A 114,538-nucleotide genomic window follows, 5' to 3' on the forward strand; every position below is an offset into this window, starting at 1 on the left:
CACCATCCGCCACCCCGTCACGCCCCCTCGCGGCCCCGTGAGCCGCCGCAACATCCCTCACGAAAACAGAGACTTGCCCTCGCAGAGCCGTGACAATCGCACAGCCCCGCGCCCACCCCGAGGCCGCTCAGACGCGAATCAGGCGGCTGGGGAGTGGTGTTGGAAAGGGCCGTGGGATGCGGCTAGCGCGCGATCATCTCCACCCGGCGGTTCAGGGCGCGCCCCTCCGCCGTGGTGTTCACCGCGACCGGGGCCAGAAACCCGGCACCCGCATGGGCCATCCGGGCGGCCGCGATCCCGTGAGTCCGCGCCAGTGCGTCGGCCACCGCGGCGGCCCGGCGTGCCGACAGGGCCAGATTGTACTCCATCGTGCCCTGATTGTCGGTATGGCCCACGATCACCACCTGCAGATCCGGATTTGCCGCCAGAAACGCCGCCATCTCGGCAATGGTCGGGGCGCTTTCAGCGCGGATCGTGGCCTGATCGGTGTCGAATGTGATGCCGTAGAGAGCGACGCGGCCGGTTTCGCCGATTGCGCTCTGTATTTCGGCGGCGTCGATCATCCGGAACGCCATCGCCTCTTCCTCGGTCACGGTCACGACCGACAGGACATTGCCGTTGTTGACCGACAGGAACAGGCTGACATGGGCGGCACCTTCGGGCCCGTCCCGCGTGGCCATCACATAGCGGTAGTTGAACGCATCCGCCCATGCAGGGGAGTTGCCGAACTGCTCCACATCATAGCTGATGCGGCCGCAATCCGCCTGATCGCAGCTCAGCAGAATGTCGAACCCCCGCCCCTCCAGCGCCTGTTCGAAATTCCGCACCACCTGCACGAGGGAGGTCTCCGCCGGATAGGCGTAGGACAGGCGCGTGACGGCCCCCTCGACGGTGCTGACCTCGCCGGGCGCGCGCGCCAGATGCACCTCATCGAATTCCCGGGTCTCATAGGCACGGATGACGCTGCCGTCGAAACGGCCGACCAGCGGGTGATCGGCGCTGCCTGCGATATCCTGGGCCAGGGCCGGGGCGGTGAGGCAGACGAATGCTGATGCAAGGCGCAAAAGGCGGATCATGGGGGCCATCCTGTCCAGTCGGATCGTGTATCATGGGTCGGCACGGGCCGCGCCCGGGTTCAATCCATAGCGGATTTTTGCCGGGTTGCGCACGAAAAGCCCCTGAAACGCGCCTTTTTGGCGGGCCGGGCTTCGATCCGCCAGGCAGGAAACGGCCGGTTTGCGTCCAGGTTGTGCCCCGGCATGGCGGCGGCGGACTCGCCACAAAAAAAGGCCCCGCATTCGCCGCGGGGCCTTTTGGTCAGGGGCCTGGAAGTCCGGCTCAGGCGGCTGTCAGACCGTCTTCGCGGGCCAGTTCGCGCATCCGCTTCTGCAGCTTCTCGAACGCGCGCACCTCGATCTGGCGAATGCGTTCGCGGCTGACATTATAGACACCGGACAGGTCCTCCAGCGTCACAGGCTGATCCTGCAGGCGGCGCTGTTCCAGAATATCGCGCTCGCGCTCGTTCAGAACCTCCATCGCCTGCTCCATCAACGCCATGCGGTGCTGGAACTCGTCCTTTTCGGCATAATCCTCGGCCTGATCGGCATCATCGTCTTCCAGCCAGTCCTGCCATTGGGTCGCGCCTTCGCCATCGCTGCCGACGACCGCGTTCAGCGAGGCATCGCCGCCCGACAGGCGCCGGTTCATGGAGATCACCTCATCCTCGGTCACGCCCAGATCATTGGCGATGCGGGCCACGTTTTCGGGCCGCATGTCGCCCTCTTCCAGCGCACCGATGCGGGCCTTGGCCTTGCGCAGGTTGAAAAACAGCTTCTTCTGCGCGCTCGTCGTGCCCAGTTTCACCATGCTCCATGAGCGCAGGACATATTCCTGGATCGAAGCGCGGATCCACCACATCGCATAGGTGGCGAGGCGAAAGCCCTTTTCGGGGTCGAATTTTTTGACCGCCTGCATCAGCCCCACATTCGCCTCCGAGATGACCTCGGCCTGGGGCAGACCATAGCCGCGATAGCCCATGGCGATTTTCGCGGCCAGACGGAGATGGCTGGTCACCATTTTGTGGGCCGCTTCGGTGTCTTCATGATCCACCCACCGTTTGGCGAGCATGTATTCCTCTTCGGGCTCCAGCATCGGGAACTTGCGGATTTCCTGAAGATAACGGTTCAGCCCCTGTTCCGGCGACGGTGCGGGCAGATTTGCATATGTACTCATGTCACGGACCCCCTGCTTGGCTCCAGATAATGTAAATTCGGTTAACTTTTAACTAAGGTGGGTATTGCTGGACAGCACGTCAAGATGTCGTGCCAGTTGGCTTGGGACGAGATTACCCCTTATGCCGGCGCACAGCAATCGGTGTTACGGGCATATAACGTGCAATTGTGCACAAGTTACAGGGATGCACCGCGCAGGCCATCCAGCAGTTCCGACATATCTGGCGGCATAGGCACCTGAAAACGAAGGGTTTCTCCGCTCACGGGATGCACGAAGCCAAGGCTTGCGGCATGCAGGGCCTGTCGGGGGAACCCGTTCAACTTTTCGGCAAGAGCTTCCCCCACCGCTTTCGCGCCGATCCGGCGCCGCCCGCCATAGGCCTGATCGCCGATCAGCCCGTGGCCCACATGGGCCATATGCACGCGAATCTGATGCGTCCGGCCGGTTTCAAGCCGGCACTCCACCAGGGCGGCCACGCCGAAGGCTTCGGTCACGCGCACCCGCGTCACCGCGTGGCGGCCGCCCTGAAACAGCACCGCCTGACGTTGCCGGTCGGTCTTGTGGCGAGCCAGCTGGGTGGTGATCTTCAACGTCCCCCCCGGTTCGAAACTGACACCGCGGATACCGCGCAACCGCGGATCGGCCGCATCGGGCACGCCGTGGCAAAGCGCCTGATAAAGCCGCTCCACGCTGTGATCGGCAAACTGCTCGGCCAGTCCATGATGCGCCCGGTCCGATTTCGCGACCACCAGCAAGCCGCTGGTATCCTTGTCGATCCGGTGCACGATGCCGGGCCGTTTTTCGCCGCCGACACCGGACAGCTTGCCGCCGAAATGGTGCAGGAGCGCATTGACCAGCGTGCCGCCCGGCGTGCCCGGCGCGGGGTGAACGACCATTCCGACAGGCTTGTTGATCACAATAAGATCGTCGTCTTCATGGCGGATATCCAGCGGAATATCCTCCGCCCGGGTGCGTATTTCCACCGCCGCTTCCACGGTGATCTCCACCTGATCGCCCTCGGCCACGCGCGCCGTGCCATCCGTCACCACGGCGCCGTTTACTGTCACCGCGCCCGCCGCGATCAGCCGCGCCAGCCGCGAGCGGCTCAGCGCTGCGACCTCTGGTACATCGCGGGCCAGTGCCTTATCAAGGCGCGGGGCCGGGTCCGGGCCGATCAGGACCGTGACGATCTGGGCCAGAGACATGAATGACACTCCGCAGGATGACAATGATCCGCCGCTTCCCGGCCACCTGAAACTGCTGCGCAATCTGGTGACCGTGCTGACGGTGGTGATGATTGGGGGGGTCATAACCATCGTCGCGCTGCTTGTCATCCGGATGTCGGGCGCGCTCGCGCCGGCGCTGGTCTTTCCCGACAGTTTTCCGATGCCCGAGGGCGTGGCGATCACCGGCTACAGTCAGACCGGCACCGCCGCGATTCTTGTCAGTGACGACGATCATATCCGGGTGTTCGACCTTGCCACGGGCGAATTGACCCATGAGATCGATCTGGCAGACTAGACCCTAAGAGGAGTGGTACCGCCTCCCCGGCTTGAACGGGGGACCTCTGGATCCACAATCCAGCGCTCTAACCAACTGAGCTAAGGCGGCACAATAATTTCGTCTCGTCCAGTCTCTGGAACGCCGAGACTAGCGGCGTATAACAAGCTTTCCAAGAGAGGCGCAACGAAGAAAATCGTGCTGTTGAGCGCGCCAGATCATAGTGGGATGCGGAGTTGTCCCCCGGCCTTGTGAACCAAGCGATGTAATGTCTTCCATACATGCTGGCGGATCGTCTGGAGGCGGCACTACGATCGCTGTGCTCGGAACGAGATACTTTTCCAGACAGATCAGAAGTCTGCTTCGCATTGTTGTTATCCGACTGCCCCATGACACCCGCGCAACGCGAGAGGACAGCAGGTCGGCGACGTTTCATGACTGGAGTGGTTTCATCAGAGCCACAATTTACCAGAGCCGCAAACCCCCCTGGTGCCTTTCGTAGTTAACGAAGGTTAATCAATATCTGGCGGCTCGCAAAGTCTTGCACACATTATATGGGGTGTAATCAGATTGTTTCCAAGAAAAGTGGCATTACTGGGGCAATTGTGTTGAATTTATGTCAAATTTTAGCGAAATTGTGTTTACATTTTTCCCGATCGGCGCTGGGGCCGGCGGGCAGCTATCGGCTGGCGGCATGAGTGATCCCGTCGCTGCCAGATAGTATTTGAAGAAGGACGGGTATTATGCGTACGAAAATGGGTGTGATAGCTGCTTTGGCGGCGATTACAGCGCGTGTAGGAGTTCCGGATGGAGCGTACGCTCAAGATGCCGGCGACATTGATCAACGTTGCAACTTCTATGCGGAGATCGAGGATCGTTCGCTTCTGCAGCAAGAACTTGAACGGCTTCTAGAACTCAGACCAGAAGATCCATGCATATCGTTTCTTGTTGATCGGCTTGGGGGCGGCCCGATAGCAGAGATCCCCGAAGAGCCATATTGACTGGTACCGGCGGCTTCAGCGTAATCAGGCTTCTCGGGCGTCCTGACGTCAACTCATGGTCTTTCGAATATGTTGCCACAGCCCGACAGCATTGCCTTAAAAGGCGTATGCTCAGCCGTCGCTTTCGGGTCATGCAATCTGACATCGCCTGAGATGCCGCGAAGCATAGGAATAGTCCATTCGCAGCAATCGGTCGGACAACCCTCCACGCGCTTCAATCCATTGCCGAACCCAAGTGGGATAGCGGGTCAACATATAGTTGGTCCCCCATTGGTTCACATCTGACCTCGCCCCGTATGCCCTGTGAAAAACGAAAGATGCACCACGTGCTATGCAGGTCTGAGAGGGACTGAGAGACAGATACAGGGTACATGCCGAGGCACAACTGCCCCTGAATGCAACCTGCGCATTCTCGATGCGTGCACGCGAAACAATCTGCGCATATTCGACGAGATCGCCGCCATTGTCGTTCCCGATCACATTGACTTGCCCGCGTCGCGCAATCTGAGGTTGGAGGCGTACAGCTGAAGCGGCTCGAACCTGTGCGGCCGGCTGTTCAAACGCGCTGACGGTTTCGGCGACATCTGCCTCTGTCACCAAGGCAATCGGTGCCTGTCGACTCACTTCTACGGGCACTGTGCAAGCCGATGCAAAAAAGCCAAAGCCCAGGATCAGCAGCGGGGTCAAACGTCTCACATGGATACTCCTGCCCGTCATCGTGGCGAGCGCTTGTTTCGTAATGGCTGAAACTTGACGATTCATTTTGACTGGAATGAGAAAGCCCCGGCGCTTTGCCGGGGCTTTTTCGTGGTCGCAATCTGCCATGAACCGGGCAGCACTATGTCAGCGGGGGCGATGCGGTGGCCCTTCAGTCACCTGAAAAAGCCGCGACCCGAAGGTTGCGGCTTTTTGCTGAGCGCCTCACATGATTGCATGCGGGAGGAAATGCGGCAGCAACTGCTACAAGCCGTGGAGCTATCTTAATACTTCAGTGAACTTCGGGAGATTTTTGGCAGCCCGTAGGGCTTCCATTATATAGTCTGTCACCGTCTGGCGTCGTCTGAAATATAAAACGTTAACAGATACTTGCCGGGAACCTGTGTCTGCTTGTGTCTTGAAAAGGGTGCCTGCTTCTGCCATTTTGCTTAGGCAACGGTTAGGCAGAGGATTTGAGCATGGCGAAGCTGGACGACAAGAAGGTGAATGCGATTACCGGGCCGGAACCCGGCAAGACGGTCATGCGCATCCGCGACGACCTTGCCGACGGGCTTTGGCTTCGGGTCACGAAACACACGACGAAGGCAGGCGAAGAACGTGTGTCGAAGTCATGGGAAGTGTTCTTCACGTTGAACGGCAAAACGTCCTGCACCGGCATTGGCAAATGGGTCGAACCGCCAACCGGCGACATGCCGCAGCGGCGCGGCCTGACCGTGAAGCAAGCACGGCGCAAGGCTTTCGAGATACGGGAAATGGTAGACGAAGGCCGCAACCCCGTCGAAGAACGCAAAGCCGCGCGGAATAAGCCCGACGCACCCAAAGTCGTAACCTTTGCCGACGCCTTGGGCGAATACATGAAGACCGACTACATTCAAAAGAACCTGTCCAGCGACAAGCACCGCAAGCAATGGCGGTCCAGCTTGGACCTTCACGTTGTTCCGAAGCTAGGCGCGAAGCCTGTGGGCACGATTACGATTGACGACGTGAAGGACGTATTGAAGCCTATTTGGGCCACGAAGACCGACACAGCACGTCGGGTCAGGCAGCGCATGGAAAGCGTGTTCGCGTGGTCGATTGACGAAGGGTGCCGCGAAACCGACAACCCGGCTTCAACCGCCGTGCTTCAAATCTGGATCAAGAACCAACGCAAGGCCGAAGCGGCGAACCATCCTGCCATACAGCAAGCGGAACTGCCCGCATGGTTTGCAGCACTTCGCAAGCGGGAAGGCACGGCGGCGCGGGCGCTGGAATTCACGACGCTGTGCGCGTCGCGGTCGGGCGAAGTTCGCGGCGCGACATGGGGCGAAATCGACCTTAAGGCGAATGTCTGGACGATCCCCGCAGCCCGCATGAAGATGAAGAAGTCTCACGCCGTGCCGCTTTCGGAAGCTGCCGTGGCGCTGTTGAAGGCGTTGCCGAACTTCGACGCCGAACACCAAGACCCCAACGCGCTTGTGTTCCCTGCACCGCGTGGCGGCGTCATGTCGGACATGACCATATCCGCCGTTCTCAAAAGGATGCACCAAGCTAAGGCGAAGAAGGACGGTCGCGGTTGGGTTGATCCGAACGTCTTGACCAAGCCGGAAGACCCCGCCGAAGAACCGCAGCCGCGCCCCGCCGTGCCGCATGGCCTTCGCAGCACCTTCAAGGATTGGGCGACGAAGCGCGGCTACGACAATATCCAAAGCGAACTGGCCCTTGCCCACAACGTCGGCAACGAAGTTGAACAACGCTACCGCCGCGACGACCTTGTTGAAGAACGCCGCGCCATGATGGAAGCATTCGCCGGGTTCTGCCGAGGCGAAAAGCCCGCCGAAAACGTCGTGCCGCTTCGTGGTGCCGTGTGATGCCCCGCAGAAAGGGCCAGCCCAAACCCATCGTATCCGCAATTCGTCAGGGCGTGCCTATCCCGCCCAAGGCCCCGCGCGGTGTGGGCAAGCACACAAGCAAGGTTCTGCGCAAAGCCCGCTACGCGTTCGACGCAGGCCAACACGCAACTTTGGACGAAGCCGTTGACGAATTTTACGAAGAATGCAGCGGTCGCAAGGTGTCGGACGAAGTGACAGAAGCCGACGTAGACCGGCGAAATCGCTACAAGCAACGAATGCGCGCGAAGCTTCGTGGCATGGCATCGAAGGAACCCGATGAAGGCACGTAAGTAGCTGGAAACGTATAGGCTTTTTGTCCTGCGGTCGGTTGGGACATGGCCCGCAAACGCTGTCAGGTTCGGCACATGACAGGCAGACATGCCAGAACATGTGACAAGGAACCCGAACCAATGACCGCCCCGACGACCGACACCGGCAAGCCCGGCACCGCCTTCACCCCCGCACAGCTTGTCCCGAACGCCCTTCTGCGCACGAAGGACGTATGCGCCGTCACCGGCATGGCCCGCCCGACGCTCTATGAGGCCATGGCGAAGGGGCTGTGGCCCCGCCCGATCAAGCTTGGCGAAAAGTCGTCGGCATGGCCTGCGTCCGAAGTGAACGCCATGCTTGCCGCCCGCGTTCGCGGCGCTTCCGTTGACGAAATGAAAGCGCTTGTGGTCGCGTTGACTGACGCACGCCAGCATTGCGCTTGAACGTATGGTAGCTGCATGGGCTGCCATTCATCGTCGTAGTTATCTGAAAAACATAGATAAGTGCAGGGGCGCATTGTCTTGCCTATGCCCTGCCTAAGAACAGGCACGAAATGACCCCGAAGCCCAACCTATTGCCGCCCAATTCCGCCCTGCGTGCCGCCGTGGACTATATCCGCGATCAGGCGACGTATCCAATCGAAGAAGTTGCATTGGGCGCGGGGCTTGGCTTGTTCGCTGGTATCGCGGGCCGCGCCTATCAGACGCCGGGGCGCATGGCCGGGCTTAATCTCTACATCATGGTGGCCGCGCCCACGGGCATGGGTAAGGACGCCGGGCGGCAGGGCATGTATAGCCTGCTAGACGCCGTGGTGCGCGGGGAGAACCCGCACGCAGCGCCCAACATGCCGTCGGCTAGGGAATTCATCGGCCCGGCACGCTTCGCCTCTGTGCCAGCCGTCATGAGGCATTTGGAAAAGGTCCGGTCGTTTGTGTCGATCATGACCGAAGGCGGGAAGGAATTCAGCCGAATGACCGACCCGCGCGCGTCGTCGCATGACCGCGACGTAGCTACGAAGTGGTTGGACATATACGGCAGTTCGTCGTTTGGCGGCGTTGTTGGTGGCACGGCTTACGCCAACGCAAGCGACAACATCGGCGACGTGGTGCGACCCGCCGTCACGATCTACGCCGAAGGCACGCAGAAGACCGTATACGCGAACTACACCGACAATTGCGTGTCGGACGGTCTTTGGCCGCGTTTCATGATGCTGGACCGCAACGAAAACGATTGGCCGCAGATCAACGAATATCCCCAATACGAACCATCGCCGGAACTGGTCCAATATCTGACCGCTCTTTGCGAACGTAGCCATACGCTCAATCAGCAAGACCAAGTTGTGCAGGTAGGGGCCGCAGACGACGCAAGGGACGCGCTGGCAGCCTACGAAAAGGAAACCCGCCGTATCATGGAAACTTGCGGCGACGACGTGGTGCGCGCCCTGTGGACCCGATCAGCGTTGCGGGCGAAGAAACTGGCGTCCTTGGTCGCGGTCGGCGTTCATTTCGACATGCCCACAGTCACCCTTGAACACGCGCTGTGGGCAATCAATCTGGAACGCTACACGGTCGGCGTAGTCATCGGACGCGTGAGCCGGGGCGAAGTTGGCGGCGACGAAAACAACGAACTTCGCCAAGCCGAAGAATTAAAGCGAACCGTCGTCAATTACTTGGTCGCCGAATATCACGAACTATCGAATGCCGGGCGCGTGACCCGTTCAATGCACGCGGCGCATATCATCCCATGGTCGTATCTGCTTAGCGGCGTTGGCCGTCGCGCGGCATTCAAGCACGGAAAGCCGAACCCCGTCGCCGCACTTGAAAGAACCGTTCGTTCGTTCATTGACGCCGGTTGGTTTGTCGAAGTGGATCAGGCAACAAAGCAGGCCCATGGAAAGAGCGGCAAAGCATACGCTGTAACCAATGCGCAGTATTTTCTTGACCGACCCGACGCAGAAGAAAGCAAGCCAACCAATCCCCAATTCTTCACCGAATAGCCGTCGCAATGGACTGTGTTGTAGGTGTTGTAGGTGGGCGCAACACGTAAGTCATTGAGAGTAAACAGATAGTTCGCGTTGTGCATGTTGGCCGGAAAAGCAGGAAATAGGAAGGGAAAATGAAGGTGGAAGAACACACACACAACACACACAACACATACAACAACGTGAAATAGACTATATAAAACAGCCCGTTAGCCGTTGTCAGGCTATTGACTACCAATCGCTAACCCAAGCAACGCCGAAAAGCCAACGTAGAAAGGACCGAAGCCATGTCGTATGAATTGAGAAACGTTCCGAATGAGTTTGTTGAATTTATCGGCGGGTTCGTGATCGAAACGGAAACAGCGGCGGGGCGAAAGCCGCCATTCATCACGCAGGGTTCGCACATGGCGATGTATGTGCAGCTTGTGCGCGACATGTTCCACGCGTCGCATGATCGTAGATGGAACGAAGGCCACAAGGGGCTTTTGGAAGACGGTGCCCGGCGCATGGTCAATACCTTCGGTGAAGTCTACACGCGTCAGGGCGGCGCATACATGGACAAGCATCTTAAGGACATGGCGTTGCGCATGATTATCGGCTTGGTGGATCACACGCCGTTCCCGTTGCAGTGCATCGTAGAATATGAACTGTGGAAGCTTCGCAGCGACGCATTCCTTGCCAGCTATTACCGCACAAGTTGGGACGACGACGGCTTTACCGAAGAACACCCTATGCGCACGTTCGCGCGGTATCTCGACTATCTGGACGATATTAAAGGCGTCGATACCGCCGAATACAAAGCAAGCCTTGAAAAGAAACGGTGTGTCGTATCATGGCGTCGCGTCGGCTTGGGTTTCGTGCCGCAAGAGAAGTGGCAACCCCGGTTCCAATACCCTGCGGTCATGGCGAAGGCTTTAAGCGAACGGCAAGGCCAGTCGTAGGGCGTGTGGGCAAGGCTTGGTAGCCGTGCGGGCTGCCATTCAACATCGCAACCACATGTAACGACTCAGTATTTTCCCGACGTAATTGCCTTGCCTAAGCCCCGCCTAAAAACGGGCTGCAATATCGTCGTAGGGTCGTGCGAAAAAACTATTTGTGTCTTCATTTGTCTGCTTTGAATTCCAAGCCCGAATTCGTTTGACGGGTCTGCAATTGCCCCGCTTATGCTTCGTAAGCCGCCCGTAATTGGCACCCTTTTCCAGCCCCGAGACGCCGAAATGCTTGCATCTGTTGACGATAGTTCGGACCCTACCACCCCCTCTGAAAAGCGGGTTCGTGCGCCGTTGCGGAACACGCACGAAGTCAGGACTGAACTCTGTAAGGTGTATAGAGAAATGAGGGGCGGCAAGCTTCCCGTGGACCACGGTAGTAAATACGCCCACGTCCTTCAAGTCATTGCACGGCTTTTCGAGACAACAGACTTGGCTGAACGCATTGAAAAGCTAGAGGCGAAGCAATGAGGGGCTTAGCCGCACGCGTCGCCAAGCTGGAAAGCCGCAATCGCCCGCCCGTTCGGGTCCGTAGTTCTGTCGTGGAATACGACGCGGAAACGGGTGCGATTATTAGCAGCATTCCACCAAGGGGCACCAAGGTAATGATGGTGCCGTGTTTCAAAGATTGGGCCAACAGCCTGATTGAACAACAGCGCCAATTGATCGCGTCAGCCGGTATTAACGAAGAAACACAAGCAGAAAAGGCACCAATCCAATGAACATGGCAAATTTCGGACGTAAGGACGGGAACGCACAGTTTCTCAACGTGGCAAACTCGGAGAAGCTGCAACGTCTTCAAACGTATACGCATCTTCACGCACTCATGGGCAAGCCCGACGACCATCCCAGCGTGAAGGGGCAGAAGGCCGCGCTTCAAGATCGCATTGTAGAAGCAGCAAAGAAGAACCAGCGTCTTGCGGGCGACCAAACGCAGACAAGGGCCATGCTGCATATTATCGGCCAAGGGCAGGCGACACAGCTTTCAGCCGAAATCCGGCGTCATGCGGAAATCTTTGCAAAGAAGGCTGACGACCTTATGAATGAAGGCAAAGCTATCGTTGATAGCGTGCTTGGTGCCGACAATTACGATAGAGAAGTTGCAGGCGAAATCGCGCAATTCATTTCGCGTCGCACGCAAACCCCCGAAGGTATGGCCGAAGTCGGTGCGCTCTATAAGAGCCGTTCCGACGTGGCGTCCGTGATCTACACGCGCCCCCATTTCTTGCTTGGCGTCAGCGAAGAACTGCACCGCACTATGGTCGCAACCGCTGTGTCCAAGTTTGCCCCCGAAGGTTCCGCGTTGCTCAACGAAGGCCGGTCGCTGGGCGAAAAGACGAAGAACTTTGAGAAGGTCGTAGCTGACACTCACGCCAGCTTCTACGACGCCGACGTTGTTGCCAAAGCCGAAGCGTCGCGGGTCGAAGTCTGACCAATGCCCGCCGCAGCCGACATATCGCAGTTGGTGGCGTGGCTTGCCGCGTCATCGCCTGCCAAGCGCCCCGCGCCGATGCACGGCTATGTGCAGGTTCCGAACTACGCGTGCCTGTGGCCCGTCAATCCTGCGGTTGCTGACTACCCCGACCTGTCCGGGCTAGGGGAGCGCCAGATGCCCCTCTACGTGCCCACGGTGGCCCTTGCCGCCCCTGTGATGGATCAGCGCCTAGGCTGGTCCTGTGCTGCCCTGCCAGCCGTCTCCGAGCGCTTGCACCATATGCTGCACCATGTCCCCGAAACCCGCTGGGACGTGCCGGGCGACGTGCTTGCTGTGGGCATCGCTTCGCCTGCGACCACGATCAACGCAGCCCTTGCCGCCGAAGGATTGTCCGTAGACTTGACCGAAGCCGCGTTGCTTGCCGTGCCGCTCTACACCGTCACGGCGTCGGATCGTGCCCGCACCCTTGAGGTTTGCCGCAGCACCTACGCCGTCGCCGCCTGACCCAAGTTCCCTTAAGTGCCAAGAGCAACTGCCGTCCCTACGGGGGCGGCTTTTTTTCACTTGCGTTCGATTTGAGGCATAAGATTTGTGATGCTGAAATTCGCCCAGCACTTCTGTGAAAGGTGAATTCCCTTCGGCGGGAAGGCGCCATGAACGACCTTTATGCCCTTGGTCTGTAGGAATTCAGCAACCGGCACAAAGTCACGATCCGAAGATACCAGAACGGCTACGTCATAAGCCTTCGCCCAAGCCAAGCTAATCATGTCTGCAACGATTCGGGTGTCTACGCCCTTTTCTTCGGTGCCTCGCATGTCGCCACCACACGACGCACATTGCGACACCTCCGTTTGGCAATGAGGGCATTTGGGATACGCGCGTTTTTGCTGGCGTTCCACAAGCGCGACATGCGTGCCGGGCATTTTGTCCAAGGTATTGGTGAACCAATTCTTAAGCCTGTTGTCTTGTGGCTTGTTGGGGTCAAAAGAGCCATAGACGTGAATCGCTTCGAAAATTGGTTGGGCGTTGGGGTCAACCAGCTTCGCCGCTTCGGCGGTAAACAGTGGTCCTACAGGACGCCAGTCAACCATGAACGTGTTGTTCTCACGGCGCAGCGACAAGCTAAAGTTCCAGAAGTCTACGAAGATGCGCACACGAAGTTGCGGTTGCGGCTGCGCCGGGGAAACTGTCATGCACACTCCACAAATGAATACGGGGACGCTTTCGCGCCCCCGGGGTCATTAAGTTCGGTTTCCCGTGACCGACAGTGCGGGCGGGTCTCCGACGGGTCTTTATGGGCCATATATACGCTGTGCGTATTAACAGTCAATGACCGTGTGTGCGTTCAGCGCTGTTTTCCTTGCAAGCCGTCACAACCTTGAGCGTGCGACATGCGATCACATCTTCGTGAGCGGTCGCAGGCGCTTTCCGGGTCGTTCGCCGCGCTTGGACATTCAAGGCAATGCTTAGGCAGAGAAACCGGCGCTGAATTTTTATCAGCAAAAACAGGCCTTTATGGGGATAAGTGGCAGCCCGTAGGGGAATCGAACCCCTCTTTCCAGGTTGAAAACCTGGCGTCCTAACCGATAGACGAACGGGCCGCGCTTGGCGTGGGCGGTTTCTAGGCAAAGCGGTCGGGGCGCGCAAGGGGATTCTTTGCCTTTCCGCAGGCTATTTCACGCCACCCAGGCCGCGTCCTCCAGACGCAGCTGCACCCTCTGGCGACCTTGCCAGTGGTTGATCTCCACCCGGCCGGCCAGATGCACCTGCCGGCCGCCGTGGTTTTCAAGCGCGGGGCCAAGCCCGGACTGGGCCGCGTTGAAGCAAATCGCCTCGACCGATACAGGGCCGCCATCGGTGAAGCCCAGCTTCAGATGTCCGTCGCCCACCGGTTTGGTGAAGGCCAGGCGCATGGCCGGAAACACAAATCGCGGCGCGGGCGCGCCGGCGCCGAAAGGCCCCGCGGCGTCCAGTTGCTCGATCAGTTCGGGCGTCGCACCCGCAGGCATCAGCACGCCGTCCAGCCGCAGATCGGCCGGACCGCCCTCCCCCGCCCCCTGCTTGCCCAGAAGCTCCGCCAGCCGCGTCATGGCGGGTTCAAGGGCATCGCGGGTGAGGCTAAGGCCGGCCGCCATCCGGTGCCCGCCCCCCTTGAGCAGCAAGCCTTCGGCCGCCAGCCGCTGGACCGAGGCCCCCAGATCGACACCCGAGACCGAGCGGCCCGAGCCCTTGCCCTCGTCACCGTCGAAACCGATCACCACGGCGGGGCGGTTCGTGGCCTCCTTCAGGCGGCTGGCAACGATGCCGACGACACCGGGATGCCATCCATCCGCGGCGGCCCAGACAAGCGGACCATCCAGCCCCCGGGTCTCGGCCTGAGCCAGGGCGGCGTCGCGCACCCGCGCCTCGATCTCGCGCCGGTCGGTGTTCAAACCGTCCAGCCGTCCGGCCAGCTCCGCGGCCTCGCCCGGATCGCGGGTCGCCAGAAGCCGCGCGCCCAGATCCGCCTGCCCGATCCGGCCGCCCGCATTCACCCGCGGGCCGAAGACGAAGCCGAGATGGTAGGATGTGGGGCCGCGATCGAGCCGCGCCACATCGGCCAGCGCCACCAGCCCGGGCCTTGCGCGCCGAGCCATGACGCTCAGCCCCTGCCGCACAAAGGCGCGGTTCACGCCGGTCAGCTGCGCCACATCGGCCACGGTGGCCAGCGCCACAAGATCCAGCATCGTCATCAGGTCGGGGCCGGTAACGCCCGCCAGCCGCTGGCGGCGGTTCATCTCGACCAGCAGCAGAAAGACCACGCCCGCCGCGCAAAGATGCCCCAGCTCGCCGGTTTCGTCCTGCCGGTTCGGGTTCACCACGGCCACACAATCCGGCAGCTCCGGGCCCGCCAGATGATGATCCAGCACCACGACATCCGCGCCGCCCGCCGCCGCGATCGGTCCGTGGCTGAGCGTGCCGCAATCGACGCAGACGATCAGATCATGAGTTTCCGCGAGCCCCGCCATCGCCGCGTCATTGGGGCCATAGCCTTCGTCGATCCGGTCGGGGACATAAAGCGTCGCATCGTGGCCGCTTTGCCGGAGCCAGTCCAGAAGCAAGGCCGCAGACGCGCCGCCATCGACGTCGTAATCGGCGAAGATCGCGATCCGCTCGCGGGTTTTCAGGGCCGTCAGCAAGCGGTCGGCGGCCGGCCCCATATCGCGGAGGCCCATCGGATCGGGCAGCAGATCCCGCAAGGCAGGCGCCAGAAATCCCTCCACCGTTTCGGGCATGACACCCCGGCGCGCCAGAACCTGCGCCACGGCAGGCGGCAGGCCGGCCTGCTGCTGCAGCGCGTCGGCCAGGCGCGCGGTCTCGGGCGGCGGCCCGACCCAGCGGCGTCCGGTCAGCGAGGTTTCGATCCCGAGAAAGGCGGTCATGGGCCTTGGGTTAGCACGGCATCCGTGGAAAGGGCAGTGGCGAACTCGCCATGCAGATGCGACACGGCACCGGCATGAATCGCCTCCGCGTCCAGCGGGGCCACCCCGGCGGCCCAGTCAGTCCGCGCGTTGGCTGCGAAACTGGCGCAGGCGTCGTGGGCCAGCCGCACCTCGAAGCCCAGATTGGCCGCCATACGCGCGGTGGTCGAGACGCAATGCGGCGTGGTCAGGCCGCAGATCACCAGCCGGTCGATCCCGTGGCCCCGCAGATGCTCCTCCAGCCCGGTGCCGATGAAGGCGCTATTGACGCATTTCTGGAAGACCGGCTCCCCGGTCCGGGGCGCCACCTCCGTCTTGATCTCGCTGCCGGGCCCGGGGCCAAGCGGGCTGCCGGGCTCCACGCTCACATGGCGGATATGGATGACAGGCGCCGCAGCCGTACGCCAGGCGGCGAGGAGCCGCGCCGCGTTGATTTCGGCCTGCGGGTTGTTCCGGGCACCCCAGACGGGGCTGTCGAAGCCCGCCTGAATGTCGATCAGGAGCAGCGCCGCCGCGCTCATTTCACAGGGTTGCGATAGCTCATCCGGCGGACCGATCCGGTTTTCGAGCGCATCAGGATCGTCTCGGCGGTCAGATAGCCGACCTCGCGCCGTATCCCCGGCACGATGGAACCATCGGTGACGCCCGTGGCCGCGAAAATCACATCCTGCATGACCATGTCGTCGCGGGTATAGACCCGGTCGAGATTGGAGATCCCCGCCTTCTTCGCCCGCGCCTTTTCATCGTCGTTGCGGAACAGGAGCTTGCCATACATCTGCCCGCCCATGCATTTCAGCGCGGCCGCAGCCAGAACGCCCTCGGGCGCGCCGCCGGAGCCCATATACATGTCGATGCCGGTGGTGGATTCCGCGCAATGCATGACACCCGCCACATCGCCATCGGTGATCAGGCGGATCGCGCAGCCGGTGCTGCGCAGCTCCTCGATCATCGTCTCGTGGCGCGGGCGTTCCAGAACGCAAACGGTGATGTTCTCGGTGGAACAGCCCTTGGCGGCGGCCAGCGCGCTGACCCGTTCGGCTGGCGACATGTCCATCGTCACCACGCCCTGCCGGTAGCCGGGGCCGATGGCAAGCTTGTCCATATAGACATCAGGCGCATGCAGCATGGAGCCGCGCGGCCCCATGGCGATCACGGTCAGCGCGTTGGGCATATCCTTCGCTGTCAGTGTGGTGCCTTCAAGCGGGTCAAGGGCGATATCCACGGCGGGACCTTCGCCATTGCCGACCTCTTCACCGATATACAGCATCGGCGCCTCGTCCCGCTCCCCCTCGCCGATGACCACGACGCCCTGAATATCCAGCTTGTTCAACTGCTCCCGCATCGCGTTGACAGCGGCCTGATCGGCGGCCTTCTCGTCGCCATGGCCGATCAGCCGGGCGGAGGCCATCGCCGCGGCCTCCGACACGCGGGCGAGGCCGAGGGACAGCATGCGATCGTTGAAATCTTTTGGGGCGTTCATGGAATGGCCTTCCCGGGCAGCAGGACAAGAATGCAACGTTCGTATCCCTGCCGCGCGGAAGGGGCAAGGATGGGGGCGCTAACGGAGCGCTCAGACGTCCTCGATCCGGAGCGCAACCGGTTCCCCCTCAACCACGCCGGTGGCGGGAAGTGCGGCGAGGGCCGCATCCAGCGACGGGCGCGCCGTGACATGGGTCACGATCAGCACCGGCACGTCCTGATCGGGATGGTCGTACTGGCGCATCCGGTCGATGGAGATGCCATTGTCGCCCAGAACGGTCGCCACCTTGGCCAGCGCGCCGGGTTTGTCCTTCAGCGTCAGCCGCAGGTAATAGGGCGCAGGCGACGCCGCCGAGGCCGGGGGGGCGGCCTTCAGATGGGCCGCGGGCTGGCCAAATGTGGGCAGGCGGATGCCGCGCGCGATATCGCAGATATCGGACAGGACCGCACTGGCGGTGGGGCCTTCGCCGGCGCCGGCGCCGCGCAGAACGATCTGGCCCACGCTGTCGCCCTCCAGCACGACCATGTTCGTGCCGCCCTCCAACTGCCCGAGCGGGGAGCTTGCGGGCACGAGACAGGGCGTCATCCGCTGCTCTAGCCCTCGGCCGGTCATCTGGGCCACGCCCAGAAGCTTGATCTTGTAGCCCATGTCGCCCGCGCGCCGGATGTCCTGCAAGGTGATCGACTGAATGCCCTGCAACGCCACCGCGTCGAAATCGACCCGGGTTCCGAAGGCGATCGCGGCCAGAAGCGCCAGTTTATGACCCGCGTCGATACCGCCCACGTCAAGGTTCGGATCGGCCTCCAGATAACCAAGCCGCCCGCATTCCTCGAACAGGGCGTTATAGCCCTGCCCGGTCGCTTCCATCTGGGTCAGAATATAGTTGCAGGTGCCGTTCATGACCCCGGCGACACGAGTGATCTCGTTCCCGGCCAGCCCTTCGGTCAGGGCCTTGATCACCGGGATGCCCCCGGCCACCGCCGCCTCATAGCGCAGGGTGACATTCCGCGCCTCCGCCGCAACCGCAAGCTCCTGACCATGCAGCGCCAGAAGCGCCTTGTTGGCGGTGACCACATCCTTGCCCGCGGCAATCGCGGCCTCGGTCGCGGCCTTGGCCGGGCCGTCGCTGCCACCCATAAGCTCCACGAACATGTCGATATCGTCCCGCACAGCCAGCGCCACCGGGTCGTCTTCCCAACCATATTTGGCAGTGTTCACACCGCGATCCTTGTCGCGGGAGCGGGCGGAGACGGCGGAAATCTCGATCCGCTTGCCGGTGCGCGCGGTCAGCAGATCGGCCTGACGCTGGATGATCTTCACCACCCCCACGCCCACGGTTCCAAGACCGGCGATGCCAAGGCGCAGCGTGTCAGTCATCGGAGGCTCCTTCAACGGCGGGATCGGGCTGGCGCCCCTGTTAGCTTCTATCGCGAAGGCATGCAACGCGGCTGAGGTCTCAGGGCAGCTCCATCCGCCGCAAGGCGTTGGCGCGTCTACGCAAATCGGCGGCGCGGGCCTCAAGGCTCTGGCCCTCCGCCGCCGCGTCGCGCGGCAAAAGCGTGTCGGTCTGCACCAGAAGCGGGCCCAGTGGAACCAGGTCGGGATAGCCCGCATCGCGCGCGGCATCGCTCAGCGGCCTGTCAAGGTCCGGCAGCGGGTCGCCGCAGGCGGCAAGAAGCAAAGGCAGGGCAAGGATCCAGCGCATGACACAGGCCTAGCGCAGCCTTGGTTTCAGGTCCAGCGCGAGGGTTGAACTGAACATTCGTTCAGATACTGTGACGCCATGGCACGCAAACAGGGATCACACGCGGAAATCACCGGCCCGAAAGTGCGGCAGGCGGCCTTGCGGCTGTTCGCCCGGCACGGGTTCGCGGCGGTATCCATGCGCCAGATCGCGGCGGAGGTCGGCGTTCAGGCGGGCGCGCTTTATCTCTACACCCCCGACAAACAGACGCTTTTGTTCGATCTCATGCGCGACCATATGGAGGAGCTTCTGTCCGACTGGCAGGTGCCCGAGGGCTGCGCAAAACTGGCGCTCGAGGCGTTCACACGGCATCACATCCGGTTTCATCTGGCCCGGCCCGAGCTGGTCTTCATCGCTTATATGGAACTGCGCAATCTGGAGCCCAGGAATTTCGCGGTGATCGAGGGATTGCGAAAAGCCTATGAGGATCAGCTGGAAAGCATCCTGAAACGCGGTGTCGCCACGGGCCGGTTCGCGGTGCCCGACACCAAGCTCGCGACGCTGGCGATCATCGCGATGCTGACCGGTGTCACCACATGGTATCGCGAGGGCGGACGACTCGACCGTGACGCGGTGGAGGGCATCTATTGGGACATGGTGCGCAAGGCCGTCGCCGTCGAATAGGGTGCAAAACCTCCCCCGATCCCGGGTTTTCGTAATCTTTCCTCCGGTTTCGCGTCAGCTCCTCGCCCCGAAAGACCAGCGTCCCGCGCGGTCTTCATCGCCCAACGCGCTTCGCCGCGGGCCTGCCTGCGCCCTTCTTCGATCCGATTGATCTCGCGCAAATCAGAGCCGGGTCGCGATTGCTAAACCCCCGGGCAACATCCAAGAGCCAGCGGTGCCGGTCATGTCCGATCAAATCGCGTTGTCAAGAACCGGTCTGACGACCGAAGCGGTGGTTGAGGCCCGTCAGGCGCATGGCTGGAACGAACTTCCCAAACCTCCAAAAACCTCTCCGGTCCTTGTGCTGCTGCGCCAGTTCACCGGATCGCTCGTTCTGATCCTGATTGCGGCGGCGGGGATCGCGCTGGCATTGGGCGAAACCGTGGATGCCATCGCGATCTGTCTTGTGGTGATCCTGAACGGCATTCTGGGCTTCGTTCAGGAATGGCGCGCGGAAACGGCGCTGGAGGCCCTGCGCTCCATGTTGACGCCAAGCGCGCTTGTGCTGCGCGACGGCAAGGAAACCGTCATTCCGGCGCGCGAACTGGTGCCGGGCGATCTGGTGATCGTGGCATCCGGCGACACGGTGCCTGCCGATATCCGGCTGGTATCGGCCACCGAACTCAGGCTGGACGAAAGCGTTGTGACGGGCGAATCCGTGCCGGTTGAGAAAACAGCCGGCGACACATCGGACGGCGGCGCCCTGCTGATGGGCACGGGCGTGACCAGCGGGCGCGGCGAAGGGCTGGTCACGGCAATCGGCCGTGCGACGAAATTCGGCAATATCGCCGAGCTGACCGGCCTCGTCGACCAGAAACGGACCCATCTGCAACTGCAACTGGCGCGTCTGGCCCGGCAGCTTGGCATCGCGGCGCTGGTCATTGCGGCGGGCATCGTGGGCCTTGGCACCGCTGTCGGGCGGCCGTTGTTCGAGATGTTCATGACCGGCCTGTCGCTGGCGGTGGCGATGGTGCCCGAGGGGTTGCCGGCGGTCGTCACGATCACGCTGGCGCTTGGCGCGTCGGCGATGGCGCGCAAGAAGGCCCTGGCACGCCGCCTGCAGGCGGTGGAGACCCTTGGCTCGGCCTCGGTCATCTGCACCGACAAGACCGGAACGCTGACCGAAAACAAGATGACGGCGACGCGGATCTGGACGCTCGGCGCGGAATATGACGTAACCGGAACGGGCTACGACCCGGCGGGGCATATCGAACGGGCGGGCAGAAATGTCCGGGCGGCGGAGGACCCGACCCTGGCCGCATTGCTGGAAACGGCGCTGACCTGCACCCATGCGCGTCTGCGCCGGGAAGGCCGGGACTGGGTGATGATCGGCGCCCCGACCGAAGGGGCGCTGGTGACGCTGGCCTACAAGGGATGGGCACCGCCCCCGGCCCCCGACGCCGTGATCGCCGAACGCCCCTTTTCCAGCGAACGCAAGCGGATGAGCGTGGTGGCCCCTTCGGCGAATGGCCACCGGCTGCATATGAAGGGCGCGCCCGAAGCCGTGCTTGCCGCCGCGTCGGAGATCCTCACGCCGGACGGGCCGCTTCCGCTGACCAACGCGTTGCGTAACACCGTGCTGGAGGCCCACCGGAGCATGGCGGAGCAGGGTCTGCGGGTCATCGCGCTGGCCGCTCGGGCCGCGGGCGCCGATGATCTGGACGAGCGCGGTCTGACCTATCTGGGCCATGTCGGACTGATCGATCCGCCCCGGCCCGAGGTGAAGCATGCCATTGCCGAAGCCCGGCGCGCAGGCATTCGCATCATCATGATCACCGGCGACAGTCCGGTTACGGCCGCCGCCATCGCCACAAGGCTCGGCCTGGGCAGTCCGCGCTGCATTCTGGGCCCCGAGATCGACGACATGCCGGATGAAGCTCTGCGCACTCTGCTGAGCGAAGATGTTCTGTTTGCGCGCACCCTGCCCGCCCATAAGATGCGCATCGTCGCGGCGCTTCAGGATCTCGGCCTGATCGTGGCGATGACCGGCGACGGGGTGAACGACGCCCCGGCCCTGAAACGGGCAGATATCGGCGTGGCGATGGGCATACGCGGCACCGATGCCTCCAAGGATGCGGCCGATCTGGTGCTTCTGGACGACAATTTCGCAACCATCGTGGGCGCGATTGCCGAGGGTCGGAGGCAGTTCGACAATGTACGCAAGTTCGTGCGCTACCTTCTGTCGTCGAACGCAGGCGAGGTGATCGCCATCGCCGTCAATCTGGTGCTTGGCGGGCCGCTGATCTTTCTGGCGACGCAGATCCTGTGGATGAACCTGGTGACCGACGGGGTGACCGCGGTGGCTCTGGGGCTTGAGAAGGCCGAGAAAGAGCAGATGGCGCGCCCGCCCCGGCGCCGCGACGAACCAATTCTCGGGCGCAACGGGTTCCTGCTGATCCTTGCCTTCGGCACCTATACGGGTGCGGCCAGTCTCTGGATCTTCTACAGCCTGATGCCGCTTGGCGTCGATCTGGCCCGCACGGCTGCCTTCACCGCCATGGTGGTGTTCGAGAAGATGAGCGTGTTCGCGTTCCGGTCGCTGACCCGACCCTGTTCCCGGATCGGCTGGCTGAGCAATCCGTTCCTGCTGCTGGCGCTGGCAGCCACTCTGTCGCTGCAGCTTCTGGCCACCGAATGGGCGCCCTTGCAGACGCTGCTCCGCACGGTTTCGCTCGGGGCCGAGCAATGGGGCCTGATCGCGCTACTGGCGATGCCGCTCATCGTCGTGCCCGAGGCGGTGAAATACCTCCGCTCTGCGGTCACGCCGGCCCCGACCTCCTAGTCAGTCCTTTATATAGGGCTTGCCGTCCGCTGCCGGCGCGCGGGCGCGCCCGATCAGCCCCGCGACCACGATGATCGTCGCGACATAGGGGGCCATGGCCAGAAACTCCGACGGAATCGGCGTTTGCAGCAGCGCCAGCTTCTGCTGAAGGGAATCGCTGAACCCGAAGACCAGTGCCGCCAGAAGCGCACCGACCGGATGCCAGCGGCCGAAGATCATTGCCGCAAGAGCGATGAAGCCTCTGCCACCGGTCATGTTCTCGTCGAACCGCCCGACCGAGCCAAGCGTGAACCACGCCCCGCCGAAACCCGCGATCATGCCTCCCAGGGTGACATGGAGGTAGCGCGTCCAATAGACGTCGATACCAAGGGTATCGGCCGCGCGGGGGTGTTCGCCCACCGCCCGGGCCCTGAGACCGCTGCGTGTGTGAAACAGGTAATAGGTGGAAACTGCCACCATCACCAAGGCGCCGTAGACAAAGATGTTCTGATGGAACAGCATCGGGCCGATCACCGGGATATCGCCCAGAAGCGGCAGTTTCACCGCGCGGAAGACCGGCGCGTTGTTGAGGTGACGCATCTCGGCGAAGACCTGACTTGAGACATAGCTGGTCAGGCCGAGCACGAAGAGATTGATGACCACGCCCGCAATGATCTGATCCATCCGGTAGGTCACCACCAGCGCGGCGAGGATGAACCCGAAGATTCCGCCGACGACCACGGCGGATAGAAGCCCGCCCCAGCCCCCGATCAGCGAGCCCATCAGCGCGCCGGTGAAGGCCCCGGCCAGAAGCATGCCTTCGATCGCGATATTGACCACCGCCACCCGCTCGCAGAACACCGCCGCCAGAGCGCCCAGCGCGATCGGCATCGCGCGCACGACGGTGGCCTGCAACATGCCGGTAAGCGAAAAGGCGTTGCCCGCCGTGGCCCAGAGCAGGAAGGCGATGACCGCCAGCGCCAGCCCCGCCCCCAACGACAGGGTGGTCCAGCGCCCGCCGCCGCGCAGAAACAGCAGCGCTCCCAGAAAGGCGGTGAGCGCCGCGGCCACGTAGATCACCGGCAGGGCGGGCACGACCAGATCGCCGATTACCCAGACGTCTCGCGCCCGCGACAGCCGGAAGGTCGCGTCGCCGCTGGCATCGCCGAACACCAGTACAATGAAGGCGGCCAGCGCGACCAGCACGCCGCCGGTAATCTGCGCGCGCCGTTTTTCGGCCTTGTCGACCACCGGGGCGGCGGGGTCGGGCCTGTCAACTGCGAGGGTCATGATCTGCCATCTCCGCTGTCGGGACGCCGAAAGCCCCAGGGAAAGAGCGCCCGCACCAAAAGCGGCGCCGCGATGAAGACGATGATCAGCGCCTGAATGATCCCGATCAGGTCGATGCTGACGCCGGCATCCACCTGCATCTGCCGCCCGCCGGCCTCCAGCGCACCGAAAAGAAGCCCTGCGAACAGCACGCCCACCGGGTGGGATCTGCCCAGCAGGGCCACGGCGATCGCGTCGAAGCCGATCCCCGCGGAAAAGCCGGGGCTGGCGCGGCCAAGAACGCCGAGGACCTGATTGGCCCCGGCAAGGCCCGCCAGCATCCCCGCCGTCGCCATCGCCAGCACGATGATCAGCGACGCGCGCATACCGGCATAGCGCGCCGCTTCGGGGCTGGCCCCGCTGGCGCGGAATTCGAACCCCAGCTTGGTGCGGAACAGCAGCCAATAGACGACGACCACCGCCAGAAGCGTCAGGAAAATCCCGGCATGCAGCCGTAAATTCGGGTCGAGCCATTGCAACAGCGCGGGCAGTTCGGCATTGGGCGGCACCGATTGCGAGATCGGATCGGCCCGGCCCGGCCGCTGCACCCAGGGCAGGCGCAGCATGTAATCCACCAGCCGGTAGGATATCATGTTGAGCATGATCGTCGTGATCACCTCATGGGCGCCGGTCGCCGCGCGCAGCCAGCCCGCGATAGACGCATAGAAGGCTCCCGCCGCGCCCCCCGAAATCACGCAGAGCGGCATCAAGACCGCGAAGGGCAGATGCGAAAAGCTGAAACCACAGATCACCGCGGCCATGCCCCCCATGAGGATCTGCCCCTCGGCCCCGATATTGAAAAGCCCGGCGCGGAACCCGAGCGCAAGCCCCAGCCCGGCGAGGATCAGCGGCGCGGCCGCCGTCAACGTCTCCGAGATCGCCGCGAGAGAGCCCACCGATCCCTGCAGGAGCGCCAGATAGGACCGCCCGATCGTGGCGGGTTCCACACTGGTCGCAAGCATCGTCAGCGCGCCAAGGATCAACGCGGCAACCACAGCGAAGAGCGGCACGACGACGAGGTTCTCGAAATCCACCCGCCCGGGGGCGGCGCGTTCAAGGAGCTTGCGGCTGGCCGTGTCCAGCGTGTCCTGCATGCTCATGCCGCCACCCCCGCCATTGCCAGCCCGATCTCCGATTTCTCGGGCGGGGCCTCGCTGGTGTGGAACTCAGCCACGATGCGGCCCTTGAACATCACCAGAATGCGGTCCGCCAGCGCGAGGATCTCGTCCAGCTCCGAGGACATCAGCAACACCCCGTCCCCTTCCGCCCGCGCGGCCATCAGCCTTGCGTGGATATACTCGATGGAGCCCACATCCAGCCCGCGCGTCGGCTGCGCCGCAACCACGAATTTCGTGTCCCGCGCAAGCTCCCGGGCGACGATCAGCTTTTGCTGATTGCCCCCCGAAAGGTGCCCGGCCTCGGCAAAGACCGACGGGGTGCGAATGTCGAAATCGAGGATGGCACCCGCCGACCATTCCTGCACATTGGTCCAACGGACCTGCGGACCGCGGGAAAACCGGTCGTCGTAATAACTGTCGAGCACCATGTTCTCGGCCACGGTGAAACCCGGGATCAACCCCACATGCTGCCGGTCTTCGGGGATATGCGCCATGCCCATACGGTGCCGGCTGCGCACGGAGGCGGCGGTGATATCCTCGCCCAGAAATCTGATCCGGCCCTGCGCCGGCCGGCTCAGCCCGGTGATCGCCTCGATCAGCGCCGACTGGCCGTTGCCCTGCACGCCCGCCAGCCCCACCACCTCGCCGCTGCGGACCGACAGGCTGACATTGTCCACCGCCAGCTCGCCATTGTCGCGCAGCACGGTGAGGCCGTCGACCTCCAGAAGCGCCTCGCCGGGGGCGAAGGAGGTTTTCTCCACATCGAAGCGGACGGGACGGCCCACCATCATCTCGGCAAGCTGCGCCTTGGTCATCTGCCGGGGATCGCCTTCGCCGATGATGCGGCCGCCGCGCAGCACGCTGATCCGGTCGGAGATATCCAGAATCTCGTTCAGCTTGTGGGTGATGAAGACAATCGCCTTGCCGCTGTCACGCAGCGAGGTGACGATCTCGAAGAAATCGCTCACCTCCTGCGGGGTCAGCACGGCGGTGGGTTCGTCCAGGATCAGCACATTGGCCGAACGGAACAGAACCTTGATGATCTCGACCCGTTGCTGAACGCCGACGGGCAGGCCCTCGACCAGCGCGTCCGGATCGGCGGTGAGCCCGTAAGCCTCGCCGATCTCGCGCACCTTGCGCCGCGCGGTCTCAAGGTCGAGATGGTCGAAACGGCCCGTCGGCTCCACGCCCAGCACGACGTTTTCGGCCACGGTGAAAACCGGAACCAGCATGAAGTGCTGATGCACCATGCCGATCCCGGCGGCGATGGCATCGCCGGGCCCCGAGAAGGACACCGGCGCGCCGTCGATGAGGATTTCGCCCGCATCGGGCCGGTAAAGCCCGCAAAGCACGTTCATCAGCGTCGACTTGCCCGCGCCGTTCTCTCCCAGAAGGCCCAGAACCTCGCCGGGCCGGATCGTCAGGTTCACATCCTGGTTCGCAACGACCGGGCCGAAGCGCTTGGTGATGCCGCGCAGTTCCACCTCCATCGGCCCGTTCTCCTTTCGATCCGCCGAACCGGCGCAGTTACTCGCCGCCGACCGGAATGCTGCCGTCGGTGATGCCCGCGCGGATCTGTGCCAGTTCGTCCTGCAGCTCCTGTGGCACGGCGCCCGCGAAATCATGGAACGGCGCCAGATCCACGCCGCCGTTTTCAAGACTGCCGACGATCACGCCGCCCTCGAACGCGCCGTCCATGGCGGTTTCGATCACTTCGAAAACGGTACGGTCCATGCGTTTGACGATCGAGGTCAGATAGACATGCCCGCGTTCCGGGTCGGTCTGGTAGAGATCGGCATCCACGCCGATGATCATCAGTTCCTCAGCGCCCAGCTCATTGGCCAGCGCCGCCGATCCCAGTCCGACGGGGCCGGCAACCGGCAACACGATATCGGCGCCTTCGTCATAGAGGTTCTGCGCGAAGGCGCGCCCGTCATCGAGGGAGTCGAAATTGTTGGTGAACAACCCTTCCCGCGTTTCGGGATCCCACCCGAGCACGGTGATATCCGTGCCCTTCTGGGCATTGTAATGGGCCACCCCGTAGGCAAAGCCGTCCATGAAGATGGTGACCGGCGGGATGTTGATGCCGCCGAAGACGCCCAGAACCCCCGTCTCCGTCATCCCCGCGGCAAGATAGCCCGCCAGAAAGGCCGCCTCGTCTGTGGCATAGACCTGCGCCAGCACATTCGGCAACGGCGGATCATAGGCGAAGTCGACGATCGAGAACATCTGGTCGGGGTTCGCCTCCGCCGCGGCCTGTGTGGCGTCGCCCAGAAGGAAGCCGATGGTGAAGATGACATCGCAATCGCCACCCAGAAGCGAATTGATATTGGCCTCGTAATCGGTCTCGGCCTGGGATTCGAGGAAGCGGGCGTCGATCCCGAGCTGATCCTGCGCGTCGAGAACGCCCTGCCACGCGGTCTGGTTGAAGCTGTTGTCGTCGATCCCGCCGACATCGGTCACCTGGCAGGCGGTGAAGGCATGGGCCGGGAGCGCAAGCCCCAATCCGACCGCGAGGGCAAGGGCTGCACGCCTATAGTCCGATATCATGATATCTGTCCTTCTTCTGATCGCGGCCGAGGGCCGCCTTGAAATCCGTCCGGAGCAGCGGCCTGTCGGGGCGGGCCACATGACGCAGGAAAGATGTGTCTGGAAAAGCGATGGGTGCCGGTGGTGTCGAAACTTGCTGGATCCGGTCGGAACGGGCCCGGTTCATAGCCCCATCTGCCGACCCCGTTCGCACCCCGCCAGGGTGCCCGCGCGAGATCGCGGAAATGCAACGCAGTCCATGCATGGCCCGCCACCCCCTTGCTTGGATCGAAGTATGCGCCGGTGCGGAACGGGATCATTAATCCAGGTTAATCCAACTGCGGAGCCGGCCGGTTTTCCCGTCGGCGCGACGGGTGACAACGGCGCGGCCGGGCGCGGAGCAGCGATTTTTTGCACATGAAATAGTTGGCGCAGTCGACAGAATCCCGCAAGCGGGATAAGGTTGGAAAACGTGCACATGACTTGACATCGCCGCCCGACAAGACCGCGCCGCCGGAGCATCGTTTTCCGACCGGTTACAGGAACCATGAAACTGTAGATTCGCGCGGGTTTCCTTTGGGTTGCATGTGAGGACGGCGACAGCGGTGGGACCGACAATGTGGCAGGACCAGACTAGATGCGACCAGGGCGGCATGGCAGTGCTATGCGCGGCCAGCGAACAGATCAGGACATTCACGCGGACCGCGCAACAGATCCGCGCCGGAACCGTGATCCTTCAGGATGGTGACGAGTTCGACAAGGTGGTCCTTGTGGTCGACGGATGGTTGTCGAGTTCGAAATCCTTCGAAGACGGGGAGCTCCAGATCATCGATTTCATCCTGCCCGGCGATATTCTTTACGCGACCAATGGTGACGGCATGACCGTGGGGCTGACGCTGGAGGCGATCACCGATGCCAGGGTCTCGATCGTGCCGGTCAGCACATGGCGGACGATGCTCATGGCTTCGCCCGATCTGGCCCGCGCGGTTGGCCGGATCCGCGCCGCGGCCCAGGCCCGCACCTCGGAAAGGCTACTGCGTCTGGGCAAGGGCAGCGCGCCGACGCGAATAGCCTTCGCTATTCTGGAGCTGTCGCTCCGGCTCAGATCGCTGGGGCATGACATGGAAGAGACCTTTCATCTGCCGCTGACCCAGAAAGCCATTGGCGACTATACCGGTCTTTCGTCGGTTCATGTATGCCGGACCATGCGCCGCCTCGTGCGGCACAACATCCTCGAGACGAGCGACCATATCGATATCCGCATCCTGGATCTTGCAGCCTTGTCCGAGATCGCCGGGATCGATCTGGAGCGCCTTGAACAGGAGATCGCCCCGACGGCCGCCTAGCGGTCTTCGACGATCTCGCCCAGCGCCTCACCCGCGAGACGCTCGGACACATGTTCGGCGATGTCGCCCAGCGACACCATCCCCACCAGACGATCGCGCCCGTCGAGGACCGGCAGGCGCCGCACCTGATGATCGCCCATCAGGGCAGCCAGCGTTTCCACCGAATGATCCGCGCGACACCAGAATGCGCCCGGCGTCATGATGTCCTGCGCCGTTTTCCTGCTGGCAAAACCCGACCCGGAGATTACCCGCACCACCAGGTCGCGGTCGGTCACGATGCCTGCCAGACGGCCGTCCTGCACAACCGGAAGCGCGCCGATGCCATGACCGTTCATCCGGGCGGCGATCCGGGTGACAGGGCAATCCACCGATATGGTGATGACGGGCGCCGACATGATATCAAGAACCTTCATGCGACGCCTCCGATCAGAGGTGGAGGCGCATATATGCGCCCAGCACCCCGGCACGCGGATCGGCGCGGGTCAGGCTGCGCCCTTGACCGCAATTTTCCTGCCCGTCTGCTGCGCTTCCGGCTTCTTCGGCAGATGAACGGTCAGCACGCCGTTCTTGAAATGCGCCTTGATGCCGTCATGGTCCACGCCTTCTGGAAGCTGCACGGTGCGCGTGAACGCGCCGAAGCGCCGTTCGTTGACGTAGTAATCGCCGTCCTCGTCACCCTCTTCAGCCTCTTCGGTCTTCTCGCCGCGCAGCGTCAGGCTGTGGTCTGTCACCCGCAGATCGATATCCTCCTCCGTCATGCCGGGCAGATCCGCGACCAGCTTGATCTCGGTTTCCTTGTCGATGATATCAAGCGTCGGGCGCACCGAGGCCAGACCGCGGAACGGGATGTCCAATCCCCGCCGCTGCCAGCCGGGCCCGAACAGCGATCCGCTCTGAAAACCTTCAAGCAGGTCTTCAAGCTCGTCGCGGACATTCCAGACCGGGCGGCGCCGGCGTTTCGCGGGGGCGGTTTGCCCGGCATCCGGGGCTTCGGGCGCCGTGGTTCCAGATTTCTCAACCATCTCGTGTCCTCCGTCATCTGAACTGCGATCTGTTCGATATGCGAGCGTCTCACCGCTGGCCGCGCCCCGCATTAACCGACGATAATCCGCGTGGAGCATGGCGGCGGACATACGGCCCGAGCCTCCCGAAGACACCCTTTTTCGCGCATGCGAAAAGGCCGGCTTGTTCCGGTCACCATAGTTGAGTAAAAGACTCGGAGAAGGGGCGGCAATGCCCCCGCGCTAGCCAAACCACCTCCGATGTGGCGCCAGTTTTTTCCCGGATTTCTGCAAAAAAGGTGGTGTTTTGGCACAGCATGCAATGGTCGGGCCGCAGTTGCCCGGAATCGCCCGGGTTCCGATGGCTCCGGGTCTGAAGGCAACCCTGCTTGCCGTGGCGATGGCCTTGGCCTGGCCTTGTGCGCAAGCCAAGGCCGAGGAGGTCGAGCGGGTTCTGTCGCTTGGCGGCGCCGTCACGGAAATCATCTACGCGCTTGGCGAGGGAGACCGGGTCGTGGCGCGTGATACGACATCGACCTTCCCCGCCGAAGCCAGGGACCTGCCCGATGTGGGCTATGTCCGGTCGCTGTCGCCCGAAGGTGTTCTGTCGGTCGCGCCTGATCTGATCGTTGCCACCGACGGCAGCGGACCGGCGGAAGCGATCGAAGTGTTGCAGGCTGCGGAAATCCCCCTTGTCACGGTGCCCGAAGGCTACGATGCCGCCGCGATCCGGCTCAAGATCGAGACAATCGCCGAAGCGCTGGGCGTGCCCGAGCAGGGTGCGACGCTGGCCGATCGGGTGGAGGCGGACCTGACCGACGCAATCGAGGCGGCCCGGATGGATACCCCGCCACGCGTGCTCTTCATCCTGTCGCTGCAGGGTGGCAGAATCATGGCCGCCGGGGCCGGCACGGGGGCGCAGGGGATCATCGAACTGGCCGGGGGCGTGAATGCGATGCAGGGGTTCGAGGGCTATCGGCAGGTGAGCGAGGAGGCGGTTCTTCTGGCCGCACCCGATGTGATCCTGATGATGGAGGGCGCCGGCGATCATGCGGCCGACAGGCGCGATGTGCTGGACCACCCGGCCCTCGGCCAGACGCCGGCGGCACGGGCAGACGCCATCGTCCGGCAGCCCGGGCTGCTTCTGCTGGGCTTCGGCCCGCGCACGCCGGAGGCGGTTCGTGCCCTCAGCGGCGCGTTTCAGGCCGCGCGCGGCTAGCCGCCCATGGTCTTCGTTCCGGCCCGATCGAGCAGCCCGCCCCGGCAGGCCGGCGACCGGCAACGGCAGGCCGGGCGCATGCTGGCCGGCCTGACGGTCCTGCTGCTTGTGATTTCGGCGATCAGCCTGACGGTCGGCGCCTCTGGCGCAAACCTCTGGACGGCGCTGGTGCAGATCCTGCGCGGCGAACAGATCGGATTGCAGGAAAGCGTCATCCTGTTCGATATCCGCCTGCCCCGGCTTGTGATGGGGATCCTGGTGGGGGCGGCGCTGGCGGTGTCGGGCGCGGTCATGCAGGGGCTTTTCCGCAATCCGCTGGCCGATCCCGGGCTTGTCGGGGTGAGCGCCGGCGCCGGGCTGGGCGCGATCTCGGCGATTGTGCTGGGCGGGCTTCTGCCGCTCACGATGCGCGAGGGCCTTGGCTACTACACCGTGCCGGTGGCGGCCTTTCTGGGCGGGTGGTTCACGACGATCCTGCTCTATCGGCTGTCGACGAGCCGGGGACGGACCTCCGTGGCGGTGATGCTTCTTGGCGGGATCGCCCTTGCCGCGCTGACCGGCGCGCTGTCCGGCATCCTGATTTACATGGCCGACGATGCGCAACTCAGGGATCTGACCTTCTGGGGGCTTGGCTCTCTTGCGGGCGCGACGTGGGAAAAGGTGTTCGTGGCCGGACCACTGATCGTGCTGGCGCTCGCGGCCACGCCGTTTCTGGCCCGTGCGCTGAACGGTCTGGCGCTTGGAGAGGCAGCGGCGGCGCATTTGGGCATTCCCGTTCAGCGCATGAAGAACATCTCCATCCTGACGGTCGCGGCCGCGGTCGGCGCGGCGGTGGCCGTCTCGGGCGGGATCGGCTTCATCGGCATCGTGGTGCCGCATCTGCTGCGCCTTATGATCGGGCCGGATCACCGGTATCTGCTGCCCAACGCGGCCCTGCTTGGCGCCAGCCTGCTGATCCTTGCGGACATGATATCGCGCAGCATCATCGCACCCGCCGAACTGCCGATCGGGATCGTCACGGCCACCCTTGGCGGGCCGTTCTTCCTTTGGATCCTGCTGCGCAATCGCAGCCTTCTGGATCTCTGAACCCGATGCTGACCGCCACCGATATCCGCGTCAGCCTGTCCGGCACGCCGGTTCTGAACGGGCTCGACTTCCGGGCGGAGCCAGGGCAGATCACCGCGATCGTCGGCCCGAACGGGTCGGGCAAGACCACGCTTTTGCGCGCAATGACACAGGAATTGCCTTATGAGGGCGAAATTCGGCTTGGCGGGGCCGATATCGCGCTTATCCCGGGCTGGGATCTGGCCGCGCGACGGGCGGTGCTGCCGCAGGCCAGCCGCATCGCCTTTCCCTTCACGGTGCTTGAAATCGTGCGTTTCGGCATGATGGCCTGCGCCGATCCACCGCCGCCCACACGCGCCTCGGAAGCGTTGGAGCGGGTCGGCCTTGCCGGGTTCGAGGGGCGGTTTTATCAAGAGTTGTCCGGCGGCGAGCAGCAACGCGTGCAACTGGCCCGTGTGCTGACGCAGGTGTGGGATCCGGTCGGGCCGGAAGGACCGCGCTGGCTGTTTCTGGACGAACCGGTTTCCAGCCTCGATATCGGCCACCAGCTGGAGGTCATGGACCTGATGGCGGACTATGCCGCCGCCGGCGGCGGCGTTGTGGCGGTGATGCACGATCTGAACCTTACCGCGATGTACGCAGGCTCCGTTGCGATGCTTGTGCGAGGCAAGCTGGAGGCGCAGGGCGTCGCACGGCACGTACTGACTGACAGGATCCTGTCGGCCGCTTATGGCTGCCGGGTGCAGGTCGGGGTGGCACCGGGCGGAGACATCCCCTTCGTTCTGCCGCAAGCGGCCTCCTCCCCCGGCGGCTGATCCCAGACCCGCCGAGCGCCGGGCTGGCCCGCGCCGCGTTTTCAGGCCGCTTCGTTGGCGCCCACCCGGTTGGCAAAGTTCTTGAAGAATTTCGCCGCAAGCTTTTTCGCCGTCCCATGTATCAGGCGGCTGCCAAGCTGAGCCAGTTTGCCGCCGATATCCGCATGGGCATCGTAGCGCAGAAGCGTGCCCTCGGGATGTTCGGCCAGTTCCACCTGCGCGCCGCCCTTGGCAAACCCCGCGGCACCGCCATTGCCCTCCCCGGTCAGCGAAAACCGTTCGGGCGGGTTGTCGGGGCTGAGCGTGACGGTACCGTTGAACCGGGCCTTCACCGGGCCGACCTTCAGCACCACCTTGGCCTCAAGCTCGGTGTCGGAATGCTTGATCAGCTCTTCGCATCCCGGAATGCAATCTTTCAGGATCTCCGCATCGTTCAGCGCGGCATAGACAACCGCTTGCGGGGCATTGATAACGATCTCGTCTTTCAGGTCCATTTCAGGTCTCTTTCGTCTGGCAACAGGGAAGCTGGATCAGGGCCGGGCGGCGGCAGGCCACCGGCGTCGTCGTGGGACCCCCGGTCATCGCCCGCGTCCGTGCGGAAACCACGCTACGCATCGTCGCCACCCCGCACGGCGCGGCTGCGGCGAAGCGACGTGATCTGCGCAAGCACGGACAGCGCGATCTCCTCGGGTGTGATGGCGTTGATATCAAGGCCCGCGGGCGCATGAACACGGGCCAGATGTGGCGCAAGGCTTGCGTCTTCGGCCTGCAACTTCTCCACAAGGGAGGCAAATTTCCGGCGGCTCCCCACGAAGCTGACATAGGCGGCATCGCCCGTCACGGCGGCCCGCAGGGCAGCCAGATCGCCCTGCCCCTGCGTGGCGACCACCACGAAGCCATCGGCGGCGAACTCGAAACCCGGGGGCACATGCCGGGCAAGGGCCGGGTCGATCTCCGCGCCGTCGGCGCCGCAAAGCGTCACCTTGAAATCGAGCCTGCCGCCCAGATCGGCGAGCGCCATCGCAACCAGCCCGGTGCCGAAGATCACAAGATCGGGCAGCGGCAGGACCGGCTCCACGAACACGTCCATCGTGCCCTTGGAGGGGCAGCCGTTTCGGGCGAACCGCACCCCGTCCCGCATGTCCCCCGCGGTCAGCCCCTCGGTCTCCAGCAGCTCCTGCGGGCGGAGCGAAATGAGTTGCGGCGCGCCGGTCTCTATCGCCTCGCGTGCGGCCTTGCCCACAGCGCCCCGCGCGCAGCCGCCCCCGACCCAACCCATCAGGATCGTACCCTGCCGGTCCAGCAGGGCCTTGCCACCCGGCTTGGCCGAGGTCGCATCGACCGTGCGGACGACCGTGGCCATCGCGAACGGCACTCCGGCAGCCTTCAACGCCTGCATCTTGGCCTCAAGCCGGGCATATTCCGTGGCCGACAATGTCATAACCGGGCCAACCTCTGTTCGAGGGCCGCCAGATCGGCAAGGGTCGTGGCGGCGGCGAAATCGTCCAGATACGGCAGGGCCGCCGCCATCCCGCGGGCGATGGGGGCATAGTCCTTCCAGCCCTTGAGCGGGTTCAGCCAGATGATCCGGCACCCGCGCCGTTTCAACCGGGCCAATGCGGCCTCCATCACCTCGGGCGCGTCGCTGTCATAACCATCCGACAGGATCAGAACGACGCTTCGGCCATCGACGAACTTGCGCGCATATCCTCTGGCGAATTGCTCAAGCGTCGCGCCAATTCTGGACCCGCCGCCAAAGCCATCTGCCAGAAGCGTGATCCGGTTCAGCGCACGCAGCGGGTCCTGATCCCGCAACGCCTCGGTGATCCGCACCAGCCGGGTGTGAAACAGATAGGCGTCGCTGGCGCCATCGGCGCGCATCAGGCCAGCCAGAAAGGCCAGAAAAGGCCGCGCGTAATTCATCATCGAGCCCGAGACATCGCAAAGCGCCACGATCTTCAGGGGCCTGTCGGGCCGGGTCCGTCTGGCAAGGCGAAGCGGCTCGCCGCCGCTGGACAGGCTGTGGCGGATCGTGCGGCGCAGGTCGATGGCGCGCCCCGCGCGCGCAGCCCTGCGCCGGCGCGACCGGCGATCCCTGAGCGCGCGCCCGAGCCGGATGGCCACCTGCTCGGCGGCGCGGATATCATCGCTCGACACCATCTCGCGCAGATCTTTCTTCATCAGGTTCCGCAAACCGGATGCGATCAGCCGGCCGGTCCCCTCGGCATGGGTTTCGCCGTCCTCCGCTCCGTCTTCGGGCGCATGGATGCGGCCCGCGCCATCAGCCCCGCGGCTGTCGTCGGTGCGGGTCGTCCTTGTGTTCCGGGGGGGCTCCGCATGGGCGGACGGGATAATCTTGTGGCGCACGCGCCCCTCGGCCATCCAGAACGCATCGAACAGCAGATCGAACTCGGCCGCGGTTTCCGCCGATCCGGCACAGACCGCTTTCAGGGCCAGCCGGGCATCCATCGGCCGCGTCGGGTTGACGTAGGTCAGCGCGCGCAGGGCGGTATCGGTTTCGGCCACGCCCAGATGAAACCCATGGTCGCGCAGATGCGCCATGAAGCCCGAGACCCGGGCGGCGGGGCCCGGATCGGCGGCGGTGAACCGGGTGATCCTACTCATCGGCCACGCTCATGCGGCTTTCCCCGCGATCCGCGCGGCCACCTCGATCGGAATCGCGGCGCGGTCGGCCTGGGTTTTCAGAAGTGTCACCAGTGCTGCCTGCAACGCCGCCGGATCATCGCTCAGGTCCTTGATGCCCAACCCGCCCAGAGCGGCGGCGAAATCCAGCATTTCAGCGACGCCCGGCACCTTCTCCAACTCCTCTTCGCGCAGCTTCTGCACGAAGCCGATGATCTGGGCGCCCAGATGCGCCTCGATCCCGGGACAGCGGCTGGCGAGGATCGCCAGTTCCGTCTGCCGGTCGGGGTAATCCACGTGACAATAGATGCAGCGCCGGCGCAACGCGTCGGACAGATCGCGGGTGCCATTGGCGGTCAACACCACCATCGGACGCGAGGTGGCGACAATGGTGCCAAGCTCGGGGATGGTGATCTGGAAATCCGACAGGACTTCCAGCAGATAGGCCTCGAACTCCTCGTCCGCCCGGTCGATCTCGTCGATCAGCAGAACCGGGGGCGTCGCCTGCCGGATCGCCTTCAGAAGCGGCCGCTCCAGCAGATACTCTTCGGAAAAGATCCGCGCCTCGACCGCGGCCCCCGTCTCCCCCGCCTCGGAGGCGGCACGGATCGACAGAAGCTGGCGCTGATAGTTCCATTCGTAGATGGCCTGGCTGGCGTCCAGCCCCTCATAGCATTGCAGGCGGATCAGCTCCGCCCCCCGGACACTGGCCAAGGCCCGGGAAATCTCGGTCTTGCCCACCCCGGCGGCCCCCTCCAGCAGCAGGGGGCGCCCCAGAGACGTGGCGATATGCAGCGCCATGGCCAGATCGTCCGAGGCGACATAGCCGGTGCGCGCAAGATCCGCTTGAAGATCGGTCCAGGCTGTCATCGGGTCTGTGCGGGGCGCGCTGTGATCCGGCGCCCCGCCCTTTCATCATGTATCATGCAGGCCGAGACCATTGGCCGTTTTCCAGATCCGCCAATGATCATGCGGCATGTTCGTATGGCGCAGACCGAACGGGCGGAACGCATCCTGCACCGCGTTGGAGAAACACGGCACCCCGCCCACATGGGGGCTTTCGCCCACCCCCTTGGCCCCGATCGGGTGATGCGGGCTGGGCGTGACCGTGTGATCGGTCTCGTAATTCGGCACTTCCCAGGCGGTGGGCAGGAAGAAATCCATCAGCGTCCCTGTCTTCACATTGCCCATGTCGTCATAGGCGATCTCCTGTCCCATCGCGACGGCCAGCGCCTCGGTCAGTCCGCCGTGGATCTGGCCTTCGATGACCATCGGGTTGATCCGGGTGCCGCAATCGTCCAGCGCGTAGAAACGCCGGATATCGGTCACGCCGGTGTCCACGTCGATGTCCATGACGCAGACATAGGCCCCGAACGGATAGGTCATGTTTGGCGGGTCGTAATAGCTGACCGCTTCCAGTCCCGGCTCCACCCCGGGTATCGCCTGATTATAGGCGGCATAGGCGATCTCGCCCATGGTCTTGAACCGTTCCGGTGCGCCCTTGACCACGAAACGGTCGACGTCGAATTCCACGTCGTCATCATGGACCTCCAGCAGATAGGCCGCGATCATCTGCGCCTTGGCGCGGATCTTGCGGCCAGCCATCGCTGTCGCCGCACCGGCGACAGGCGTGGAGCGGGACCCGTAGGTGCCCAGCCCGTAGGGCGCGGTATCGGTGTCTCCCTCCTCGATCGTGATGCTATCCGCGGGAATGCCGATTTCGGAGGCGAGGATCTGCGCGAAAGTGGTCGCATGCCCCTGCCCCTGGGAAATCGTGCCAAGCCGCGCAATCGCGCTGCCGGTGGGGTGGATACGGATCTCGCAACTGTCGAACATGCCCATGCCGAGGATGTCGCAGTTCTTGACCGGGCCCGCGCCGACGATCTCGGTGAAGAACGATAGACCAATGCCCATGAGCGTGCGCGTCTCGCCGCGTTTGAACGCCTCGACCCGCTCCGCCTGTTCCTTGCGCAGACCCTCGTAATCGACGGCTGCCAGCGCCTTGTCCCATGCGGTGTGATAATCCCCGCTGTCATATTCCCAGCCAAGCGCGGACTGATAGGGGAACTGCTCCTTCCGGATGAAGTTGATCCTGCGCAGTTCGGCGGCATCCATATTCAGCTCGATCGCCAGAACCTCGATCATCCGCTCGATGAAATAGACCGCCTCGGTCACGCGGAACGAACAGCGGTAGGACACGCCGCCCGGCGCCTTGTTGGTATAGACGCCATCCACGCCCAAATACGCGATGGGAATGTCGTAGGAGCCGGTGCAGATGTTCATGAACCCGGCTGGGAACTTGGTGGGATCCGCACAGGCATCGAACGCACCGTGATCCGCCGTGACATGACAATGCAGCCCGGTGATCTTGCCCTCCCTGGTGGCGCTGATCCGGCCCTTCATCCAGTAGTCCCGCGCGAAGGCGGTGGTCATCAGGTTCTCCATCCGGTCTTCGACCCATTTCACCGGCACACCGGTGACGATGGAGGCCACGATGGAGCAGACATAACCGGGATAGACACCGACCTTGTTGCCGAAACCGCCGCCGATATCGGGCGAGACGACGCGAATGTTATGCTCCTCGATCCCCGACAGGAGCGAGGCGACGGTGCGCACCACATGGGGCGCCTGAAACGTACCGTAGAGCGTCAGCTTGCCATTCACCTTGTCCATGCTCGCCAGACACCCGCAGGGCTCCAGCGGACAGGGGTGCGTGCGGTGATAATACATCGTTTCCTCAGCCACCACATCGGCATCGTCGATCACGGCATTCGTGCCTGCTTCGTCGCCCACCTCCCATGTGAAGATGTGGTTGTGGTGCTTGCGGGGGCCATGCGCGCCCTCGGTCTGGCCATCGAGATCCTCGCGCAGCACCACTTCGGATTTCAGCGCCTCGAACGGGTCCACGAGAACGGGAAGTTCCTCATACTCGACCTCGACCAGGTCCACCGCATCGGCGGCGATGTAGCGGTCGCGTGCCACGACGAAGGCGACCTCCTGGCCCTGGAACAGAACCTTGCCATCGGCAAGCACCATCTGCTTGTCGCCCGCCAGTGTCGGCATCCAGTGCAGGGACAACGGCTCCAGATCCTTGGCGGTCAGCACCGCGATCACACCATCCAGCGCCATCGCGGCATCGGTATTGATCGATTTCACGCGCGCATGGGCGTAGGGCGAGCGCACGAAATCCCCGTGCAGCATGCCCGGCAGGCTGATATCGTCGATGTAATTGCCCTTGCCTTGGGTAAATCTCGCATCCTCAACCCGCTTGCGCGAGCAGCCCAGCCCCTTGAGATTGGCGACGCGTTCATCGCGATCCGGTGTCAAATCGTTCATTGTGCCGCCTCCGATGCGCTGTTGATTTCCGCCGCGGCCGACAGAATGGATTTCACGATGTTCTGATAGCCGGTGCAGCGGCAGATATTGCCCGCCATCCCGAACCGCACCTCTTCCTCGGTCGGGTTCGGGTTCTCCTGCAACAACCGGTGCGCGCGCGTGATCATGCCCGGCGTGCAGTAGCCGCATTGCAGCCCGTGATGTTCCTTGAAGCTTTCCTGCAGGACATGCAGCCCGTCAGGCGAGCCCAGCCCCTCGATCGTCGTGATCTCGGCGCCCTGTGCCTGCACCGCGAACATGGTACAGGATTTGACCGACTTGCCGTTGATTTCCACGGTGCAGGCCCCGCAATGGGATGTCTCGCAGCCGACATGCGGCCCGGTCAGGCGCAACTGTTCACGCAGCACATAGATCAGCAACTCGCGCGGTTCGACCATAACCTCCCGGGTTTCGCCATTGACCGTCATTTCCACGATTTGTTTTGTCATCTTCGATCTCTCCTACGCCCTGGACCAGGCGCGCTGGATGGCGCGGGAAATTATGATCCCGGCCACGTGCATCTTGAATTCGACGGGCCCGCGATTGTCTTCGGTGGGATCGATATCCTCCAGCGCGGCACCAACGGCGGCCTTCACCGCCGCGTCGTCGCACGCGCTGCCCACAAGGGCCGCGGCCGCCGCTTCGGAGAAGACGGGTATGTCGCTGAGATTGGTCATCGCCACCGACGCCGCCGCTACCTTGTCGCCGTCCCGCTCGATCAGAGCGGCACAGGCGGCGGTCGCATAATCGCCGATCTTGCGTTTTTGCTTTTCATAGGCATAGCCGCCCCTGGGCGCGGCAAAGCTGATATGCGTCAGGATCTCCTCATCATCCCGGTCGGTCATGTAAGCCGCCTCATAAAAGCTGCGCGCCGCGACCGTGCGCGTGCCGTCGGCCCCTTCCAGGGTGAACCGGGCATCCAGACACTGCATGAGGCCCGGCATGTCATTGCCCGGATCGCCATTGGCCACATTGCCGCCGATGGTGCCCATGTAGCGGACCTGCGGATCGGCGATCTGCAAGGCGGCCTCTCGAATGATCGGGGCGGCGGCATGAAGCGCGTCGCTGGCGATCAGCTCGTGCTGGGTGGTCATCGCGCCGATGGTGATCTGATCGCCGGAGATATCGATCCCTTTCAGCGCAGCCACATCCTGCAGGTCGATCAGATGCGGCACGTCGGCCATGCGCAGCTTCATCATCGGGATCAGGCTGTGCCCCCCGGCCAGAACGCGGGCGTCATCGCCATGCTCGGCCAGCACCGCCAGCGCGCCCGCAACATCTGTCGGTCGATGATATTCAAATGATGGTGGTATCACGTGCGGTCCTCCCAAAACGCCGGTATCCGGATGCATACAACGGGGAGAGGCCGAACCGCTCTAGCATCCGGGCCTGAAATGCATGGGTCTGCGCACGAAATGCGAATATGGCGCACGAAACGCGCAAGGCCGGAGTTCACTCCCCTTGCCCGCGACGAGAACGGGCCTGTCAGACGCCCAGCTTCTCCCGGATCGACTTCAGGTAGGACCGGCTGACCGGCGCCTTGTCCAGCGGCAGCCCCTCATCGAAATAGCACACGCCATTGTCCTTCTTCCGCTCGAACCCGGTCACGAAGCGCGAATTGATCAGATAGCTGCGATGACATCTGAGGAAATGCGGGTCGGCGACGCGCTCCTCCACCTGCGAAATCGACCACGGGCAGAACAGCCGTCCGGTCCGATGATAGAGAAAGGTATAATGCCCCTCGGCCCGGACCGCGGCCACCTCCTCCTCGGGGACGAAATAGATTCGCCCCTCTTTCTCATAGGGGATCCGGCCCGCGGCCAGAGCCTGCGTCTCCGGCTCCGGCTCCGCGGCGGGCGGGGTCGCGGGTGGCGCCGATGCCACGTCCTGCAGCGGCGCGGCGAGCGCCGTCTCCCTGAACGGCAGGCCGAAGGTCACCCCCATCAGCAGGAACGCCCCCGCAATCGCGAAGGCGGAGAGCGTGACACCAAAGGCCAGCACCTCGTTGCTGAGCCGCAGGCTGGACGCCTCTGCCCCATCCACCAGCATGAAGTGCGTACCCGCCATGGCAATGAAATGAACCGCGAAAACGCTGAGCCCGAAGCCGATGGTTCCATAGACGATATTGCGCGCCTCCCGCTTGCCGTAACAGACCCAGAAGGACATGATGCCGAGCGCCAGAGACGAGGCAAGCGCGATGCCGACGCCCGTTTGCGAATAGACCGGCTGAACGATCCGGATGCCCGACATGCCGATGTAATGCATTGCCGGGATGCCGATGCCGACACACGCCCCCGCCAGTGTGATCCGCCCCGGGGTACGCGGGCCGAAATGCACGAACAGAAGCGCGATACCGGTCAAGAGGATCGCCACCAGCGCCGACACCATCGTTGTCAGCGCGTCGTAATAGAACTGCACGGGCAGTTGCATGCCCAGCATCGCGACGAAATGCATCGACCAGATGCCGCCGCCAAGCGCCACCGCCGACATGCTGACCACCAGCTTGCGGCGCGCGACCCCCATGCCCGATGCGCCACGGGTAAGGGACAGCCCCGTGAACCCCGACATCAGCGCGATGGCAAGCGATGCGGCAACAAGATACGGATTATGACCATGTTCCAGCATTGGCGACTTCGTGTCCTGCCCTTGGCCGGTAGTGTTAGCGCGCCGACAGGGCCACCGCAACGCGGGTGCGAGGCAGGAAGCGGCAGCGGATCGGTGTTGCGCAAACAGCGGGTGTGTCGGGACGCCGGCCCATGGCCGGTACGGCACGGGGCCGGACGAAACAGGGGGCTGCGCCAATCCAAGGCGCGTGCGCGGCCCGCGGGCAGACCGCCTGAAGAGAGGCCGGAGCCATCAGTTCCGGACGGCCCGCGAAGATAAGGCCGCCGCCCCCGAAAGGCCGGCGACCGGTTTCAGATCAGCTTTTCTCGACAAGCCGGTAGAAGACGAAATCGGAGGTGGCGCCGTTGACATAGCCGCTGACCGCGTCGTCCATCGCCACCTGATAGGATGCCTGGAACATGATCACGATGGGAGAGCTTTCCTGTACCCGGCGCTGAAGTTCCAGATACATCTCTTCCCGTGCGGCGGGGTCCGGTTCGGTCAGCGCCGCGGTCGTCATCTCGTTCATCTCCCCGGGAACGGCCCAGGAATTCCGCCAGGTGGTGGTGGCGGCATAGGCATCCTGGCTGTTGTCCGAATTGTAGGCGAAGGCCTTGGCGTTCGAATGCGGGTCCATGAAGTCGGGCCCCCAGTAAAGCAGCATCGCCTCGTGGCTGCGTTCGCGATACCGGGTGATCACCTGGCTGCCGGTGCCGGGCAGGATCTCGAAGTTGATCCCCGCTTCGGCAAAGCTCGCCTGGATCGATTGCGCCATATCGGTAAACGGCGCGGCGTTGATCACATCGAGCGACACTGTGATCGGCAGGTCCACCCCGGCATCCGCCAGAATCTGTGCCGCCCGCTCCGGGTCGTAGCTGTAGGGCGTATCGGTCAGCGCGCCGGGGAAGCCTTCGGGCCAGAACGCCTGATGCACTTCCATCTGCCCGGCGATGATCGAGTTGGTCATACCCTCATAATCCACCAGGTAGCGTGCGGCCTCCCAGACAGCCGGCGGGGTCAGGCTTTCGACCGCCTGATTGAAGGAGAGGAAATGGACGGCGGCCTGCGGGAAGGTTTCCACGCGCAGCCCCTCCCCTTCCAGCGAGGCGACCTGATCGGGTGTCAGGTTGCGCGCAATATCCACGTCACCGGATTCCAGCAAAAGCTGCTGCGTGGCGCTTTCGGCCACATGGCGAATGATCACGCCCTCGATCGCCGGCGCGCCGTTGAAATAGGCCGGGTTGGCCTCCATCCGGATCAGCTCCGCCGGGCGGAACGCCGTCAGCGTGAAGGGTCCGGTGCCTGCGGTGTTGGCGTTGAGCCACGCATTGCCCATGTCGCCATCGACCTCGTTTGCCATCACCGTCAGCTCGTCGACGATGGAGGCAGGGCGCGATGCCAGCACGTTCATCACGAAGGCCGGGCTGAAATCTCCGTCATAGCGCACGGTGACGGTATTGCCGTCGGCCGTGACCATCTCGTCCACGTTTTCGGGCGTCCAGCCAAGCTGCGTCAGGATGAAGGCGGGCGTCAGGTTCAACTGAACGACGCGCGCGAAGGAAAACGCCACGTCGTCGGCGCGCACCGGATTGCCGGAATGGAACGTCACACCGTCACGCATGGTGAAGGTGATGGTCTTGGCCTCCGCGTCGATCGCCCAGTCGGTGGCAAGGCCCGGAGCCAGAACGGTGGTGTCCTCCGCATCGTATTGCACCAGACGGTCATAGGTGTTGGTGACCAGTTCACCCGAGGTGAACTCATAGGCCTGGGCCGGGTCGATGGCGACGATATCGTCGATGTTCTGCGCCACGACCAGCAGTTCGGCCGGCGTGTCCGCCTGGGCGGCAGGCACGGCCAGCGGCAGTGCCAGAACCGCCGCAAGAAGCGCGGGTTTCAGTAGTTTCATTGGGGTCAACCTCCGTTGTTTGTTTCTAGCCGTTGATATTGGCCGGCGTCATTTCAGGTAGTTTCACGGCACCTTTGCGGTGCAGGACCGACAGGGTGCCGGTCCACAGAAGGCGGGTGGTGCGATCGGTTTCGTTCGACCAGGAATGGGGCGTCGCGCCGCTGTAATGCAGGCTGTCGCCCTGCTGAAGAATGAAGGTCTGCCCGCCGAGCGTCTGGGTAATCTCACCCTCCAGCAGGAAGACGATCTCCTCCCCCTCGTGGCTGACGGTTTCGGACGCATAGCCCGGCGGCACATGCAGAAGGTAGCAGGACAGCTCGGCGCCCGGGAACTCCGTGCCAAGCGACTCGTAGAGGATCGAGGAGCCATCGATCGAGAATTGCGGCCGTGCACCCGAGCGGGACAGGCTGTCGGCGGGCTTCGGCGTCGCGATGAAGTATTCCAGGCCCACATGCAGACCCTGCGCGATCTGTGCCAGCGTCCCGAGGGATGGCGTCGCCTGCCCCCGCTCCACCTGGCTCAGATACCCCACGGACAGGCCCGCATCGTCGCAGAGCGCCTGCAATGTCAGATCCAGCTGCTTGCGCCGCTTGCGGATCAGGGCGCCCAGATTGGGGTCGTTCTTCGGCTTCGGCCGCGACATGGTCACCCCCCTTCCCCATCATAATTTTTTTGATCTAAGCAAAACTATTTGCCAAAACCAAGCGGAATGTGGCACCTGCGATGAAACCGCGGGTCTGGGCCCGTCATGCAAAGGGCCGCGCAGGATGATTGTGGAGCGCCAGGGACAGATCGCACTCGCAGGCCCGGTGGCCGCGATCCTGCGGTTCGTGTTCGTGGTCGCGCTGACCTTTCTGGGCCTTCTGGCGCTCACCTTCTTCATCGGGCGCGTCGTCCCGATCGACCCGGTGCTGGCCATCGTCGGCGACCGCGCGACGGCCGAGCAGTACGAGGCCGCGCGCGTGGCCATGGGTCTCGACCGGCCCCTGATCGTGCAGTTCGGCAGCTACGTTCTCGATGTGCTGCGGTTCGATCTTGGCATGTCGGTGTCGACAAACCGGCCCGTCGCCGAGGATCTGGCCCGGGTCTTCCCGGCCACGCTGGAAATGGCCACTATCGGGATCATCATCGGTATCGGTCTGGGTGTGCCGGCCGGCGTTCTGGCCGCCGCCCACCAGGGCCGCTGGACCGATCAGGTGATCCGCGTCTTCGCGCTTCTGGGCTATTCGGTACCAGCTTTCTGGCTCGGGCTGGTCGGGCTGGCGGTGTTCTATGCGGGCCTTGGCTGGGTCTCGGGACCGGGCCGGGTCGATATCTTCTATGACGGGATCACACCCACTGTCACCGGTCTGCTGACGGTCGACAGCCTGCTGGACGGCGACTGGGACGTATTCCGCAGTGCGGTGTCACATATCATCCTGCCCGCCACGATCCTCGGCGTTTTCTCGCTCGCCTATATCGCGCGGATGACACGCTCCTTCATGCTGGACCAGCTCAGCCAGGAATACATCACCACCGCGCGGGTCAAGGGCGTGCCTGAATGGCGGGTGATCTGGGTCCATGCCTTCGGCGCGATCCGGGTGCCGCTGATCACCGTCATCGGCCTGTCCTATGCGGGGCTGCTGGAGGGCTCGGTGATGATCGAGACGGTGTTTTCCTGGCCCGGCATCGGCAATTACCTCACAACGGCCCTGTTCAACGCCGACATGAACGCGGTTCTGGGGGCGACGCTGGTCATCGGGGCGGTCTTCATCCTCATCAACAAGGTGTCGGACGTGCTGTACCGCGTGCTCGACCCGAGGAGCCGGTGATGACGGTGCAAGCCTGGCTTCTGGATGACAGCCCGAAATCGCGCGGGCAGGCCGCCGCGGGCCGGGCCTATCGCGTGACACTGGACCTGCTGCGCAATCCGCTCGCGGTGCTGGGCGCGCTGATCATCCTCGGTCTGATCCTGACAGCGATCTTCGCCCCCTGGATCGCACCGGAGAGCCCGGTGGGGCAGGACCTGTCGAACCGGCTTCTGCCGCCATCGGCGGAGCACTGGATGGGCACGGACGAACTTGGCCGGGATATCTTTTCCCGCGTTGTCTATGGTGCGCGGATCACCCTGCTGATCGTCGGACTGGTGGCGGTGATCTCGGCGCCCTTGGGTCTTCTGATCGGGGCCGTCTCGGGCTATTTCGGCGGCTGGACCGACCGGGTGCTGATGGGGATCACCGATGTGTTCCTGTCGATGCCCAAGCTGATTCTGGCGCTGGCATTTGCCGCGGCACTTGGCCCGGGGATCGAGAATGCGATCATTGCGATTGCAATCACCACCTGGCCCGCCTATGCCCGCATCGCACGTGCCGAAACGCTGACCATTCGCAATTCCGAGTTCGTCGCCGCCACCCGGCTTCTGGGCGCCTCGCACACCCGTCTGATCGCGCGGCACATCCTGCCTCTTTGCACCTCCTCGATGATCATCCGGGTCACGCTCGACATGGCGGGGATCATCCTGACAGCCGCCGGTCTGGGCTTTCTCGGGCTGGGTGCGCAGCCGCCGCTGCCGGAATGGGGCGCGATGATCTCCCGCGGGCGCAGCTTCATCCTCGATCAATGGTGGGTCGCGACCATGCCGGGCTTTGCGATCATCATCGTCTCGCTCGGCTTCTGCTTTCTGGGCGACGGGCTGCGCGACGTGCTGGACCCGAAATCGGAGGGGAAATCATGACCCTTCTGTCGGTCGAAAACCTCGCCGTCAGCTTTCCCACATCGCGGGGCCGGGTGAACGTGGTAGACGGCCTGTCCTTCGAGCTTGGGCGGGAACGGCTTGGGATCGTGGGCGAAAGCGGCTCGGGCAAATCGATGACCGGACGTGCGATCCTGCGCCTGATCCGCCCGCCCGGGCGCATGACGGGGCGGCTGAGCTTCGAGGGGCGGGATCTGACCAGCCTCGGGGAACGGGACATGCGGGCGCTGCGCGGGGCGCGGATCTCCATGATCATGCAGGATCCGCGCTACTCGCTGAACCCGGTCATGACCGTCGGCACCCAGATCGAAGAGGCGCTGTGGGTCCATGAACGCCTCCCGCGCCGCGACATGCGCGCCCGGGTTCGCGATATGCTGGAGGCCGTGCGCATCGACGATCCGGACCGGGTGGCGCGGCTTTATCCCCATGAGGTTTCCGGCGGGATGGGCCAGCGGGTGATGATCGCGATGATGCTGATCCCGCGCCCCAGCCTTCTGATCGCCGACGAGCCGACCAGCGCGCTTGATGTCAGCGTCCAGGGCGATGTGCTGCGCCTGATCGACGATCTGGTGCGCGATCATGGTATGGGCCTGATCCTGATCAGTCACGATCTGCCGCTGGTGGCACGGTATTGCGACCGGATACTGGTGATGAATGCCGGCCGCATGGTGGAAACCTGCAATGCCGGCGACCTGCATGCCGCCAGCCACCCCTATACCAGGGGCCTACTGGCCGCGGTCCCGCGGATGCATGAAACCCGCGATGAACTGCCGGTAATGGATCGCAGCGCATGGGCGGGCACATGACCGCGATTTCACTCAACCATGTCGATATCGCCTATGACGGGCAGCGTGTCGTCCACGATGCGAGCTTCGAGGTCGCGACAGGCGAAAGCTTCGCACTGGTCGGCGAAAGCGGATCGGGCAAATCGACGGTGCTGAAGGCGATTGCGGGGCTCGCACCGGAATGGAGCGGTCGGATCGAGGTGCTGGGCCAGCCCGGCAGCCACCGGCCCGACCGGACACTGGCGCGACACTGCCAGATGGTGTTTCAGGACCCTTACGGCTCGCTCCACCCGCGCAAGACGGTGGACGCGGTGCTGTCGGAACCTCTGGCAATCCACCGGATCGGCGGACAGGACGCCAGGGTCGAACAGGCGCTGGCCGATGTCGGGCTTGATCGGCGCTTCCGGTTTCGCTACCCACACCAGCTTTCGGGCGGGCAGCGCCAGCGGGTCGCGATTGCGCGCGCGCTGATGCTGGAGCCGCAGGTGATGCTGCTGGACGAACCCACCAGCGCGCTGGATGTCAGCGTGCAGGCGGAGATCCTGAACCTCCTCAAACGGTTGCGCAGGGAGCGCGGTCTGACCTATCTGATGGTCACCCATAATCTGCCGGTGGTCAGTTTCCTCTGCGAACGGATGGCGGTGATGAACAAAGGCCGGATCGTGGAAATCGCGCCCGCCACGGCCCTGCACGACGGGGCGTTCCGCGACCCGTACACACAGAAACTCTATGCTGCCAGCGGCGGCGCCTGAGCAGGCAAAGGAGCAGACAAGCATGCCATTCGATCCCGGTTCAGATCGCGCAGCCGAGCGCATTTTCCTCGCCGATCTGGCCACGGCCAGAAATGCGCCGGCCGTGTTCGCGGCGCTGCATGCCTTTAGCGACGCGCTTCTCCCCGTGCGCCTGTGGACAGTGATGACCGTGGATGAAAGCGCAGGGCTGGCGCGGCGCGCCTACACGAACATGCCCGATGCCTACCCGGTCTCCGGCACCAAACCGATTGTCCAGAATGAGTGGTTCGATATCATTCAGGGCCGGCATGAATGCTTTGTCGCCAACACGCTCAGCGATATCGCCAAGGTTTTCCCCGATCATGAGCTGATCGGCTCCCTCGGATGCGCATCTGTCCTCAATCTGCCGGTCGTGGCGGGTGGAGAGATCCTCGCGACCGTCAATCTGCTGGATGGGGAGGGGTTTTTCAGCTCCGACCGGGTGGCGCGCCTCGCCGACAGTCTGGCCCTGCCCGCGCTGACGGCCATGCTTGCCGCGCGGCATCTCTCCTCCGCCGTTCGATAGCACCGGGAACGGCCCGACGGGCGGCGGGCGCTGCATCCGGCGGACCCGATCACCGAATCGAGATTGGACAAATCCGGCCGAAGCGCACAGGCTTGACCCTGCGGCAGATACGGACTGGACGGCTCCATGCGACATAACCGAGTTTTCGCGGCGTTTCTTGCGCTGTCATCCCCCCTTATCCTCGCGGCCCCCGCATTTGCCGAGGGCCAGCGCGTGCAGTTGCGGGGCGAGATCATCGACACCTGGTGCTATTTCTCGGGCGTCATGGGCGGGCCCGACGCGGTGGTGGGCTCCGCTCATCACACCTGCGCCCTATGGTGTTCGGCCGGAGGCATCCCCGTAGGGCTTCTGGCGGAAGACGGCACCGTCTACATGGTCCTGCAGATCGACGACAGCGATGAAAGCGCGGGCGGCGATACGCAGATGCGGCTTGCCAGCCATGTGGTCAGCGTCGACGGCATGCATTACGAGCGCGACGGGCTGAATTATCTGGTCGTCAGCGAGGTGGTTCAGGATGACGATATTCAGGTGCTCAGCCATGATGATTTCGGTGTCGTCCCGCCCTTCGCCGTGCCGGAGGATGCCCCATGATCGCCCGTGCCCTGACGGCGGCCCTTGCTGCGCTGGCCCTCTCGGGCCCAGGCGCAGCGCAGGACTTCTCGGAAAACTCCGAAGCGCGCAGCTGGAACCTTTTCGCCGAACAGCCGGCCCGGTTCGAGGCGACGGTTGTCGATATCCTGTGCGAGGTCACCGGCAATTGCGCCGAGAACTGCGGCGACGGTCGGCGACAACTGGGGCTTCTGCGCAGCCTGGACGGCGTTCTGGTCTACCCCAACAAGAACAGCCAGCCCGCCTTTACCGGTGCCACCGTCGAGTTGCTGCCCTATTGCGGGGCGGAGGTGGAGGTGGACGGCCTGATGCTGGAGGATGCATATCTGGGCGCGGTGAACATCTACCTGCTGCAACGTATCCGCCGCCTTGGCGACGAGACGTGGGTGAGCGCCAACCGCTGGACCGATGACTGGGCCGAAAACAACCCCGATGCAGCGGGCAGCGGACCATGGTTCCGGCGCGATCCGCGCGTGTTGCGCGAAATCGCCGAAGAGGGATACTTCGGTCTGGGGCTGGACCGCGACGCGGAGATCCGCGCCGAGCTGTTCCCGTGATCCGGCTGCTTGCCGCCTGTCTGATCGGGCTTGCCGGGGCCGCGCAAGCCGAAGGCGACGCGCTGCCCTTCGCCCTCGGCGGGGATTTCAGCCTGACCGATCAATCCGGCATGGCCCGCACGCAGGCCGACCCGGAGGGGCAGCCGCAGCTGTTGTTCTTCGGCTATGCCAATTGTCAGGAAATCTGTTCCGCAACGTTGCCGCTCATGGCGGATGTGGCCGATATTCTGGCCGGCAGGGATCTGGACCTGAGGCTGGTCATGATCACCGTTGACCCGACGCGCGACACGGTGGCGGATATCGGGCCGCCGCTAGCCCGCATCCATCCCGGTTTCATAGGCCTGACCGGCACCGAGGCCGACTTGCAGATCGCCTATGACGCCTTTGGCGTGGACCGCGAGGAGCTGTTCGTCGATCCCGAATATGGCCCTGTTTTTGCCCATGGCAGCATGCTCTACCTGCTGGACGGGTCCGGGGCGGTGCAGACCCTCCTGCCGCCGATCCTGCCCGCCGAGCAGATCGCCAGGATCGTTCAGGGCTATATCGGCCCCGCGGGCTGAGCCGGTGGCGGGCCTGACACGGCGCGGTCTGATCCTTGGCGGGGCGGCGCTTGTCGCGGGCACGGGGCTTGCGTGGTCCCTGGGCGGGCAGATGCTGTTCTACGACGCGCTCCGCCCGGAGATCTCGGGCGGAACCCTCAATGCGGCGGACGCCCACAGGCTGGTCTCCGCCGGCGCGCTCACGCTTGTCGACATTCGCCGCCCCGACGAATGGTCCGCCACCGGGTCGCCCGAAGGCGCGATCCGGCTGGATATGCGGCGCGCGGATTTCATCGAGGCGCTGGCAGACCACGTGAGTGGCGCGCGGGGCGCCCCCATCGCGGTGATCTGCGCCCGAGGCGTCCGCTCCGCGCGGCTGTCCAACCGGCTGACGGAGGCCGGGTTCACCGGAATCATCGACATTCCCGAGGGCATGCTGGGCACCTCTGCCGGACCGGGATGGCTGGCCCGCGGTCTTCCCGTGAGCCAAGACGGCTAGGCCCGCGGCTCGGCGCAGCGTTCGCAGCGCGCGGGGCCCGTTCAAGGCCCCGTCCGCGCCCGATTATTCGGCCGCGATCCGGTCGGCGGGAGGGGACTGCAAGGCCTGTGCGAACCGGCGACGTTCCATCAGCGCGCGGCGGATGATCGGCGGGGCGTTCAATGTCTCGGGCGTTCCCAGCTGCCGGTGCGACCATCGGCGCGCGTCCAGATCCACCCCGCTGAGTGCCGAGAGCGGGATAGCGGCGGCAAGGCTGAGTGCGATCGGCGCGAGCCAGAGCGTCACCAGACCCAGCGCCATACCCGCCATCAGCAGCAGGCCGATCAGCGTTTCGACGATGTGGAACTTGATCAGCACCCCTGCCCCGTATCGCACCCCCCTGCGCCGTTGCGGCCGCCATGCCGCCTGCCGCCCGAGCGCCGAACGCAGAACAGCCAGCGATTGGTGGATCATCAGGATCGGGGCATAGAGGATCGACAGGGAAATCTCCGCCAGAAGCGAGATCAGGAACTGCCGCAGCCCGCCCAGATCGCGCAGCCGCAGGCCAAGCCGCCGGATCGTACATGCCGCGACAAGTTTCGGGGCCAGCAGCATCCCGTACATGAAGATCAGGATCGCCAGATTGTTCGCCGTGGTGATCTCGGGCCATGTAACCTGAGGATTCAGCCCGCTGAAATAGCGGATCACATTGGCCTCGTCGCCATTGCCGATCAGGGCCCAGACCACCAGAAGCACGAACCATGCCGGCGACAGGAGATAGGCCATCGCTCCGCTGAACAGATGAAAGCGGGACACCGGGTGCAGACCGCGCGTGGCCAGAAGGCCCAGATGCTGCAGATTGCCCTGGCACCAGCGCCGATCGCGCAGGATATAGTCGATCAGGGTCGGCGGTGCTTCCTCATAGCTGCCTTCGATCCGGGGCAGGAACCGCACCGCCCATCCGGCCCGACGCAGCAACCCCGCCTCGACGAAATCATGGCTGAGGATCATCTGCGTCCCGCCCCGCGAAGAGCGCAGCCGGGGCAGCCCGGCACAGGCCGCGAAGGCCGCGCTGCGGATGATCGCGTTATGGCCCCAGTAATTGCCCTCGCGATCTGTCCAGCGGGCCAGACCTTCGGCCAGCGGCGTACCATAGACGCGGTTGGAGAACTGCTGGATCCTGCCGAACACCGTGCGCGCGCCATAGAGCAGCGGGAAGGACTGGATCAACCCGGCCGAGGGGTCGCGCGCCAGCGTATCGGTCAGCGCGGCGATGGCCGGCGCACTCATCAGGCTGTCGGCATCCAGAACCAGCATCGCACTGTAGGCCCCGCCCCACCCTTCGACCCAATCGGCCAGATTGCCGATCTTGCCATCGGTATTGGAGATCCGCCGGCGGTAATGCAGCCTCGCATCGGGCAGGCTGGCCTTCAGGGTGAAAAACGCCCGGATCTCCTGCCCGGCCACGGCCTCGTCGGTCGTGTCGGAGAGGATGAAAAGCGTGTAGCGGTGGCCGCCGGGCCGGGCCCCGAGCCCGGACAGCATGGCCGCGGCATTGCCGAACACATCGGCAGGCACCTCGTTGAAGATCGGCACCAACAGGGCCACGTCCATCGGCGCGGCCGTGGCGGCGCTGTCCGCAGGCCGGGCGCGGGAGGGCCGCAGGATCACCGTCGCAATGCCCAGAACCGCCGTGCTGACCGACAACGCGATCCAGAAAAACGTGACGGCGACGATTGCGATCAGCGCGCCCTCGAAACCGCTCAGCCCATCCATCGCGAACCAGTCGGTGAAGGCCGCGACGAGCGCCAAGGTGGTCGCGACCGCAGGCAGGAATGTCGCCAGCCGCCAGATCCATGCCCGCGACGGCCCCCAGCCCCCCGGCGCGTTTTCGTCGCGATAGGGCCGGTTCAGCCGCTGGATCGGCCGGCTGAGCGGGGCCGGCGGCGGCATCCAGTCATCGGGTCGCTGAACGGTCATGCGGTCCACCGGTAAAGCCAGACTTCGCTGACAAGCACCCCGTCGCGGCGCAGCTGCGCACGAAGCTCGCTGGTCTCGGCCTCGGCCGGATCGAAGCTGAAGGCAAGCCGCAGGCCGCCCGTGCCGGGATTGCGCTCCAGCACGCCATCGGAGAGCGTCAGGGCGCTGGCGCTGATGTGATGCGTGTAATCCGACGGATCGCCGCGCAGAAGCGGATGATCCTCGAAATCCACCGCAACCACCTTGCGGATCTGGTCGAACGCGCCGCCGATGCGGGTGTTGGTGACGGCGGCCACGTCGGGCAGCGCCCCCGGCGTGTCGCCCCAACTCATCCGATAGGCGAAATCATGGGCCGTGCCCGCGGGGATCACATCCCGCGGACGCCAGAAGGCGACGATATTGTCATAGATCTCCCGGTCGGCGGGGATCTCCACCAGTTGTACCGAGCCCGCGCCCCAATTCGCCGCTGGCGTGATCCAGAGCGACGGGCGGTTTTCGTAGCGGGCTTCGAAATCGCCGAAATCCTCCACCTCGCGGGCCCGCTGCATCAGGCCGAACCCGCGCGGCCCATCGTCGACGAAATGGCTGATCTGAAGGGTCCGCGGATTGGCAAGCGGCCGCCACAACCGTTCCCCCGCCCCGTTCCAGATCAAGAGCCCGTCGCTGTCATGCACCGCCGGGCGGAAATCGTCGAACCGGATATGGTTGGTTTCGTCGAACAGGAACATCGAGGTGAGCGGCGCCAGCCCCACATGATCCAGATCGCGTCGCGGGAACACGGTTGCGCGCACCTCGACGGTGGTGGGGCGCCCGGCGCGGATGGAAAAGCTGTAGGCCCCGGTGGTCGAAGGCCCGTCGAGCAGGGCGTGGACCATGTAAGTGTCGCTGCCCGGCGCGGGCGCCTCGACCCAGAAACGGGTAAAGTCGGGGAACTCCTCCCCTTCCGCATCTCCGGTACCAAGGGCAAGCCCGCGCGCGGACAGGCCGTAGGTCTGACCGTTGGCGATGGCACGGAAATAGCTGGCCCCCTGAAAGACCATGAACTCCTCGAAGATCCCGGGCGTGTTCAACTCGGCCCGAAGACGCAGGCCTGAATAGCCCATCGTCTCGTCAACGGGCAGATCGGGAAACTGGTCGGTCCGGTCGAACAGGCCGATATCGAAGCCAAGCGTCTGCGCGACACCGTTTTCGACGAGATTGATTTCGACCGGCCGGGGAAAATACAGCCCCGCAGCGAACAGATCCAGATGAAGCGGCCGGTCTGTCCCGGTCCAGATGCCCCGCTGGCTGTTGAACCAGATCATCCGGTACTGGTCATAGCTGAGATCCCGCCATGGCGCGGGCACCTCGGGGACGGGCTGATAGGGCCGGGCCGCCAGCGCCTCGGCCTCCGCCCACAGCCAGTCGGTAGAGAACGGGTGCCTGCCCGTAATCAGCTCGGCGCGCAGGGTCCGGGGCAACGCGGCCGCGGCGGCAAGGACGGACAGGAATGTGCGCCGGTGCAGGGTCATCTCGCGGGCACGCCTCGCCATGGCTGACGTTTGAACCAGCTGACACTGTAGGCCACGCAAACCAGCAGCGCCATGCCGATCAGGTTGGCAAGGGTGACGGTTGCCACATCCCGGCCCAACTGGTCCAGCACGAAGCCGGTGAACCGGGCCAGCACCATCGAAAACAGGAACACCGCCAGGGATTGCTGCCCCACCTTGGTGGTCAGCCGGATCGCCGTGGCCCGGAACCGCGCGAATATCCCGGTACCGGTCACGATGAGGTTGCGGCCACCATCGCCCGCCACCGCATAGCCCAGATAGGCCAGCGCCAGAAACTGCACATAGCGCAGGATGCCGAAATCGGTTTTGCTGAACCAGCCCCGGTTTTCCATCCGCCATTCGCGGGCCCAGTCGAACCCGAACTCCCGCACACCGATATTCGAGAGCGGGACGTTGGCCAGCACGATCACAAGCGAGAGCCCGACCAGCACGCGGTTGAGTGGTGGCGCCGGAATCCAGCCACGCATGAAGGCAAACCCGGTGAAGAAGACAAGCTGCCAGCCAAACGGGTTGAAGAACCAGCGCCGGTCCGACCATGGCTCGGCGGGCAGCGACAGATGCAGGTACCCGAGCCCCACCCAGTCCAGAAGCGCGCCCTGAGCAAAGAACCACAGCGCAAGCGACATCCCCGCCAGCAGCCACAGGTTCACCCGCGACAGCGCCATCACGAGCGGGATCATCACCAAAACCACCATATACATCGGCAGAATGTCAAAATAGTTCGGCACATAGGTCAGTGTCAGGAGGCCCACCAGTTGCGGCCCAGGATCGGAAAAGAACCGCCACAGATTCAGCGTTCCGATATAGACCGTATCGGACACTGCCGCCAGATCGATGGCGGCCAGCATCCCGGCGATGATGACGAACATGCCGATATGGGCCCAATAGACCTGCCAGACCCGATACCCGACCCGGGCCGTGCCAAGTCGCCAGCCGGCGCGGTCGAACGCGCCGCCAAAGGCGATGGCCGACGCCATGCCCGAGCAGAACACGAACATTTCGGTCGCGTCGGAAAACCCCCATCGCGCCGGAATCCACGAGGTGAAGAAATTGCCCGGCGTATGGGCAAAGAGGATGATGAACATCGCGATGCCACGGTAGAAATCCAGCCGCGGGTCGCGCACGCGCACAACCGGCGCGGAAACCCGGCTGCTGGCCTTTGACGGCAGCTCTGCATCGAGGGTTGAAGCCATGGTCACCGCGCTTGCTTTCTAACAGGTCTATTCAGCCGGAACACGCGCACCGCCCCGCGCCGCGTCACGCCCCTCGGCGATCAGGGTCTGCCTTGCGCGAGCATATCCGTCAACGCAGCCGCCACGATGCGCGATGCGGTCGGCCAGAATCCCCTCCGCTTCCTTCAGAAACCCGGCGCGGATCCCCGCGTCGATGGTAAGGCGTTCGAACACATCCCGCTGCGCGTGGCTGCCACCTGCCTGTTGCATGGATTTACGCGCCCGCGCAAGCGCAAGGAAGGCCTGTGCAAAATGCCCTTCGCCGAAGGCTTCGAGCCCCACGGCGGCGGACAGGCCCGGATTGGCCATCGCCTTCTGGATATCGGTCCGGGCGTTTTGCGCATCCCGGTGCAAACGCCCCATGAGATCACGGATCGCGGCATCGCGGTGATCGCCGATCAGCGCCAGAAGGTAGTGCAGATCGGCAAAGATCAGGCAGCCGTCTTCGGTGCGGCTCGCGGAAATCTCCGCCAGTTCTTCCCAGCGACGGCCCACATCCACGCCCTCCAGCTCCAGACGGCTCAACAGCGAGGTCGCGTTAGAGATATCGCGGTAGTCATCGGTCTTCTCGCGGCGGATTTCGGTGTCGTAAAGCTCCAGAACGCGGCCGATCTGCCCCAGATCCAGATGCATCAGGGCCTTGTGCCACCACACGTGATAGCGGAAGTTGTTGCAATGCGCCCAGGCGGCTTCGCGGCCCGCCAGCCAATCGATCCCGCCCTTGGCATCGGCGGTCATGTCATGGACATGGGCCACCGCATGCAAACCCCACGCGTCGTCTGGCGCAAGGTCCAGGGCTGCCCGGCCTGCCACCCGCGCTGCCGCGTATTCGCCGGTTTCCTCAAGCGTGAAGGCATGGCAGCCCATCATGTAGCCGCGCGCCGGATGGTCCTCGCCATAGGCCGGCATCGCGCCTGCCACCGCGCGGCGCATGCCCGCGCTGTCCCCCAGCACAAAGCGCAGGGCATGGTCGAGTTTCACCGCCAGCGCATCGCCGGGATGGGCCCGCAGAAGAACCGCGAAGACCTCCGTCGCGCGGGTGGGCTGGCCCTGCATCCAGAGGCTCAGCGCCTCCACATAGCGCCGCTCGCGCGGGGTGACGGTCTGCACGGTCGATGCGACGCGGGCCTGCGTCAGCGCCGCGCTGGCAGGGGCGATCAGTTCGCGCCGGCCCAGAAGCAGATAGAACATCGCCTTGACCGCGTGGCCAAGCGCGAAGTCCGGCGCCGCGTTCAGCGTATCGGCCAGATGGGTGGGCGTCGCCGCCCCATGGGCTAGAAACGCCATCTGTGTCGCGTTCCAGCTGCTCAGCGCCGGGCCGGGGGCCAGCGTGACGGTCTGGCCGAAGATATCCTGGGTCATGCGCCGCCTTTTTCTTTGATATGCACGCGTGTTCTGCATCGGGCTTAACAGGCAGCGATCGGCGGACACACGTCACAGTAAGGTGAATGACGGGAATGTGAGGGAAGCCCCCGCCGATCTGCCGGAAAGTTGAGCAGAACCCCGCTGTTAGGCCTTGGGCTTGACCCGCGACAGCACGGAATCGGTGTCCTGGCCGAAGCGCGGCGGGGCGCGGCGATAGCTGACCGGCGTGCGCGACAGATGCAGCGGATTGCCGATCAGACGGACCTCGCCGCCCTCGACATCGTCGCGCGGCATCGTGATGGCCATCTCCCGGGCCGCCACCTGATCGGATGCAAACACCTGATCGACCGTCTGCACCGGCCCCACCGGCACGCCCGCCTGTTCCAGTTCCGCCACGATCCCGGCGCTGTTGCGCGCGGCCAGCATCGGCGCGATCAGCGCGATCAGCGCCTCGCGATTTTCAAGCCGGGCGGGGTTTGTGGCGAAGCGCGGATCATCGGGCAGATCACCGGCACCCAGAACCCCGCAGAAGCGGCGAAACTGGCCGTCATTGCCCACCGCGACGATCACATGCCCGTCAAGAGTGGCGAAGACCTGATAGGGCACGATGTTCGGATGCCCGTTGCCGCGCCGCTCGGGCACCTGACCGGAGGTCAGATAATTGACGCCTTCGTTGATCAGCCACGCGATTTGCGTGTCCACCAGCGCCACGTCGATATGCTGCCCCTGTCCGGTGGCGTCCCGGTGGCGCAAGGCGGCCAGAATGCCCACGCAGGCATACATTCCGCACATCACATCGGCGATGCCCACACCGACCTTCATCGGCTGGCCATCCGGGTCGCCTGTCAGCGACATGATCCCCCCAAAGCCCTGCGCCATCAGGTCGTAGCCCGGTTTCGCGGCATTGGGGCCTGTCTGCCCGAAGCCCGAGATCGAGCAATAGACCAGCCGGGGAAAGCGCAAAAGGAGCGTTTCGGCATCCAGCCCGTAGCGGTTCAGCCCGCCGGGCTTGAAATTCTCGATCACCACATCGGCTTCGGCGGCCAGCGCCAGAACCAGCGCCTGACCTTCGGGGGTCGCGATATCGGCGGCAACGGACAGCTTGTTCCGGTTCGCGGCCATGAAATAGGCCGACAGATCCGACGGCGCGCCACCGGCGCCGGGTGCGAAAGGCGGCCCCCAACTGCGGGTATCGTCGCCACCGGTGCCCGGATTCTCGATCTTGATGACTTCCGCCCCCAGATCGCCCAGCAACTGCGTGCAGGTCGGCCCGGCCAGTATCCGGCTGAGATCGAGGATTTTCAGACCGTCCAGCGCGCCCGGCATGCTAAATCCGCCCGTCATAGGCGTGTTGCCGGATGACCGCGGCGATGACGGTGAAGCGGTCGGCCTCCAGCGCCGCGGTCAACGCCGCCTTCAGGTCCGCGCGCGTTTCAACCGTGACCCCGTGGCCGCCGAAGGCCCGCCCGATGGCGGCGAAGTCGTGGCCCGCGAAATCCACACCCAGATTGGGCATCTGCCGCTGGCGTTGTTTCAACTCGATCAGTGCCAGCGAGCGGTCGACGAAGACCACGAAAACCGGGGCCTGCCCCAGCTCCGCCGCGGTCGCCAGATCGCCGGCCACCATCAACAGCCCCGCATCGCCCGAAAAACTGACCACGGGGCGCTCGGGCGCGGCCAGTTTGGCGCCGATGGCCAGCGGTACGGCGCAGCCCATGGTGCAAAGCGCGGAGGATTGCAGCAACAGGCGCGGGGCCGGACAGCGCCACATCTGCGACAGCAGGATCCGATGTGCCCCGCTGTCCACAGTTGCGATCGTATCGGCGGGCAGAACCCTGCGGCATTCGTCGATCACCGCCGCCGGGCCCCATGCGTCATCCGCCGGAAAGGCCTCGGCCAGCGCGGACCGCGCCGCCGCGATCTCGTCGCCCAGCCAGGTGACGCGCGGGGCCACGCCATCCGAGAGCGCCGCCAGCGTCGCGCCGGTATCGGCCAGAAAGCTCAGGCTCGCCTGATGCATGTAATGGTGGTTGGGCGCGGCATGGATGTCGATCACCCGCTTGGTCGCGGGGTTCCACGGGTGCTGCCATCCGGGCCGCATCTCGATCGGGTCATATCCGACGAGAAGTATCAGATCGGCCCGGTCGACCAGCGGCAGCAGATGCCGGTCGGCCAGAGGCGACAGACCGGCCGCGCCAAGGCTCAGCGCATGGTCCTCGGGCAGGACGCCCTTGGCCTTATAGGTGGTGATGACCGGGACCGCGTGGCTCTCCGCGAAACCGCGTAGCGCCTCCGCGCTGCCGTCGTAAAGCACGTCCAGTCCGGCCAGGATCAGCGGCCGCTCCGCCGCGCCCAGCCAGCGGCGCGCCGTCTCCAGATCGGGGCCTGCGGGCGCTGCGGGGCTCGCGGGCTTGCGCCTGATCCCCCGGTCCTGCGCGGGCGCATCGGCCACCGAGATCGGCACATCGATATGCACCGGGCCGGCCCGCCCCTCGGTGGCGATGCCGAGCGCCTTGTCGGCCACCACATCCGCGGCCTGCGCCGTAAGCGTAAAGGTCGCCTTGGTGATCGGCTCGAACACCTTGCGATGGTCCAGAACCTGATGGGTATAGGTCTCCGCCTCATGGGCATCGACCGACCCGGTGATCACGATGAGCGGCACCCGGTCCTGATCGGCATTGGCTACCACATTGACGCCGTTCATGGCGCCGGGCCCCACGGTTGCCACAAGGATCGCAGGCGCGCCATCCACGTGGTGCACCCCTTCGGCCATGAACCCGGCGGCGTTTTCGTGTTTGGCCAGGATGAAGCGGATACCCGCGCGGTCCAGCGCATCGATCACGGTCAGAACTTCGCCGCCCGGCATGCCGAAGGCGTGGCGGCACCCGGCCTCATACAGCCTTCGGGCAAGAACATCCGCCGCGCGGATCGAGTGAATCTCTGTCATCATGCTTCGGAGGTATCAGCGTATGGCGGCGTTGGCGATGGCCTCGAATGCCGCGTCAAGCTCGGTCGCGGCGGCGGCCAGGTCCGCGCCGCCCTCGTCGAGATAGGGCGCAAACACGAAACCCGGAGTCTTGTAGGACAGGGTCGCGGTCCCGTCTTCATCTTCGGTCAGATAGAACCGTATCGGGGCCTCGATCATGGCGGCGGTCGACAGGTTCAGGATACGGACTGCATAGATATTGTTGAAGACGCCGACCACACGGTTTTCGGGGATCTCGATGCCGCGCGCGCGGGCGGCGCCGGTCGGGCCAGCCTGCGTGACAACCGCGAATCCCTGATCGGCAACGGCGGTGCGCAGATCCTCCAACAACGTGGCGAAGGGCTTGCCGGTTTCCATCACGACCCAGCCCTCCCGGTGGGTTAGCGACTGGCCGGCGGCGAGACCGGTGGACAGGATCAACAGCAGAAGCGGCAGAATTCGCATGGCATATCCACGAGCTTGACCAAACCATCATCCCAGATCGACCGGACCGCATACAGTCACAATTTCGAGACGGCGAAACCCGCCGCAGGCATGCCCGGCTCCGGGGCGACTGGCGAAGCCCGCGGCAACGCAGTAACGTCGCCGCACCGAGACCCGTCATGAAGGATGCCCGAGAGCATGAGCGATACGACAAGCCGGATGCGGCACGAAATTCTGGAGATCCCCGAGGCCGTCGCCCGTTTGCTGGACCGTGGCCAGCCCGAGATCGCCAAGGTCGCCGAGGCCCTGAAAACACGCGACCCGCGTCTTGTGGTGACGGTGGCCCGCGGCTCCTCCGATCACGTCTGCACCTTCCTGAAATATGCGGTGGAGCTGGAACTGGGCCTGCCCGTCGCCTCCATCGGGCCGTCGGTGGCGTCTCTCTACGGGGCCGAGCTGCATCTGGACGGGGCGCTTTGCCTGTCGGTCTCGCAATCGGGCCAAAGCCCCGACATCGTGGCGCTGGCCAAATCGGCCACCAGGGGCGGGGCGCTTTCGGTCGCGGTCACCAACGATCCCGCCTCGCCGCTGGCGGAGGCGTCGGATCATTGCATCGGCATTCACGCCGGCCCGGAACGCAGCGTGGCCGCCACCAAGACCTTCGTGACTTCCGCAGTCGCCACGCTGATGCTGCTGGCCGAATGGAAAGGCGATGACGCCCTGCGCAGTGCATTGCTGGACCTGCCCCGGCATCTGGATGCCGCGGCCCGCAAGGACTGGTCCCCGCTCAAGCAGGCCATCGGCGCACAACGGTCCCTGTTCACGCTGGGGCGCGGGCCGTCCTGGGCGATTTCGAACGAAGCGGCGTTGAAATTCAAGGAAACCTGTCAGATCCACGCGGAAAGCTATTCCGCCGCCGAGGTGCTGCACGGACCCGTCTCCATCGTCGAAGAGGGCTTTCCCGTGCTGTGTTTCACCGCCCGCGACGCCGCCGAGACACCGGTGGTGCAGGTCGCCGACGCGCTGGCGGAAAAAGGGGCGCGGGTTTTCGTCACCTCCGACCGGGCGGCGCGTGCAACCGCGCTCCCCCATATCCGCACGGACCATCGGCTGACCGATCCGATCACGCTGATCGTGTCGTTCTACGCCATGGTCGAGCAGATCGCCCTTGACCGCGGTATCGACCCGGACACCCCGCGCCATCTGCGCAAGGTGACCGAAACCGTGTGACATCGGAGGCGCGGGGCCGGCTTGCACATCGGCGACCGCCCGATCCCTGCCCCGCCGCCACCGGCTGATGCCTTTCCTTGCGCGCCCGATCAGTTGCGGGAGGGAAAGATGCCCTGCAAGGCGATGATGTAGTTGATGCAGAGCGTCGGCTGCATGTTCTCGTGCGGGAGGCTGCCACCCGCGTTGGAAATCGAGGCCGGGTTGAGGGCGACCACGGGCGTGGTGACCGCCGAATAGATCGACGCGCGCGCCAGCAGATCGCCGCTCGGGCGGTCATTGTCGGCCGGCGCATTCACCACACTCATTTCGTGGTTGTGAGAGGGCATCTGGCTCGTGTTCAGCGTCACGTCCTCCACCCCTACACGCTGGCCGATCTGGCGCGGTGACAGGCCGGGCCCGGTGCCGGCATGCATCGGCACGCGCCCCCGCAGATCGGGCAGGCCGAAACTGGTGCGCCCATCGCCGCCATAGGTCGTGCCAAGGATGCTGAAAAGGGCGGAGTTGCTTGAAATCGCGAGCAATTGTCCATCGCAGAAAGCCCAGTTGCGCGGTGCGAAATTTCCGGCAAACAACATGATCTGCCCAATAAGCGGTTCCATTTTTGGTCTCCAAAGACTGTGAGTGTCGGGTCGCGTCAGCACGGCGCGTCGTGAACCGCGCTGATCCGGCAACGGTTATTCACGCCACCCGGCGCTCTCTGTGTCCCAGCGCACAGAGCCGGAGAAATCCCCACGTTAATCATTCCGGCAAAACGGCATCCTGCGGCGCATTTGGCGCGCCGCAGGATGCCCAATACGGGGAACACGCAGATGATCAGACCGGGTTCTATCCTGGCAGGCTTGGCCGTGGCCGTTGTCATGGGTCAGATACCGACACCGTCGGCGGCTCTTGGAACCGGATCGGTCGACACAACGACCACCCTTGTCGGGCACAGCTGTTCCTTTACCGCCTTTCATGATTTGCCGACCGGAGAATCGCAAGTGTCGTTCACTGTAACCGGCATCAATCAGAGCCAGTCCTCGGGCGGAAACTACTGGCTCGGCAGCACGATCACGAGTTGGCCCGGAGGGGATATCCTCGCCGGTTCCGTCGAAACACAATGCGGGATCAGCGGAATCACCAACTTCGTGTCCGATGGCGCCAATGGCACCTATGCCTCGGACGATTTCATGGGGGTCACCTTCCGCGGCGTCTCGGATACGGACGGGCGGACATATGACTACATCTTCGGGATATCGGGCGCGACGACCACGGTGCTGGTCAACTCGCGGACCGAGGTGGTGAACACGGCCCCGACAGCCGAGGCCGGGCCGAACCAGACCGTCGCCTCCGGCGCGACCGTCAATCTGGACGGGTCGGGATCGGATGCCAATGACCCGGGCCAGACACTCAGCTATGCCTGGAGCCAGAATAGCGGCCCCCCCGTCACGCTTCAGAATGAGACCACGGCAACCCCAAGCTTTACCGCGCCCACGCTGGTGGCGGGCGCGGCGGACGCGGCTGTCGTTCTGCAACTCGTGGTCAATGACGGGGTGGAGAATTCCGCGCCGGACACGGTGACGATCACGATCAACGCGCCCCCAAACACACCTCCCACCGCCAATGCCGGGACGGCGCAGACCGTCGCCTCGGCAGCATCCGTCAGCCTGGATGGCACCGGCTCCAGCGCCAATGACACCGGTCAGGTGCTCAGCTATGTCTGGACCCAGATCGGCACCCCGGCCGTCACCCTTGTGGACGAGACGACGGCAACCCCCGATTTCACCGCCCCCACGCTGGTGCCGGGTGCGTCCGATACCACGCTGACCTTCCGCCTTGTGGTCAATGACGGGGTGGAGGATTCATCGCCCGCAACCGTGTCGGTAACGGTGACCGCGCCCGCGAATGTCACCCCCACCGCGGATGCGGGACCGGATCAAACCGTCGCCTCGGGGGCCGCCGTCAGCCTGGACGGAACCGGATCAACCGCGAACAATGCCGGGCAGACGCTCAGCTATCTGTGGACGCAGACCTTGGGGCCGGATGTCACGCTCGCCGATCCCGGCACGGCGACGCCCGATTTCACCGCCCCCACATTGCTGCCGGGAGCCGCGAACGCGACATTGGTCTTCAGCCTTCTGGTCAATGACGGGATCGAGAACTCGACGGCGGACACCGTATCCATCACCGTGACCGCACCGGCGAACGTCGCGCCGACGGCGAATGCCGGGCCGGACCAGACGGTCACCGCCGGAGCTGCCGTGACGCTGGACGGCAGCGCCTCGGATGCCAACAACCCGGGCCAGCCGCTGGTGTTTGCATGGACCCAGACCGGCGGCCCGGACGTGGTGTTGGCCGGCGACACGACGGACAGCCCCACCTTTGCCGCGCCATCCCTTCTGCCCGGTGAGGCCGACATCGTTCTGACCTTCAGCCTCGTGGTCAATGACACGATCCTGGACTCAGCGGCCGATACCGTCGTGATCACTGTCACCGCACCCGCGAATGTGACGCCCACGGCAGATGCCGGACCGGACCAGACCGTCGCATCGGGCGCTACCGTGGCGCTGGACGGCAGCGGGTCGGACCCGAACAACCCCGGCCAGACCTTGAGCTATGCCTGGAGCCAGGATAGCGGCCCCGCCGTCACGCTACAGAACGACACCACCGCGACGCCCGGCTTCACCGCGCCCACCCTTGCCTTCAACGCGCCCGATGCGGTGCTGGTCTTCAGCCTCTTGGTCGATGACGGGATCGCGCCGTCACCGGCAGATACGGTGCAGATCACCGTGACCGCCCCGGTCGACGTGACGAGCCCGACCGCCACGATCTCGTCCGCGCCCGCGAATTACGCCCCGGCAACCCCGTTCACGGTCACCGTCACTTTCTCCGAGCCGGTCACGGGCTTTGTCGCGGGCGACATCTCGGTCACCAATGGCACCGTCACCGGGCTGACCGGGTCGGGCGCGTCCTATACCGCCGAAATCACGCCATCGGGCACCGCCAACCCTATCGATATCTCGGTCGCGGCGGGGGTCGCCCAGGACGCGGCCGGTAATTTCAACACCGCCGCCACGCCGGTTTCGGTACTGCCCAACACCAGCGGCCTTGCCGAAGAGGCGATCGTCGAGGCGCTGACCGCGCGGGCGCGCGCGCTGATCGGCGCGCAGCCGGATCTGCGTGCGCTGTTCCGCGGCGGCGGCTTTTCGGGTGTGTCGGCGGATGTGACCCGCGATATCGGCACCTTCCGCTTCGGCCTGAACGGCGACAGCCGATTCTGGATGCTGGCACAAGGTACATGGTCCACCAGCGGCACGACCGATCTGGATTACTTCAATCTCGCCTTCGGCAGCCATCTCTATCGCGGCGACAACCTGCTGATCGGGGCAATGCTGCAACTGGATCAGGCCGACGCCACGCTTGAAACCGGCACATTCCAGGGCCGGGGCTGGCTTGCGGGGCCCTATCTGGTCGCCCGGCTGCGCGATCAACCGCTGGTTTTCTCCGCCTCGATCCTTCACGGGCCGTCCGACAACACGCTGACCCTGACCGGGCAGGCACCGGATGACTTCTCCTCCACCCGGACGCTGGTGACCGCGGGGATCGAAGGGCAATTCGCCGTCGCAGACGGTCTGACGCTGATCCCGTCGCTTGACCTCGCCCGCGTCATCGACCGGCAGGACGGGTATGTGGACAGCCTCTCCAACCCGGTCGCGGCACAGACAATCCGCCTGACGGAGGCCAGTTTCGGGCTCGGCTTCGAACGGCTCGTCCGGCTTCGCGACGGCACACTTGTGCTGACCGGCGGACTGAACGGCATCTATTCCAGTCTCGATACGCCCACCGAGCAAAGCGACAGCTTTCGCGGGCGCGTCGATCTGGGCGCAGAGATCACCCTTGGCGGTGGCACAACAGCGCGCTTCGGCGCCTACTACGACGGGATCGGCCTGAACGATTACGAGGCCTTCGGCGCAACGGCCGCGCTGGAGGTAAGGTTTTAAGTCTCTTCAGGCCACCCGATTATGGCACGATCGGGCATATCCCGCGCGGCGCGTTCGGCCGGCTCCTTTGTCCCTTGGGGTGGGCGCGCCGCACTTATCAATTTGAGCTTAAATGCGGGGAAATCCCCCGCATTGTTTCCTGTTTTTCCGTCGTCCGTGTCCTGCCGCACATATCGACTCGGGGCCGGCCACCTAGAAAGGCCCTGCGATATCGGAACCCCGTCCAATATCGCCGCCTTCCCGGTTCACGGCCCATTTTTCGTGCATTGGCTCCGGGAAGGCGCATCCCCCCTGCCCTCTGGCAGCCCCAAGACCAACAGATGGAGAAGACGATGCCCGATACTGAACTCATGGCAAAACAAGGCTCTGCAAGTGAGCTGACCCCCGCCCAGCAGACATTCGTCGACGGGATCACCAGCAAGGTCGGCACCTTGCTTGACGGGCAGTTGCCCGGCACGTTTCAGATGGTCGCCTACCCGCCCGGCTTCCACCCTGCGGTGCAATTCGGCGCGTCGGCCTATTACAACTCGACCATGCTGGATGCCTTCAACGGCACGCTGGAGATCGGCACCAACGGAATGCTGACCCTGGGCAACCAGCAGTTCAGCACCCTTTACTACAACATCCTGACCAACGCGACATATCAGTACTCGACCGCCGACCAGAAGGTCGTCAACGATCCGAACATCGCCAATCAGCAGATCTCGGTCGTGAACACCGCAACCTCCAGCGGCTTCGTGGCGGCCTATGCGGTCACGCCGGTCAGTTACCCCACGGTGATGGCCGCGGTTCTGAAGAACTTCAGCGCCGATGCCACCGACTGGTCCACGTCGAACATCTCCGCTGCGGCCTCGAAGCTGCCGAATGCGGGCTTCGCCTCCCTTGGGCAGGCCATCGCCAGTGCGGTGCAGCTTCTGTCGCCGCTCAACACCATCCTCGGCGCCCAGTCGGCGGCGAATGCAGAACTGGCCGCCGCGATGGCGAACACCCAGAAACCGACCGCCGCCAATGGCGGGCTGCCGATCAGCGCCACGGACTACTATGTCGGCTGGACGCCGATGCCGGCCAATGCCCAGATCCAGGGCGGGCTGCAAGGCGGGAGCAAGGTGTCGATCCAGGTGGAAGCGTCGAACTTCTCCTCCACCAGCGCAAGCCTGTCGATCAACGGCAAGACCGGGTTCTCGATCCCGATCCTCGATGTGATCGATATCGGGATCAGTGCCAGCAGCAGCTATGACTGGTCGAAAACCACCACCTCGTCGTCCTCGCTGGACATGACGATCGAGTATCCGGGCGTCACCATCGTCCAGATCGACCCGCTGCCGCTCAGTGCGGATTACGCCAAGGGCTGGTACGACCAATCGCTCCTGCAAAGCATCATCTCGGGCTCCGGCAATGCAGATGTCTCGGGCTTCAAGATCGACCCCAGCAACCAGTATGCGGTCGACAAGATGTTCGGCAAGGGCAAGGCGTTCTCGCGGCTGAAAACGCTTGTGGTCAGCCAGGCGCCGACCATCACGATGGTGTTCTCCGCCGATCAGGCGAACTCGGTCACCTCCAGCTTCAAGGAAAACGCATCGGTGGATGTGAAGCTGTTCGGGCTTTTCAGCGTCGGCTCGTTCGACGAGAGCTACAGTGTCGACAAAGTCCATACCGACACCGCATCAGGCACCGTGACCGTCACATTCGCGCCGCCGGAGATCAAGGGCACCGTGCCGCCGGAGCAGCAGGTCTGCACGGTTCTGGGCGGTGTCGCGGACTACCCGCCGCCCAGCTGAGCGTTAAACTCTTTCTCCCGGAGAAATGATAAAACTGTCCGGGGCAACCAGTGCCGTTGCCCCGGACGACGGCATGAAGGATTCGGGGACATGGCGGAGACCACGAGCGAGAAGGCGGCCAAGGCGATCAGCCGCGAGATCAAGGCCTATCTTGGTGGCACGATCGAGCCCGGCTTTGCCGTTATCCGCTATCCGCCCGGATTTCACTACAATGTCCAGTACGGCGCCACCGAGATCTACTACAACCCCCACACGTTCCACCTGATCGACCGGCTTTGCGTGGCGCATGGCAACGGCACGGCCAGCCTGACCAGCTCCAGTTTCAGCGCCAAGTTCGCCTCCGTTCTGGGCGCGGTCGGGTATCATGTCTCGACCGCCGACGCGGCAGCCGCCGCCAAAGCGTCGAAAGCTTTTTCCAAGCAGGAAAAACAGGTGATCGCCGAATTCGAATCCGCCTTCGGCCGGATATCCCAGCGGATGATCAAGGCAAGCGGAGCCGTCCCCGCGACCAAGGCGGGCTATATCGTCGCCTATGTGCAGAAGACCTACCCCGGTTCCCCGCCGCCGATCCCGTTCAACCTGGCGGCCTTCGGCGCCGCATATACCCAATGGCTGTCGATGGGTCAGCAACTGGAAAAGAGCGCGCGGCAACAGCAGGACGCCCTGCATCTGGTAGCCGCCGCCACGGAAAACAGCATCGGCCCCTCGGCGCTGAACGGCGGGATGAAGACCGGCCCGGACGCCTGGTCCGTGGCCTATTCCGGCCTGCCCGACAACAATACCATCGTGGCCAGCCTGACCGATGCCAGCCGCACGCTGACGGTCACCTTCGAGTTGCAGCGCGACGGCGTCGATACGGTCAGCCTCCGGCTCAACGATCAGGATCTGGGCACGATCCCGCAATCCGATCTTCGTCTGACACTGAGCCATGACGGCGCCGCGAAAGGCACCACGGTCGACGATCTCTGGAGCGCCGCCCAGAAGATCGAGATGTCGATTGTCTATACCGGTATCACCGTGCTGCGCACCGACCCTGTCGAGATCTCGGCCGATCTCAAGACCGGGTGGTACAGCCGCCAGATCCTGACCGACATCGTGAACAAGACCGGAAAGGACGTGACCGGGCTTCAGCTTGAGGGGACGCGGTTTTCCGTCGGCGAGCTGTTCGGAAAAGACAAGAGCTTCGCCCGCGTTCGCACCTTCGTTATCAGCCAGCCGCCGACCGTGACCATGCGGTTTCACGGAACGCACACGGGGGCCGCGAAACTGACTGCGGAAATCTCGGCCAATCAACCCGCGCAGCTTGATCTGGGTGAAATCGTCAGCTTCGGCGGGGAAACCGCCGGGTTCAACGTGCTGGACGTGGAAGACGGTAGTGATGACGTGGTGAGCATCACGCTTGGCCCCGCCTCACCGATGGATTTCACCACCGTGCCCCCGGTCGACCAGACCGCCCATGTCATCGGCGGGGTCGTCGTTTTCCCGCCCTGAGCGGACCGGCCCGCAGGATTTTCACGAAAACGTTTCGCAAGGAGATATCATGCAAACCGAACCCCAGAAAATCGCGATCATCGGGGGCGGCGTCGGCGCCGTCACCGCGGCCTATGCGATCACCCAACTACCCGATTGGCAGAACCGGTACGAGATCACCTTCTATCAGCTTGGCTGGCGCCTCGGCGGCAAGGGTGCAAGCGGTCGGAATGCGGAGGAGTACCAGCGTATCGAGGAACATGGCCTTCATATCTGGGCCGGTTTCTACGAAAACGGCTTCCGGCTGATGCGCGATTGCTACGAAACCCTGAACAGGACCGGCCTGCGCAGCCCCGAGGCGCCGCTTGGCACTCTGGAAAAGGCTTTCAAGGGACTCAACCATTTCCTGCTGGCCGATGAGGTGCCGCAGCCGGACGGCACCAAGGCACTTCACCCGTGGCGGATCGACTTCTACCCCAACAAGGAGAAACCGGGCACGGGCGGCCTGCTGCCCACCCCGTTTTCCTACTTCAGGATGCTGCTGGAGGCGGTCGAAGGCTGGCTGGGCGGCATGTTGGGGGATACGCAAAGCGAGCTGCCGGCCCGGTTTCAGGCCGAGTTCCGCCGCCGGGGCCTGTCGATGTCGGCCCGGTCGCCGGTCCACCATCTGCACGCCTATGCCCGGTCGCTTGACGACAATGCCTTCGACCACACGACCGGGCAGTCGCTGCATCTGGCGGCGCTTGCCCGGCACGCGCAGGATTGGCACCACGACATGCTGGCCGCCGAGGGGCAGAGCGACGAGGCCCGGCGTATGGGGTATCTGATCAGCCTGTCGCTCGCGTTTTTCCGCGGAACGATCGACAACGGTATCTTCCGGGCCGGGTTCGATGCGATCGACGATTGGGAGATCAGCGCGTGGCTGCTGCATTACGGGGCCAGCCATGACGCGGTGTACTCCGCGGTGTTTCGCGGCTGTTACGATTATGTCTTCGGCTACCCGGGCGGGTTGACCGATGATCGCAGCGTCGGCGCGGGTACGGCAATCCGCGGGCTGCTCCGCCTTGCGTTCACGTATAAGGGTTCGCTGTTCTTCAAGATGCAGGCGGGCATGGGCGACACCATTTTCGCGCCTTATTATCAGGTGCTGAAATCGCGCGGCGTTCAGTTCATGTTCTTCAACGCCGCCACCAATCTTGCCCTGTCCGAAGACCGAAACAGCATCGCCGCCATCGACATGGTCGAGCAGGCGCAGCTGGTCTCTGGCACATACGATCCGCTCGTCGACGTCAGGGACCTGCCCTGCTGGCCCTCCGAGCCGCTTTGGGACCAGTTGAAGGATGGCGCGAGGCTGAAAGCCTCGGGTATCGATTTCGAAAGCGAAAAGGACGTGCCCTCGGGCCGCGGCTACCGGCTGGAACGCGGGCGCGATTTCGATCTGGTGATCATGGGCGCCTCGCTCGGATCTTTGCACTATCTGACGCGAGAACTGGCGGAGGCCTCGACCCGGTGGAAGGGCATGCTGGATCACGTGCCGACGGTCGCCACCCATGCGGCGCAGTTCTGGTCGACCCGCACGCCCGAAGAGCTTGGCTGGAACGCGCTGGTGGCCAAGTACAACTCTGGCGATCAGCACGATCTGCAAACCGTCATCACAAGCTTTGCGGAGCCGCTGGATACATGGGCCGACATGTCCGATCTTCTGCCGCGGGAGGACTGGCCTGAAAACGGCCCGACTTCCATCGCCTATTTCTGCAGCCCGGCCCATGATGCCGGCGTCGATCCGGGGCCCTTTCCAGACCGCGTCAGGGCGTGGGCCGATTCGGATCTGACACGGATGTGGCCCAAGGCGCGAAAGGCCGGAAAATTCGATGCCGCGATCCTGTTCGCGAAGAGTGCCCACACGCCGGAGGCGAAGTTCGAGGGCCAGTATTTTCGCGAAAACTTTTATGGCTCCGAACGTTATGTTTTGTCGGTGCCCAACTCGGTCCAATACCGTCTGCCGCCCGATGGCTCGGGGTTCGAGAATCTCTATCTCGCCGGCGACTGGACGCGCTGCGGCATCAATGCCGGCTGCGTGGAAGCCGCGACGATCTCAGGGCTGGTGGCCGCGCGAGGGCTGACAGGCGCCGAGATCGAGGTCGTGGGAGAAGGCGATCTTGCGCCGGATGCCGGGCCGACGGATGCCACCAAACTGGCCAGCCCCTATGCACAGACCGCGCCCTGGCCGCTGACACCGATGTTCGGAACCGGCCAGATCGACGGCTGGTTCAGCTTTCATGCGGTCGACGCCAAGGCGCTGCAGGCGGTCCTGCCCAAGGGCATGACGCTTCACCCCCAGGCACTTACGCCCGAAGGCACCCATCCGGTGGCGATCCTGGCCAACCAGCAAGTCGGGGTACGTGCCTCAATCCTGCCCAGATTCCTTGGCTATACTGATTACTACGAGGCGATTATCGCCATAAATTACGTTCAGGTAGATGGGCACGAGGGCGTCTTCAGTTATCTGCCCAACCTCTATCTGACGAACAACTGGGCGCGGCTCGCCGGGGTCTGGTGGTATGGATACAACAAGCGGATGGGCCAATTGAACATGGGCAACAGCACCTATTCGGTAGCCTCTCCCGATGGGTCTCCAATCTGGTCGGGGCGCTACCAGCAGAAGGATTTCGCCCGTCCGCTCGCAACCTCACCGGAGGTCGGCTTGGTGCAATCCATATCGGAGCAAATTGTAGTGTCGGAGGGAAAGTTCAGCCGCTGGCAGTTCTCCTCCTTCGACTTCAACCTGACATCGGCCTATGTGGCCGGAGTTTCTGCGGAAATCACGGTGAGCGATGCAAATCTGGCCAATATCCCGGCAGGGCGGATGACCGCGCGGCCGCTGAGGATGGACAGGGGTGGAACCGATAATTCGACTAAACTTCCGGGTGCTTTTCGGATCTGGACAAGCTGGACGTTGTCGAATCCATTGGACAGTGCTCGGATCGCCCGGCTAGAAGCTGGCAGAACCAGGTTGCCGTAAGGTAAAGGTTAACGGATCGGGGGAGGCATATGTCACTTGAAGTGGCCCGTCCCGAGGGCGAGCGCAAACAGGTCACGGCTGTTTTTTTCGATCTGGTCGGCTTCAGCGAAGTCGCCAGCACCGCGGATGCGGAGGATCTGCAGAACTGGCTTGAAGACTATTATCGGATGTCCCGCGGGATCGTCGAAGCCAATGGCGGCGAAGTGACCGAATATCTGGGCGACGGGATCGTGGCCGTGTTCGGCCTTTCCCGAGCGGACGAACTGGCCGCCCTTCGCGCCGTGGATGCCGCCATGCGGGTTGTCGAGACAATTCGCGAGGCGGCAACCGGCGCCTTCGATCTGGCGCTGAGGGCGGGCGTGGCCACCGGCGAGGTTGCGGTGCGCGCCGGCGCAAAGCGCGAGGCATGGCCGCGGATTACCGGCATGGTGACGACCTTGGCCCAGCGGGTGCAGGAAAAGGCCGCTCCGAACACCGTCATGATTTCGGAAAGCACCAAGCGGCTGCTGCGCGGGCGATTTGAACTCGTCTCCCGCCCGGACCAGACCCTGAAAGGCTTCGCTGAGCCGCAGACCCTGTATCGCCCGAGGGACACCCTCCGAAACGGCACCGTTTCGCAATGCGAACTGGTTGGCCGCGACCGGGAGCGCGCGGCCCTGAAGGACGCGGAAAAGCCGGTTCTGATCATCGGTCAGGCCGGGATCGGCAAGACCGCCCTGGTCGGGCATATGGCCGAACGCGCCGCCGCCGCCACCATCCTTCATGCCGAGGGCATCAATGGCGGCTCAAGCTTTCATCCGTTCAAGGACTGGATATCCCGGCATCTGGGTGACCTGACCCCGGGCCTTGCGGATATCCAGCGCGGATTTGGCGAGCTTGCCGAACAGGATCATCTCGGTCTTGCGCTGATCATGGGCCTGCCGGAAGGTCAGGTCCTGCTCGGCAAACTGTCGAGCCTTGCCCTGAAGGCGAGGATTGAGGCGGCCTTGTGGCGCGCCATTCGCAGCACCCAGTCAGGCGGCCTGCTGGTGTTCGAGGATCTGCATTGGTTCGACATCGCGAGTTTCGGCGTGATCCAGCACATATTGCACAGCCCCGATCTGGCCCTATCCGGGATGCAGATCATCCTGACCAGCCGCGAGGATCCGAAACTGGGGCAGCATCTGGCCGAGGGCTCAACCGAGATCCTGCCGCTTGATCCGCTGTCGGAAAGCGACGCGCATCAAATGCTGGCGATGCTGAGCGGCGGCCGGATCGACGGCGCGGCAAAGGCGCGGCTGGTGGACCGCGCAGGCGGCGTGCCGCTGTTTCTGGAACAGCTTTACAAACGCGCCGGGCCGGATTTCGGCACCAGCGAAACGGTACCCGAAACCCTGATGGATCTGCTTGCCGCGCGGATCGACGATACCGGGGCGGCCAAACCCGTGCTGCAACGGGCGTCGGCCATCGGGCGTACCTTCGGCCTTGATATGCTCACCGCGCTGATGCCCGATGGGGAAGATCCGTCGGTCGCGCTAGAACAGGGGGTCGAGGCCGGTGTGCTTGTGCGGCGGTCGGCCAGTGAATTCGCCTTTGCTCACGCGCTTCTGGCTCAGGCGGCCTATCATTCCGTTCTGCGCAGCACCCGGCAGACGCTGCATGCCCGGATCGTCGAGGTTCTGCAGAAGCGGTTTCCCGGCCGTCTTGCCCGCGACATCGCCGTTCTGGCCCGCCACCAGATGAAGGCGCACCAGATCGGGGCCGCCATCCGGAGTTATCTCGAGGCCAGCAAGGCCGCCCTACTGCAAGGCGCCTTCGCCGATGCCGAGGCCCATGCCCGCGCCGCCATCGCGCTTTGCGACAAGGCCGAGGGCACGGCGGATGCCTCCGTCGATCTGGCGATCGCCTGCCACACGACCCTTGGCTCTATCCTCATGCAGGTGCAGGGGTTCACCGCCGAACCGGTCCGTCAGGCCTTCGATGCTGTCCATGAACTGGCCCGTTCCAGCCCCTCCAACAGTACGGAAAGCGCGGCCGCGCTCTTCGGCAGCTTTTCCCATGCGATCACCGCCGGCGACAAGCGCAGGGCCGATGGTCTCTGCGACCTGCTTGGCGACCTTGCCGACAGGTTGCCGATGGATCGCGACGGGGTTGAGGTTGCGCTGGCCGCCCTTGCCACGCGCAACTGCGGCTGCTTCTACCAGGGCGATTTCCGGACCCAGTTCACCCAGATCGCCGAGATCCGCAAACTCTACCGGATCGAGGACCATGCCGCGATGATCACCCGCTACGGGATGGACATCTTCGCCGCGGCCCAGATGTTCGAAGCCCCGGCGCGCGCCCTCACCGGCGAGGTCGACAAGGTGCCCGATCTCGTGGCCGAGACCGATGCGCATCAGGCCGCGCTGAACATTCCGGTCATGCTGCCCTATGCCAAGATCTGGGGTGCGGTCCCGCTGTTTTATGCCGGGCATCAGCGGGCCGCGCTGGACCGGCTGCGCCATGGCATGGCGCTGGCCGATGAGCAGGGCGCGGTCTTCTGGCAGATCACCGGCCAGACCTGGAACTTCATCATGGATCCCGCGCAAAGCCTGACCAAGGCGGGGCTTGCGCGGTTCAAGGCCAATCTGGAGTTGCAGCGGGCGATCGGCGCCAATGTGGGAACACCGTATTTCGCGGCGTGCTACGCAGAACGCCTGGCCGAAGCGGACCGGCTGACCGAAGCCTATCAGGTCTCCTCCATCGCGGTGAAAGAAGCACGCGAAAGCGGCCTGCACTGCTGGTATGCCGAAATCCTGCGAATTCACGCCCAGATCTGCCGCCGGGACAACCACCCCGGGGAAGCGGAAACGGCGCTGAAACTCGCGATCGAGACAAGCAAGCGGCAGGGGGCCACGCTCTGGACGCTGCGCGCGCTTCTTGATCTTGCCTATGTGACGGACCCCAACGAGGTCGATCTGCCCGATATCCTGCGCGCCTTCCCGCCCGGCGCAGACGTGCCGGAAATGCAGCGGGCCAGATTGCTGCTGGCTCCATGAGCGGACGCAATCTGCTGACCTACGGCCTGCCGCTTCTGGCCGGCCTCAAGGAGCGTGACCTTGCAGGCATCCCCCTGAATTTCAAGGAAAAAAACCTCGATGCCTGGGAGCTTCTGTTCAATCACGAGGACAGTTCGCGCGATGTCTATTTCCTGATCTCCGGTGCGCTTCTTGCAGTCTACTGGACCAAGGAGGGGCGCGAGGTGATTTTCTCGCGCTTCGCCACGGGCTCCTATCTGGGAGAACTTTCGGCGCTTGATGGCGGCCACCGGTCGCTCGCCGTTGTTGCGCGCAGCCCCGCCAAGGTCCTGATCCTGCCGCAGGCCGCGTTTCTGGACCTGTTCGACAAGGTTCCGGTTCTGCGGACCCGGGTCGCGCGCGATCTGGTGGCGCGGATCCGGGCGCTCACCGCCCGCAATCTGGAACTCACCACCTTTTCCGTCGAACAGCGGGTTGCCTCCTTTCTGATCGGGCTGGCGATGGAACGGGGGCGGCTGGAAATCGGCGGCATTCTGGATGACGCGCCTACACATGCGGAGATTGCCGCCAGCATCGGCGCCAATCGCGAGATGGTGAGCCGGACGATGACGAAGCTTGGCCGCCGCGGATTGCTGAAATCCTCCCGTCAGCGGATCGAGCTTCTGAACCCCGGCGCGTTGTCGGAAGTGGTGTAGGACAGGCCCGACGACCCTATCGGAGCCGCATCAGCAGCGCGCGCGACGGCTCCCCCGTGGCCGGCAGGCCCGCACTTTGCTGATAGGCGCGGATTGCCGCCTCGCTGCGCGGCCCGATCACCCCGTCGGCCCCGCCGGTGTCGAAGCCCAGCGCCGTCAGGCGGCGTTGCAGATCCTGGCGGTCGGCGATCGTCAAGCCGAACCGGTCAGGCGGGAAAGACGCGCGCAGACCGGCGCTACCGGCCAGCCGGTCAGACAGATACCCCACGCCCAGGGCATAATTCTGCGAATTGTTATAGCGCAGGATCACGTTGAAATTGCGGAAGACCATGAACGCGGGGCCGCCTGGCCCGGCCGGGATAAGGATCGACGCCGCGCCGTGATCCGGCAGGCCGCCGCCAGCGGCATCGCGCAGCCCGAGGGCCGACCACTCCGGCACGCCGCGCGCATTCCCGCGCCCGGCCAGCCCCGCATCGAACCCGTCCGGCAGGCGCACCTCCAGCCCCCAGGGCCGCCCCCGCTGCCAGCCGGAGCCGGACAGGTAAGCCGCGGCAGAGGCCAGCCCATCGGTCGGATCGTCGGCCCAGATATCGCGCCGCCCGTCGCCGCGGAAATCGACGGCATAGGCCTCGAACGTGGTGGGGATGAACTGGGTATGACCCATCGCGCCCGCCCAGCTTCCCGTCATCGCGCCGGGTGCGACATCGCCGTTTTGCAGGATCCGCAACGCCGCGATCAGCTGGCTTTCGAAAAACGCGCCGCGCCGTCCGTCATAGGCCAGGGTCGAGACCGCGGAAATCACCGGAATGTCCCCCCGGCGCTGGCCATAGTTGCTTTCCACCCCCCAGATCGCCGCCACCACGTGGGACGGCACACCATACCGGCCCTCGATCTCGGCCAGAAGCGCCTGACGCGCGCGCAGGCGGGCGCGGCCTTCGGCGACCTTTTCGGGGGATGCCACGATGGCGAGATAATCCTGCAAGCTCCGGGTGAACTCCGTCTGGTTACGGTCCCGCTCCACCACGCCGGGAAGAAAGCCCGCACCCCGAAACGCCGCATCGAGCGTGGCCCGCGTGATCCCCCGCGCCTCCGCCCGCGGGCGAAATGCGGCGACCCAGGCATCATAGGCCGCGTTGGCGGAGGGCCGCATCGTGGGACCGGCACCGGGCTCCCGCATCCCCGTGCGGCGGATATCGGGCAGACATCCGGAGAGAACCCCCGCCGCTCCGCCCAGAACCACCCCTCGCCGCGTCATGTGCATCATGTTTCACTCCGGTTGACCGATGACCGGACTGTGACCCGCGGAGCCGGGAGGGGCAAGGCGGCGCGGATTGGCAAGAGCGCACGCCGGCGTGCCTTCGCCGATCGCCATCCAGACCCTGCTTCAACCCGGTTCCGCAGGGCCTTTGCAGCCTGAATGCCATGGCCGCGACGGCCCTAGAAACGGGGGCGTGCGCGCACAACCCGGTTCCGGCCGGCGGTTTTCGCCTCGTACAGCGCCTCGTCGGCGGCGTGCAGAACCTGATCCAACGGGCAGGTGCCGTCATAAAGCTGCACCCCGATTGACACCGTACAGCTCAGATCCTGCCCCGAAACACGGATCGATTGGCTCTCGACGGCTGCGCGGATCGCTTCGGCACGAAACTGCGCGTGTTCGATCTCCTTGCCCGGCAGGTAGCCCACGAACTCTTCTCCTCCGAAACGGGCGAAAAACCCGTCGGGTTCGACGCCGCGTTGCAGAATGGCGGCGATCCTGTTGATCACCGCATCGCCCGCGCGATGCCCATAGGTATCATTGATGGATTTGAACCGGTCGATATCGGCGATCATGATCGCCCCGATGGTTCCGGCGCCCGACACATCGAACCGGCGGAAAAAATGACTTCGGTTCAGAAGATTGGTCATCTGGTCATGGGATACCAGATATTCAAGCCGCCGGTTCAGGCGATGGATGTTCAGCAGCATCCCGGCTGTCCACAGCGACGTGGGCAACGCGACGCAGAGGGGCACCACCAACGCAGGAAGAAGCGCGCCCTCTCTCAGACCGGTCGGCGCAGTTACCGCTGTCAGGACCACCGACGCGATAATCGAGATTGTCGAGACAACGGCCACGAAGACCCATTTCTCGGTCGTATTCCTGACTTTCAGCATCATCCTCCCGCCGATCCGGAAAATCCGAACTGTCGCTGTAAATGGGCTGTCTTCGTTAAGAAACTGATTATGTCCAATGCTCAGGCCCCAGAACTCGTCCCCCCTAGGCTTTGCCTGCCGACATCCTCACCACGCCAATCCCGAAGGCGGGATGTCACTACATCAAACGGGGGGACAAAGTAGGCGGGCGGACCATGCGGCAAGCTAACAAGGCGATGCAAGGGTTTTTCGGCGCAAGACGACCCGGCAGAGGGCGCCTGCGTCGGAACCGATTGGTGCAGCTGGAGAGAGAAAGTTTGAACTCTCTCTTTGAGACGCTGCTGCTCTGGGAAAACCATCTCGCACAACATGATCTGAGTGATCTGGGGTGCGATGATGAGCACTTCGGATAAAGATAACAGACACTTAGGCTCTTCGCAGCGCAGCAAGAAGCTGCCGCCCTTCTCCTTGCGCCTGACCTTTGAAGAACGCGCCCGCCTTGAAGAGCTGGCCGGAAGCGAGCCGCTTGGCTCGTATATCAAGCGCAAGGTCTTCAACGGTAAAGGTGCAGGCGCTCGCCGTGCGCGCTCCCGTAAACGCCGTCCGATCAAGGATGAGAAGAAGCTCGCGCAAGTCCTGGCCATGCTGGGACAATCCCGCATTGCCAATAACCTGAACCAGCTCGCTAAATCGGCCAATATCGGCACCTTGCCGATGATGCCCGATACTGAGCGCGATATCCGCCGCGCCTGCGCCGATGTGGCGCTGATGCGCCGGGAGCTTCTACGAGCCTTGGGACACCGCACGGATAGTGAGCCGTCATGATCCTTAAAGGCTCTCAGCGCGGCGGTGCCAAACAACTCGGGCTTCACCTGCTGAAGACCGAAGAGAACGAACATGTAGAACTGCATGAGATTAGGGGATTTGTCGCTGAAGATGTGATCGGAGCGCTGCGGGAAGCTGAAGCCACGGCCAAGGGCACGAGGTGCAGCCAGTATCTCTTCTCTGTCTCTCTAAACCCGCCCGAGACGGAGAATGTCCGCGTTGAGGTGTTTGAAAATGCCCTCGCTTCAATCGAGGAGAAAAATGGCCTTAGCGGTCAGCCGCGTGTCGTGATCTTCCATGAGAAGGAAGGGCGGCGGCATTGCCATGCGGTGTGGAGTCGGATCGATGCCGAGACGATGACGGCCAAGCCGATGTCGTTCTACAAAAACAAGCTGCGGGAGGTTTCCCGTCAGCTCTACCTTGAAAACGGCTGGCAGATGCCACGCGGTCTGATTGATCCCAAAGATCATGATCCACGCAATTTCTCTCTGGATGAATGGCAACAAGCCAAGCGCATGGGTCGCCATGCAGGAGACCTGAAGGAGATGATTCAGGAAGCCTGGGCGGTCTCTGATTCGTCTCAGACGTTCGCCCATGCGCTCGAAGAACGTGGTCTGTATCTCGCCAAAGGGGATCGGCGCGGGCATGTGGCTGTAACATTCGAGGGGGAAGTGATCTCCATCGCGCGTGCAACCGGGATCAAGGCAAAGGACCTGAAGTCTCGGATCGGTGATCCCGATGATCTCCGCAATGTCGAGGACACACGCAAACGGATCGGCGAAGATATCCTACCCCGCATCAAGTCGCATCTGGACGAGGCACGAAGCGTTGCCAAAGCCGAGAAAGAACAACTTGAACAGCGCCGCGAAGAGATGGCGTATGCCCATGCACTTGAGCGCACGCGATTAGACCTCGGTCAAAAGGCGCGGGCCGAGCAAGAGGCCCGCAATCGTGCAGAACGGTTCCGCAAAGGCATGGCGGGCTTATGGGACCGCCTCACGGGTCAGCACTCCAAGCTCGTAAAGCAAAATGAGATAGAAGCCCTGTGGACGATGCGGAGAGACCAAGACCAGCGACAAGCCGTGATCGAAGCGCAGCTCAAAGAGCGCCAAACCCTTCAGCTTGAGATCAGAGCGATGCGGCAACGGCACGCGCAAGCCCTGCGAGAGCTTCATTTTGATGCCGCGAACTATCGCCTGATGAAGCGCGGGCAAGAGCCGAAAGCGAAGCCGTCCTTTGAGCGGTCCAAACCGCCCATTACAACGCGACAGACGAAACCACAGCCTCAACCGCAGCCAGAAGCTCAACGGCAGGCTCCGATTAACCAGCACAAGGAGCGCTTGGATCAGCTTCAAGCGAAGTCCATCCGTCCACCGCAGCGGGAGGAACAAAACCAAGAGCGCTTGCGGCGCTTGCGCGAGAGCAAGCGCAGCCCGTCCGATAAGGGGCCTGAGCTTGAGCGCTAATTCATTCTAGTATTCTAAGGCTCTTCATCGCCCTGGATATCTGCAAACAACTCATCGATATCGATGTCTGGGCCATCAAAGTCTTCGTCTTCATCATCGTCATATCCGTAGCGTGTTCTACTAATCGCCCGTTTATCTCGACGTTTCATGAGCTCGATGTGGTCGTTGAAGTCGATTAGGCGAATGCCACGCTGCGCCAGATGATCGAAATGATCGGAATATAGCCCTGAAAAGGCTGCCTTTGAGAAGCCTTGCGAGCGCGCCACGAGGTTGACAAGCCAGTTCGCATCAACAGTAGATAGCGGCGCACCGAGACCAAGCTTTGGCTTTCGCCTCAATTTTCCGTCCACATGCGCTTGCACAAGGAGAGCTCGAACGTGTGCGTTTCTGGACTTCGCGAGCTCTTCAATCATCTGGATAGAGATTTCGATATCACACACAATCATCATCCAAACCATCCAAAGCGTTTCGTGATGGTGGTTTAGAGCCAAGCTTCGCTGGACAATGATTTCTGCAACTGACTTCCATCCTTCAACATCAATTTCACGATCACGAGCTTTGCGTTTCGCAAGAAGAAGACAGGCGTAGTCGATAGCGTGGGGATGTTTGAGAACAATCCGCTGGATGTTCTGTTCGACAAAATCCCATTGCCTATTCTCATAAACGCGTGCCTCGTCGAAGGAACGTAATAGAATTTTTATAGGACTGTCTGACCCGATTTCCACGGCAGCAGAAACCGCTTCGGATATCGCCCTTTCATACTTCTCATGCCCAGCAGTAGGAGACCAGAAATGCATGTGATCCCGGAGCCGTTGCGCCCAAAGGTCGTTGATAGGCTCCAGGCTGGAGAAAATTCTTGTCTTCTGATCATTGAGGTTCAGCTCATATATGGCAAGAACCTCTCTGAGGTGAGATAGAACGGACTGAGCTTCGTGTTCGGTGCGTAAACCGATATAGTAATCATCCACATGCCGCACAGCGCCTACAATCAGTGCGCCCACAGCCTGACTTAATTCGTGATCTATCTTTGAGAGTATGAATTCAGCAATTAAGCGATAGGCGTCAGGGCCAACCAATACACCACGGGTGTTGCCGCGTTGGCCATTCCGAACAAAGAAATCTAGTGCATTGAAGGTGTTTGCAGATGAGTCTTTCGTCACATCGCTTTTCGACTGTTCAATTCCATGCGCTGCCCAGGCAATCGAGTGAGTATAAATGCTTGGAAAACATTGCGCGATATCCGCCTTAAGGATGAACGGCGCATAACTTAGGTTCTTTGATGCATGCTTCGAAAGTTCCGAGAGCGAGGGGACCTTGACGGCTCGCTCATCGTCCTCACCCATCAGCTTCGGTTTGCCTATCGAGTATTCGGACAGCGCGAAGTTGTGTTCGAATTTTGACCAGTTCTTCCAAATGAAGCTCGATGTATGAAAGTATGAAACAATATTTGGCGTACCGAAGAAGCGCCGACTCCCGTCATGTTTGGTTCCACTGTACCTCACATACTCGGTTTTTCGTTCGTGATACTTCTCTCCGTCAAGCTGTCCCACAATGCCGTGGAAGGCTCGCTTGGCATCCTTCGACACGAAGCAAGGCGGTAGCGTTTCTGGGTATAGACCTGAATTTATTAAACTAAATCGCGTTTTCATATGGCCAACCATAGCGAACTGCATAGGCATGCCGCAACAAATTCTCGCGTTGCAGCGCCTAAGGCCAGACGAGAACAGCCACGATTGAATTCATGCCCAGGATGCCAGCGACGTTTTCCCACAAGCACGCTTTTTACTCCGAATGCGCGTTCACGAGTCCTCCTCGCCACCTTCTGATTGAGCTGTAAACCTTCTCCCCGAACCATCAGGGCCTTCATGAGCCATGGATGATTTGTGCGCGGGCCGAAAGGCCCTGAACGGTTCGGGGCCTCCTGACACTCAATAGGAGGTTACGATGAGACTCATCACACGCTTCGACGCAGCATCACGCAGCACGCCTGAATTGCTTACGCTTCACACTGAGGCATTGCGGGCATTCGCTTCGGCTGCACGCGGATCGATTGAACGCAGCAATGCGCTTGCATCGCTGCACAATATTGAGGCCGAACTGGCGGTTCGCTCGCTAGGTCTTTGAGGCCGAAAACGCGGCTGGTCCGAAGGCCAGCCGCGAATTTTTCTTATCCCTATGCGGCGTTACTCTCTTCCACGATCATAGGCTGCAAGCCATGCAGAAAGTCTGCCGCGCGTTGCGCATGGGCGGCCGCTGAGAAGATAGCGCGCTTGTCTTCCTTCAGGACCTTCAACCAACTCTGGATGTAGGCGGCATGGTCGGAGCCTGGCTCAGGCGTCAGTTCCAGATCGGCACACAGAAATGCCGCGCCAAGTTCGGCGACCAGCTCTTCGCGCGCATAGCCTTCATCACCCCATGTCTTGCGCCCGAATTCGCGGTCTAGACGGCTCTTGTGCTTCGTCCAATGAGTCAGCTCATGGGCTAGCGTTGCATAATAGCTTTCGGGGCTGTGGAACGTCTCGAAATGTGGCATCTGCACATGATCGCTGCCACCGCTGTAGTATGCGCGGTTTCCGCCGTGGCGAATGTCTGCGTCCGTGCTTCTGAAAAACTCTTCGGCGTGATCGATGCGCGTGGCAGGATCAATCGCGGGCTCGGGCTTGGAATAGTAGTGCTCGGGCAAGCCTTCGATCTGCTCGACATTGAACACGCTGTAGCCCTTCATGAAGGGAATTTTGCGCTCTTCCTCCGATCCGTCGTCTTGCTCTTCGGTCTTGGTGATCGTGTTGGCGTAGACCACCAGATTGCCGCGCTCGCCCTTCTTGACGTGTGCGCCTAGTTCCTTTGCTTGTTTGAAGGTCATCCAGAACGGGGAGAGATAGCCTGCCTCAACAGACGCGCCCCAAAGCATCAGGATATTGATTCCGTTGTACGGCACGCCGTTATGCCGCAAGGGCTTGGTGATCTTGCCTTCAAGGTTTCCGCTGCTCCATGGCTTGAGCCAAGTCAGTTCGCCTTGCTCCAGATCGGCAATAATCTTGTCGGTCACTTTCTGATAAATGTCTTGTTTCATTGGTTTTTCCCTTTCTTAGGTAGTCGGTTGCGCATGCAACCGGACTAGGCCCGCGCCAATGAGCGGGGGGACGGCCGTCCAGACCGAAAGTCATGGATGTGGTGCGGGCGCAGGCGTAGCCGAGCCACGGGCCATGGCTTTCGCCCGAAGTTACAACGGAGGGCTTGGTCTTGACGGAGGACGGGCCTGCAAGGCCCCAAACAAAGAAGACAGATCAGCCGTTCACGGCTGGCGATAGATGCGCAAGGGATGGAAGCCGCATGGCCGAGACCGACAACGTCGGGCTCGGTTCACGACAGCCCGCCCCGAAGGATGCGCCAAACACTTGTATTGTGGACATCCAGTTCACAGGACTCCTTCTGCCATTGGAACTCAATACAAAAAATGTTCATAATCATGGGCATGAAGAGACCCGAGCAGCTCGTCGAGCGATCCTACTCAATGATGATTGCCAGCTATTGGCTGGCTAGATGTGGCGTTCGCGAAAACGAGAGCGCGGCTGCGCCGCCCGCTGCGCTTGGTGTCACAACCTGGAAGGCGGCCTACGACAGTTTCCTTGACGCTATGGGTGACGGTCGCACGCCCAGCCAATTCCGAAACAGCATGAAGAACGCTCGCGACACCTTCGATATCCTGTTCGACAACGGACGGATCGGCTGGGTTGATCGTGAAGGTCAGCAACCTTCCCTAGGCTCAAGCTTCCAGCGCATTCATGAAGAGTGGCAGGGACGCCCGGACGAAGAACTGGAGAAATTCGTCCTTGGGCTTCAGGCCGGCATTCCCGTTGCAGCAGACCGGGAAGCGCGAAGTCCCGAGGCAAGAACCGAGGGCGGTAAAAAGGTTTACATCTCTGTTAGACGTGAACGTGATCCCAAACTGAGGGACGACGCACTTTCAATCCATGGGCTCGACTGCATGGCCTGCGGATTCAATTTCGAGCGCGCCTATGGCTCTTGGGGAAAGGGCTTCATCGAAGTTCATCACGTCGTGCCGCTTGCAGAGGCTGGCAGGTCGGAAACCAACCCCGCCACGGATTTGATTGTTCTTTGCGCGAACTGCCACCGGATGGTGCATCGCAAGCGAGGTGTTTGCCTGTCTCTCGACGAGTTGTGTGCACAGATCAAACACTGAAAGCAAAATTTGGCACTCATACATCATCTGGGGCAGTGACTATGTGGAACCCCACTATATCGTTTATGTTCTCTTGATGTTCTTTTGCCAACATGTCAGAATGATTCCCAGAGCAGAAAAGAGGCAAACACCCCGATGAACGAGTTTTCCAGACTGAGACAGGAAGCAGGTATGACCATCCCCGAAGCAGTAGAAGCGCTGGGATACTGCGAGCGCACGATCTACCGGTGGGAAAATGGCGACGGCGCACCGCGTAAAGCTGCTCTTGAAATCCTGCGTCAGGCCGCCGCCGGCAAGCCGCAAGCATCCGGAGAATTCAAATTCATCGATCTGTTTGCAGGTATCGGAGGCTTGCGAAAAGGATTCGAGCCGATTGGTGGCCGGTGTGTTTTTACGTCTGAGTGGGACAAGTACTCGGTGCAGACCTACCTAGCAAACCATACCTGCGATCACGAAGTGGTTGGAGATATCACGAAAGTGCCGGTCGAGAGCATTCCTGCCCATGACGTGCTGCTTGCCGGGTTTCCGTGTCAGCCGTTTTCGATTGCCGGTGTCTCCAAAAAGAACGCCCTTGGCCGTCAACACGGCTTTCGCTGTGATGCGCAAGGTACGCTTTTCTTCGATGTCGCCCGGATCATCGAGTATCACCAGCCGAAGGCGTTTTTGCTCGAAAATGTGAAAAACCTTGTCAGCCATGATCGCGGCAAGACCTTTGATGTTATCCGCCGCGCCCTAACCGAGGAACTTGGCTATAACATTCAGTACCGCGTCATTGATGCGAAGGGCTTTGTACCCCAGCACCGGGAACGCATCTTTATTGTCGGTTTTCGTGAAAACAACGATTTTGACTTTGATGCGCTCGATATTCCTGATCCGCTGTCAGGCCCAAGGCTTGAGAGCATCCTGCATCCTGAGGACGGTTCGGAAGCGCCGGAAGACCGTTTCACTGCCGGCAGTAAGGCAAAAGTCATCGATAAATACACGCTCTCCGACCACCTGTGGGACTACCTGCAAAACTACGCTGAAAAACATAGAGCCAAAGGGAACGGGTTTGGCTTTGGTCTTGTCGGGCCAAGCGATGTCGCGCGCACCCTGTCGGCGCGGTATTTCAAGGACGGATCAGAAATCCTTGTCAAACAGCGCGGCAAGAAAAACCCGCGCCGCCTGACGCCTCGGGAGTGCGCACGCCTCATGGGTTTTGAAGAGCCCGGTAGCAATCAGCCCTTCGAAATCCCGGTCTCGGACACGCAAGCCTACAGGCAGTTCGGCAATGCGGTCGTTGTTCCGGTTGTCGAGGCCGTGGCGCGCCACATGCACCCCTTCATTCTCTCCGAAACGCCTGCGCTGGAAGAGGCAGAGGAAGACCGGGCTGTTGCCTGACATTGTCGATAAGGAAACCCGCAGCCGGATGATGTCAGGTATCAGGGGCAAGAATACAAAGCCCGAGCTTGTTATCCGCAAAGGCCTGCACGCAAGAGGCTTCCGGTTTCGTCTGCATTCATCAAAGGTTCCGGGCAAACCCGATCTTGTTTTGCCCCGCTATCGTGCGGCTATCTTTGTCCATGGATGTTTCTGGCATAGCCATGACTGTCATCTGTTCAAGATGCCGTCCACAAGGCCCGACTTCTGGAAGGCCAAGCTTGCGCGCAACCGCGAGCGGGACGAAGAGATTCGCAAATCCCTGCTGGATGCTGGCTGGCGGGTATTGGTGATCTGGGAATGCGCACTGAAAGGCAAATACCGCATCAATCTGGATGAGTTGTTCACGAAGGTCACTGCCTGGATCAGGGGAGATGACCTTGAAGGCGAGATCGCCGGGAGGCCCGTATGAAGTTCGGAATTCTGGCCGATTTTTTTGAAGGAGCTGGCGCGAAATACCTTACAGAAGTTGAGATCAACAATGCGCGCTCCAACCAGCATGAGTTTCAGGGTGTCAGTGCTTTCCGCCAGTTCCTTGGAACGCCCGAGGAAAAGATCACATATCCGGCAACGTTTTTCTGGCTGACCGATGAAGAGGACGAAGAGCCGGTTTCCATGCAGGCTTTTTGCACCTGGAGCGATGTGCGCAGGAACAACCCTGACCGATCTGCTGAGTTTCATCTTTACTACGCCGCAGAATCCGAAGCTGTCGTGCATCAGGCGCAAGCAGGTGATCTGCTTCTCATTGCACGAAAAAAGAATGACGATGGCCTGCTTGTTATCCTTTGCCCTGCGGATACAACAATCACTCAGCAACTTCTCTGGCTGTTTGGACTGGACCTCGTGGGCACGAGGGCGAGTGCAAAGGTCCTTGCTCCTGATGAGAGCATCAGGCTCGGTTTTGCGGCAAGAGCCGTGCTGGATACTTTGGGCATTGATCTCGAAGAGCCGGAACCGGACGCCCTTGAAATCCTCCTCGACCGCTACGGCCTTGGATTCCCGCCGACAGCCGAATTCTCACAATTTGCCCGCGATACGGCTGAAGCCGCTGATCCGGTTGATGATCCGGATCAGGCACTGGTCGACTGGATGGATCATGAAGAGGCCCTGTTTCGACACCTTGAACGTCACATCGTGGCGGATCGCCTGAAAAAGGGCTTTGCTGACAAAGCTGACGTGGATGTTGACGGATTCCTGAAATTCTCTCTTGGCGTCCAGAACCGCAGAAAATCGCGTGCTGGTTGGGCCTTTGGTCACCACATTGAAGCCGTTTTCCACGCGCACGCGATCCAGCACAAACGTGAGGCAACAACTGAGAAACGCAACGGACCGGATTTCCTGTTTCCCGGTGAAGCCGAATACCATGATGCCAGCTTTAACACCGCATTGCTGACGATGCTCGGGGCCAAGACTAGCTGCAAGGATCGCTGGCGACAGGTGCTGGCAGAAGCGCACAAGATCGAGGAAAAGCACCTCGTCACGTTGCAGCCGGGTATTTCAGAAGCTCAGACTGCTGAAATGCAGGCCGAAAGACTGCAACTTGTGGTTCCAAGGCCGATATATGGCTCCTACCTGCCAGCCCAGCAAGACTGGCTGATGGATGTATCCGGTTTTGTTGATTTGGTAAAAGCAAGGCAAGGGTAGTGACAGCTGCAAGGTCAACCCGATAGCGTGGACGAGCCTTGTGATGGATTCTCACTTTGTCCTGAGCGGTCTACTGCAACGGGAAGAGGCCAAAGCGTCCTTCATCTTCCCAGCCAGAAAAATGTTCGACCCGAGAGCCCAACTCAACATCTGATGGCGGGTCAGTGTTTTCAATGATAATGACCTGTTTGTTTCCGGACAGAGTGAGCAGATGCTGGTAAAATTTACTGTTGAGGTTGGTATCCCTCAAGTCGTCTTCCGAACCTTCAGGCTCCTTGTACGAAAGCAATGGGGAATCCAATATGACGAAGCCAGGATGCGGTAGATCGTTGGCAACGCAATAGTCCAGCAATGAAAGCGAAAAAGCAGTCTGGGTTACGGCGCGAAGCCCTTTGCCAAACGACGTTCTGGGCTTGCCTGAAATCACGAGGTCTTTGGCCTCAAGATCGAAATGAACCCTTCGGGTTCCCGGAAACTCCCAGCGTTCGAGCAATGTCTGAACCATCGCAGAAAACGGCTCGACCATTGATGCAGTCAGCCGATAACTGTCCGAAGAATCGTTGGTTTTCTTGGCAGTAAGAGCCTCCAAAGCTGCTCGGCGTTCGCCCAAATCACCAAGGCTGTCAAAGAGGCCAATTGCTTCGCGAACATTGGCACGTTTGTCGGCAAGTTCCTTATATGAGGCGCGTAGTTTTCGCAGGTCCGGAGAAACGACTGCCTCAATCTCTTGCGACAACTCGCCGAGGCGTTCATCAATCTTCGGGAGGGTTCTCTCAAGGGCTTTGGCTTCTTTGTCCATAATCTTGATTGTGCCGGTCAGTTCCCTTTCCTTGTCCTCAATTTTTTGTATTTCGGATGCAGCCGCTTTAACGACGATGTCAACATTTCCATCGCAGATCGCATCGGGGTCATGATGTTCCGGCAGTGCCCCGCAAATGGGACAAGTCTCGACCTCTAGGGTAGAAAAAATATTTCCGGCTTCTTGAATTCCGACAAGACGTTCCTGATCAGAGTTGTAGTGTTGCTTCAGCAGTCTGAAGCGTTCTAAAAGTGTAGCAATCTCTGCAAAACGCGCGCGGTTGGTTTCCCTTCTGGCCATCAGTTTGCGACGATTTGACGATAGCTCCCTGAAGTGGGCTTCAGAAGTGGAGAGTTGTTCTGAACGCACTGCAAGTGCAGAGTCCAAGCGCTCTTCCTGCTTGGAAAGCTCGTCTTTCGAGCCGGAGATTTTTGCGATGCGCTTTTGCGTGTCAGCAATAAGCTGGTCCAAAAGTTCAAGCTGAGCTTCAGCCTTTTGTTCGGCAGGGGTTCGCTGGGATTGCGCGACAAGTGCCGAGTCATCAACACCGGTCAATAGCATTCGAAAAACAGAGGTGTTGGCAGTATCCGCCGTATAGTTACCGTCGGAAAGCGGGGAGCGCTTTTGAATGATTTCCTCTTCATTCACCACGACGAGGCGAGCAAGATTACGGAAGCTCAGATTTTGAGTATCGCCCCGTGCATTCTTTTTGACCTTTCTTCCGCTGAGCCCGATCTTGGACAGGAGGAACGCAGAAAGGTTGTCCTCGTCGCGTTCGCTGTGGGTCTCAGAAAGGATGCGCCCTTCTTCTTCGGGCAAAGCATCGGAATAAAGCCCTTCAAAAATCTCAAACGCGCCACCATCCATGCTCCGTCGTACCGTGTGTTCGCTGCCATCCTCGAAAGTCATCGCCAACATTGCCTGACCGTAGCCGCTGGATTGAGGGATGTCGGTCAGAGGCCCCTTTCCCCCGAGCATGAAGTCTATCGCTTCAACGACAAAAGATTTTCCGGTGTCCGAAGCGCCGTAAATCACGTTCAGGCCCGACTGAAACGACACAATCGCGGGTTCCCGGTCTGGACCGTGAAAGGACAGGCTACTGATCTGAAATCCAAGATAATTCATTAAACACTTCCTGCTGCACCGGATTCATCCTGAAACTCAGACACCCAGTTTTCCAGTAATTGGTCCATTTGCTTGTCGAATTCCTGATCGTCCAATTGATCGGAATACTTCGCTAGCCAACTGGCTCGGTTCATCAACTGCCGGATATAGGACGACTGCAATGCATCAACAAAAAATTTGGAGGATTCCCCTGCACGATAGAAAATACCACTTTCTGTCGCCACTTGTTGCACCAGTTCACGGGAGATCATCAGGCGTAGCGCGGCGTGCACTGACTTACGGCGAACCTGCGTGATCGGGCTGACAATTGGAGTCGCAGGGTGCAGATCAGGAGGGCCGTCCAGCACACTTGTCCTGACGATGAGATAGTCCAATGCTGTCAATCGTTGAATATCCAATGCTTTAGGGAAGCAAGCATACAGGTTCAGGACTGCGCGAATGCCGGTTTCCAGGGGCCCGTTGAAAGGGAGGTCTGGCGACAATCGGTCTACTTTTTCCATGTCAGCCTCCCATCATTTGCCAACTGATGGCATATTCCTCTGCGGTCTTTTGGAAGTGCGCTTTTGTTCAACGGGTGAGCATCAAGAGCCAGCGACTGTGCGGAGTCAGTTACTGCGACGACCCGTGCATACCCATCCGCATGGTCACTTTCACAAGTGTCTGCGACGCCGTCATATATTTCATCTTGGAGGCTTTCGAATGTTCCTGGATCGGCCTTTTCCCGGACAAAAACACGCAGGGATTCTGCGTGATAGAATGCCTCCCGAGAGCGTCCGAAATGCTCCTTCAGGTTGGACCAGGCGTTTAGATCGGTAGCGCATGAAATTGATTGGCTTTTGTGATCCGCATAGGCGTCAAGAAGTTTTTTTGTATAGGCGATTTCATGGGGCTCAATCTCGTCGGGCGGTGATTCCGCAACCGGCCTGGAAGGCAAGCCGCCTCCGAACCTACCTGGATAATACGGTGTCTTTTTGTGTGCTTCGATCACGCTTCTTGGAGCGGGTGCCGAGAATATCGAAAAGTCAAAATCATTGACGTAGGTTTCAAAGTCGCCGGTTAGTTCGACGCTCTGCGTAGTCGTGATCTTGTCGGCGATCATCTTCTGCCATTTTTCGATCACCTCGGTCTTGAGATTGTCGCTGTTCGCCAAGAGTAAATCGAGGGTGGTCGACGGGCCTTTGGGGGCGATGAATGCGCATGACCTCGGAGCCACATAAACCCCGTTGAAGGAGTGCCATAGGATTTTGCCGATCTCCGGCGCGACAACGCCAAAGCTCAAAGGGTTTTTGTAATGCTTGCACTGATGGTTGTCCCATACTCCCAAGAGCTTCTTGTCATCTGTGAAGCCCGCGACATCGATGCCTTTGTCGCCTGGCCCGGTTGGTCTCATCACGCTGAAATATTCATCCTTGAGTGAGTGAATCCATTCGTCGATGAAGGTCTCCCAAACGCCAGAATCGTAAGTCTGGATTACAAGAACCGGGTCAATCTTGGGACCATTCTCGAACTCTTGTGCCGTCAGAATCGTGGCCGATGCTAGATCTTTGACGGCATTTTCGAAATCGAGGGTCGTGGCTTCCATACGTGCATGATCTCAAAATACGGTTCGCGAAAGCTTCATATTGCCACCATATCAGGTGTTCCGGCAACAACAATCTACTAAAGATAGAAGAATGCTGGTTCACCATGGACGTCCATTGATGGCACCAATGCGGCCTGTCAAGGGCCCTGTCGTCGGCGGGGCAATCGTGTTCCATCTTCGGCAAGATGGCGCCATCCAATCCGCGCAGGGTTGGTCTCCATGAATTGGTCTGGATGAAGTCCTCATGGGGGTATCGGTGGGAGCTCGAAGGCTCCCCTGATTGGTGATCGAACGGCCAGTCGTTCGTGCATGGTTCGGTGCAGGTGGAGAGGCACGTCTCCAAGTCCCACGAGTGGGTTTCAAGGGGCGCGATAGCCCCTGATCTTCCTGAAAGGATCGATGGGTGCAGGAAGAGCGAAGTCTCCTGCGAGTGTTTGACCGACGATACGGTCTGCTGGCTCTGCAATGGGTTCAACACCCTGGAAGAGCCATGGCCGGAGGGATGCAACGGGAGCGCGCAGCGGGCTCCCTTGCCAAGATTGCGGTGTACTACACCGCACATCTTGCGGTTCGCAGATAACGTCTTTCTAGCCCTGCAACAAAAATGTGGATGAGTATCCTATGCTGCCATGCACATACGCGCAGAGAAATGCTCTCGATGGTATGATCTGGCTCATGGCCAAGAGACCCCCGTCAGAGTGCGAGCCCTTTACACAAGCAATGAAAGACCGAGTGAACGAGCTTTCCGAGAGAACGGGCTGGGGTGCGACGGCTGTCCGCAATCATATCGAGAGGGCGAAGCTCCCAGGGTGGGAGCATGCCTCACAAGGTCGCGTGAATGCGATCATGAGCGGCCAGTCTCAAGCCACAGTGGTCAGCACCGTTTACAATGCTGTCATTGCCGTGTTGGAGGATGCTTCACGCTCGGGCCTCGCGCTTGATACGCACCAGAAAGATGTCCGCCGGGTGTTGGTTGATGATGGCTTTGCGTCTGGCGTTCAACAGCTCTTGGATCGTTTCCACCATCTATCCACGATGAAGGCGTTGGCAGCGCTTGGAGCTCCCTCCGATCTATCCCACATCACCGTCGCGCGCGTAGCAAGCGGACAGCAAAAGAGCCTCAAGAAGAAGCATTATAATTTCCTCTCTTCCGTCCTCGAAAAATTAAGGAACGGTAAACTTTAGACCGCATTTTCCTCAAATTTTATCTATTTACATAATATTAAACATACTCTTGTAGTCTTAACGGAAATTAGTCGCGAGGACTCCGCTCAAGAGAGACCGCGACTGTGTGGGGATAGGTCACTGCATGAACGTGCAAGCCCGTCTCGAACCCAACAAATGACAGGGACTTCAGGCATGTGTGGCCGAAGAAAAGGATATGGCAGGGGGATCAGCTCAAGAGCTTTTCAGGGATAATATCGGATCGATTGTCGATCCGGGTACAGAGATACTCTTTTCTGAAAATATCGCCGATATGGGGATCGTTCTCGATCCCGCATTGAGCGCACACGATTTAGATGCGGCGAGTTCACCGAACCGCGTGATCACTGCACGTGCGGCCTCAGAAGCAATCGAGAACCACGACGGGATTATTTCCGGGAGCCGTGATGGTGTGCGCAGTGGTGTTGCCGAGCGCGTGGCCGATGCCCGAGAAAGCAAAGCGGCTGTTTCAGAGCGCGACTCTGAGCGCGCAAATGATACAGCCTTCTACGTAATGCTTTTGGCAGAGAACGGTGTCGGGGGCTTTATTTCTGGACAGTTCTTTGGCGGAATGGACGACGATGAAGCGTTAAGCTTCGGTCGTCGCATGGAAGAAGAAACAGGTCGATCACTGGAAGATTGGGCTGAAGAAATCCTTGGCCCTGAGGCGGCGGAGCGACATGACGGTGAAAGCGAGGCTGACTACATCAGACGGGTCGGTCGCGATGTACTCGACGCCATCACCGACGATGACGGAGACCTCCTGCCAGAATATGCGGACAGCGCAATCGGAAACTTCTTTCTTGGTGAGTACGAATACCAGCGCATCCTCGGTGAAGTTATGCCACAGGTTCAGGCTGCTCGTGCTTCAGGCATGACCATCGAACAAGCAGAGGCAGAGTTGCGTGCTGAAGGCGTTATGGATGGGGGCCTAAGAGTGGAGTTTGCGGCGGCTGTTGCCGCAGAAGGTGACGATCAGGAACTGTACATAGCTTTGGAGGATGATCGCGAGCTCGGATCAGATACAGATTTGGGTACGACTGTTGATGTCGCTGCCAACGCCTCTGCACTCGATATGTTCTCTTAACTACCGTCTGCTAAGGCCGGACCTTCAAGGCTTGCCTGCTGAGTCTGACGCAAAATACCTAGTTGCTCCGCAACTTGAGGAATTGCATCCATGCCTTCTTGAAGATTGAGATTGATCTGACCTTCAGGCCCCTGAAAAACAAGGTGGCCGTAATGAAACGTTAAACCTGTTGCTGCTGTTCCTGCGTTTGTTCTTGTGAACGTCGCAGCGTCAATGCCGAGGTTTGCAAATTGCTGCTCAAAATGAGCTTCAACTCTTCCCATTAGAACTTCGCTATCATCCCGTGTCAGTACATCATCACCAATATGGAATAGAACTGCGACGCTTTGGTTTTCCGCCGCATATTGCCGTGCAGCGTTTGCCTGCCGGGAAAACTCACAAAGCTCCGCGTCCATTGCCCCGCAATCATAGCTAGCAGCAGCCGGGGTTGTATCCTCAGCCGAAGCCGCAAGTGGGATAGCAGCGGTCAGGCCCGCAAGCGTGGCCGCGAACGCGCGTCCCGCAAAATTCGATCTGAGCTTTTCTGCTACCATGAGCCTCAATCCCTTGGTCGAAGCGGGCTTTCATCCAGGGTCAACCCGTTGAAAACGCTTGAGAAAAAGGACCCTTTTTCTTGATTTTCAAGATCAGAATGTGGTACGTTGCGTTTTGTAAGTTAACTCACTGATTTTCAGTGATTTTGGCGGGCGAGAAGACCCACTATGGCAGGCCACGAGGCCAGAACCGAAAAAGGGTCCTTTTTCCAATCGACGGGTGTGAGCGGTCGTCTCGGGTGAATCGGGACGTGTCGTTTGACTCAACCCATTGATTTAGAAAGGACACTTCATGCCAAAGACAATTGGATATGCGCGTGTATCAACGGCGGAACAAAACCTCGCCTTACAAGTCTCTGCGCTTAGGGCAGCGGGCTGCACGGAAATCTTCGAGGAGCTTGGCGTCTCGGGGGCGCAAGCGGAGCGCCCGGCCCTAGAGGCGGCGCTCGGTGCGCTTGAACGCGGCGATACGCTGATTGTGTGGAGACTTGATCGGCTGGGCCGCTCATTGCGGCATTTGATCGACCTCAACGACGAATTAACCGCGCGCGGCTGTTACTTCGAAAGCCTGACTGAGAAGATCGACACATCTTCTGCCATGGGCAAATTCGTATTCCATATCCTTGGTGCCGTCGCAGAGCTTGAACGTGAAATCATCCGCGAGCGGACACTGGCAGGCATGGCCGAGGCCGCGAAACAAGGCCGCTTGCCCGGAAGACCGAGGTTGGCAGCGTAGGCAAAAGGGAAATAGAAAAGTTTGCGTCGGCCAATCGACAAATGATATATTAGTTGATGGCATCAAGCGAACTAGACAGTCTTGGAAAACGAATAAAGCATTTCGATAAAGTAAATGATCGAGTGAGGCGCATGCTCGACAGTTTCCTACAATCCCCGTTTGGCAAAGATTACAAGTGGGACCCAAGGTTCCTTGATGGGGACACGCTTGGAAGTCGAGGTTTAGGGCTTGTATCGAAGAACTTGAACAGCTCTGGACGCCCGACCTGGACTTTATCTATTGCAATTGATTCATACGGTTCGGCTGCGGTCGAAATTGGGGATTGGCACCCCGGAAACACAGTAGATGAGGCGATTTCTAGGTACGAGCTGGACATCGAGCATCTGTCAGAACCCGACGCGGCTTCAAAAATTTCGGCAGTGATGCTATCGCATCCAGAATCGAATATCGCGGCCAACTTTCAATTTTTTGTGGCTGACGCGCTCAAAATGCCCTCTCCAGACCTAACTTTAGAACCCGAGCTCTAAAGCTAAAGCTCGACTTCGTTCAGCAAAAGAAGTCGCTCCAACTTTTCCCGAACTCTTCGCCCAAAGTTCTTTTCTACATCATCAAAGGTTCTTGCGGCATCGTATTTCTCTTCGGCATCATCCTGATCCCATATTTCCATCTGGTGCTCAATGATGTCAAAAATCATTTGAGGCAATACATCTGGAATAAGATGAGATAATTCAGGACGAGAGTGCTGAGTGACGGTTTTTCTAAGCTTGAGCTGATAGATATCAAGCTGACGATCAAAGTCCTGTTGGCTTTGGAAAAATTCAATACAGGGGTCGAGAATATCTTCGATTAGGAAACTGAGGGAGAATACTTGCGCGTCGGTCCAGCTCTCAACCTCTTCGACTATTCGCTCAAAACAGTCCCTTGCAAGATCAAACCTGTATGTCTGCGAGTACGCTCTTGCTCGTTGAATCATGGCCTCGAAACGATCTTCCGAAAGCCGTCCAAGAAATATGAGGTAAATTTCTTCTGCAAGCTGAGTGGCAGCAATACTGCTTTCAAGTTCCATCGCGCGGGCTGCTACATCCGCATAGTCGATTAGCATATCTCCTAGAAACGGGCCTAGGTGTTTGTAGGACTCTTGACCAACAATCTTGGAAGAGACGAAATTCATGCGTTCTATGTGGTTGGGTATGATCCTAAGTGCATACCTTGTTGGGTTATCAGAATGTGGACTTACAGAGAAGACTTTCGATTTGAATAGCTCGTCGCATTTTTCCAAAGTATTTTTCAAATATGAATTCGGAAAGTAGTCGCTGTCCTTTATTCTGCTTTGGTATGACTGATCGAAGTTAAAGAATTTTGCCCCGGCCCTGAGTTCATCTTCTCGACTTCTCTGGTCCCGGAAAAGTGCCATTGTGCTGCGCGTGGCTTGGTCGGGATTAGAGCTGTGTTCTCGATCAAGTTTTGCCTGCCGATTGGCATACTCAAAAAAACTTTGAACGCCGTTTGCTCCGCCTAATGCCACAAGAAGTTTGTGCAGCGTGTTGTTGTTAGGGTAGGTACGCCCGTTCCGCGCTCGAAAAACGGTAGTTCGACTGACTTTTGCGGCCTTGGCTAGAGTATCGTCGGCGTATCCCAAAGCACCCATACGTTCTACGAGGTACCGAGACAGCGCATCACGCTTCTCTCTTTTCACTTCGGCGTCATCCCGTGGGTTCATAGTTTGGAACTTGCAACACAATGCAACAAGGATGCAACACTCTGGCACTCATGAGGATCCGAATTTCCCCCTAAGAATCAAGGCGTAGCAACACCTTGATACTAAGGAGCGACCGATGAGGCTTTGCCGAGAGTGCCAGTTCCGGGGCTACTGCCGGAAGCTACGATGTCCGATTGCCACGGACCTGGAGATCGCTGACGACCGGTTCATCAGAGCAGTAAGATCACATGCCTTCGATCTTCACATCCCGAACCGTCAGTGGCCCGATACGCTTGGGAACTGGTTGAGGGACTATCCAGGACAGTTTGTGGATTCGCTTGGGCAAGTGCGCGAGTTGCACCTGAGCGCCCTAGAATACCCGGAAGGGAAAGAGAACGACGACCCGCCGTACGCTCGGTGGTACGGCGTCTTTTGCAACACACGCTGTCTTCCCGGACGTTTGCCCCGCATTCGCAAGGAGGCTTGGGAGCGGGTGCGCATCGTTGCGACACTCCTTAGGGCGAAGCATCCGGTTAGGGCCTCGCACTGGGTGATAGTGCCGCCTCGCCGTGTTCTGACCTCGCAAATCAGAAACCGTGCAAATCGAGGCTGTTCCGCCCGGAACGCATGCCGACTCGCTTTATTCCAATCTCAAGCCGCACCACCGCGCACCAATTCTCATTGAAGGAGGCATGATGGCCAATCCGATACAAAACAACGGGAGCGTTGCGAACGCTTCGCTGATGAACTTCGCAACCCTGCTTGCTTTCATCGCCGCGATGTTCGGAGCTCCGCCGCTTTATGGTCTCACGGTTCCATACGTCGTGCAGATGCTCTCGCGACATTACGGATCACAGTTCGCCGATCTTTACGACCTGCTCTGGATGGTTCTGACCTTCCTGCTCGTCTTCATCCCCGCCCGCGCGATTTTCTACTTCGCGCTGACCGCCCTCATCTCAGGTGCGCTCTATCGGTTCATCTGAATCCAATCGCGCAAGGCGGTGACTTGCTGCCTCGCGCTCCATCGCAGCCTCGCGCTGCATCAACCCCAAGGAGTAATCCCATGGCTCAGAAACTCGGTGAAAAGGTCGGCCAGATCGACATTCACAAGAAGCCGAAATCCACCTTCGGCGAAACGCTGGTGGGCATCGCGCTCGCGATTTTCGCCATCTTCGTGCTGGTGAACGTCTTCGGCTGAAGGTCGATTAGCAAAGATCGATTATTCGGGGGCGCAGCGATGCGCCCCTTTTTTTGTTGAAGGGAAATGAACATGCATTTCGACCACACGAAGGATCGTTTCGGATCGGCGCGTTTCGACGGCCCCAAAGACGCCAAACGTGGTGGGCTCATGGACGGCAAGGGCAACCGTATCGGGTATCTTAAAGGGCGTCCGCTGTCGCTGAACACCGACGCGCCGCTCCTCACGGTGGCGGGAGCCGGATCAGGTAAGATGCGCGATCTATTGGCCAGCACAATTCTGGCCAATTCAACACAACGAATGTTCGTTCTCGACCCGCGCGGAGAAATCGTAAGCGTTACTCTTCTAGCCTTTGCGTCGGCGGGCGTCCCAGTGTGGATTTGGAACCCGACTGCAATGCACGGTCTCGCGCAGCATCGGGTTCAGCCGCTCGATATCCTGCGCCTTGATAGCCCGGCCTTTCACGCGGACTGCAAGTTCATCGCTGAAAGCCTGATCGCGGTGAACCATTCCTCTAACGGACGCTACTTTGAGCTCCGCGCGCGGGAGTGGCTTGAGAACATTATGAAGGCTTTGGTGGAACGAGACGGATATGTCTCGTTCCCCAGTTTGTTTCGAGCAATCGGTCTCATCGAAACCGATCCGAACGCGTGGGCCGACATGCTAGAATTCATGCTGGCCTCAAGCATTGATGGTGTTCGCCGCACGGCGGGCGAAATGCTTGCCAAACAACAGGAAAGCCCACGCGAGTTCGGCGGTATCGTCGGCGAACTCTATGCTTCTTTGAACTTCCTTGATGACCCGATGCTTCAAGCTTCTCTGGAGCACGCAGACTTTTCGTTTTCCGATATGTGCGATCCGACGCGTCCTGCGTCAGTATTCATCGTCGTACCCATAGAATACGTCTCACTCTGGGGGCCGCTGCTCAGGGTCATGTTTACCGTGCAATTGCTCTACAAGTCCCGCGCGCCATCTGCGCCGCGTATAGCCATGATTGCAGATGAGGCGGGTCAACTCGGTCACTTCGAAGCGCTTCTTCGTGCCTTCACATTTGGTCGCGGTGCCGGTGTTCAAGCCTGGGCGCTGTTTCAGGACATTGGTCAGATCATCCGCAACTTCGGCCAGCCTGCGCTGCAAGGTTTCATGGGCTCCGCCGCCATGCGGCAGTTCTTTGGTGTCCGTGACTACAACACGGCCAAGATGATCTCTGAGATGCTCGGCCATGAAACGCTCGAATTCGACGACACTCTCAAACAGGAAGCGGCGCGACGCGAGCGTGTGAACGCGGCCATGGCTTTTATGAATGGCGATGATCCGTTCCGGGCATTGAACAACATGCGCTCGCACCGCTTTGGCGAAGAGCATCGCGCGAAGCAATCAAGGCCGCTCATGACGCCGGATGAAATCTTGGCCATGCCCGACGACCGTCAAATCCTCTTCATTTCAGGCCACAACCTTCGCCCGATCTATGGTGAAAAGATTCCTTATTTCACACGGCGGGAGTTCGCCGGAAAGTTTCTGCCTAACCCATTCCACCCGCCCTATGACTGCATGCTTGTGCGGCGGGCTTTCGGAAACCGGAGCGTAAGGGTGATTACTGAGCGCGTACCCCCCGAGTTCGCGCATCTTCCGCAATATGCTTCAGGCACATGGAAATACGTCGAGGGCTTTCGCCCAAAACTACGGAGAGCATGATGAACGATGAAGCGAAGAATCGCCCCATCGAGACGTTGCGCGATGGCGCGATTGAAGTCTCGATTTGGGAGAAGCAGACCGAGACCGGAACTGCATACAACACGCAGCGCTCGCGCTCCTACCAGGACCAGGAAGGCCAGTGGAAGCGAACGCACGCAATTCCTGAACGTGATCTCTTGCGCGCCGCGCGGCTGGACGAGCTGGCCTACGGTTCGATCCAAAAGCTCCGGGAGCAAGATCGTTTGCAGGAAATGAAAGAGGAGCCTGCTCGCCGAACGCGCAACCGTGATCGGAGCCGATGAGCGAGTTTCGGCGGCTGGGGGCTGAGTCCCCAGCCATTGCTTCGAGAGCTGAACTACTTCAGCGCTTGCGAGCTCGTGCAACGCCGGAGCCGGAACAACAACCGTCCCCGCCACGCGGTGCCGAAAATCTCGCCGCAGAGAGGCGAGAAGAACATGAGCGGCGGATTGCAGAACTGCGCCAATCCCTCGGATCAGCGCATCGAAATCTGGAGACGCAACACAGTTTCGCGCGGCTGGGAGGCCACGCGAAGTCGAGCTTTGAACAGGAAAGATAGGAGGCCGTCGCGAGCGCGCATAACTCTGAAAGCCGCTGTGAATTTGGCTTACAGGGCAAGGGCGTGTTATAATTGGAATTGAAGTATCGGCTTTTTGCTTGGCCAGTATTGGGCCGCACTAGCCACTTCCCACGCAAGCGACGGCGAGACGACACACCCGATGCAAACGCATTGCATCGGCAAAGGAGGTCTTGTGCCATGAACACAGACAACAGGAATCATGAAACCGTCGAACGTGCTGCCATTTCTGGTCAGCACAAGAGCCTTCAGGTCGATGTAGAACGCTACCAAGCATATCTTGATGATCCAGAAATGACTGATGCCGAGCGCCGTCAGGTCATCGAAGCTCTCTGGGTCATCGTCAGCTGTTTTGTGGAGTTGGGATTTCAGGTCCATCCGACCCAGCAGGCCTGTGGAAAAGTCGAGAATGCCCTTGATGTTGCGGGTAATTCGGATTCGACTGAGGTACAATCAAGGCATAGCGAAAGCGCAGAAAAGCCAAGCGCACCCGAGCTGTAGACGGGTGCGAGAAAGAGATGAGTCATGGCAGTAGAATGCATTGAGACCCAACCCGAAACCGATGTAACCGCGCTGATCTACTGTCGTGTGTCCTCGGTAAAGCAGCGCGTCGAAGGTTCGGGCTTGCAGAGCCAGGAACAGCGGTGTCGTAAGTTCGCAGAAGAGAACGGATGGGACGTCGAAATGGTGTTCCCCGACGATGTGTCGGGTGGCGGCGACTTCATGGATCGCCCCGGTATGCGCGCGATGCTGGCCTATCTCGATGCTAAGAAAGGCCAACCTTATGTCGTGATCTTTGATGATCTGAAGCGTTTTGCCCGTGATACGGAGTTCCATCTCAAGCTGCGCCGCGAACTCGCGACGCGCGGCGCGCGCGTCAAGTGTCTGAACTTCGAGTTTCAGGATACGCCAGAAGGCCGCTTCTTCGAGGTCATGATGGCTGCGGCTGGTCAGATGGAGCGCGAGCAGATTGCGCGTCAGAACAGCCAAAAGAGCCGCGCACGCGTTGAGCTTGGTTACTGGGTTTTTAGAGCTCCAGTCGGCTACAAATACGTTCCCGACAAGGAGCGCGGGGGAAAGAGGCTCGTGCCGGACGAGCCGTTGGCATCGGTTGTACGGCAAGCGCTGGAAGGCTACGCCAGCGGACATTTCGGCTCGCAAGCCGAAGTGCAGCGGTTCTTGGAAGCCGACCCTTACTTCCCGAAAGACAAAAAGGACGGGACGCTCCGTCCGATGACGGTCACCCGCCTTCTCAAAAAGGTGGTCTACGCTGGATATGTTGAAGCCCCCAAATGGGGTATTTCCGTGCGCAAGGGAAAGCATGAGGGCCTGATCTCATTCGAAACCCATCAGCAAATCCTCGACACAATCGAAGGCAAGAAACGCCGCCCTGCGGCGCGCAAAGACTTTAATCAGGATTTCCCACTCAGGGGACATGTTCTTTGCGATTGCTGCGGAAATGCGATGACTGCGGCGTGGTCAAAAGGTAAGTACAAGCACTATCCCTACTACTTCTGTGTGACGCGTGGCTGCGAAGCCAAGAGTAAAACTGTGCCACGCACAAAGATCGAAGACGGCTTCGCAGAAATCATGAAGAAGCTGCAACCTGCGTCCAGCTTGTTCAAAGTGGCGAAGGCGATGCTTTGCGATGCGTGGGACATGAGGCTGGCTGAAGCGAAGGCCGCGAAGGATGAACTTGGCCGACAGCTCAAGGCCATCGAGGCACAGATCGACCAACTATTGGATCGGGTTATCGAGGCGACCAATCCAAGCGTCGTAAAGCGCTATGAATCGAAGATCGATGAGCTTGAACGTCAGCGGATCATTCTGAATGAACGTCGCGATAAAATCCTGCCGCCAAAGGGACGGCTGGAGGATTGTATCGAACTCACCTTGAGATTTCTCTCAAGTCCTTGGTACTTATATGAAAATGGGAGTTATGCGCTGCGCCAAACTGTCCTCAGATTGGCCTTTGCGGAGCCCCTTAGGTATAGCCCGGAAGGGGTGTATCGAACTCCAACTTTCACCTTTCCTTTCAAGGTGTTAGCGGGAATTAACAGTCCAAAAAGCGAGATGGTGCGCTCGGCGAGACTCGAACTCGCACGGGAGTTACCCCACAGCGACCTCAACGCTGCGCGTCTACCAATTCCGCCACGAGCGCACGTGATCTCCGGTAGGCCGCGGCTGAATACCCGAGGGATCAGGGGTTGTGAAGGGCAAAAAAGCGCAATCGATCATGTCGTCCCGCCGCGCCGCTTCCGGCCGATTATCGCAAGGGTGACAATCGTCAGAACCCCCAGCACCACGACGGCGCCACCCACCTCCGGAGTTTCGGGAAAAACGACCCGGTTGATCCGGCGCCCGGGCAGCAATGTGAAGAGCCCGGCGATTCCCAACGACTGCCAATATAGTTCCCGCATCGTCAGGCTGTGCTTGGCCGGATCGCGCCGCCGTGCGGCCTGCACCCCGCGCCAAAGCGTGTAGAGCACCCAGAGCGAGAGCAGATGGATCGGCCCGAAGGGACCCAGCATCGCCCAGAGGGCGCTTTCGATGAACAGCCCGGAGCCGGCGAGAACCGCCATGGCCGAAACCCACAGATAGCCGAGGATCTTGTGCACACGGTCGCGCCGGCGGCGATAGATCGCAAAGGGCCCAAGCGTGACGGCGGCAATGACGGCCAGCACATGGACCTGCACCTCGGCGGGGGCATTCAGGATCGGGTCAAGACTCATCGTGCGATCTCTCTGCTTGGCAAGCGGTTGGGCGGGTGGCAAGGTCATGCTCATGCGGCCCCCGCCGCTGCCACTCGGATTTCGCAAGACCCGTGAGAATTTCGTGACCAACCTCGCCCCGCATCCCGCGCTTCGTGAAATGCGGACCCATCTGGGCAATCCCGCGACGCTGGCCGCTCTTGGGGGCATCGCAGCGATCCTTGGGCTGGTCGGCCCGTTCGACACCGATGAACTGCTGCGTCTCCTGCCACGGACGGTCTATTGGCTGGTTCTTGTGGTGGCGACCTATTCGGTGGGCGTCCTGTCGGCCGCGTTGCTCTGGCCACGGCTGCGGCATCACCTGCCGCGCTGGCCGCTACTTGGCGTGATCGGGCTGTTCACCGGGATCGGCGTGATGCTGGTGGTGATCGCGATGAATGCCGCGACCTTCGGACATGTGCCTGAAATGGGCGAGATGCCGGAATTTGCCGGCACCATCATCGCCATCGCGCTGATCGTCACCGTCGTGCTCGATCTTGTCGGGGGCCCGGCTGGCCGGCAGGAGGTGGCGCCCGCCCCCGCGCCGATCCTTGAGCGGCTGCCCCTTCACAAGCGCGGGCCGCTCGTCGCGCTCTCGGTGGAGGATCACTACGTCCGCATCCGCACCGCGAAAGGCGAGGAAATGGTGCTGCTGCGGCTTTCGGATGCGATCCGGGAGGTGGGCGAAACGCCCGGGCTTCGGGTGCATCGCTCGCACTGGATCGCGCTGGATCAGGTGCGGACCGCCGCCCGCGAGGGGGACCGTGCCCGCTTGACGATGCGCCATGGCGATGACATTCCCGTCAGCCGGGCCAATCTGCCCGCGATCCGGGAGGCCGGGCTTCTGCCCAGATAGAACACATGGTCGAATGGCTGACATCCCAGGGGCTGGTGGCATATGACACGGCACTGTCCGAGATGGAGGCGCGCGTCGCCGCCATCGCCGACGGACGCGCAGGCGAAGCGATCTGGCTGCTGGAACATCCGCCGCTTTACACCGCGGGCACATCGGCCAGACCCGCCGACCTGCTGGCGCCCGACCGGTTTCCCGTCTACGCGACACGGCGGGGCGGGCAATACACCTATCACGGGCCGGGCCAGCGTGTGGCTTATGTCATGCTCGACCTCAACCGGCGCGGTCGCGATGTGCGGCAGTTCGTCTGCCACATCGAGGATTGGGTGATCGCCACACTGGCCGAGTTCAACGTCACCGGTGCGCGCCGCCCCGGCCGGGTCGGCGTCTGGGTGGACAGGCCCGAGAAACCGGCGCTGCCCGATGGCACCCCGCGGGAGGACAAGATCGCCGCGGTCGGCCTGCGCATCCGGAAATGGGTAAGCTTTCATGGCCTGTCGATCAATGTGGAGCCGGATCTGAGCCATTTCGATGGGATCGTGCCCTGCGGCATCACCGGCCATGGGGTGACCAGCCTTGTGGATCTGGGTCTGCCGGTCACGATGGACGATGTGGATGTGGCGTTGAAACGCACCTTCGCCGCGGCCTTCCCCACCAGCGAGGGCTGAGGGCCGCGCGCAGGGGCCGGGCACCGCCCCGTCCCTGCCGCCCACAGGTCCGTTTCCGGTCTGTTCGCCCCGCCGGACGGCACCCCCAAGGCATGTTTCCGCTGATCCCCGGCAGGCTGCCGCCCAGATCCGCCTCGGTGCGATGTGTGCCTCCCGCCGATGTCCGAAAAACTGTAAGTAACTTGTTTATAAATTGGTTCTATTCTTTCGGAGTGGCGAAAGGAAAACGTAATGATGCGCGACACCAACATTCCTGCAAAAAGCCAGGATAGCAGGGTCGACCGGGATGACTGGGTCGAGGTGCGGCTGCTGGTGGCGGCCATGGCCGGGCTGAGCATCGTGCTGGGCGTCACCATCGCCGGACTGGTGGAGGATATCAGGCCCGCGAACCTGACCGCCGGCGCGCTGCCGGCCGTTTATGAAAGCTGGTCCTACCGCTGACACGCCGATCCGGCATGGTCCCTGACCCGGACTCGCGCTAGATTGCGGGTCGGTTTCCAAACTGGCCCGAGCATGCCTCCGTCTGACATTACAGATTCGCCCCTGCGACCGCCCCCGTCCAGCATGACGGAAATCGTCGATGACGTCCTGTCGCTTTGCGACGCTGAGGAGGTCAGCGTCCGCGACATGCTCGCCGCCTTCGGAAATGCCGGATTTCTGCCCGCGCTGCTGATCCCGGCGGTGATTGTCGTTTCTCCTTTGTCCGGCATCCCAATTCTGCCAAGCATTTGCGGCATCATGATTTTTCTGGTTTCGATCCAGATGCTCGGACACCGCCGCCATCTCTGGCTGCCGGGCTGGCTCCTGCGCCGCAGCGTCGGCACCAAAGGGCTCAGAACCGCGATGGAGCGCCTGCACCGGCCCGCGCGCTGGCTCGATCGTCACAGCGGCCGCCGGCTCGGCTTTCTGACAAGGCAGCCGATGCTGAGCCTGCTGCAACTGGCCTGCGCCATTTGCGGGCTGGCCATGCCGCTTCTGGAGCTTGTGCCCTTCTCCTCGTCGCTGCTCGCCGCGGCGATCTGCCTGATGGGTCTGGCGATGATCACGCGCGACGGGCTGTGGGCTCTGGTGGCGCTGCTTCCCGTCGCGGGCGCTATTACGCTTCTGTTAACTATTTGGACCTAAACACGCCGACGACGTGCTGAGGCAATTTTTCCCACCCGCGGCCCCCAGTTTCCGCATTGCACGCCGCAGGATGCGGCACTAGAACAGCCGGAAGGAACGCATGGCAGGGTGGCCAGACCCCTTTGCCACGACGCACAAGCTGAACAGGGAGCGTGATATGGCTGACGCCGCCATTTCCGGACATGATCACGAGCGGCCGGGGTTTTTCACCCGGTGGTTCATGTCCACCAATCATAAGGACATCGGGGTTCTCTACCTCTTCACGGCGGGCTTCGTCGGGCTGATATCGGTTGCCTTCACCGTCTACATGCGGCTGGAGTTGATGGAGCCGGGTGTGCAGTACATGTGTACCGAAGGCGCGCGGATCCTCAGCGCCGCGGCGGAGGGCGAATGCACCCCTGACGGGCATCTGTGGAACGTGCTGATCACCGGCCATGGCGTGCTGATGATGTTCTTCGTGGTCATTCCCGCGCTTTTCGGCGGCTTCGGCAACTATTTCATGCCGCTGATGATCGGCGCGCCCGACATGGCTTTCCCGCGCCTGAACAACCTCAGCTACTGGCTTTATGTGGCCGGCACCGCGCTCGCGTTCTGTGCCGTCTTCGTTGATGGTGGCGCAGGGCCCGGCTGGACCTTCTATCCGCCGCTCAGCTGGCAGGATGCCCCAACGTCACGCGCGGTCGACTTCGCGATCTTCGCGATCCATGTCTCGGGCGCATCGTCCATTCTGGGGGCGATCAACTTCATCACCACCTTCCTGAACATGCGCGCGCCGGGCATGACGCTGCACAAGGTGCCGCTGTTCGCATGGTCGATCTTCGTCACCGCCTGGCTGCTTCTGCTGTCGCTGCCGGTACTGGCGGGCGCGATCACCATGCTCCTGACGGACCGGAACTTCGGCACCACCTTCTTCGATGTGGCCGGTGGCGGGGACCCTGTGTTGTTCCAGCATATCTTCTGGTTCTTCGGTCACCCCGAGGTCTATATCGTCGTTCTGCCGGCCTTCGGCGTGATCTCCCATGTGGTCGCGACCTTCTCCAAGAAGCCGATCTTCGGCTATCTCCCCATGGTCTACGCGCTGGTGGCGATCGGCGGTCTCGGCTTCGTCGTCTGGGCGCACCACATGTACACGGTGGGCATGACGCTGACACAGCAGGCCTATTTCATGGTGGCAACGATGGTGATCGCGGTGCCCACGGGCATCAAGATCTTCTCCTGGATCGCCACGATGTGGCAGGGCTCGATCAGCTTCAAGACGCCCATGCTCTTCGCAATCGGCTTCATCTTCCTGTTCACCTTCGGCGGCGTGACCGGCATTGTTTTGTCGCAGGCAGGCGTCGACCGCGCATATCACGACACCTATTATGTCGTGGCGCATTTCCACTATGTGATGAGCCTTGGCGCGGTGTTCGGCATCTTCGCGGCCATCTATTACTGGATCGGCAAGATGTCGGGGCGGCAATACCCCGAACTGATGGGCAAGATCCATTTCTGGCTGTTCTTCATCGGCGCCAACCTGACCTTCTTCCCGCAGCACTTCCTGGGTCGTCAGGGCATGCCGCGCCGGTACATCGACTATCCAGATGCCTTCGCGCTCTGGAACTATGTCAGCTCGATCGGTGCGTTCATCTCGTTTGCCTCGTTCATCTTCTTCATCGGCATCGTGTTCTACACGCTCCGCGCCGGCAAGAAAGTGGAAGACAAGGCCTATTGGGGCGAACATGCAGACACGCTGGAATGGACCCTGCCCAATCCGCCGCCCGAACACACGTTCGAAGAACTGCCCACGCGCGAGATGTGGGACAAACAACCCCATCACTGACGCGATGCCGGTTCTTATCGACACAGCCGATACAGGGGCCCCGGAGGATTTCGGGGCCCTTTCGCGTTCTGGCCACGGGGTGCCGCGCCTGCGTATCCTGCTGACCCCCTACCGCTCGCTGACGCCCGACGGCTTCGTCTGGTTCATCGGTCTGACCGCCTCGCTGATCTGCCTGCCGCTTCTGGCGGTCATCGGCACGTCGCTCTTCTGGGGCCTGCTGCCCTTCATACTTGGTACGGTGGCCGCGATCTGGGCGGCGCTCAAGCGCTCCTGGCGGGATCGCGCCGTGTATGAGGAACTGGTGCTGTGGGACGATCTGATCCGGCTGGAACGGGTCGAACCCCGCCGTCCGCCCCGCGACTGGGAGGCCAACCCATACTGGGTCCGGGTGAACCTGCATGCGAGAGGCGGCCCGGTCCCGAATTACGTCACGCTCAGCGGCGGCAGTCGGGAGGTCGAGCTAGGCGCGTTCCTGACGCCCGGTGAACGGGTCGCGCTGAAAGCCAGGCTGGAGCGGGAGCTTCGCGCGTCATGAGCGCGGTCTTGATCCCGGAATTCGCCGTCTAGAACGCACGCCGGGTGAAAGCGTTTCAGCGTGACGTTCCGGGCTTCACCTGCCGGCAGAAACGCCGCAAAGAGGGGTTTTTGGGGACGCTACTCCGGGCGACGCGGAAATCATGATCTGCCCAGACCGGCACCGGGCACACCTACGGGCCGCCCTCTCAGCCGCCTAATCCGCTTCATGGCCGCAGCCAGACCATCCAAACCAAGGCCCCCGCGGTGCAGCCGCTGCCCGACCGATAGGCCGACGGTCAGGCGCGCGCCTTCATCCCAGCCGAAACCCACCGGTAGAGGCGCACCGAAGAAGAGGTCAGGCACCGGCGCTTCGTTGGTCGCCGGTCCCGATGGCCACCTGTCGCGCCTCTTCGAAGGCATTCGGGCGCAGCCGATCGTGGCCGACGTTATCCCAGCCGCGCCTTCACGGCAGGGCCGACGCTGCCGAAATCCATCTGGCCGGTGTATCTGGACTTCAGAAGACCCATGACCTTGCCCATGTCGCGGATGCTGTCCGCCCCGACCTCGGCCACGGCCTCGTCGACCGCCTTGGCCACCTCTTCCTCGCTCAGCTGGCGCGGCAGGAAATCCTCGATCACCTTGATCTCGTTCAGTTCCTTCTCCGCCAGTTCCAGACGTCCACCCTCCTCGTAGGCCCGCGCGCTTTCCTGACGCTGTTTGACCATCTTGCCCAGAATCGCAAGAACCTCGCTGTCGTCCACGCCATCCGCATTGCCCTTGGCGCGCGCGTTGATGTCCTGATCCTTGATCGCGGCATTGATCAGACGCAGCGTGGACAGCCGGATGGCGTCCTTTTCGCGCATCGCCTCTTTCAATCCGGTATTGATCCGCTCTCTGAGTGGCATGTTGATCCCATGTCCCTGTGGTTTCCCAAGGGGTGTTAGATAGGTCATCTGCCGCGCCGCAACAACACCCCTTGCCTGCTTGACCCCGGATGGGCGCGCCCATACTGTGCCGCGACTTTTCCCAAGCCCCTGTTGATGGAGTCGCCCCATGCCCGACCATGCCACAGCCTGCCTGGTGCTTGCAGACGGCACCGTGTTTTACGGGCGCGGGTTCGGGGCCACAGGGCAGACGGTGGCGGAACTCTGCTTCAACACCGCGATGACCGGATATCAGGAAATCATGACCGACCCGTCCTATGCGGGGCAGATCGTGACCTTCACCTTTCCCCATATCGGCAATACCGGCGTCACCGCCGAGGACGATGAAACCGGCACCCCCGTCGCCGCCGGGATGGTGGTGAAATGGGATCCCACCGAGCCGTCGAACTGGCGCGCGGAGGCTGAGCTGACCGGCTGGCTGGCACGGCAGGGGCGGATCTGCATCGGCGGTGTCGACACCCGGCGGCTGACCCGTGCGATCCGGCAGCAGGGCGCGCCCCATGTGGCGCTCGCCCATGACCCGGAGGGCAAGTTCGATCTGGAGGCCCTGGTGGCCGCCGCCCGCGGCTTCGCGGGGCTGGAGGGGCTGGATCTGGCCAAGGATGTGACCTGCGCCCAATCCTATCGCTGGGACGAAAAGCGCTGGGCCTGGCCCGAAGGCTACACACGGCGGACTGAACCGGGCCCCAAAGTGGTGGCGATCGACTACGGGGCCAAACGCAACATCCTGCGCTGTCTGGCCTCGGCGGGCTGCGAGGTGACCGTGATGCCGGCCAGCGCAACCGCGGAGGATGTGCTTGCGCAGTCGCCCGACGGCGTTTTCCTTTCGAACGGTCCCGGCGATCCGGCGGCGACCGGTCGCTATGCGGTGCCGATGATCCGGGGCGTGCTGGATGCCGACCTGCCGGTTTTCGGCATCTGCCTCGGCCATCAGATGCTTGCCCTCGCGCTTGGAGCCCGGACGATCAAGATGAACCACGGCCATCACGGGGCCAATCATCCGGTCAAGGATCTGGAAACGGGCAAGGTGGAAATCACCTCCATGAACCATGGATTCACCGTCGACAGCCAGACCTTGCCGACCGGTGTCAGGGAAACCCATGTGTCCCTGTTCGACGGGTCGAATTGCGGGATCCGGATGGAGGACCGCCCGGTGTTTTCTGTGCAGTATCACCCCGAGGCAAGCCCCGGACCGCAAGACAGCTACTACCTGTTCGAGCGCTTCGCGGCGGCGATGCGCACCCGCGCCGGAACGCCCGCCTGACACCCGGCCGGTTGCTGTCCGCCACTGCCCGCGGGGGACCCAAACCGTAGTTAACCGCCTGTTAACACTATACAACGCATTCTCGGCAAATTGTCTTGTCGCCGCTGGGGCACATGCCGTTGAATACGCTGGTTTTCAAATCAACCCGGACACGTCCGGAGTTTCGTCTGCTGCGCGACCCTCCGGTTCGCGTTGTCGAAAGAAAGGCGCGTCGCCGCCCCCGACCATTGGCGGAAATCCTCATGGATCAGGGCGCTATCGGGCCCGAGACGCTGCTCAGGGCCATCGCGCTTCAACGCCATCAGGATCTTCCGATCGGCGAGATCCTGATTGCCCATGGGGACATATCCGAACGCCAGTTGCTGAACGGCCTGTGCGCGCAATACGGGGCCAAGGCGATCAATCTGGCCACCGACCCCGCCGACGCGACCCTGGCCGCGCTCCTGCCCGCCAAGACCGCGATCGCGCTCGGCGTCCTGCCGTGGCGGCGTGCCGGTCAGGCGCTGATCGTCGTCACCAACAGACCCGATCAGGAAGCCGCGATCCGCGCGGCCTTCAACCCCGACCAGCCCCTGATCGTGGCCATCGCCAGCCGGAGCCAGATGCACGATGCGCTGACGCGGGCCTATGGACCGGAGCTTGCCCGGCTGGCCGAAGCGCGGGTGCCGCAGCAGGTCAGTTGCCGCAACTGGAACGCCAGACGCTGGATGCCGGTTCTCGCAAGCTGGGCCCTGGCGGTCGCGGCCTTCGCCTGGACGAACCCGGTGGTTCTGGCCGTGCTCGCCTATGGGATCGCGCTACTGGTCTTTTTCTGCAACGCGACACTGAAACTGGCGGCATTGGCAGCGGCCCTGCGCGCACCCGTCCCGGAACCCTCGAGGGGCATCGCGGCGGCCCTCGCCCCGCCCCGCCAGCCGATCCCGTTGCGCCGGCAACCCGTGGTCAGCATTCTTGTGCCGCTCCTGCGCGAACAGGACATCGCGGGCCAACTGGTCAAACGCCTGTCACGGCTGGATTATCCGCGTGAGTTGCTGGATGTGATCCTGGTTCTCGAAGCCGGAGACCGGACCACGCAGACCGCTCTGGCTCAGGCCACGCTCCCGTCATGGATGCGGGCGGTGACCGTACCGCCCGGACATCCGCAAACCAAACCCAGGGCGCTGAACTACGCACTGAATTTCGCTCGCGGCTCGATCATCGGCATATATGACGCGGAGGACCGGCCCGACCCGGACCAGATCCGGAAGGTGGTGCGCCGGTTCTCGGAATGTCCGCCCGAGGTTGCGTGTCTGCAGGGCCGCCTGGATTACTACAACGCCACCCACAACTGGATAAGCCGTTGCTTTACAATCGAGTATGCAAGCTGGTTCCGGATGATGCTGCCCGGCGTCCAGAGGCTTGGCCTGTTCGTGCCTCTGGGCGGCACAACGCTGTTCCTGCGCCGCGCCGCGCTGGAGGCGGTGGGCGCTTGGGATGCCCATAACGTGACCGAAGACGCCGAGCTGGGCCTCCGGCTGGTGCGCAACGGCTATCGCACGGAAATCGTGGCCACCACCACCTATGAGGAGGCGAACTCGGCCATCCTGCCCTGGATCCGGCAGCGGTCCCGCTGGCTGAAAGGCTATGCGATGACTTGGGTGACCCATATGCGCGACCCGGTCGCGCTCTGGCGGTCGCTTCGCCCCCGGGCCTTCCTCGGCTTCCAGTTGCAGATACTCGGCACCGTTCTGGGCTTTCTGGCGGCCCCGCTTTTATGGACCTTCTCCCTTGTGCCCTTCGGACTGCCCCACCCGCTTGACCCGGTGCTGACGCCCTTCGGCTTCGGCATGATCGGGGCGGGCTTCGTGCTGGCGCTGGTGCTCAGCCTGACCATGTCCTTCCTCGCCTGCCGCGCCCCGCATCTGCGCCGGCATCGGCTGGCGCTGCCGCTTATGCTTCTCTACTTCCCCCTTGCCTCCGCGGCTGCGGTTTTGGCACTGGTCGAGATGCTGTTGCGGCCTTTCCACTGGGCAAAGACCGCCCATGGCAAGTTCAGCCATCGCCGCGGGATGGTGGCAACCCCCGGCACCGGGACGACGCCCTAGACGTTGCGTGCCTGTTCCTTCAGGCGCACTTCGAAAGCCGTGGAGAGGTGCTTTCTCAGGGCTTTCGCCGCCGTGTCCCCGTCTCGGTCGGCAATCGCCTGAACGATCGCGGCATGTTCGCTCAACGCATCCTCGCCCCGGCCCGCCGCCGCCAGCGAGGTGGTGGCCATCAGCGCCATGGAGCGATGCACGAGGTCAAGCTGCTGCACCAGATACCGGTTGTGACTGGCCAGATGGATCTGCTTGTGGAACCGGCGATTGGCCCGCGACAGCGCGTCGGGATCGTCCAGAAGCGCGCGGTCGGCCTCCACCATATCGCGCAGCACACGGATTTCCTCGGCCGCGGCATGCTGCGCCGCAAGCCGCGCCGCCAATCCCTCAAGCTCGGTGCGCACCGCGTAAAGCTCCGCCGTCTGTGCGTGGTCCAGCGACGCCACGATCAGGCTGCGGCCATCGCGGGTCAGCAGGCTTTGCGTCTCAAGACGCTGCAACGCCTCGCGGATCGGCGTTCGGCTTACACCGAAGCGTTCGGCAAGTTCCGATTCTACCAGGCGCGCGCCGGGCCGGTAGATGCCAACATCAATCGCCTCGAGGATCAGGTCATAGGCATCCTTGTGCGGGTTTTTTTTCTGAGCCATCCAGAGTCCTTTCGATCTGCCCGAGGCTAGGCAAGCACAGGGGCCAAGACAAGCCACCCCTTGCCGCGCCCCACGCCACGGCCTAAACCGCTTCCATGCCAGCCGACCAGTTCCAGCATATCGACACCTGGGTCTTCGACCTCGACAACACGCTGTATCCCCCGGAAATGGCGCTGTTTGACCAGATCAACATCCGCATGACGGCCTATGTGATGGAGGCCCTTGGCGTGGATCGCCCGGAGGCCGATCGCCTACGGCGGAAGTACTGGCAGGATCACGGTACCACTCTGGCCGGGCTGATGGATCTGCACGGGGTCGATCCCGGCCCCTATCTGCATGAGGTCCACGAGATCGACTTCACCGTTCTCAGCCCCGATCCCGACCTTGCCGGGCGGATCGCCGCCCTGCCCGGGCGCCGGATCGTTTTCACCAACGGAACCGCGCCCTACGCGGAGAGGGTGCTGGCCCATCGCGGGCTGACCGGTCTTTTCGATGCGATCTATGGCGTCGAACACGCCAATTTCCGGCCCAAGCCCGAGGCGCGCGCCTTCGAAGTGGTCTTTGCAACGGACGGGCTGGCCCCGACCCGCTCCGCGATGTTCGAGGACGAGGCCCGCAATCTGGCCGCCCCCCATGACATGGGGCTGCGCACGATCCATGTGGCCGCCATCCCGGTTGAGGAGGTCTTTATCGACCATCATACCGATGATCTGACAGGCTTTCTCACCGTTCTGACCCGCTGAAGCAGATAGGAGAATCCAAGAAGATACGGCATATTCGATAGCTTTTATCTATTGTCGCAATAGATGCCGCGCTGCGGCAATTATGCCTCTCGTTTTCGGCCCTGCCCGCCCCATCTGTGCTTCAGCGAACAGGAGAAACCACAGATGACAATGACGCCCGAGGCCCCGCGCCCCTATTTCACCCGCAGGATCACATACCGCATCCCGCTCATCGGCCGCATGGCCCGCGAGGTCGTGGAGGGCGACGAGGATACGCCTTTTTACGCCATCGCCATGCTGGTCGGGCTCTGGGGCAGCGCCTTCATGATCTTCGGCTATCCCGGCCTGATCATCCCGGCCCTGATCCTGGTGCTTGCGATGTTCCTGACCCTGATCCGGATCACCCTTGGCTGATCTGCGCCCTGTGCGCGTTTGACGCTTCGACCGGCCGGCCTGCGCACCCTATTTCTGTGTCATGGCCGAGCTGATCGACACCGATATCCTGATCTCCGGCGGCGGCGTCGCCGGACTGACCGCCGCGGTCGGGTTCGGCCGCGCCGGCTTCTCGGTGATCTGCGTCGACCCCACGCCACCGGTCACCGAGCGGGACGCGGAAGGCTCAGACCTTCGGACGACCGCGTTCCTGCAACCGTCGCGGGATTTCCTAGACAGGATCGGTCTATGGGACAGGCTGGCCGATCACGCGACCCCGTTGCAGGTGATGCGGATCGTCGATGCGGGTGGGGAAACGCCCGAGCCCCGCGCGGCCCATGATTTCAACGCCGCCGATATCTCCGACCTGCCTTTTGGCTGGAATCTGCCCAACTGGCTGCTGCGCCGCGAGATGCTGGCCGCGCTGGACGGGCTGCAGAATGTCCGGTTCCGGCCGGGCACCGCAACCGCCGGGCTGCTGACGCGGGAGACCGAGGCGCGGGTGACCCTGAGCGATGGCGCGCGGGTCCGGGCCAGACTGGTGATCGGCGCAGACGGGCGCGACTCCCCCGTCCGGGAAGCGGTCGGGATCGGCGTGAAAACAACGCGCTACGGGCAGAAGGCGCTGGCCTTTGCCGTGACCCATCCAATTCCGCATGAGAATGTCTCCACCGAGATCCACCGCTCGGGCGGGCCCTTCACGCTGGTGCCGCTGCCCGATTACGAAGGTCTGCCCTCCTCCGCCATCGTCTGGATGGAGCGCGGCCCCGAAGTAAAGCGGCTGGCCGCGCTGGATGTCGCCGCCTTCGAGGCAGAAATGTCCGAACGCTCCTGCCATCTGTTCGGGCCGCTGACGCTGGTCTCCCGCCGGACGGTCTGGCCGATCATAAGCCAGGTCGCCGAGCGGATGGAGGCCGAGCGCACCGCCCTGATCGCCGAGGCCGCGCATGTCATGCCGCCCATCGGCGCGCAGGGGCTGAACATGAGCCTCGCGGATCTGCGGGTGCTGCTGGAGCTGATCGAAGCGGCCCCGGGCGATCCGGGCGCGCGCGACCTGCTTCGCAAATACAACCGGATCCGCCACACCGAGGTGCTGGCCCGGGTCACCGGCGTCGATGCGCTCAACCGCGCCTCAATGGTGGAAGCGCAGGGGCTGCGCGATCTGCGGATGCAGGCACTGAACACGTTTTACTCGGTCGCGCCCGTGCGCCGTGTGCTGATGCGCGCGGGTCTGGGCGCCCGCGGCTGAACCGGGCGCCCTGCAACGCCGCGCCGGTCAGGGAAAGACCTTGTCCACAACCGTCCGAAGTCGCGTCACAGCGCCCTCCACGTCATAGAGCTTGTCGAGCCCAAAAAGCCCGATCCGGAAGGTCATGAACCGCTCCGGCTCATCTACCTGCAACGGCACGCCCGCGGCGATCTGCATGCCATATGCGGCGAACTTGCTGCCGTTCTGAATTTCCGGGTCGTCAGTATAGCTGACCACCACGCCGGGCGCGCCGAATCCGTCGCTCGCTACGGAGCGAATTCCCTTCCCGGCCAGCAGGTCACGCACTGCGTTGCCCAAAGCCCACTGATTTTCCTTCAGTTTCTCAAATCCGTAGTCCCGCGTTTCCAGCATCGTGTCGCGAAAGGCGCGCAGCGCATCGGTGGGCATAGTGGCGTGATAGGCATGGCCGCCCCCCTCATAGGCCTGCATGATCTGGCGCCATTTCGCGAGATCGAGCGCAAAACTGTCCGATGCGGTATCGGCCATTCGCGTCACCGCCCGGTCCGACAACATCACCAGCCCCGCCGAGGGCGAGGCGGACCATCCCTTCTGCGGCGCCGAGATCAGCACGTCGACGCCGGTGGCCTGCATGTCGACCCAGACACAGCCCGAGGCGATGCAATCCAGCACCATCAGCGCACCGACCTCATGGGCCGCCGCGGCCAGCGCCGTGACATAGGCATCCGGCAGGATCAGGCCCGCGGAGGTTTCCACATGGGGCGCAAAGACCACATCGGGCTTTTCCGCACGGATCCG

The 114,538-nt window shown here is 62.1% G+C and carries 106 protein-coding genes, 3 tRNA genes and 1 pseudogene (1 of these 110 cut by a window edge); 60 read left to right on the forward strand and 50 right to left on the reverse strand.

From position 1 onward, the window contains the following. Positions 1-182: 182 nt before the first annotated feature. The 3 genes from D9R08_RS16775 to D9R08_RS16785 form a co-directional block, all read right to left on the reverse strand. Complete coding sequence (locus D9R08_RS16775; protein ID WP_158599028.1) at positions 183-1,076, reverse strand: OmpA family protein; 894 nt, start codon at positions 1,074-1,076, stop codon at positions 183-185. A gap of 262 nt (positions 1,077-1,338) precedes the next feature. Then, positions 1,339-2,232, reverse strand: coding sequence for an RNA polymerase sigma factor RpoH (gene rpoH / locus D9R08_RS16780; protein WP_121899237.1), 894 nt, complete (start codon positions 2,230-2,232; stop codon positions 1,339-1,341). Positions 2,233-2,408: 176 nt separating this feature from the next. Beyond that, complete coding sequence (locus tag D9R08_RS16785) at positions 2,409-3,437, reverse strand: RluA family pseudouridine synthase (RefSeq protein WP_121899238.1); 1,029 nt, start codon at positions 3,435-3,437, stop codon at positions 2,409-2,411. On the opposite strand from D9R08_RS16785, the gene D9R08_RS16790 reads away from it, so the two are divergent. After that, the gene (locus D9R08_RS16790) at positions 3,436-3,753 is read left to right on the forward strand and encodes a DUF6476 family protein (RefSeq protein WP_121899239.1); all 318 of its coding nucleotides are present in this window, start codon (positions 3,436-3,438) and stop codon (positions 3,751-3,753) included. The two genes, D9R08_RS16785 and D9R08_RS16790, sit on opposite strands and share 2 nt — an antisense overlap. 13 nt (positions 3,754-3,766) lie before the next feature. Here the strand turns inward: D9R08_RS16790 and D9R08_RS16795 are convergent. Further along, a tRNA-His gene (locus tag D9R08_RS16795) sits at positions 3,767-3,843 on the reverse strand. Positions 3,844-4,475: 632 nt separating this feature from the next. Here D9R08_RS16795 and D9R08_RS18960 point away from each other — a divergent pair. Next, positions 4,476-4,733, forward strand: a complete 258-nt coding sequence (locus D9R08_RS18960) for a hypothetical protein (RefSeq protein WP_147450710.1) — start codon at positions 4,476-4,478, stop codon at positions 4,731-4,733. A gap of 129 nt (positions 4,734-4,862) precedes the next feature. Here D9R08_RS18960 and D9R08_RS18965 read toward each other — a convergent pair whose 3' ends face one another. Next, the gene (locus D9R08_RS18965; protein ID WP_147450711.1) at positions 4,863-5,558 is read right to left on the reverse strand and encodes a hypothetical protein; all 696 of its coding nucleotides are present in this window, start codon (positions 5,556-5,558) and stop codon (positions 4,863-4,865) included. Positions 5,559-5,908: 350 nt separating this feature from the next. Between D9R08_RS18965 and D9R08_RS16800 the strand changes: the two genes are divergently transcribed. The 8 genes from D9R08_RS16800 (at position 5,909) to D9R08_RS16835 (ending at position 12,497) form a co-directional block, all read left to right on the forward strand. Further along, positions 5,909-7,297, forward strand: coding sequence for a site-specific integrase (locus D9R08_RS16800; protein ID WP_121899240.1), 1,389 nt, complete (start codon positions 5,909-5,911; stop codon positions 7,295-7,297). Continuing rightward, positions 7,297-7,608, forward strand: coding sequence for a hypothetical protein (locus tag D9R08_RS16805; protein ID WP_147450712.1), 312 nt, complete (start codon positions 7,297-7,299; stop codon positions 7,606-7,608). Before D9R08_RS16800 ends, D9R08_RS16805 begins: the two co-directional genes overlap by 1 nt. Before the next feature lie 120 nt (positions 7,609-7,728). Beyond that, complete coding sequence (locus D9R08_RS16810; RefSeq protein WP_121899242.1) at positions 7,729-8,031, forward strand: helix-turn-helix transcriptional regulator; 303 nt, start codon at positions 7,729-7,731, stop codon at positions 8,029-8,031. Between the two features lie 110 nt (positions 8,032-8,141). Beyond that, on the forward strand, positions 8,142-9,584 hold the full coding sequence (locus tag D9R08_RS16815; RefSeq protein WP_121899243.1) for a hypothetical protein: 1,443 nt from the start codon (positions 8,142-8,144) through the stop codon (positions 9,582-9,584). A gap of 272 nt (positions 9,585-9,856) precedes the next feature. Beyond that, entirely contained in the window at positions 9,857-10,510 is a 654-nt protein-coding gene (locus D9R08_RS16820) for a hypothetical protein (RefSeq protein WP_147450713.1), read from the forward strand. A 515-nt stretch (positions 10,511-11,025) separates the two neighbouring features. Next, a complete protein-coding gene (locus D9R08_RS18970) occupies positions 11,026-11,280 on the forward strand; it encodes a hypothetical protein (RefSeq protein ID WP_147450714.1) in 255 nt (84 codons plus the stop codon). Beyond that, positions 11,277-11,990 carry a hypothetical protein gene (locus D9R08_RS16830; protein ID WP_121899246.1) on the forward strand — a complete coding sequence of 238 codons (714 nt, stop codon included), beginning with the start codon at positions 11,277-11,279 and terminating at the stop codon, positions 11,988-11,990. The genes D9R08_RS18970 and D9R08_RS16830 overlap by 4 nt, the downstream gene beginning before the upstream one ends. A 33-nt stretch (positions 11,991-12,023) precedes the next feature. Further along, complete coding sequence (locus tag D9R08_RS16835) at positions 12,024-12,497, forward strand: hypothetical protein (protein ID WP_158599029.1); 474 nt, start codon at positions 12,024-12,026, stop codon at positions 12,495-12,497. Positions 12,498-12,553: 56 nt separating this feature from the next. Here D9R08_RS16835 and D9R08_RS16840 read toward each other — a convergent pair whose 3' ends face one another. From D9R08_RS16840 to D9R08_RS16870, 7 genes are all read right to left on the reverse strand, one after another. Beyond that, the gene (locus D9R08_RS16840; protein WP_121899248.1) at positions 12,554-13,186 is read right to left on the reverse strand and encodes an NYN domain-containing protein; all 633 of its coding nucleotides are present in this window, start codon (positions 13,184-13,186) and stop codon (positions 12,554-12,556) included. A gap of 333 nt (positions 13,187-13,519) precedes the next feature. Continuing rightward, positions 13,520-13,594 (reverse strand) — tRNA-Glu (locus D9R08_RS16845). 75 nt (positions 13,595-13,669) lie between these two features. Then, entirely contained in the window at positions 13,670-15,415 is a 1,746-nt protein-coding gene (recJ, locus tag D9R08_RS16850; protein WP_121899249.1) for a single-stranded-DNA-specific exonuclease RecJ, read from the reverse strand. Then, positions 15,412-15,975, reverse strand: coding sequence for a cysteine hydrolase family protein (locus D9R08_RS16855; protein WP_121899250.1), 564 nt, complete (start codon positions 15,973-15,975; stop codon positions 15,412-15,414). The genes recJ and D9R08_RS16855 overlap by 4 nt, the downstream gene beginning before the upstream one ends. After that, positions 15,972-16,934 (reverse strand): class II fructose-bisphosphatase, encoded by a 963-nt coding sequence (glpX, locus tag D9R08_RS16860; protein ID WP_121899251.1) that lies wholly within the window; start codon positions 16,932-16,934, stop codon positions 15,972-15,974. The genes D9R08_RS16855 and glpX overlap by 4 nt, the downstream gene beginning before the upstream one ends. 90 nt (positions 16,935-17,024) lie before the next feature. Next, positions 17,025-18,311 carry a homoserine dehydrogenase gene (locus tag D9R08_RS16865; RefSeq protein WP_121899252.1) on the reverse strand — a complete coding sequence of 429 codons (1,287 nt, stop codon included), beginning with the start codon at positions 18,309-18,311 and terminating at the stop codon, positions 17,025-17,027. 79 nt (positions 18,312-18,390) lie between these two features. Beyond that, a complete protein-coding gene (locus D9R08_RS16870) occupies positions 18,391-18,639 on the reverse strand; it encodes a hypothetical protein (protein WP_121899253.1) in 249 nt (82 codons plus the stop codon). A 78-nt stretch (positions 18,640-18,717) separates the two neighbouring features. Here D9R08_RS16870 and D9R08_RS16875 point away from each other — a divergent pair, with 78 nt between their 5' ends. Both D9R08_RS16875 and D9R08_RS16880 read left to right on the forward strand, forming a co-directional pair. Next, positions 18,718-19,302, forward strand: coding sequence for a TetR/AcrR family transcriptional regulator (locus D9R08_RS16875; RefSeq protein ID WP_121899254.1), 585 nt, complete (start codon positions 18,718-18,720; stop codon positions 19,300-19,302). 223 nt (positions 19,303-19,525) lie between these two features. Then, positions 19,526-22,123 (forward strand): cation-translocating P-type ATPase, encoded by a 2,598-nt coding sequence (locus D9R08_RS16880; protein WP_121899255.1) that lies wholly within the window; start codon positions 19,526-19,528, stop codon positions 22,121-22,123. On the opposite strand, the gene D9R08_RS16885 is transcribed toward D9R08_RS16880, so the two are convergent. Genes D9R08_RS16885 through D9R08_RS16900 form a run of 4 tightly spaced genes read right to left on the reverse strand, consistent with a single transcriptional unit; the run spans position 22,124 to position 27,099 of the window. Then, entirely contained in the window at positions 22,124-23,392 is a 1,269-nt protein-coding gene (locus tag D9R08_RS16885) for an ABC transporter permease (RefSeq protein WP_121899256.1), read from the reverse strand. Beyond that, positions 23,389-24,531 carry an ABC transporter permease gene (locus D9R08_RS16890; RefSeq protein WP_121899257.1) on the reverse strand — a complete coding sequence of 381 codons (1,143 nt, stop codon included), beginning with the start codon at positions 24,529-24,531 and terminating at the stop codon, positions 23,389-23,391. The genes D9R08_RS16885 and D9R08_RS16890 overlap by 4 nt, the downstream gene beginning before the upstream one ends. After that, positions 24,528-26,039 carry an ABC transporter ATP-binding protein gene (locus D9R08_RS16895; RefSeq protein WP_121899258.1) on the reverse strand — a complete coding sequence of 504 codons (1,512 nt, stop codon included), beginning with the start codon at positions 26,037-26,039 and terminating at the stop codon, positions 24,528-24,530. Before D9R08_RS16895 ends, D9R08_RS16890 begins: the two co-directional genes overlap by 4 nt. Positions 26,040-26,076: 37 nt before the next feature. Continuing rightward, entirely contained in the window at positions 26,077-27,099 is a 1,023-nt protein-coding gene (locus D9R08_RS16900) for a BMP family lipoprotein (protein ID WP_121899259.1), read from the reverse strand. A gap of 632 nt (positions 27,100-27,731) precedes the next feature. On the opposite strand from D9R08_RS16900, the gene D9R08_RS16905 reads away from it, so the two are divergent. Next, positions 27,732-28,424: a Crp/Fnr family transcriptional regulator gene (locus tag D9R08_RS16905; RefSeq protein WP_158599030.1), complete on the forward strand. Its 693-nt coding sequence runs from the start codon at positions 27,732-27,734 to the stop codon at positions 28,422-28,424. On the opposite strand, the gene D9R08_RS16910 is transcribed toward D9R08_RS16905, so the two are convergent. Continuing rightward, positions 28,421-28,837 carry a CBS domain-containing protein gene (locus D9R08_RS16910; protein WP_121899261.1) on the reverse strand — a complete coding sequence of 139 codons (417 nt, stop codon included), beginning with the start codon at positions 28,835-28,837 and terminating at the stop codon, positions 28,421-28,423. The two genes, D9R08_RS16905 and D9R08_RS16910, sit on opposite strands and share 4 nt — an antisense overlap. A gap of 69 nt (positions 28,838-28,906) precedes the next feature. Beyond that, the gene (locus tag D9R08_RS16915; RefSeq protein ID WP_121899262.1) at positions 28,907-29,557 is read right to left on the reverse strand and encodes an Hsp20/alpha crystallin family protein; all 651 of its coding nucleotides are present in this window, start codon (positions 29,555-29,557) and stop codon (positions 28,907-28,909) included. A gap of 175 nt (positions 29,558-29,732) precedes the next feature. Between D9R08_RS16915 and D9R08_RS16920 the strand changes: the two genes are divergently transcribed. The 3 genes from D9R08_RS16920 to D9R08_RS16930 are packed head-to-tail and all read left to right on the forward strand — an operon-like array spanning position 29,733 to position 32,524. Next, on the forward strand, positions 29,733-30,644 hold the full coding sequence (locus D9R08_RS16920; protein WP_325048902.1) for a heme/hemin ABC transporter substrate-binding protein: 912 nt from the start codon (positions 29,733-29,735) through the stop codon (positions 30,642-30,644). Between the two features lie 6 nt (positions 30,645-30,650). Continuing rightward, the gene (locus D9R08_RS16925) at positions 30,651-31,730 is read left to right on the forward strand and encodes a FecCD family ABC transporter permease (protein ID WP_121899263.1); all 1,080 of its coding nucleotides are present in this window, start codon (positions 30,651-30,653) and stop codon (positions 31,728-31,730) included. Positions 31,731-31,735: 5 nt separating this feature from the next. Further along, a complete protein-coding gene (locus D9R08_RS16930; RefSeq protein ID WP_121899264.1) occupies positions 31,736-32,524 on the forward strand; it encodes a heme ABC transporter ATP-binding protein in 789 nt (262 codons plus the stop codon). A gap of 41 nt (positions 32,525-32,565) precedes the next feature. Here D9R08_RS16930 and D9R08_RS16935 read toward each other — a convergent pair whose 3' ends face one another. The 10 genes from D9R08_RS16935 to D9R08_RS16980 form a co-directional block, all read right to left on the reverse strand. Further along, complete coding sequence (locus tag D9R08_RS16935) at positions 32,566-33,018, reverse strand: SRPBCC family protein (RefSeq protein WP_121899265.1); 453 nt, start codon at positions 33,016-33,018, stop codon at positions 32,566-32,568. Positions 33,019-33,131: 113 nt separating this feature from the next. Then, positions 33,132-33,965: an XdhC family protein gene (locus tag D9R08_RS16940; protein WP_121899266.1), complete on the reverse strand. Its 834-nt coding sequence runs from the start codon at positions 33,963-33,965 to the stop codon at positions 33,132-33,134. Beyond that, positions 33,962-35,149 carry a vWA domain-containing protein gene (locus D9R08_RS16945; protein ID WP_121899267.1) on the reverse strand — a complete coding sequence of 396 codons (1,188 nt, stop codon included), beginning with the start codon at positions 35,147-35,149 and terminating at the stop codon, positions 33,962-33,964. Before D9R08_RS16945 ends, D9R08_RS16940 begins: the two co-directional genes overlap by 4 nt. Before the next feature lie 9 nt (positions 35,150-35,158). After that, entirely contained in the window at positions 35,159-36,037 is an 879-nt protein-coding gene (locus D9R08_RS16950) for an AAA family ATPase (RefSeq protein ID WP_121899268.1), read from the reverse strand. A gap of 45 nt (positions 36,038-36,082) precedes the next feature. Further along, the gene (locus D9R08_RS16955; protein ID WP_121899269.1) at positions 36,083-38,503 is read right to left on the reverse strand and encodes an aerobic carbon-monoxide dehydrogenase large subunit; all 2,421 of its coding nucleotides are present in this window, start codon (positions 38,501-38,503) and stop codon (positions 36,083-36,085) included. Continuing rightward, positions 38,500-38,991 carry a (2Fe-2S)-binding protein gene (locus D9R08_RS16960; protein WP_121899270.1) on the reverse strand — a complete coding sequence of 164 codons (492 nt, stop codon included), beginning with the start codon at positions 38,989-38,991 and terminating at the stop codon, positions 38,500-38,502. Before D9R08_RS16960 ends, D9R08_RS16955 begins: the two co-directional genes overlap by 4 nt. Before the next feature lie 12 nt (positions 38,992-39,003). Next, positions 39,004-39,858, reverse strand: coding sequence for an FAD binding domain-containing protein (locus tag D9R08_RS16965; RefSeq protein WP_121899401.1), 855 nt, complete (start codon positions 39,856-39,858; stop codon positions 39,004-39,006). Between the two features lie 169 nt (positions 39,859-40,027). Further along, a complete protein-coding gene (locus D9R08_RS16970) occupies positions 40,028-41,167 on the reverse strand; it encodes an MHYT domain-containing protein (RefSeq protein WP_121899271.1) in 1,140 nt (379 codons plus the stop codon). A 295-nt stretch (positions 41,168-41,462) separates the two neighbouring features. Then, positions 41,463-43,052: an ABC transporter substrate-binding protein gene (locus tag D9R08_RS16975; protein ID WP_121899272.1), complete on the reverse strand. Its 1,590-nt coding sequence runs from the start codon at positions 43,050-43,052 to the stop codon at positions 41,463-41,465. 25 nt (positions 43,053-43,077) lie between these two features. Continuing rightward, positions 43,078-43,695 carry a helix-turn-helix domain-containing protein gene (locus D9R08_RS16980; protein ID WP_121899273.1) on the reverse strand — a complete coding sequence of 206 codons (618 nt, stop codon included), beginning with the start codon at positions 43,693-43,695 and terminating at the stop codon, positions 43,078-43,080. 124 nt (positions 43,696-43,819) lie between these two features. On the opposite strand from D9R08_RS16980, the gene D9R08_RS16985 reads away from it, so the two are divergent. The 9 genes from D9R08_RS16985 (at position 43,820) to D9R08_RS17025 (ending at position 50,068) form a co-directional block, all read left to right on the forward strand. Beyond that, positions 43,820-44,863 (forward strand): ABC transporter permease, encoded by a 1,044-nt coding sequence (locus D9R08_RS16985; RefSeq protein WP_121899274.1) that lies wholly within the window; start codon positions 43,820-43,822, stop codon positions 44,861-44,863. After that, the gene (gene nikC, locus D9R08_RS16990) at positions 44,863-45,765 is read left to right on the forward strand and encodes a nickel transporter permease (protein WP_199709408.1); all 903 of its coding nucleotides are present in this window, start codon (positions 44,863-44,865) and stop codon (positions 45,763-45,765) included. Before D9R08_RS16985 ends, nikC begins: the two co-directional genes overlap by 1 nt. Next, complete coding sequence (locus D9R08_RS16995; protein ID WP_121899276.1) at positions 45,762-46,589, forward strand: ABC transporter ATP-binding protein; 828 nt, start codon at positions 45,762-45,764, stop codon at positions 46,587-46,589. The genes nikC and D9R08_RS16995 overlap by 4 nt, the downstream gene beginning before the upstream one ends. After that, positions 46,586-47,320, forward strand: coding sequence for an ABC transporter ATP-binding protein (locus D9R08_RS17000; protein WP_121899403.1), 735 nt, complete (start codon positions 46,586-46,588; stop codon positions 47,318-47,320). Before D9R08_RS16995 ends, D9R08_RS17000 begins: the two co-directional genes overlap by 4 nt. 22 nt (positions 47,321-47,342) lie before the next feature. Further along, entirely contained in the window at positions 47,343-47,864 is a 522-nt protein-coding gene (locus D9R08_RS17005) for a GAF domain-containing protein (protein ID WP_121899404.1), read from the forward strand. 126 nt (positions 47,865-47,990) lie between these two features. Then, positions 47,991-48,455 carry a hypothetical protein gene (locus tag D9R08_RS17010; RefSeq protein ID WP_121899277.1) on the forward strand — a complete coding sequence of 155 codons (465 nt, stop codon included), beginning with the start codon at positions 47,991-47,993 and terminating at the stop codon, positions 48,453-48,455. Then, positions 48,452-49,030: a hypothetical protein gene (locus D9R08_RS17015; RefSeq protein WP_121899278.1), complete on the forward strand. Its 579-nt coding sequence runs from the start codon at positions 48,452-48,454 to the stop codon at positions 49,028-49,030. Before D9R08_RS17010 ends, D9R08_RS17015 begins: the two co-directional genes overlap by 4 nt. Beyond that, positions 49,027-49,590, forward strand: a complete 564-nt coding sequence (locus D9R08_RS17020; RefSeq protein WP_233557541.1) for an SCO family protein — start codon at positions 49,027-49,029, stop codon at positions 49,588-49,590. The genes D9R08_RS17015 and D9R08_RS17020 overlap by 4 nt, the downstream gene beginning before the upstream one ends. A 4-nt stretch (positions 49,591-49,594) precedes the next feature. Continuing rightward, positions 49,595-50,068 (forward strand): rhodanese-like domain-containing protein, encoded by a 474-nt coding sequence (locus D9R08_RS17025; RefSeq protein WP_233557542.1) that lies wholly within the window; start codon positions 49,595-49,597, stop codon positions 50,066-50,068. Positions 50,069-50,131: 63 nt separating this feature from the next. Here D9R08_RS17025 and mdoH read toward each other — a convergent pair whose 3' ends face one another. From mdoH to D9R08_RS17060, 7 genes are all read right to left on the reverse strand, one after another. After that, entirely contained in the window at positions 50,132-52,027 is a 1,896-nt protein-coding gene (gene mdoH, locus D9R08_RS17030) for a glucans biosynthesis glucosyltransferase MdoH (RefSeq protein WP_121899281.1), read from the reverse strand. Next, positions 52,024-53,559: a glucan biosynthesis protein gene (locus tag D9R08_RS17035; protein WP_233557543.1), complete on the reverse strand. Its 1,536-nt coding sequence runs from the start codon at positions 53,557-53,559 to the stop codon at positions 52,024-52,026. Before D9R08_RS17035 ends, mdoH begins: the two co-directional genes overlap by 4 nt. Continuing rightward, the gene (locus D9R08_RS17040; protein WP_121899282.1) at positions 53,535-54,770 is read right to left on the reverse strand and encodes an OpgC family protein; all 1,236 of its coding nucleotides are present in this window, start codon (positions 54,768-54,770) and stop codon (positions 53,535-53,537) included. Before D9R08_RS17040 ends, D9R08_RS17035 begins: the two co-directional genes overlap by 25 nt. A 27-nt stretch (positions 54,771-54,797) precedes the next feature. Further along, a complete protein-coding gene (locus D9R08_RS17045; protein ID WP_121899283.1) occupies positions 54,798-56,171 on the reverse strand; it encodes a tetratricopeptide repeat protein in 1,374 nt (457 codons plus the stop codon). A 147-nt stretch (positions 56,172-56,318) separates the two neighbouring features. Further along, positions 56,319-57,500 carry a CaiB/BaiF CoA transferase family protein gene (locus D9R08_RS17050; protein ID WP_121899284.1) on the reverse strand — a complete coding sequence of 394 codons (1,182 nt, stop codon included), beginning with the start codon at positions 57,498-57,500 and terminating at the stop codon, positions 56,319-56,321. A gap of 1 nt (position 57,501) precedes the next feature. Then, on the reverse strand, positions 57,502-59,121 hold the full coding sequence (locus tag D9R08_RS17055; RefSeq protein WP_121899408.1) for a thiamine pyrophosphate-binding protein: 1,620 nt from the start codon (positions 59,119-59,121) through the stop codon (positions 57,502-57,504). 15 nt (positions 59,122-59,136) lie between these two features. Then, positions 59,137-59,604 (reverse strand): DUF302 domain-containing protein, encoded by a 468-nt coding sequence (locus D9R08_RS17060; RefSeq protein ID WP_121899285.1) that lies wholly within the window; start codon positions 59,602-59,604, stop codon positions 59,137-59,139. Positions 59,605-59,781: 177 nt separating this feature from the next. On the opposite strand from D9R08_RS17060, the gene D9R08_RS17065 reads away from it, so the two are divergent. Beyond that, complete coding sequence (locus D9R08_RS17065; protein ID WP_121899410.1) at positions 59,782-60,813, forward strand: SIS domain-containing protein; 1,032 nt, start codon at positions 59,782-59,784, stop codon at positions 60,811-60,813. An 89-nt stretch (positions 60,814-60,902) separates the two neighbouring features. On the opposite strand, the gene D9R08_RS17070 is transcribed toward D9R08_RS17065, so the two are convergent. After that, positions 60,903-61,412, reverse strand: coding sequence for a phage tail protein (locus tag D9R08_RS17070; protein WP_121899286.1), 510 nt, complete (start codon positions 61,410-61,412; stop codon positions 60,903-60,905). A 381-nt stretch (positions 61,413-61,793) separates the two neighbouring features. Between D9R08_RS17070 and D9R08_RS17075 the strand changes: the two genes are divergently transcribed. The 6 genes from D9R08_RS17075 (at position 61,794) to D9R08_RS17100 (ending at position 74,754) form a co-directional block, all read left to right on the forward strand. Further along, positions 61,794-64,793 (forward strand): autotransporter outer membrane beta-barrel domain-containing protein, encoded by a 3,000-nt coding sequence (locus D9R08_RS17075; protein ID WP_147450717.1) that lies wholly within the window; start codon positions 61,794-61,796, stop codon positions 64,791-64,793. 332 nt (positions 64,794-65,125) lie between these two features. Beyond that, positions 65,126-66,571 carry a hypothetical protein gene (locus tag D9R08_RS17080; protein WP_147450718.1) on the forward strand — a complete coding sequence of 482 codons (1,446 nt, stop codon included), beginning with the start codon at positions 65,126-65,128 and terminating at the stop codon, positions 66,569-66,571. Positions 66,572-66,661: 90 nt separating this feature from the next. Next, positions 66,662-68,062 carry a PDDEXK family nuclease gene (locus D9R08_RS17085; RefSeq protein ID WP_121899289.1) on the forward strand — a complete coding sequence of 467 codons (1,401 nt, stop codon included), beginning with the start codon at positions 66,662-66,664 and terminating at the stop codon, positions 68,060-68,062. Positions 68,063-68,111: 49 nt separating this feature from the next. After that, complete coding sequence (locus D9R08_RS17090) at positions 68,112-71,063, forward strand: NAD(P)-binding protein (RefSeq protein WP_158599031.1); 2,952 nt, start codon at positions 68,112-68,114, stop codon at positions 71,061-71,063. A 29-nt stretch (positions 71,064-71,092) separates the two neighbouring features. Beyond that, positions 71,093-74,080 (forward strand): ATP-binding protein, encoded by a 2,988-nt coding sequence (locus D9R08_RS17095; protein WP_121899291.1) that lies wholly within the window; start codon positions 71,093-71,095, stop codon positions 74,078-74,080. Further along, entirely contained in the window at positions 74,077-74,754 is a 678-nt protein-coding gene (locus D9R08_RS17100; protein WP_121899292.1) for a Crp/Fnr family transcriptional regulator, read from the forward strand. The genes D9R08_RS17095 and D9R08_RS17100 overlap by 4 nt, the downstream gene beginning before the upstream one ends. Positions 74,755-74,770: 16 nt before the next feature. On the opposite strand, the gene D9R08_RS17105 is transcribed toward D9R08_RS17100, so the two are convergent. Beyond that, on the reverse strand, positions 74,771-76,015 hold the full coding sequence (locus D9R08_RS17105) for a lytic murein transglycosylase (RefSeq protein ID WP_121899412.1): 1,245 nt from the start codon (positions 76,013-76,015) through the stop codon (positions 74,771-74,773). A 176-nt stretch (positions 76,016-76,191) separates the two neighbouring features. Beyond that, entirely contained in the window at positions 76,192-76,905 is a 714-nt protein-coding gene (locus D9R08_RS17110; protein WP_158599032.1) for a GGDEF domain-containing protein, read from the reverse strand. A gap of 375 nt (positions 76,906-77,280) precedes the next feature. On the opposite strand from D9R08_RS17110, the gene mobC reads away from it, so the two are divergent. Together mobC and D9R08_RS17120 are read left to right on the forward strand one after the other, a co-directional pair. Then, on the forward strand, positions 77,281-77,709 hold the full coding sequence (gene mobC, locus D9R08_RS17115) for a plasmid mobilization relaxosome protein MobC (protein WP_121899413.1): 429 nt from the start codon (positions 77,281-77,283) through the stop codon (positions 77,707-77,709). Further along, positions 77,706-79,175, forward strand: a complete 1,470-nt coding sequence (locus D9R08_RS17120; RefSeq protein WP_121899294.1) for a relaxase/mobilization nuclease domain-containing protein — start codon at positions 77,706-77,708, stop codon at positions 79,173-79,175. Before mobC ends, D9R08_RS17120 begins: the two co-directional genes overlap by 4 nt. Positions 79,176-79,189: 14 nt before the next feature. Here the strand turns inward: D9R08_RS17120 and D9R08_RS17125 are convergent, their stop codons facing one another. Then, positions 79,190-80,761, reverse strand: coding sequence for an RNA-directed DNA polymerase (locus D9R08_RS17125; RefSeq protein WP_158599033.1), 1,572 nt, complete (start codon positions 80,759-80,761; stop codon positions 79,190-79,192). 358 nt (positions 80,762-81,119) lie between these two features. On the opposite strand from D9R08_RS17125, the gene D9R08_RS17130 reads away from it, so the two are divergent. Continuing rightward, positions 81,120-81,299 carry a hypothetical protein gene (locus tag D9R08_RS17130; protein WP_121899296.1) on the forward strand — a complete coding sequence of 60 codons (180 nt, stop codon included), beginning with the start codon at positions 81,120-81,122 and terminating at the stop codon, positions 81,297-81,299. 49 nt (positions 81,300-81,348) lie between these two features. Here the strand turns inward: D9R08_RS17130 and D9R08_RS17135 are convergent, their stop codons facing one another. Next, positions 81,349-82,248, reverse strand: coding sequence for an ArdC family protein (locus D9R08_RS17135; RefSeq protein ID WP_121899297.1), 900 nt, complete (start codon positions 82,246-82,248; stop codon positions 81,349-81,351). Positions 82,249-82,650: 402 nt separating this feature from the next. Here D9R08_RS17135 and D9R08_RS17140 point away from each other — a divergent pair, with 402 nt between their 5' ends. From D9R08_RS17140 to D9R08_RS17155, 4 genes are all read left to right on the forward strand, one after another. Continuing rightward, the gene (locus tag D9R08_RS17140) at positions 82,651-83,379 is read left to right on the forward strand and encodes an HNH endonuclease (protein WP_199709415.1); all 729 of its coding nucleotides are present in this window, start codon (positions 82,651-82,653) and stop codon (positions 83,377-83,379) included. A 171-nt stretch (positions 83,380-83,550) separates the two neighbouring features. Beyond that, the gene (dcm, locus tag D9R08_RS17145; RefSeq protein ID WP_325048903.1) at positions 83,551-84,759 is read left to right on the forward strand and encodes a DNA (cytosine-5-)-methyltransferase; all 1,209 of its coding nucleotides are present in this window, start codon (positions 83,551-83,553) and stop codon (positions 84,757-84,759) included. Further along, on the forward strand, positions 84,752-85,210 hold the full coding sequence (locus D9R08_RS17150) for a very short patch repair endonuclease (protein WP_199709418.1): 459 nt from the start codon (positions 84,752-84,754) through the stop codon (positions 85,208-85,210). The genes dcm and D9R08_RS17150 overlap by 8 nt, the downstream gene beginning before the upstream one ends. After that, entirely contained in the window at positions 85,207-86,442 is a 1,236-nt protein-coding gene (locus D9R08_RS17155; RefSeq protein WP_121899301.1) for a type II restriction endonuclease, read from the forward strand. The genes D9R08_RS17150 and D9R08_RS17155 overlap by 4 nt, the downstream gene beginning before the upstream one ends. A 70-nt stretch (positions 86,443-86,512) precedes the next feature. Here D9R08_RS17155 and D9R08_RS17160 read toward each other — a convergent pair whose 3' ends face one another. From D9R08_RS17160 to D9R08_RS17170, 3 genes are read right to left on the reverse strand one after another with little or no spacing between them, the layout of a single operon-like run. Next, on the reverse strand, positions 86,513-88,366 hold the full coding sequence (locus D9R08_RS17160) for an SMC family protein (protein ID WP_121899302.1): 1,854 nt from the start codon (positions 88,364-88,366) through the stop codon (positions 86,513-86,515). Next, positions 88,366-88,866, reverse strand: coding sequence for an ABC-three component system middle component 2 (locus tag D9R08_RS17165; protein ID WP_121899303.1), 501 nt, complete (start codon positions 88,864-88,866; stop codon positions 88,366-88,368). The genes D9R08_RS17160 and D9R08_RS17165 overlap by 1 nt, the downstream gene beginning before the upstream one ends. Next, a complete protein-coding gene (locus D9R08_RS17170) occupies positions 88,854-89,948 on the reverse strand; it encodes an ABC-three component system protein (protein WP_199709420.1) in 1,095 nt (364 codons plus the stop codon). Before D9R08_RS17170 ends, D9R08_RS17165 begins: the two co-directional genes overlap by 13 nt. Positions 89,949-90,680: 732 nt before the next feature. Here D9R08_RS17170 and D9R08_RS17175 point away from each other — a divergent pair. Next, positions 90,681-91,133: a hypothetical protein gene (locus tag D9R08_RS17175; protein WP_147450719.1), complete on the forward strand. Its 453-nt coding sequence runs from the start codon at positions 90,681-90,683 to the stop codon at positions 91,131-91,133. A gap of 178 nt (positions 91,134-91,311) precedes the next feature. After that, a complete protein-coding gene (locus tag D9R08_RS17180) occupies positions 91,312-92,238 on the forward strand; it encodes a hypothetical protein (protein ID WP_147450720.1) in 927 nt (308 codons plus the stop codon). On the opposite strand, the gene D9R08_RS18975 is transcribed toward D9R08_RS17180, so the two are convergent. Continuing rightward, positions 92,235-92,771: a hypothetical protein gene (locus D9R08_RS18975; protein ID WP_147450721.1), complete on the reverse strand. Its 537-nt coding sequence runs from the start codon at positions 92,769-92,771 to the stop codon at positions 92,235-92,237. The two genes, D9R08_RS17180 and D9R08_RS18975, sit on opposite strands and share 4 nt — an antisense overlap. Before the next feature lie 292 nt (positions 92,772-93,063). On the opposite strand from D9R08_RS18975, the gene D9R08_RS17185 reads away from it, so the two are divergent. Beyond that, positions 93,064-93,507, forward strand: a complete 444-nt coding sequence (locus D9R08_RS17185; RefSeq protein WP_121899306.1) for a recombinase family protein — start codon at positions 93,064-93,066, stop codon at positions 93,505-93,507. Between the two features lie 56 nt (positions 93,508-93,563). Beyond that, entirely contained in the window at positions 93,564-94,034 is a 471-nt protein-coding gene (locus D9R08_RS17190; protein WP_158599034.1) for a hypothetical protein, read from the forward strand. 2 nt (positions 94,035-94,036) lie between these two features. On the opposite strand, the gene D9R08_RS18980 is transcribed toward D9R08_RS17190, so the two are convergent. After that, entirely contained in the window at positions 94,037-95,227 is a 1,191-nt protein-coding gene (locus D9R08_RS18980) for a hypothetical protein (protein ID WP_147450722.1), read from the reverse strand. A gap of 722 nt (positions 95,228-95,949) precedes the next feature. Between D9R08_RS18980 and D9R08_RS17200 the strand changes: the two genes are divergently transcribed. The 6 genes and pseudogenes from D9R08_RS17200 to D9R08_RS19475 all read left to right on the forward strand — a co-directional run. Then, positions 95,950-96,189: a hypothetical protein gene (locus D9R08_RS17200; protein WP_158599035.1), complete on the forward strand. Its 240-nt coding sequence runs from the start codon at positions 95,950-95,952 to the stop codon at positions 96,187-96,189. 80 nt (positions 96,190-96,269) lie between these two features. Then, complete coding sequence (locus D9R08_RS19555) at positions 96,270-96,404, forward strand: hypothetical protein (protein WP_267898160.1); 135 nt, start codon at positions 96,270-96,272, stop codon at positions 96,402-96,404. Between the two features lie 66 nt (positions 96,405-96,470). Then, the gene (locus D9R08_RS17205) at positions 96,471-98,099 is read left to right on the forward strand and encodes a type IV secretory system conjugative DNA transfer family protein (RefSeq protein ID WP_199709422.1); all 1,629 of its coding nucleotides are present in this window, start codon (positions 96,471-96,473) and stop codon (positions 98,097-98,099) included. Then, positions 98,099-98,401 (forward strand): hypothetical protein, encoded by a 303-nt coding sequence (locus D9R08_RS17210; protein ID WP_147450724.1) that lies wholly within the window; start codon positions 98,099-98,101, stop codon positions 98,399-98,401. Before D9R08_RS17205 ends, D9R08_RS17210 begins: the two co-directional genes overlap by 1 nt. A gap of 473 nt (positions 98,402-98,874) precedes the next feature. Beyond that, positions 98,875-99,195, forward strand: coding sequence for a hypothetical protein (locus D9R08_RS18985; protein WP_147450725.1), 321 nt, complete (start codon positions 98,875-98,877; stop codon positions 99,193-99,195). A 24-nt stretch (positions 99,196-99,219) separates the two neighbouring features. Then, positions 99,220-100,266, forward strand: a pseudogene (locus D9R08_RS19475) (recombinase family protein); the annotation flags it as partial. Positions 100,267-100,768: 502 nt separating this feature from the next. Here D9R08_RS19475 and D9R08_RS17225 read toward each other — a convergent pair. Together D9R08_RS17225 and D9R08_RS17230 are read right to left on the reverse strand one after the other, a co-directional pair. After that, positions 100,769-100,855 (reverse strand) — tRNA-Leu (locus D9R08_RS17225). A gap of 73 nt (positions 100,856-100,928) precedes the next feature. Then, the gene (locus D9R08_RS17230; protein ID WP_233557544.1) at positions 100,929-101,426 is read right to left on the reverse strand and encodes a DUF2306 domain-containing protein; all 498 of its coding nucleotides are present in this window, start codon (positions 101,424-101,426) and stop codon (positions 100,929-100,931) included. Between the two features lie 46 nt (positions 101,427-101,472). On the opposite strand from D9R08_RS17230, the gene D9R08_RS17235 reads away from it, so the two are divergent. The 6 genes from D9R08_RS17235 to D9R08_RS17260 all read left to right on the forward strand — a co-directional run bounded on the left by D9R08_RS17235 (position 101,473) and on the right by D9R08_RS17260 (position 106,447). Next, positions 101,473-102,300 (forward strand): LytTR family DNA-binding domain-containing protein, encoded by an 828-nt coding sequence (locus D9R08_RS17235; protein WP_233557546.1) that lies wholly within the window; start codon positions 101,473-101,475, stop codon positions 102,298-102,300. A gap of 5 nt (positions 102,301-102,305) precedes the next feature. Then, on the forward strand, positions 102,306-102,965 hold the full coding sequence (gene lipB, locus D9R08_RS17240) for a lipoyl(octanoyl) transferase LipB (protein WP_121899313.1): 660 nt from the start codon (positions 102,306-102,308) through the stop codon (positions 102,963-102,965). A 234-nt stretch (positions 102,966-103,199) separates the two neighbouring features. Beyond that, the gene (locus D9R08_RS17245; RefSeq protein ID WP_158599038.1) at positions 103,200-103,406 is read left to right on the forward strand and encodes a hypothetical protein; all 207 of its coding nucleotides are present in this window, start codon (positions 103,200-103,202) and stop codon (positions 103,404-103,406) included. Between the two features lie 123 nt (positions 103,407-103,529). Beyond that, positions 103,530-104,090, forward strand: coding sequence for an exopolysaccharide biosynthesis protein (locus tag D9R08_RS17250; protein WP_158599039.1), 561 nt, complete (start codon positions 103,530-103,532; stop codon positions 104,088-104,090). Positions 104,091-104,247: 157 nt separating this feature from the next. Continuing rightward, a complete protein-coding gene (ctaD, locus tag D9R08_RS17255; protein WP_121899316.1) occupies positions 104,248-105,912 on the forward strand; it encodes a cytochrome c oxidase subunit I in 1,665 nt (554 codons plus the stop codon). A 4-nt stretch (positions 105,913-105,916) separates the two neighbouring features. Further along, a complete protein-coding gene (locus D9R08_RS17260; RefSeq protein ID WP_121899317.1) occupies positions 105,917-106,447 on the forward strand; it encodes a DUF2244 domain-containing protein in 531 nt (176 codons plus the stop codon). 427 nt (positions 106,448-106,874) lie between these two features. Here the strand turns inward: D9R08_RS17260 and D9R08_RS17265 are convergent, their stop codons facing one another. Then, a complete protein-coding gene (locus D9R08_RS17265) occupies positions 106,875-107,333 on the reverse strand; it encodes a GatB/YqeY domain-containing protein (protein ID WP_121899318.1) in 459 nt (152 codons plus the stop codon). A gap of 148 nt (positions 107,334-107,481) precedes the next feature. Here D9R08_RS17265 and carA point away from each other — a divergent pair, with 148 nt between their 5' ends. Both carA and D9R08_RS17275 read left to right on the forward strand, forming a co-directional pair. Further along, complete coding sequence (gene carA / locus D9R08_RS17270) at positions 107,482-108,636, forward strand: glutamine-hydrolyzing carbamoyl-phosphate synthase small subunit (RefSeq protein WP_121899319.1); 1,155 nt, start codon at positions 107,482-107,484, stop codon at positions 108,634-108,636. 242 nt (positions 108,637-108,878) lie between these two features. Further along, entirely contained in the window at positions 108,879-110,720 is a 1,842-nt protein-coding gene (locus D9R08_RS17275) for a glycosyltransferase family 2 protein (protein WP_233557548.1), read from the forward strand. Here the strand turns inward: D9R08_RS17275 and D9R08_RS17280 are convergent. After that, the gene (locus tag D9R08_RS17280; protein ID WP_121899321.1) at positions 110,717-111,358 is read right to left on the reverse strand and encodes a GntR family transcriptional regulator; all 642 of its coding nucleotides are present in this window, start codon (positions 111,356-111,358) and stop codon (positions 110,717-110,719) included. The genes D9R08_RS17275 and D9R08_RS17280 overlap by 4 nt on opposite strands. Positions 111,359-111,453: 95 nt before the next feature. Here D9R08_RS17280 and D9R08_RS17285 point away from each other — a divergent pair, with 95 nt between their 5' ends. From D9R08_RS17285 to D9R08_RS17295, 3 genes are all read left to right on the forward strand, one after another. After that, the gene (locus tag D9R08_RS17285; protein ID WP_121899322.1) at positions 111,454-112,101 is read left to right on the forward strand and encodes a pyrimidine 5'-nucleotidase; all 648 of its coding nucleotides are present in this window, start codon (positions 111,454-111,456) and stop codon (positions 112,099-112,101) included. Positions 112,102-112,245: 144 nt separating this feature from the next. Next, a complete protein-coding gene (locus D9R08_RS17290) occupies positions 112,246-112,494 on the forward strand; it encodes a hypothetical protein (RefSeq protein WP_121899420.1) in 249 nt (82 codons plus the stop codon). Between the two features lie 61 nt (positions 112,495-112,555). Beyond that, positions 112,556-113,761 carry a UbiH/UbiF family hydroxylase gene (locus D9R08_RS17295; RefSeq protein ID WP_199709423.1) on the forward strand — a complete coding sequence of 402 codons (1,206 nt, stop codon included), beginning with the start codon at positions 112,556-112,558 and terminating at the stop codon, positions 113,759-113,761. A gap of 27 nt (positions 113,762-113,788) precedes the next feature. Here D9R08_RS17295 and D9R08_RS17300 read toward each other — a convergent pair whose 3' ends face one another. After that, on the reverse strand, positions 113,789-114,538 hold the 3' portion of the coding sequence (locus D9R08_RS17300) for an aminotransferase class V-fold PLP-dependent enzyme (RefSeq protein ID WP_121899323.1). Its footprint extends 381 nt past the window's final position; 750 of the gene's 1,131 nt are visible here — the last part of the coding sequence; its start codon lies beyond the right edge, outside the window; its stop codon occupies positions 113,789-113,791.

This window comes from Rhodophyticola porphyridii, from assembly GCF_003688285.1.
GTDB lineage: Bacteria > Pseudomonadota > Alphaproteobacteria > Rhodobacterales > Rhodobacteraceae > Rhodophyticola > Rhodophyticola porphyridii.

Coding starts and splice junctions, on each gene's coding strand:
- D9R08_RS17070 (WP_121899286.1), bottom strand. CDS start 61,412: ATGGAACCGCTTATTGGGCAGATCATGTTGTTTGCCGGAAATTTCGCA.
- D9R08_RS17110 (WP_158599032.1), bottom strand. CDS start 76,905: ATGCTGAAAGTCAGGAATACGACCGAGAAATGGGTCTTCGTGGCCGTT.
- D9R08_RS17065 (WP_121899410.1), top strand. CDS start 59,782: ATGAGCGATACGACAAGCCGGATGCGGCACGAAATTCTGGAGATCCCC.
- nikC (WP_199709408.1), top strand. CDS start 44,863: ATGACGGTGCAAGCCTGGCTTCTGGATGACAGCCCGAAATCGCGCGGG.
- D9R08_RS17250 (WP_158599039.1), top strand. CDS start 103,530: ATGACGGAAATCGTCGATGACGTCCTGTCGCTTTGCGACGCTGAGGAG.
- D9R08_RS17005 (WP_121899404.1), top strand. CDS start 47,343: ATGCCATTCGATCCCGGTTCAGATCGCGCAGCCGAGCGCATTTTCCTC.
- D9R08_RS17080 (WP_147450718.1), top strand. CDS start 65,126: ATGCCCGATACTGAACTCATGGCAAAACAAGGCTCTGCAAGTGAGCTG.
- D9R08_RS17035 (WP_233557543.1), bottom strand. CDS start 53,559: ATGGCGAGGCGTGCCCGCGAGATGACCCTGCACCGGCGCACATTCCTG.
- D9R08_RS19555 (WP_267898160.1), top strand. CDS start 96,270: ATGGCTCAGAAACTCGGTGAAAAGGTCGGCCAGATCGACATTCACAAG.
- D9R08_RS16775 (WP_158599028.1), bottom strand. CDS start 1,076: ATGATCCGCCTTTTGCGCCTTGCATCAGCATTCGTCTGCCTCACCGCC.
- D9R08_RS16880 (WP_121899255.1), top strand. CDS start 19,526: ATGTCCGATCAAATCGCGTTGTCAAGAACCGGTCTGACGACCGAAGCG.
- D9R08_RS16930 (WP_121899264.1), top strand. CDS start 31,736: ATGCTGACCGCCACCGATATCCGCGTCAGCCTGTCCGGCACGCCGGTT.
- D9R08_RS16815 (WP_121899243.1), top strand. CDS start 8,142: ATGACCCCGAAGCCCAACCTATTGCCGCCCAATTCCGCCCTGCGTGCC.
- D9R08_RS17185 (WP_121899306.1), top strand. CDS start 93,064: ATGCCAAAGACAATTGGATATGCGCGTGTATCAACGGCGGAACAAAAC.
- D9R08_RS16905 (WP_158599030.1), top strand. CDS start 27,732: ATGGCAGTGCTATGCGCGGCCAGCGAACAGATCAGGACATTCACGCGG.
- D9R08_RS18985 (WP_147450725.1), top strand. CDS start 98,875: ATGAACACAGACAACAGGAATCATGAAACCGTCGAACGTGCTGCCATT.
- D9R08_RS17135 (WP_121899297.1), bottom strand. CDS start 82,248: ATGAAACAAGACATTTATCAGAAAGTGACCGACAAGATTATTGCCGAT.
- D9R08_RS17205 (WP_199709422.1), top strand. CDS start 96,471: ATGAACATGCATTTCGACCACACGAAGGATCGTTTCGGATCGGCGCGT.
- D9R08_RS16950 (WP_121899268.1), bottom strand. CDS start 36,037: ATGACAGCCTGGACCGATCTTCAAGCGGATCTTGCGCGCACCGGCTAT.
- lipB (WP_121899313.1), top strand. CDS start 102,306: ATGGTCGAATGGCTGACATCCCAGGGGCTGGTGGCATATGACACGGCA.
- D9R08_RS17055 (WP_121899408.1), bottom strand. CDS start 59,121: ATGACAGAGATTCACTCGATCCGCGCGGCGGATGTTCTTGCCCGAAGG.
- recJ (WP_121899249.1), bottom strand. CDS start 15,415: ATGACCGCCTTTCTCGGGATCGAAACCTCGCTGACCGGACGCCGCTGG.
- D9R08_RS17120 (WP_121899294.1), top strand. CDS start 77,706: ATGATCCTTAAAGGCTCTCAGCGCGGCGGTGCCAAACAACTCGGGCTT.
- D9R08_RS17000 (WP_121899403.1), top strand. CDS start 46,586: ATGACCGCGATTTCACTCAACCATGTCGATATCGCCTATGACGGGCAG.
- rpoH (WP_121899237.1), bottom strand. CDS start 2,232: ATGAGTACATATGCAAATCTGCCCGCACCGTCGCCGGAACAGGGGCTG.
- D9R08_RS16785 (WP_121899238.1), bottom strand. CDS start 3,437: ATGTCTCTGGCCCAGATCGTCACGGTCCTGATCGGCCCGGACCCGGCC.
- dcm (WP_325048903.1), top strand. CDS start 83,551: ATGACCATCCCCGAAGCAGTAGAAGCGCTGGGATACTGCGAGCGCACG.
- D9R08_RS16895 (WP_121899258.1), bottom strand. CDS start 26,039: ATGGAGGTGGAACTGCGCGGCATCACCAAGCGCTTCGGCCCGGTCGTT.
- D9R08_RS16995 (WP_121899276.1), top strand. CDS start 45,762: ATGACCCTTCTGTCGGTCGAAAACCTCGCCGTCAGCTTTCCCACATCG.
- D9R08_RS16960 (WP_121899270.1), bottom strand. CDS start 38,991: ATGACAAAACAAATCGTGGAAATGACGGTCAATGGCGAAACCCGGGAG.
- D9R08_RS16840 (WP_121899248.1), bottom strand. CDS start 13,186: ATGACAGTTTCCCCGGCGCAGCCGCAACCGCAACTTCGTGTGCGCATC.
- D9R08_RS17140 (WP_199709415.1), top strand. CDS start 82,651: ATGAAGAGACCCGAGCAGCTCGTCGAGCGATCCTACTCAATGATGATT.
- D9R08_RS17235 (WP_233557546.1), top strand. CDS start 101,473: ATGCTCATGCGGCCCCCGCCGCTGCCACTCGGATTTCGCAAGACCCGT.
- D9R08_RS16945 (WP_121899267.1), bottom strand. CDS start 35,149: ATGAGTAGGATCACCCGGTTCACCGCCGCCGATCCGGGCCCCGCCGCC.
- D9R08_RS17170 (WP_199709420.1), bottom strand. CDS start 89,948: ATGGAAGCCACGACCCTCGATTTCGAAAATGCCGTCAAAGATCTAGCA.
- D9R08_RS17090 (WP_158599031.1), top strand. CDS start 68,112: ATGCAAACCGAACCCCAGAAAATCGCGATCATCGGGGGCGGCGTCGGC.
- D9R08_RS17040 (WP_121899282.1), bottom strand. CDS start 54,770: ATGGCTTCAACCCTCGATGCAGAGCTGCCGTCAAAGGCCAGCAGCCGG.
- D9R08_RS16800 (WP_121899240.1), top strand. CDS start 5,909: ATGGCGAAGCTGGACGACAAGAAGGTGAATGCGATTACCGGGCCGGAA.
- D9R08_RS17155 (WP_121899301.1), top strand. CDS start 85,207: ATGAAGTTCGGAATTCTGGCCGATTTTTTTGAAGGAGCTGGCGCGAAA.
- D9R08_RS16805 (WP_147450712.1), top strand. CDS start 7,297: ATGCCCCGCAGAAAGGGCCAGCCCAAACCCATCGTATCCGCAATTCGT.
- D9R08_RS16865 (WP_121899252.1), bottom strand. CDS start 18,311: ATGACTGACACGCTGCGCCTTGGCATCGCCGGTCTTGGAACCGTGGGC.
- D9R08_RS17165 (WP_121899303.1), bottom strand. CDS start 88,866: ATGGAAAAAGTAGACCGATTGTCGCCAGACCTCCCTTTCAACGGGCCC.
- D9R08_RS17275 (WP_233557548.1), top strand. CDS start 108,879: ATGGATCAGGGCGCTATCGGGCCCGAGACGCTGCTCAGGGCCATCGCG.
- D9R08_RS16980 (WP_121899273.1), bottom strand. CDS start 43,695: ATGTCGCGGCCGAAGCCGAAGAACGACCCCAATCTGGGCGCCCTGATC.
- D9R08_RS17200 (WP_158599035.1), top strand. CDS start 95,950: ATGAACTTCGCAACCCTGCTTGCTTTCATCGCCGCGATGTTCGGAGCT.
- D9R08_RS18965 (WP_147450711.1), bottom strand. CDS start 5,558: ATGGCAGATTGCGACCACGAAAAAGCCCCGGCAAAGCGCCGGGGCTTT.
- D9R08_RS16855 (WP_121899250.1), bottom strand. CDS start 15,975: ATGAGCGCGGCGGCGCTGCTCCTGATCGACATTCAGGCGGGCTTCGAC.
- glpX (WP_121899251.1), bottom strand. CDS start 16,934: ATGAACGCCCCAAAAGATTTCAACGATCGCATGCTGTCCCTCGGCCTC.
- D9R08_RS16955 (WP_121899269.1), bottom strand. CDS start 38,503: ATGAACGATTTGACACCGGATCGCGATGAACGCGTCGCCAATCTCAAG.
- D9R08_RS17285 (WP_121899322.1), top strand. CDS start 111,454: ATGCCAGCCGACCAGTTCCAGCATATCGACACCTGGGTCTTCGACCTC.
- carA (WP_121899319.1), top strand. CDS start 107,482: ATGCCCGACCATGCCACAGCCTGCCTGGTGCTTGCAGACGGCACCGTG.
- D9R08_RS17060 (WP_121899285.1), bottom strand. CDS start 59,604: ATGCGAATTCTGCCGCTTCTGCTGTTGATCCTGTCCACCGGTCTCGCC.
- D9R08_RS17130 (WP_121899296.1), top strand. CDS start 81,120: ATGAGACTCATCACACGCTTCGACGCAGCATCACGCAGCACGCCTGAA.
- D9R08_RS17210 (WP_147450724.1), top strand. CDS start 98,099: ATGAACGATGAAGCGAAGAATCGCCCCATCGAGACGTTGCGCGATGGC.
- D9R08_RS17260 (WP_121899317.1), top strand. CDS start 105,917: ATGCCGGTTCTTATCGACACAGCCGATACAGGGGCCCCGGAGGATTTC.
- D9R08_RS17290 (WP_121899420.1), top strand. CDS start 112,246: ATGACAATGACGCCCGAGGCCCCGCGCCCCTATTTCACCCGCAGGATC.
- D9R08_RS17100 (WP_121899292.1), top strand. CDS start 74,077: ATGAGCGGACGCAATCTGCTGACCTACGGCCTGCCGCTTCTGGCCGGC.
- D9R08_RS17245 (WP_158599038.1), top strand. CDS start 103,200: ATGCGCGACACCAACATTCCTGCAAAAAGCCAGGATAGCAGGGTCGAC.
- D9R08_RS17190 (WP_158599034.1), top strand. CDS start 93,564: ATGGCATCAAGCGAACTAGACAGTCTTGGAAAACGAATAAAGCATTTC.
- D9R08_RS17015 (WP_121899278.1), top strand. CDS start 48,452: ATGATCGCCCGTGCCCTGACGGCGGCCCTTGCTGCGCTGGCCCTCTCG.
- mdoH (WP_121899281.1), bottom strand. CDS start 52,027: ATGACCGTTCAGCGACCCGATGACTGGATGCCGCCGCCGGCCCCGCTC.
- D9R08_RS16925 (WP_121899263.1), top strand. CDS start 30,651: ATGGTCTTCGTTCCGGCCCGATCGAGCAGCCCGCCCCGGCAGGCCGGC.
- D9R08_RS18975 (WP_147450721.1), bottom strand. CDS start 92,771: ATGGTAGCAGAAAAGCTCAGATCGAATTTTGCGGGACGCGCGTTCGCG.
- D9R08_RS16985 (WP_121899274.1), top strand. CDS start 43,820: ATGATTGTGGAGCGCCAGGGACAGATCGCACTCGCAGGCCCGGTGGCC.
- D9R08_RS16875 (WP_121899254.1), top strand. CDS start 18,718: ATGGCACGCAAACAGGGATCACACGCGGAAATCACCGGCCCGAAAGTG.
- D9R08_RS17280 (WP_121899321.1), bottom strand. CDS start 111,358: ATGGCTCAGAAAAAAAACCCGCACAAGGATGCCTATGACCTGATCCTC.
- D9R08_RS16915 (WP_121899262.1), bottom strand. CDS start 29,557: ATGTCCGCCGCCATGCTCCACGCGGATTATCGTCGGTTAATGCGGGGC.
- D9R08_RS16885 (WP_121899256.1), bottom strand. CDS start 23,392: ATGACCCTCGCAGTTGACAGGCCCGACCCCGCCGCCCCGGTGGTCGAC.
- D9R08_RS17230 (WP_233557544.1), bottom strand. CDS start 101,426: ATGAGTCTTGACCCGATCCTGAATGCCCCCGCCGAGGTGCAGGTCCAT.
- D9R08_RS16975 (WP_121899272.1), bottom strand. CDS start 43,052: ATGAAACTACTGAAACCCGCGCTTCTTGCGGCGGTTCTGGCACTGCCG.
- D9R08_RS17045 (WP_121899283.1), bottom strand. CDS start 56,171: ATGACCCAGGATATCTTCGGCCAGACCGTCACGCTGGCCCCCGGCCCG.
- D9R08_RS17085 (WP_121899289.1), top strand. CDS start 66,662: ATGGCGGAGACCACGAGCGAGAAGGCGGCCAAGGCGATCAGCCGCGAG.
- D9R08_RS16890 (WP_121899257.1), bottom strand. CDS start 24,531: ATGAGCATGCAGGACACGCTGGACACGGCCAGCCGCAAGCTCCTTGAA.
- D9R08_RS17050 (WP_121899284.1), bottom strand. CDS start 57,500: ATGCCGGGCGCGCTGGACGGTCTGAAAATCCTCGATCTCAGCCGGATA.
- D9R08_RS17265 (WP_121899318.1), bottom strand. CDS start 107,333: ATGCCACTCAGAGAGCGGATCAATACCGGATTGAAAGAGGCGATGCGC.
- ctaD (WP_121899316.1), top strand. CDS start 104,248: ATGGCTGACGCCGCCATTTCCGGACATGATCACGAGCGGCCGGGGTTT.
- D9R08_RS16790 (WP_121899239.1), top strand. CDS start 3,436: ATGAATGACACTCCGCAGGATGACAATGATCCGCCGCTTCCCGGCCAC.
- D9R08_RS16870 (WP_121899253.1), bottom strand. CDS start 18,639: ATGCGCTGGATCCTTGCCCTGCCTTTGCTTCTTGCCGCCTGCGGCGAC.
- D9R08_RS17160 (WP_121899302.1), bottom strand. CDS start 88,366: ATGAATTATCTTGGATTTCAGATCAGTAGCCTGTCCTTTCACGGTCCA.
- D9R08_RS16830 (WP_121899246.1), top strand. CDS start 11,277: ATGAACATGGCAAATTTCGGACGTAAGGACGGGAACGCACAGTTTCTC.
- mobC (WP_121899413.1), top strand. CDS start 77,281: ATGAGCACTTCGGATAAAGATAACAGACACTTAGGCTCTTCGCAGCGC.
- D9R08_RS16820 (WP_147450713.1), top strand. CDS start 9,857: ATGTCGTATGAATTGAGAAACGTTCCGAATGAGTTTGTTGAATTTATC.
- D9R08_RS16970 (WP_121899271.1), bottom strand. CDS start 41,167: ATGCTGGAACATGGTCATAATCCGTATCTTGTTGCCGCATCGCTTGCC.
- D9R08_RS18980 (WP_147450722.1), bottom strand. CDS start 95,227: ATGAACCCACGGGATGACGCCGAAGTGAAAAGAGAGAAGCGTGATGCG.
- D9R08_RS16940 (WP_121899266.1), bottom strand. CDS start 33,965: ATGACATTGTCGGCCACGGAATATGCCCGGCTTGAGGCCAAGATGCAG.
- D9R08_RS16935 (WP_121899265.1), bottom strand. CDS start 33,018: ATGGACCTGAAAGACGAGATCGTTATCAATGCCCCGCAAGCGGTTGTC.
- D9R08_RS18970 (WP_147450714.1), top strand. CDS start 11,026: ATGAGGGGCTTAGCCGCACGCGTCGCCAAGCTGGAAAGCCGCAATCGC.
- D9R08_RS18960 (WP_147450710.1), top strand. CDS start 4,476: ATGCGTACGAAAATGGGTGTGATAGCTGCTTTGGCGGCGATTACAGCG.
- D9R08_RS17095 (WP_121899291.1), top strand. CDS start 71,093: ATGTCACTTGAAGTGGCCCGTCCCGAGGGCGAGCGCAAACAGGTCACG.
- D9R08_RS17010 (WP_121899277.1), top strand. CDS start 47,991: ATGCGACATAACCGAGTTTTCGCGGCGTTTCTTGCGCTGTCATCCCCC.
- D9R08_RS16810 (WP_121899242.1), top strand. CDS start 7,729: ATGACCGCCCCGACGACCGACACCGGCAAGCCCGGCACCGCCTTCACC.
- D9R08_RS17105 (WP_121899412.1), bottom strand. CDS start 76,015: ATGCACATGACGCGGCGAGGGGTGGTTCTGGGCGGAGCGGCGGGGGTT.
- D9R08_RS17295 (WP_199709423.1), top strand. CDS start 112,556: ATGGCCGAGCTGATCGACACCGATATCCTGATCTCCGGCGGCGGCGTC.
- D9R08_RS16900 (WP_121899259.1), bottom strand. CDS start 27,099: ATGATATCGGACTATAGGCGTGCAGCCCTTGCCCTCGCGGTCGGATTG.
- D9R08_RS16910 (WP_121899261.1), bottom strand. CDS start 28,837: ATGAAGGTTCTTGATATCATGTCGGCGCCCGTCATCACCATATCGGTG.